Origin of the sequence: Streptomyces griseochromogenes (assembly GCF_001542625.1) — a bacterium.
GTDB lineage: Bacteria > Actinomycetota > Actinomycetes > Streptomycetales > Streptomycetaceae > Streptomyces > Streptomyces griseochromogenes.
In genome coordinates, this window is record NZ_CP016279.1 from 3537112 (window position 1) to 3652454 (window position 115343).

Below are 115343 nucleotides of genomic sequence, written 5' to 3' on the forward strand. Positions count from 1 at the left end.
CGCGCCTGATGGACGTCGTGGACCAGGCCGACTCCGCGGGACCGCAGCGGTGGGCAACCCTCCGCTGCGGCGTGGCGTCCCTGACTGCGACGGCCGACCGTGCACCGTTCAACCTGCACGCTCGGCACGTACGGAAGGACCGACGATGAGCGACGGCTCGCGCCCCGAGGGGGCGGACGCTGGCACCCCGCGACCTGCGGCCACGGCAGGCCGCAGCGCCGTCGTGGTCGGCGGCGGCCTCGCCGGGATCACCGCGGCGCTCGCGCTCGCCGACGCGGGCGTCCGTGTCACCCTGCTCGAAGGCAGGCCCAGGCTGGGCGGCCTCGCCTTCTCCTTCCAGCGCGGCGAGCTGACCGTCGACAACGGCCAGCATGTGTACCTGCGCTGCTGCACCGCCTACCGCTGGTTCCTCGACCGGATCCAGGGCGCGGCGCTGGCACCTCTGCAGGACCGCCTGGACGTGCCCGTCGTCGACGTCACCAAACCCGAAGGGCGGCGGCTCGGCAGACTGCGGCGCGACGCGCTGCCCGTCCCCCTCCACCTGGGGCGCAGCCTGGCCGCCTATCCGCATCTCTCGTTCGCCGAACGCGCCGCGGTCGGGCGGGCCGCGCTCGCGCTCAAGGGGCTCGACCTCTCCGATCCGGCCCTGGACACCCAGGACTTCGGCAGCTGGCTGGCCGCTCACGGCCAGTCGGCGCGTGCCGTCGAGGCCCTGTGGGACCTGGTCGGGGTCGCCACCCTCAACGCGGTCGCGGGCGACGCCTCGCTGGGGCTCGCCGCGATGGTGTTCAAGACCGGTCTGCTGTCCGACCCGGGAGCGGCCGACATCGGCTGGGCCCACGTCCCGCTGGGCGAACTGCACGACCGGCTGGCCCGCAAGGCGCTCGACTCCGCGGGCGTGCGTACCGAGGTCCGTACACGCGTCACCTCCGTCTCCACCAACGAAAACGGGACCTGGAGCGTTCAGGTTCCCGGCGAGACGCTCCAAGCCGACGCGGTCGTCCTCGCCGTACCCCAGCGCGAGACCCACGGCCTGCTGCCGCCCGGCGCCCTCGACGCCCCCGACGAGTTGCTGAGGATCGGCACCGCGCCCATCCTCAACGTGCATGTCGTCTACGACCGCAAGGTGCTCGCCAGGCCCTTCTTCACCGCCCTCGGCACCCCCGTGCAGTGGGTCTTCGACCGCACCGACGCCGCCGGGCTCGCCGAGGGGCAGTACCTCGCGCTCTCCCAGTCGGCCGCCCAGGACGAGATCGACGCGCCCGTCGCCGCGCTCCGCGAGCGCTACCTGCCCGAGCTGGAGCGTCTGATCCCGGGGACGCGCGGCGCGCTGGTGAAGGACTTCTTCGTGACCCGGGAGCGCACGGCCACGTTCGCCCCCACCCCCGGCGTCGGGCGGCTGCGGCCCGGCGCCCGCACCAAGGCACCCGGCCTGTACCTGGCCGGAGCGTGGACCGCCACCGGGTGGCCCGCGACCATGGAGAGTGCGGTCCGCAGTGGAGTGAGCGCGGCCGACGCCGCGCTGAGCGCCCTGGGCCGGCCCCGCCCCCGCCACCTCTTCGAGTTCGAGGAGGCGGCCTGATGCTCGATCAGCAGCCGGCGGCGAGCCCTCGCACCCCCGGTACCGCAAATAGAGGAGAGACTGTGCCCACTGTGCCCCCGGCCTCGACGCCCGCTCGGAGGACCGCGGTGGACGTGACCGCGCTGCTGGAGCGCGGCCGGACCCTGGCCACACCGGTGCTGCGGGCGGCCGTCGACCGCCTGGCGCCTCCCATGGACACCGTCGCCGCCTACCACTTCGGCTGGATCGACGCGGCCGGCAACCCGGCCGACGGCGACGGCGGCAAGGCCGTCCGCCCCGCCCTGGCCGTTCTCTCCGCCGAGGTCACCGGCGCCGCACCCGAGGTGGGCATCCCGGGTGCCGTCGCCGTCGAACTGGTCCACAACTTCTCGCTGCTGCACGACGACCTGATGGACGGCGACGAGCAGCGCCGCCACCGCGACACCGTCTGGAAGGTGCACGGCCCCGCCCAGGCCATCCTGGTCGGCGACGCCCTGTTCGCCCTCGCCAACGAGATCCTGCTGGAGCTCGGCACCGTCGAGGCCGGCCGCGCCACCCGTCGGCTGACCACCGCCTCCCGCGCCCTGATCGACGGTCAGGCGCAGGACATCTCCTACGAGCACCGCGACCGGGTCAGCGTCGAGGAGTGCCTGGAGATGGAGGGCAACAAGACCGGCGCCCTGCTCGCCGCGTCCAGCTCCATCGGTGCGGTGCTCGGCGGCGCCGACGACCGCACCGCCAACGCGCTGGAGAAGTACGGCTACCACCTGGGCCTCGCCTTCCAGGCCGTGGACGACCTCCTCGGCATCTGGGGCGACCCCGACGCCACCGGCAAGCAGACCTGGAGCGACCTGCGCCAGCGCAAGAAGTCCCTGCCGGTGGTGGCCGCGCTCGCCGCGGGCGGCTCCGCCTCCGAGCGGCTCGGCGAGATCCTCGCCGCCGACGCCAAGAGCAGCGACTTCGCGACCTTCTCCGAGGAGGAGTTCGCGGCTCGTGCGGCCCTCATCGAGGAGGCGGGCGGCCGCGAGTGGACGGCCGGGGAAGCGCGCCGTCAGCACATCATCGCCATCGAAGCCCTCGACGTCGTCGACATGCCGGAACGGGTACGGGCCGCCTTCACGGCGCTCGCCGACTTCGTCGTCGTACGAAAGAGATGATCACTATCGGTCGAATAGCCCTCGCGTAGTCGCCGGCCGGTGTCGCGGGAAGACGGACACCGGCCGACGGCGGACCCACAGCAGCACGACTCGCACGACTGCATGAAGGGGAAGCCATGACAGCGACGACCGACGGAAGCACCGGAGCGACCCTGCCGCCCCGCGCTGCCTCGGCCAGCGAAACCGACATCACCACCCCCGCGGCGGCCGGGGTACAAGAAGCCGCCGGACGCGCCGTTCGACGCGCCACCGACTTCCTGCTCGCGCGGCAGGACGCCCAGGGCTGGTGGAAGGGCGACCTCGAGACGAACGTCACCATGGACGCCGAGGACCTGCTGCTCCGTCAGTTTCTGGGGATCCGGGACGAGGCGACGACGCGGGCCGCCGCCCTGTTCATCCGCGGCGAGCAGCGCCCGGACGGCCCCTGGGCCACCTTCTACGGCGGGCCCGGCGAACTCTCCGCCACCATCGAGGCGTACGTAGCCCTCCGTCTCGCCGGCGACGCGCCCGACGCCCCGCACATGGCGAAGGCCTCCACCTGGATCCGCGAGCGCGGCGGCATCGCCGCCGCCCGGGTCTTCACCCGGATCTGGCTCGCCCTGTTCGGCTGGTGGAAGTGGGAGGACCTGCCCGAACTCCCGCCGGAGCTGATCTACTTCCCCAGCTGGATGCCGCTCAACATCTACGACTTCGGATGCTGGGCGAGGCAGACCATCGTGCCGCTGACCGTCGTGTCCGCCAAGCGCCCGGTGCGCCCCGCGCCCTTCCCGCTCGACGAGCTGCACACCGACCCGGCCGACCCCAACCCGGCCAGGCCGCTTGCCCCGGTGACCAGTTGGGACGGCGCCTTCCAGCGCCTGGACAAGGCACTCCACCAGCTACGCAAGGTCGCCCCGCGCAGACTGCGCAGAGCCGCGATGAACTCCGCGGCCCGCTGGATCGTCGAGCGGCAGGAGAACGACGGCTGCTGGGGTGGCATCCAGCCGCCCGCCGTGTACTCGGTCATCGCGCTGCACCTGCTCGGCTACGACCTGGAGCACCCGGTGATGCGCGAGGGCCTCGCGTCGCTGGACCGTTTCGCCGTATGGCGCGAGGACGGCGCCCGGATGATCGAGGCCTGCCAGTCCCCGGTGTGGGACACCTGCCTCGCCACCATCGCGCTCGTCGACGCCGGACTGCCCGCCGACCACCCGCAACTGGTCAAGGCCGCCGACTGGATGCTGGGCGAGGAGATCGTCCGGCCCGGCGACTGGGCCGTGAAGCGGCCCGGGCTGCCGCCCGGCGGCTGGGCGTTCGAGTTCCACAACGACAACTACCCCGACATCGACGACACCGCCGAGGTCGCCCTCGCGCTGCGCCGGGTCGGCCACCACGACCCCGAGCGGGTGGACCGGGCGATCGGCCGCGCGGTGCGCTGGAACCTCGGGATGCAGTCGAGGAACGGCGCATGGGGCGCCTTCGACGTCGACAACACCAGCCCGTTCCCCAACCGGCTGCCGTTCTGCGACTTCGGCGAGGTCATCGACCCGCCGTCCGCGGACGTCACCGCGCACGTCGTGGAGATGCTCGCCGCCGAGGGCCTCGCCCACGACCCGCGCACCCGGCGCGGCATCGAGTGGCTGCTGGCCGAACAGGAGCCGGACGGCTCGTGGTTCGGCCGCTGGGGCGTCAACTACGTCTACGGCACCGGCTCGGTGGTGCCCGCCCTCACCGCGGCCGGCCTGCCCGGCTCCCACCCGGCCGTCCGGCGCGCGGTGGCCTGGCTGGAGAGCGTCCAGAACGACGACGGCGGCTGGGGCGAGGACCTGCGCTCCTACAAGTACGTCAAGGAATGGAGCGGCCGCGGCGCCTCCACCGCCTCGCAGACCGCGTGGGCACTGATGGCGCTGCTCGCGGCGGGGGAGAAGGACTCCAAGGCCGTCGAGCGCGGCGTCCGGTGGCTGGCCGAGACCCAGTGCGAGGACGGCTCCTGGGACGAGCCGTACTTCACCGGCACCGGCTTCCCCTGGGACTTCTCCATCAACTACCACCTCTACCGGCAGGTCTTCCCGCTCACCGCGCTCGGCCGGTACCTGCACGGCGACCCCTTCGACCGGCTCCTCGCCGCAGGCGGGAGGCCGCTCTCCGAGGCCAAGGGGAGCTGAATGAGCGCCCAGTCCGCCGCGGCCCCGCTGCTGATCGCCTGCGCGCTCGGCATCGAGCATCTCGCCCTGCGCACCGGCGACCGGGGCGGGGCCGGCGGGCCGTTCACCGTCGTCCGTACGGGCATGGGCCCCAGGGCGGCGGAACGCTCCGTGGGCCGGCACCTGGCCGGGCCGGCCCTGGCCGACGCGGCCGTACTGGCCACCGGCTTCTGCGCCGGGCTCGCCCCCGGCATGCACCCCGGCGACCTGGTCGTCGCCGAGGAGACCCGGGACCCGCACGGGACCGTCCCGTGCGTGGGCACCGATCTGCTGGTCAAGGAACTCGCGCGCGTCCTGCCCGGGCGCACCGTCCACACCGGGCCGCTCATCGGCTCCGATCACGTCGTGCGGGGGCCGGAGCGGTCCGACCTGTTCGCGACCGGCGCGATCGCGGTCGACATGGAGTCGGCGGCCACACTCCTGAGCGCCGTCCGCGCGGGCGCACGCCCGGTTGCGGCCGTACGGGTGGTCGTGGACGCTCCAGAACATGAACTCGTCCGGATCGGCACGGTGCGCGGTGGAATATCAGCCTTCCGCGTTCTTCGTTCCGTCCTTCCCGCTTTCTTTGAATGGCACCGTTCTTTGTAGCTCCCCCGGAGGTGAGCCAGATGGCCATGCCGCTGCGTCAGTCCATCAAGGTCGCTACATACCTGGCGGAACAGAAGATCCGCAGGCGGGACAAGTTTCCGCTGATCGTGGAGCTGGAACCGCTCTTCGCCTGCAATCTCAAGTGCGAGGGCTGCGGCAAGATCCAGCACCCGGCCGGAGTGCTCAAGCAGCGGATGCCGGTGGCCCAGGCCGTGGGCGCCGTGCTGGAGTCCGGTGCGCCGATGGTGTCCATCGCCGGTGGAGAACCGTTGATGCACCCGCAGATCGACGAGATCGTGCGCCAGTTGGTGGCCAAGCGGAAATACGTCTTCCTGTGCACCAACGCCATGCTGCTGCGCAAGAAGATGGACCGGTTCACGCCCTCCCCGTACTTCGCGTTCGCCGTGCACATCGACGGACTGCGCGAGCGGCACGACGAATCCGTCGCGAAGGAGGGCGTGTTCGACGAGGCGGTGGAGGCGATCAAGGAAGCCAAGCGGCGTGGCTTCAGGGTCACCACCAACTCGACCTTCTTCAACACCGACACCCCGCAGACGGTCATCGAGGTGCTCAACTTCCTCAACGACGACCTGCACGTGGACGAGATGATGATCTCGCCCGCCTACGCCTACGAGAAGGCGCCCGACCAGGAGCACTTCCTCGGCGTGGCGCAGACCCGTGAACTGTTCAAGAAGGCCTTCGCGGGCGGCAACCGCCGGCGCTGGCGGCTCAACCACTCCCCGCTCTTCCTGGACTTCCTGGAGGGCAAGGTCGACTTCCCGTGCACCGCGTGGGCCATCCCGAACTACTCGCTCTTCGGCTGGCAGCGCCCCTGCTACCTGATGAGCGACGGGTACGTGCCGACGTACCGCGAACTCATCGAGGAGACCGACTGGGACAAGTACGGCCGCGGCAAGGACCCGCGCTGCGCCAACTGCATGGCGCACTGCGGCTACGAGCCCACCGCCGTCCTCGCCACCATGGGCTCCCTCAAGGAGTCGCTGCGGGCCATGCGCGAGACCGTCTCCGGAAACCGGGAGTGACACCATGACCGCCGTGCCCATGGGCGTTCCCGAGGTACCGGCCCGGCCTGTCGCTCCGCGGCGCATGTCGCGGCGGATCCACGTCGGGCCGGTGGCGGTCGGGGGCGGAGCCCCGGTGTCGGTGCAGTCGATGACGACGACCCGGACGTCGGACATCGGCGCCACCCTGCAGCAGATAGCCGAACTCACCGCGTCCGGCTGCCAGATCGTCCGCGTCGCCTGTCCCACGCAGGACGACGCGGACGCTCTCGCGACCATCGCCCGCAAGTCGCGGATCCCGGTGATCGCGGACATCCACTTCCAGCCCAAGTACGTGTTCGCGGCCATCGAGGCGGGCTGCGCGGCGGTCCGGGTGAACCCGGGCAACATCAAGAAGTTCGACGACCAGGTGAAGGAGATCGCGCGGGCCGCGAAGGACCACGGCACGCCGGTCCGGATCGGGGTCAACGCGGGCTCCCTGGACCGGCGGCTGCTGCGGAAACACGGCAAGGCCACCCCGGAGGCGCTCGTCGAGAGCGCGCTGTGGGAGGCGTCCCTCTTCGAGGAGCACGGCTTCCGGGACATCAAGATCTCCGTCAAGCACAACGACCCCGTCGTGATGATCGAGGCGTACCGGCAGCTCGCCGAGGCGTGCGACTACCCGCTGCACCTGGGCGTCACCGAGGCGGGTCCGGCGTTCCAGGGCACGATCAAGTCGGCCGTGGCGTTCGGGGCGCTGCTGTCGCGGGGCATCGGCGACACCGTCCGGGTCTCGCTGAGCGCTCCGCCCGCCGAGGAGGTCAAGGTCGGCATCCAGATCCTGGAGTCCCTGGGGCTTCGGCAGCGACGCCTGGAGATCGTCTCCTGCCCGTCCTGCGGGCGGGCCCAGGTCGACGTCTACAAGCTCGCCGAAGAGGTCACGGCAGGGCTGGACGGCATGGAAGTGCCGCTCAGGGTCGCGGTGATGGGCTGTGTCGTCAACGGTCCGGGTGAGGCCCGCGAGGCCGACCTCGGGGTTGCCTCGGGCAACGGCAAGGGGCAGATCTTCGTCAAGGGCGAGGTCGTCAAGACCGTACCCGAGTCGAAGATCGTGCAGACCCTGATCGAGGAGGCCAGGAAGCTGGCCGAGCAGACCAGGTGAAGTGAGGCAAGGCACGGCACGGACCGAGAGGGGGCCGAGCGTGACGATTCTGGAGAGCATCCGGGGACCACGCGACCTGAAGGCGCTGTCCGAGGCGGAACTCGGCGAACTGTCCGAAGAGATCCGTGAGTTCCTGGTGCACGCGGTGACGAGAACCGGCGGGCACCTCGGACCCAATCTGGGGGTGGTGGAGCTGTCCATCGCGCTCCACCGCGTCTTCGAGTCGCCGGTGGACCGCATCCTGTGGGACACCGGCCACCAGAGCTATGTCCACAAGCTGCTGACCGGGCGTCAGGACTTCTCCAAGCTGCGCGGCAAGGGAGGCCTGTCCGGCTACCCCTCGCGCGAGGAGTCCGAGCACGACGTCATCGAGAACAGCCACGCCTCCACGGCGCTCGGCTGGGCCGACGGCCTCGCCAAGGCCCGTCAGGTGCAGGGGGAGAGGGGCCATGTCGTCGCGGTCATCGGCGACGGCGCGCTGACCGGCGGCATGGCCTGGGAGGCGCTGAACAACATCGCGGCCGCCAAGGACCGCCCGCTGATCATCGTCGTCAACGACAACGAGAGGTCGTACGCGCCGACCATCGGGGGGCTCGCGAACCACCTGGCCACGCTGCGGACCACCGACGGTTACGAGAAGGTCCTGGCCTGGGGCAAGGACGTACTCCTGCGCACCCCTGTCGTCGGCAGCACCCTCTACGAGTCCCTGCACGGCGCGAAGAAGGGATTCAAGGACGCCTTCGCCCCACAGGGCATGTTCGAGGACCTGGGGCTGAAGTACGTCGGCCCGATCGACGGGCACGACATCAAGGCCGTCGAGTCGGCACTGCGCCGTGCGAAACGCTTCCACGGGCCGGTCCTGGTCCACTGCCTCACGGAGAAGGGCCGCGGCTACGAGCCCGCCCTCGCCCATGAGGAGGACCACTTCCACACCGTCGGCGTGATGGACCCGCTCACCTGCGCACCGCTCTCGCCCTCGGGCGGGCCGTCGTGGACCTCGGTGTTCGGCGACGAGATCGTCAGGATCGGCGAGGAGCGGGAGGACGTCGTGGCGATAACGGCGGCCATGCTGCACCCGGTGGGCCTCGGCACGTTCGCCGCGCGCTTCCCCGACCGGGTGTGGGACGTCGGCATCGCCGAGCAGCACGCGGCCGTCTCCGCGGCCGGTCTCGCCACCGGCGGCCTGCACCCGGTCGTCGCCGTCTACGCCACCTTCCTCAACCGCGCCTTCGACCAGTTGCTGATGGACGTGGCTCTGCACCGGTGCGGAGTGACCTTCGTGCTGGACCGGGCCGGAGTCACCGGCGTGGACGGGGCCTCCCACAACGGCATGTGGGACATGTCCGTGCTCCAGGTCGTGCCGGGTCTCAGGATCGCCGCCCCGCGCGACGCCGACCAGCTGCGCGCCCAGCTGCGCGAGGCCGTCGCCGTGGACGACGCGCCCACCCTGGTCCGCTTCCCGAAGGAGTCGGTGGGACCGGAGATCCCGGCGATCGGCCATGTGGGCGGCATGGACGTCCTGCATCGCGGCGAGCGCCCTAAGGTGCTGCTGGTGGCCGTCGGCGTGATGGCACCGGTGTGCCTGCAGACCGCGGAGCTGCTGGAGGCCCGGGGCATCACCTGCACGGTCGTGGACCCCCGCTGGGTCAAGCCCGTCGACCCGGCGCTGCCGGGCCTGGCCGCCGAACACCGCCTGGTGGCCGTCGTGGAGGACAACAGCCGGGCCGGCGGGGTCGGGTCCGCCGTGGCCCTCGCCCTCGGCGACGCGGACGTGGACGTGCCGGTTCGGCGGTTCGGCATTCCGGAGCAGTTCCTCGCGCATGCCAAACGCGGCGAGGTGCTGGCCGACATCGGCCTCACGCCCGTCGAGGTCGCCGGGCGGATCGGCGCGAGCCTGGCCGTCAGGGACGCCGCTCGCGCCGTCGAGGACGCGGGTCCCGCCGTCAAGGACACGGGGGGCACAGTCAAGGAGAAAGCTGAATGACCACGGAGTTCGACCTCGGCGCCCTCCTGGCCGAGCGCGGAGCCGAGCGCTACGAGCTGCACACGAAGTACCTCAACCCGCAGCTCCCGCGCATGCTGCACACCATCGGCTTCGACAAGGTCTACGAGCGCGCCGAGGGCGCCCACTTCTACGACGCGGACGGCAACGACTACCTGGACATGCTCGCCGGGTTCGGGGTGATGGGCCTCGGCCGCAACCACCCGGTCGTCCGCAAGGCGCTGCACGACGTCCTGGACCTGAACCTGGCCGACCTCACCCGCTTCGACTGCCAGCCGCTGCCCGGCCTGCTCGCGCAGCGGCTGCTCGCCCACAGCCCGCACCTGGACCGGGTGTTCTTCGGCAACAGTGGCACCGAGGCGGTCGAGACCGCCCTGAAGTTCGCCCGGTACGCCACCGGCAGGCCGCGCGTCCTCTACTGCGACCACGCCTTCCACGGCCTGACCACCGGCTCCCTGTCGGTCAACGGCGAGGACGGCTTCCGCGACGGCTTCGCCCCGCTGCTGCCCGACACCGCCGTACCGCTCGGCGATCTCGACGCGCTCGCGCGGGAGCTGAAGAAGGGCGACGTGGCCGCCCTGATCGTCGAGCCGATCCAGGGCAAGGGCGTGCACGAGGCCCCGCCCGGCTATCTGCGCGCCGCGCAGGAACTGCTGCACGGGCACAAGGCGCTGCTCATCGCGGACGAGGTGCAGACCGGCCTCGGCCGCACCGGTGACTTCTACGCCTACCAGCACGAGGACGGCGTCGAACCCGACCTGGTGTGCGTGGCCAAGGCGCTGTCCGGTGGTTACGTCCCCATCGGTGCCACCCTGGGCAAGGACTGGATCTTCAAGAAGGTCTACTCGTCCATGGACCGCGTCCTCGTCCACTCGGCGAGCTTCGGGTCCAACGCCCAGGCGATGGCCTGCGGCCTCGCCGTGCTGTCGGTCATGGAGGACGACCGGATCGTCGCCTCGGTGCGCACGACGGGCGAACTGCTGAAGTCCCGGCTCACCGCGCTGACCGACAAGTACGAGCTGCTCGCCGACGTCCGCGGCCGGGGCCTGATGATCGGCATCGAGTTCGGAAAGCCCGGCTCGCTGAAGCTGCGCAGCCGCTGGGCCATGCTCCAGGCCGCGCGCAAGGGCCTGTTCGCCCAGATGGTGGTCGTACCGCTGCTGCAGCGCCACCGGATCCTCACCCAGGTCTCCGGCGACCACCTGGAGGTGATCAAGCTCATCCCGCCGCTGGTCGTGGACGAGGCCGACGTGGACCGGTTCGTCGACGCCTTCACGGCCGTGATGGACGACGCGCACAGTGGCGGCGGTCTGATGTGGGACTTCGGCAAGACACTGATCAAGCAGGCGGTGGCCAACCGCTAGCGGGCTCGCCGGCCGGGGCCCCGCCGCGGGCCCCGGCCAGGAGACGTCCCGTTCGGATAATCGATTCGCCCGAAAGGATCACCCGGGGCACAATCGCCCGATGCCGACCACCGCGGAGCAGTTGCTGTCCGCCCTCGAACCGCTGCCCTTCCCGGCGCGCCTCGACCTCACCGCGAGGACCGCTCACCGGCTGGCCTGCGAGGGACGACTCGCTCCGCTCCTGACCGGCCTCGACGCGCGCGGGCCGTACGAGCGCAGGCTCGCGGCGCTGGCCGCCTTCGCCGGACGGGACGCCGGCTTCCTCGCCGCGCGGCTGGCCGACCCCGACGAGGTCGTCGCCGGATACGCCCTGCGCGCCGCCCGAGTCCTGCCCGTGCCGGACGAGGCGGTGGAAGCGGCGTACGACGACGCACCGGCCGTACGACGACAGCGGCTGGCACGCCTGCTCGCCTCCGGCGGCCGTACCACGCTCGCCGAACGGCTGGTGGCCCGTCTCGGCACGGAGTGGGGCGACGCCGAGGCCGCGCGGTTGCTGCCCGCCTGCTCGACCCCGTTCGTCGCACGGGAGCTGCCCCGGCTCGCGCACGCCGTGGACGGCTGGACGAAGCTCGCACGCCGCCATCCCGACCCGGTCCTGGACCACTGCGAAGCCGCCCTGGCCGACCGCGCCGGCGGACGGCAGCAGCAGGAGTGGTGGCGACTGAACGCCACGACGGTCGCGGCGCTCGCGCGGCGGCGCCCCGAACGGGTGCTGGCACTGCTGGAGCGGCACGGGCCCGAGAGTCTGCCGCCCGCGCTGTGCTGCGGACTCGGCCCCCTGGTCGACGCCGACGCCGAGCGCGTGGTCCGCTGGATCACCGACCCCGCCCGCCGGGAACAGCGCTTCGAACCGATACCGCCGACCGGTGTGCTGCGCAGGCTGGTGCAGGCCGCGCCCCCGTCGCTGCCGGAGCTGGGCCGCCACTGGCTGCGCCGCACCGGCCACTTCGCCGCGCTGCTGCGGGCCATGGCCCCCGGTCGCCGCCCGGCGTTCCTCGACACGGTCAGCGACGGTTCGACGCCCGGGGAGCCGGCCCTCGCGGTTCTCGACCTGCTGCCTCGTGAACGCCGCTGGGCCGAAGTACGGCGGGCGGCGGCCGAGTTCACCGGTGGGCCCGACTGGTGGGACGACCTGGACACGCTCGCCCACGGACCGTTCGGCGAGTCGCGCACCGAGTTGCTCGCCGCGGTCCGGCGGCCCGACGCCGACGACCGGGCCGCCGCCTGGCCGCTGCTGGTGGCATGCGCCGCCCGGGACGGCGGCCGCGAGGCCGTCGGCGAAGTGCTGGCCCTCGCCGAACGCCTGCGCAACGATCGGGACCCCGTCCGCACCGCCGCGCTCCACGCCCTCACCACGGTGCGTCCCCGGCTGTTCGCAGCCGACGACGCCGTGCCCCTCGACCGGATCGCCGCCGACGCCCTGGAGGCACGGGACTGTTCGGCCGCCGGTCTGACGGCGCTGCGCACCCTGGCCGAGCGCGTACTGGCCGAGCACGCCGGAGACGGCGAAACCGCCCTGCGGACCTGGGCTCTGCGCACCCTGGAGCGGATCGCCGGCCGGGTCGGCGTGCCGGACCTCGGGCCCCTGCACCGGGTTCTGCGGCGCGGCCAGGAGCACGAGGTGTTCGAGGCACTGCGGCCCTGGCTGGAAGCCGCGGCCGGCAGATCCGACTTCCGGCTGCTGCTCGCCCTGGCGGACGCCCTGGGTCCGCGCGCCCGGCGGATGCCCGATCTGCAGGACCTGCTGGCCCTGGCCCTGGAACGGGGCGACGACTCGGCCTTCGAGGCGGCCGCGGCACGGTGGCTGGCCGCACCGGCCACCCGTGGCGAACGGGTGGCCAGGATCATCGCGCTCGAACCGTCGGCGGTCGTCCTTCCCCCGGTGCGGCACGTGCTGGCCCGGTACCGCACGGATCTGCTGGACACACTGCTCGGCGAGGAACCGCCCTGCGGGCGCTTCCTGGTCCCCGGCGCCCGCCGTCCGCTGCCGGACCTCGCCGCCGTCGACCGCTGGCTGCCCCGGCAGCAGCGGGCCGCGGCACGGCTCGCCGGGCAGACGGCCGCGGACGGCTCTGTGCCCTCGGACGACCGGGCGGCCGCGATCCGGGCGGCCGCGCCGGTTCCGGAGCTCGGACACGCCCTGGCGATGCGGCACAAGGACGACGGCGACGTGGTGGTCGCGGAGGCGGCCCTCGCCGCGCTGGCCTGGGCCGACCGGCCCCAGGACGCCCTGCCGGCGCTCCTGGAGCAGGCCGGCGGTGACCGGGCCCGCGTCGCCGTGTACGCGGCGGGCCGCACCGCACGGTTCACCGCTCCGTCCGAACTCGCCCTGGCACTGGGCGCCTTGCTCACCGGGGAGCGGGCCGCGAAGGTCACCTCCCGCAAGGAGGCCGCACGGCTCTGCGCCCGCTTCCTGCCGCCGCAGCGGGCGGTCGCCCTGCTGGCCCACGCCTTCCGGGCTCCCGACAGCCACCCGGATGTGCGCACCGCCGTCCTGCGCGCACTGCCGCCGCTGCTGGACGTGCCGGAGGCCTGGCACCTTCTCGAGGAGGCCGTACACGACGACGCCCCGCCGGTGCTCCAGGCCGTCGCGGAGGTCAGCCCCTGGGAACTGGCCGCCGCGCACCGCGCCGGATACGCCGCCGTGGTCGACCGCTCGTACGACGCGTGCCTGGCGTCGTACGACGGCTATGCCTCCCACGGCGTGCTGCGGGCCGTGGCCGACTGGGCCCGCTACGCCCCCGGGCTGGCAGTCCGTCTCTCCCGTACGGTCTGCGATCTCGGCGGCCGCCGGCACTGGCAGCACGCGGCGTGGGTCCTGCGCGACCTGGCCGCCTCCGATCTGCCGCATCCCGTGGGCGGCGCGGCGCCCGGCAGCGCGCTCCACGGAGCCGTGAGCGAGCTGCTGGCCGCGATGCACACGTCCGAGGGAGGCAGAGACGCGCTGGCGGACCGGGATCTGCCGGCGCTGCAGCGGTTGCGCACCCTGGTGTCACCGGCCACCGACAGGCCCGAGCGGCCCGAGCTGCTGCGGGCGGTCGCCGGTCTGCTGGCGCGGGAACCGTTGCTGGTGTCCGAACACGCCGACCTGCTGCGCCGGCTGGTCGACCACGCCGTGGAGCCGGCCGCCGTCCTGGAACGTCTGCGGGAGCTGACGGAGGCCCTGGAGGGCGCCGGAGTGACGGTCACCGTGCAGACCGCGGGCAGGCTGCGGACCGACCGGATCCACGGTGCCCTGTCCCGGCGCGGCGGGGCCCTGCTGGCGGCCGCCGACCGGCTGGCCCGCGACGGCGGAACCGTCACCGGACTGCTGGCGGCGGGCCTGGTGACCGGAACGGGCTGCGCCCTCGGCTGGCCGGAGGAGTGGCGGTCCCTGCTGCGCCTGCTGCGCGGGCATCCGCACCCCGACGTACGGCACCAGGCCTACCAGAGGATGACGGCCAGGGAGTCTTGCCTCTGAGGCAAGAAATTTGTCGCACAGGCAAAGCTCCGGCTGAATGGAGACATGAACGCTCCCGAGCCGGGGCCCGGCGACGAGCTGTACGCCGTTGCCCCGCAGCTGCGCGGCCTGCGCCGACGCGCCGGCCTCACCCTGGAGGCGGCGGCCCGCTCCGCCGGGCTCTCACCGGCCCACCTCTCCCGGCTGGAGACCGGGCAGCGCCAGCCCTCGCTGCCGATGCTGCTCGCGCTCGCCCGTATCTACGGTACGACCGTTTCCGAGCTGCTGGGTGAGACGGTCGCCGACCGGGACGCGGTTGTCCGGGCCGCCGACATGGAGCCGACCCGTGCGGGCGGCTGGATGTACTTCCAGGCCGGAGCCCCCGGGCGGGGCATGCAGGCGCTGCGCGTCCGGGTGCCGTACGGCACCCAGGGCGACATCGTGCGCGTCCACCCCGGCGAGGAGTGGCTCTACGTCCTCAAGGGACGGCTCAGCCTGCGCCTCGGCGACACCGCGCACCTGCTCGCGCCCGGCGACAGCGCGCACTTCGACTCACTCACCCCGCACCGCCTCGCCGCCGAGGACCACGACGGCGTGGAGCTGCTGTTCGTCCACACCCTGCTGCAGAGCCCCACGGCCACACTGTGCCTGGGCCCACTGACTGGAGAGCTGCCATGAGAAACCTGGAGGAGAAGTTCCCCCGCTCCCTGTGGATCCGCCTCATCATCTACATCGCCCTCGGGCATGTGCTGGCCGCGTTCCTCTATCTGCTGTTCGCGGTCGGAGCCAAGGGATGAGATGAGCGCCGAGGGATGAGCGCCGTGCGCCGAGCCGCGTCAGTCGAGCAGGCGCGCCCGCAGCCGCTCCCGGGTCTCGGGAGCGAGCCCCAGGCCCTTCTCGAAGTAGGCGTCCGTGCCGCCCCAGGTCTCCTCGATGCTGTCGAACGCCGCCTGGAGGTACTCGGCGCGGGCGTCGAAGAGCGGGCTGAGCAGCTCCATCACCTCGGGCGTGTACGCGGTGTCCGGGCTGCCGTTGCGGCGGACCTTGTAGCGCCGGTGCTTGGCGTTGGACTCCAGGTAGTCCGTGACGATCGCCTCCCGCTCCACGCCCACGGCGAGGAGCGCGACGGCTATGGAGATGCCCGCGCGGTCCTTGCCCGCCGCGCAGTGCATCAGCGCGGGCACACTGTCCTCGGCGATCGCGTGCAGCACCCGGGAGTGCTCGGCCGTGCGCTCCTTGACGATCGTGCGGTACGAGGTGACCATCCGGCCCGCCGCCCGGCCGTCCGCGAGGATGCCGCGCAGCTGGTCGAGGTCGCCGTCGCGGACCATCTTCCAGAACTCGGCGCCGTCCGCCGGGTCGCTCAGCGGCAGATTCACATTGCGTACGCCGGGCAGTTCGACGTCCGGGCCCTCCAGCTTCTGGTCGGCCGCGTTGCGGAAGTCGAAGATCGTGTGCAGGCCCAGGGAGGCGAGGAAGGCCGCGTCCTCTTCGGTCGCGTGCGCGAGATGGCCGCTGCGGAACAGGACTCCGTGGCGCACTCGCCGTCCGTCCACGGCCGGCAGTCCGCCGACGTCACGGAAGTTGCGCACTCCGGCCAGTTCGGGCTCGGTCGACGGGACCTGCTGCGTCACGGGGGCTCCTCCCAGTCGGCCCCGTCGGCACGGTTCGTCGACGGGCGCTCAGTCGACGATACGACATCGATTTCCTCGGGCAATGAGTTGTCCACAGGCGTTGCCACCAGGGGCCACAGAGCCTGATGATGTTCGCACTTGAGCGGATCTGTTGGCACCTGTGAGGTCTCGATGGCGGACATCGCCGAAAACGGTCGCACGTGGCTCCTGTCGGGGCCCACCAGCAGTTATGCGCTGCATCTCACCGATGCGGACGAACTGCTGCACCTCCACTGGGGCCCACGGATCGCGCTCGCCGACGCCGAGGCCCTGGCCGTGAGCCCGCTGCCGGCCTACTGGCCCTTCGAGTCCCCGCTCGACGGCCGCGAGGAGTACCCCGTCGAGGGCGGCCCCCGCTTCGTCCGCCCCGCCCTGTCCGTGCGCACCGAGGAGCGGCGCGGCACCGAGTGGCGCTTCGTGTCGTACGACACCCGAGGCGGCGCGGGCGACGAGGAACTGAGGCTGCGTTTCGACGACGACGGGCTCGCCGTCACCCTGCACTACCGGATGCGCGGCGACGTCGTGGAGCGCTGGACGACCGTGGAGAACGGCGGGCACGCGCGCGTGGAGCTGCTGCGCGCCGACGCCGCCACCTGGACCCTGCCCGACCGCGAGGGCTGGCGGCTGTCCCAGCTGCACGGCCGCTGGGCCGCCGAGTCCCTGCTCACCACCGCACCGCTCACCTACGGCGAGAAGATCATCGGCAGCCGCCGGGGCCACACCGGCCACCAGCACCTGCCCTGGGTCGCGCTCGACACCGACGCCACCGAGGAGCGCGGCGAGGTCTACGGCTGCGCGCTCGGCTGGTCCGGCACCTGGCGGATCGCCGTCGCCCAGCTCCCGGACGCGCGCGTGCAGATCACCGGCGGCGCCGGCTACGACGACTCGGGCCTGCTGCTCCTCGAGCCGGGGGAGTCGTACACCACCCCCGTCTTCGCGGGCCTGTGGAGCGACGGCGGCTTCGGCGGGGCCAGCCGCACCTGGCACGCCTACCAGCGGACGCATGTCGTCCCGGACGCGGAGCGGGACCGGCCGGTGCTGTTCAACTCCTGGGAGGCGACCAATTTCGACATCTCCGAGGACCAGCAGACCGCCCTCGCCCGGCGGGCCGCGGCGATCGGCGTCGAGCTGTTCGTCGTGGACGACGGCTGGTTCGGCGCCCGCACCAGCGACCGGGCCGGACTGGGCGACTGGACACCCAACCCCGCCCGTTTCCCCAAGGGCCTGAAACCTCTCGCCGACTACGTGCACGCCCTGGACATGCGGTTCGGTATCTGGGTCGAACCCGAGATGGTCAACCCGGACAGCGACCTCTACCGCGCCCACCCCGACTGGGTCCAGTACCAACCGGGACGCAAGCGGACAGAACTGCGCAACCAGCTCGTCCTCAACCTCGCCCGGGAGGATGTCCAGGAGTACCTGTGGGAACAGTTGGACACCCTTCTGTCCGGCGCCCCGATCGACTATGTGAAGTGGGACTTCAACCGCTGCTTCACCGACGCCGGCTGGCCCGGTGAGCCGTACCCGCAACGTCTGTGGGTCGACCACGTCCGCGCTCTGTACGACCTGCTGGACCGGCTGCGCGCCGCCCACCCGCAGGTCGCCTTCGAGTCCTGCTCGGGCGGTGGCGGCCGGATCGACCTCGGTGTGCTCGGTCGCACCGACCAGGTGTGGACCTCCGACAACACCGATCCGCTCGACCGGCTCGCCATCCAGCACGGCTTCAGCCAGATCCACCCCGCGCGGGTCATGGCGGCCTGGGTCACCGACAGCCCGAACACCCAGTTGAACGGGCGGGTCAGCTCGCTGCGATTCCGGTTCGTCAGCTCGATGGCCGGGGTGCTCGGCGTCGGCGGCGACCTCACCGAGTGGAGCGACCGGGAGCTGGCCGAGGCCCGGGAGTGGGTGGCTCTCTACAAGGAGATCCGCCCGGTCGTCCAGCGCGGCGACCAGTACCGGCTGCGGCCCCCGGCGGGCGGCCTGAGCGTCGTCCAGTACGTCCTCGGGGACGAGGCCGTGGTCCTCGCCTGCCTCCAGGCGCAGCGCTACGGCGAAGCGGTGCCGTCGGTGCGACTGCGCGGACTCGACCCGACAGCGTCGTACGAATGCCGCGAAACGGGCGAAGTGCACCGTGGTGCCGTGCTGCTGCACCACGGGCTGAGCACCGGACTGAAGGGTGACCTGGATGCGACGGTTCTCCGACTACGCCGCATCTGAGCCTTATGTCTGAATTGGAGCCTTAATTCCAACTCGCTCTGGAATGAGGGGGCGTGGGAGTGTGGCGCGTGAGGAGCGTCATATTCGTGACCGTGTGTCGCACGTCATGTCCACGTAATTCACATATCGGCACAGGAATTTGAAGAAAAGGAGGATCCGGGAATTTACGGAGGGTGACCGTGAATTCCCGAATTCGATCAGCGGCAGCTGGGATGCCGGGAACCTGCGGCTTGTCCGCTGCGTCTTGCTCGCCTACGTTCGCCACCAATCCGGTCGGAACGCCGAATCCTGCCGCCGCCCGGAGTCCCCACACACTTCACCCGTGTTCGGCAGGAGCGGGGGACCCGCCAGGTACCACTGCCTGTCCCGGTCTCCGGGGCAGGCTCGGGGTGCAGCCGCGCACCGCGCGGCCGGGCAGCTCCAGCCCGAACCCGACAGCTCACCTCGCAGGCGCCGGAGAGGAATGCGCCATGCCCGCGAAGGGTAAGCACCGCCGCCCCAAGCCCCCGCGTTTCACCCGCTCGATCGCTGTCGCCGGCACCGGCGGTGCCGCGCTGGCCCTGCCGCTCCTCGGGGCCACCGGAGCGCACGCCACCACCACGCACTCCGTTTCCTCAAAGGCCGTGCAGTCCCTTCCCGCCGTGGAGAAGACGGCCGAGAAGAAGGTTCCCGCGCAGCGGAATTCCGGCGTGCGCACCTACACGGTGAAGTCCGGCGACTGGCTCGCGAAGATCGCCGACGAGCAGCAGGTGAGCGGCGGCTGGCGCCGGATCTACGACGACAACCGGCAGGCCGTCGGCGAGAATCCCTCGCTGATCCACCCGGGCCTGAAGCTGTCGCTGGGCGGGAAGTCCGCCCGTACGCGGACCGAGTCCCCCGCGCCCGCGCAGCCCTCGCGGCCGTCCGACTCCGGCGCGCAGACCTTCGCGCCCTCCGCCCCCTCCACCGGCTACACCCTCCCGGTCGACGGCGCCACCGTGGGCACCGGCTATCACGTGGCCGGCAGCATGTGGTCCAGCGGTTACCACACCGGCGTCGACTTCGTCGTCCCGACCGGCACCTCCGTCAAGGCGGTCGCCGCCGGCACCGTCGTCTCCGCCGGGTGGGGCGGCGCGTACGGCAACCAGGTCGTCATCAGGCTGAACGACGGCTACTACGCCCAATACGCCCATCTCTCCCAGCTTTCCGTCTCGGCCGGCCAGACCGTGACCGGGGGCCAGCAGATCGGTCTGTCCGGCGCGACCGGCAACGTGACCGGCCCGCACCTGCACTTCGAGATCCGCACCACCCCGGACTACGGCTCGGACGTGGACCCGGTCGGCTACCTCCGCTCGCACGGCGTCGCCGTCGGCTGAGGCGCCGCGCCCCTCTGGAGAGCACCTGCCTGACACGCGGCCGAAGGCCGGACCCGATCCCCGGGTCCGGCCTTCGGCGTTGCGCTCGTTCGCCGCGTCAACGCGTGTGGCCAGGGCCTTATTCCAGGTTCACCAACTATTCAAAGGTGTCTTATGTCACCGCTCGTCAACCCCTTATTACGGTCGCGTAAGTCACATCCGAAGGTGAATCATGGTCCGATGTGGCAGACGATTCGAAGAGTGACAACACATCAGTGATCGGGTCGTACGTGGCGGTGGGGGACAGCTTCACCGAGGGCGTCGGCGATCCCGGCCCCGACGGGGCGTTCGTGGGCTGGGCCGACCGGTTCGCGGTACTGCTCGCCGACCGGCGGCCCGAGGGCGACTTCGCGTACACGAACCTGGCCGTGCGCGGAAAGCTGCTCGACCAGATCATGGCCGACCAGCTTCCGCAGGCCGTCGAACTGGCCCCGGATCTGGTCTCCTTCTGTGCGGGCGGCAACGACATCATCCGGCCCGGCACCGACCCGGACGAGGTGGCCGAGCGCTTCGAGCGGGCCGTGGCCCAGCTCACCGAGGTCGCCGGCACCGTGCTGGTGACGACCGGCTTCGACACCCGTGGCGTCCCCTTGCTCAAGCACCTGCGCGGCAAGATCGCCACCTACAACGGGCATGTGCGTGCCGTCGCGGACCGGTACGGCTGTCCCGTGCTCGACCTGTGGTCCCTCAAGTCCGTCCAGGACCGAAGGGCCTGGGACGACGACCGGCTGCACCTCTCGCCCGAGGGACACACGCGCGTGGCGCTGCGCGCCGGCCAGGCCCTCGGCCTCGAGGTCCCGGCCGATCCGGAGCAGCCCTGGCCGGAACTGCCGCCCCGGGGCACCCTGGAGATCCGCCGGGACGACGTCCACTGGGCCCGCGAGTACCTCGTGCCGTGGATCGGACGCCGACTGCGCGGCGAGTCCTCCGGGGACCATGTGACGGCGAAGGGCGCCCTGTCGCCGGACGACATCAAGATGCGGATCGCATCGGTCGCCTGACGGCCCGCGCCCGTGCCCCGTACCGCAGGCTCAGCGGTGCGGGGCACACGTGTGCGCCCGCCCCGGCCCGCTCACCGCCCCGGCGCGGTCAACGCCTCCCGCTCCAGCCCGAGTTCCCGGGCCAGGGCGTCGTCCACCCATGCCTGGGCCCGCGCGCGCGGCACCGCGCCCGGATACGACGTCAGCTGCACGGCCAGCCCGTCCAGGAGCGCGGTCAGCCGAAGGGCCGCCCCCATCGGGTCGGCGCACACGAACTCGCCCGCCGCCACGCCCTCCGCGATGACCTCGGCGATCGCGGCCTTCCACTGCTTGTCGAGGTCCCGCGCGACCTCCCGGAGAGCGGGTTCGCGCAGCGCCACCGCCCAGCCCTCGATCCACAGCCGCCAGCCCTTGGCCTGGCCCGTGGGCGCGTACCAGCGCACCGCCGCCCGCAGCCGGCGCAGCGCGGTGGTCCGCCGGCCCAGCAGCCCCCGCAGATGCGCGAGGTCGTCCTCGGCCGCATAGGCGAAGGCGGCGGCGACCAGCTTCTCCTTCGTCGAGAAGTGATACAGCACCAGCGCGTTGCTCACGCCGAGCGACGAGGCCACATCGGCGATCCTGACCGCCGCCACGCCCCGCGCCTCGATCTGCCCGATGGCCGCCCGCAGCAGATCCTCCCGCCGCTTGGCCACACTCAACCGCACTCTCGCCACGCGGCCACCCTAGCCTGCCCGTTCGCTTCGGGTGAGCCGCGCCGGGTCCCACGGTGGCGCGACGGCGACGAGAGGAGTGTGCGCCTGGGCTCAGGCCTCGCCGCGCAGTACGGGACGCAGGGTGTCGAGGACGGTCGGGTCGTCGATGGTGGAGGGGAGTTCCGGATCCCCGCCGTCGGCGATCTCCCGCATGGTGCGCCGCAGGATCTTCCCCGACCGGGTCTTGGGCAGTGCGGCGACGATGTCCACGCGGCGCAGCGCTGCCACCGGGCCGATGGTCTCGCGGACCAAGGCCACGAGCTCGGCCACGACCTCCTCGGGGCTTCGTACGGTGCCGGCCTTGAGGACGACGAAGCCGCGCGGCACCTGGCCCTTGAGCGCGTCGGCGACGCCCACGACGGTGCATTCCGCGACGTCCGGGTGGCCGCTGAGGACTTCCTCCAGGGCGCCGGTGGACAGGCGGTGCCCCGCGACGTTGATCACGTCGTCGGTGCGGCCCATGATGAACACGTAGCCGTCCGCGTCCTTGTGTCCGCCGTCCCCCGACAGGTAGTAGCCCTCGTACGCGGAGAGGTAGGAGCGTACGTACCACTCGTCGTCGCCCCACAACGAGGTCAGCGTGCCCGGCGGGAGGGGGAGCCGGATCGCGACGGCCCCGTCCGTGCCCGCATCCACCTCGCGGCCCGCCGTGTCGAGCACCCGGACGTCGTAGCCGGGCATCGGCACGGCGGCGGAACCCGGCTTGACCGGCAGGGGATCCAGGCCCACGGGGTTGGCGACGATCGGCCAGCCCGTCTCCGTCTGCCACCAGTTGTCGATCACGGGGATGCCCAGCAGGCCGCCCGCCCAGTGCTGCGTTCCGGGGTCCAGACGCTCTCCGGCGAGGAAGAGATGACGCAGCGAGCTGGTGTCGTGCCCGCGCAGCAGGGTCCCCTCAGGGTCCTCCCGTTTGACGGCACGGATGGCCGTCGGCGCCGTGAACAGCGTGTTCACCCGGTGCTGGGCGACGACCCGCCACAGCGCGCCGGCGTCCGGAGTACCGACCGGCTTGCCCTCGTAGAGCACCGTGGTGCAGCCGGTCAGCAGCGGGGCGTAGACGATGTACGAGTGGCCGACCACCCAGCCGACGTCGGACGCCGCCCAGAACACGTCGCCGGGACCGGCGCCGAAGACGTTCTCCATCGACCAGCGCAGCGCGACGGCGTGGCCGCCGTTGTCCCGCACCACACCCTTGGGCCGGCCGGTGGTGCCGGAGGTGTAGAGCACGTAGAGCGGGTCGCGCGCGTCGACCGTGACGCAGTCCACGGGGGCGGCCTTGCTCATGGCCTCGTCCCAGTCGATGTCGCGTTCGGTCAGGTCGGCCGGGAGCTGGCGGCGCTGCCGGATGACGCAGTGGTCCGGCTGGTGGTGTGCGCGGGTGAGGGCGGCGTCGAGAAGGGGCTTGTAGGGGACCAGGCGGGACGGCTCGATGCCGCACGAGGCGGAGACGACCACCTTCGGGCGGGCGTCGTCGATGCGGGTCGCCAGCTCGTGCGCGGCGAATCCGCCGAAGACCACCGAGTGCACGGCCCCGATGCGGGCGCATGCCAGCATCGCGATGACGGCCTCCGGGATCATCGGGAGGTAGATCGCGACACGGTCGCCCTTGGTCACCCCGAGGTCGCTCAGCACACCGGCGAAGCGCGCGACCTCGTCCCGCAACTCGCGGTAGGTGTACGAGGCCACGGTGTCGGTGACGGGGCTGTCGTACACCAGCGCGACACGGTCGCCGTGGCCGCCCTCGACATGCCGGTCGAGGGCGTTGTGGCAGGTGTTCAGCCGTCCGTCGGGAAACCAGCCGTACAGCGGCGCGCGCGAGGAGTCCAGGGCTCGGCCGGGCGGGGTCGCCCAGTCGATGTCGCGGGCGGCATCGAGCCAGAAGCCCTCAGGATCCTCCAGGCTGCGCCGGTAGGCGGCGAAGTACTCGCCCTCGTCGAGGGTGCTTGGCATCGCGGTTTCCTCTCTTTTCTTCTCTTCGGTCATGCGCTTGTGCGGCGCCGCGTCCGGCGCCCCCGGACGGTTCCTCAACCCGGTTGCGGATCCCGGCCGGCGGGTCGTGCCGGCAGGTCGAGCAGCCATGCGGCGATGCGTTCGGCGCCTGCGTCCAGCATCGCCCGCCCCTTGCGTGCTGTCGCAGGACGAGCGTCCCCGGCGACGCCGGAGGCGGTGACCTCGTGGAAGGGCCGCGGGCGGTGGAAGGGCTGGTCCGCGGAGTACAGCTCGATCTCCGGGCCCGTCGCCTCGGCGATGCGGGAGCCGTCGACCAGCTCCGGGGCGAGCGCCATCATCATCGAGGTCTCGCCTTCGCAGGCGTGCATGAGGTGGTTCTGCTGCCGCATGATGCCGGCGAAACGGTCCTGCGCGGCCAGGAAGTAGCTGGTGACGGCGATGGGGGTGCCCAGTTCGCGCGAGATCTCGTTGGTGATGGCGTTGAGCGCCGTGACGTTCCCGCCGTGACCGTTCACGATCAGGATCGTACGGAAGCCGGACGCCAGGACGGAGGAGCACACGTCCCGCAACACCGCCTGATAGGTGGAGAGCGTCAGGCTGAAGGTGCCGCCGAACGCCATGTGATGGTCGGCCAGTCCGCACCACAGGGACGGGGCGACGACGACGGGCCGGTGCCGGGCGATCAGGATGGCGGCCACCCGTCGGCACACCTCGGTGCTGAGGAAGTCGTCGACGCCGGTGGGCAGATGCGGGCCGTGCTGCTCCGTGGAGCCGACCGGGAGCAGGACGGGTGCGTTCTGGCCGGCAAGCTCACGGAGCCTGCTTGCGGTCATGCGGTTCCACAGAAACTCCGTCACGTCAGGACCTCGCTTTCGTCGAGAGGTGTGCCGGATCGCTGGTTCCCCATATTTGGATTGGACAGTACAATCCAAATATGGAAGTGGCAAGAGACGTCGCGGCCCCGGACGACCGATCGTCCCTAGACTGGACCGTGCAATCCAAGGGAGGTTCCATGGCAGCCGAAGCCGCCGGCTCCGCATCCGCGGCCACATCCACCCGCCGTCCGCGAGCGCCCCGTCCTTCGGTCGGGAAGATCCTCGAGGCGTCGAAGGTCCTCTTCCTCGAGGACGGCTACGACGGAGTCAATCTGGACCGCGTCGCGACCCGCGCGGGCGTCGCGCGACAGACGGTGTACAACCAGTTCGGCAGCAAGGAAGCGCTCTTCCGGGCCACGATGCACCACCACTGGCAGGCCTTCGGACTCCAGGACACGGAGGAGCGCCTCGTCCCGGACCCGGCGCAGGCCGACCCGGCCGGCTTCCTGCGCCGATTCGCCGAGGGTCTCCTCGCCTTCATCGCCGACACCGACCAGGTTGCCTTCACCCGGCTCGTCGTCGCCGAGTCGCGCAAACTCCCTTGGATCGCCGAGGAGTTCTACCGCCTGGGCAAACAGCCCCTGGTCACCGCACTCACCGCCGCGCTGCTCAACATGGCCGATGCCGGGCGCATCGACTGCCCTCATCCGGAACTGGCGGCCCATCAGTTCCTCGGGCTCGTCCAGGAGTTCGTGATCTGGCCACAGGTCATGGCGATCGGCCCCGACGTGGTGAAGCTGCCTTCCGTCGATCTCGTCGTGGAGGAGGCCGTCGCCATGTTCCTCAGCCGTTACGCCAAGCCGGGCGCACACGGCGGCGAGCCCGCCTGAATCCCGGGTGCGGCCCCCGGCGCGCACGCACTGCCCTTCGGGGAAGTCTCCGACGGTTGCGGCACCTCGCCGCATCCGTGACGGGCCGGTGTCCGCGAGAAGGGCGGGCGCGGGCTCCGTCCGGTCGCGCAGTTCACCCAGGGCCGGTGCGCCCGCGGCACCGGGTGAGGCGGGACGATCCGGGCGGCACGGTCGACCGACCGGAACACGGCGGACACGGCACCGGGCGCCTTCCCGCCGGACGCGATCTCGCCGCGCAGCGAGTCGACGCGACCAGGTCGCCCGTCGCGACGCCCGGGGCGGGCTCGTCGCCTCCCTGTGTCAGCGGTACCACCCGAACCGCTCCGCGATCAACGGCAGCCGGTCCGTCACCAGCGCGTGGGCGGCGGTGCGCGGGGTCGTCCCGTCGGCCTCGGCGCGGGTGAGCGTCAGATCGATCAGCGCACGCATCGAGCGGCGGATGTGGGCGAACGCCTCGTCGGCGTCCGGGCCGATGTCGCCGAACAGGGTCCACCACCACCAGGCGTTCGTGGCGGAGTTGACCACCACGTCCGGCAGCACGGTCACCCCGCGCGCGGCGAGCAGCTCCTCCGCCTCGGGCCGGACGGGCATGTTGGCGGCCTCCACGATCCAGCGGGCGGTGATCCCGTCCTGGTTGGCGGTGTCGATCGCGTACGACACCGCCGCGGGCACGAGCACCTCCGCCTCGGCGGACAGCCAGGCGTCACCGGGCAGTTCACGGTCGCCGGGGCCGAGCACCGAGCGGTCGACGGTCCCGTACGCGTCCCGCGCGGCCAGCAGGGCCTCGACGTCGAGTCCGGCCGGGTCGGCGATGGTGCCCTTGACATCGGCGACGGCCACCACGGTCAGGCCCGCGCGAGCGAGGAAGCGTGCCGTGGCCCCGCCCATCGTGCCCAGACCCTGTACGGCGACCCGGGTGCCCCGGTACGGCACCGACGCCCGGTCCAGGGCGGCGAGCACCGCCTCGGCGACACCGCAGCCGCCTGCCAGCTCGTCCAGGCCGATGCCGTCCACCTCGACCGCGAAGGCGTCCGCGAGCCGCTCACGGGCCGCCGTCTCGTCGTCGAGCAGGGGATAGACGGCCTGGATCGAGGAGACCAGTCCCGCCTCGGCGACCGCCCGGTCCACCAGGTCCTGGGTGAGACCCAGGTCCTCCCCGGTGGTCCAGAAGCTCTCGATGTACGGCCGCATCGCACGCAGGTAGCGGACCAGCAGCCCGTACGCCTCCGGGGCGCGCGGGTCGCAGTCGATGCCGCCCTTGGCACCGCCGAGGGGGACGTAGCGGCCCTCCGGGGCGTAGTGCAGGGCCTCCTTCATCGTCATGCCGCGGGCCAGTCCTGCGACCTCCTGGAGGGTGCACCCGGCCCGCATCCGCAGTCCGCCGCTGGCCACACCCCGCACCAGCCGGTCCACGACCAGGAAGCCCTGCCGACCCGTGACATGGTCGGTCCAGACGAGCGACATCAGGGGGGCGGTCATGGGATCTCCCGGGTACTTGTTACTGAACTGCGGGTCAGTATTCGAAAGTGGTGCGCAACCTGTCAACGTGCTGAACGGTCGTTCAGTAGCGTGGGTCGGTCGCCCGCCTGTGACGCACGCGGCACCGGCATGTCGGAGGGGCCGACCATAATGGAGGGCCTCTGCGACTCCACCTTGGAGGTACCGTGACCGGTCTGCGTTCCCTGAGCTCCGGGCTCCGCGCACTTCAGCCCGAAGCCTTCGGCGCGGAACCGAGCGGTGAGCGCCTCGCGCGCATCCGCCGTTCCCCCCATTTCAAGGACGGCGTCTTCCAGAACCCCGGCGGCGTCGCCCGCACCCGGCCCTCCGGCTCCATGCTGGACTTCGCCAAGGTGTTCTTCGACAAGGAGACGCGGCCCCTGCGCGCTCCCCGCGGCACTGTTCCGGTGCACGCCACCACCCTCGCCGACCTGGCCAAACCGCCGGCCACCGGACTGCGGGTGACCTGGATGGGCCACTCCAGCGTGCTCGCGGAGATCGACGGGCACCGGGTCCTGTTCGACCCCGTCTGGGGCGAGCGCTGCTCCCCCTTCCCGTTCGCCGGGCCCAAGCGGCTGCACCCGGTGCCGCTCCCGCTGGCCGCGCTCGGACCGGTCGACGTGGTGGTCATCTCGCACGACCACTACGACCACCTGGACCTGCCCTCGATCAAGGCGCTGGCCGGGACCGACACGGTGTTCGCCGTGCCGCTCGGCGTCGGAGCCCACCTCGAACACTGGGGCGTGTCCCCGGACCGGTTGCGCGAGCTCGACTGGCACGAGTCCACCAAGATCGGCGGACTCACCCTCACCGCGACCCCGGCCCGCCACTTCTGCGGCCGCGGCCTGCGCAACGCCCAGAACACGCTCTGGGCGTCCTGGGCCGTCGCCGGCGAGGAACACCGCATCTACCACAGCGGGGACACGGGTTACTTCGACGGCTTCAAGGACATCGGCGCCGCCCACGGCCCGTTCGACGCCACGATGATCCAGATCGGCGCGTACAGCGACTTCTGGCCCGACATCCACATGACCCCCGAGGAGGGGCTGCGCGCCCACCTCGACCTGCAGGGCGGGGTGCCGCACGGCGTGCTGCTGCCGATCCACTGGGGCACCTTCAATCTCGCCCCGCACGCCTGGGCGGAGCCCGGCGAGTGGACCAAGGAGGCCGCCGAGGGAGCCGCCCAGGCGGTGGCGCTGCCCCGGCCCGGCGAGCCTTTCGAGCCCGCGGGCAAGCTCCCCGCGGAGCCGTGGTGGCGGGGTGTCTCCGAGGGCGTCCGCCCCGCCTGGCGCGCGGTCGGAGCCCTGGCCGCCGAACCCGGCGTACGCAAGGGCGGCCACCACAAGAACTGACACCGGGTCCGCCTGGTCGCCGAGCCCCGTCACGGGCCTCGGCGACCAGGCGTGCGAGATCCTCGGCGGGCCGGGCCTCGTCGCTTTCCGCCTGCCCGACCCCAGGCCAAGGTCAAGGCCATGGCTGATACTCTCCGTGACATTTTCCGGGTATGGGGACATGGCCGCCCGGTGGTTCCGGTGGGTGTGGCGGGTGTGTCCGGCTCGGAAGAACCGGACGGGTGGGGAGTGGGTGGGGGGTGTCGACCAGGGGATCGCCCCTCGTGCCCCTGACCACTTTTGAGCAGGTCTTATCGAACTCTTTCGGGTCGGCGTGTCGTCGGCGGCAGTGTTATCGGTCTGTCGTACGAAGCCTCATACCAGAGCGGGACGCTCTTCGGGGGACTTTGTCAACTGCCCACCGCACATGAGGCTCACGCGACTACTGTGAGTGTCCGGATGGCAGCCCGACGGACCAGTACGAGGACGCAGATGTCTCACCTCCGTGCACCGGCCGCCCACGCCGACCGCCGTGAGGGCGGCAGGCATGGGAGACCGGTCGCCCGACCCGCTCCCGCACTGCCCGATACGCACATACGGCCACAGCTCATGCGGCTCGCCGTGCTCCCGCCGGTCGCGGTCGCTCTCAGCGCCAGCGCGGCCGTCGTCTTCAGCATCCGCTCGACGGGGGCACGACCCGGTCCCACCCTGTGGGCCGTGCTCGCCGGGGCGGTCGCGGTGACCGTCGCGGGCATCCTGATCGCCGTCGTCGCCGCGGACCGCGCCGCCCGCTCGGTCAGCGACCGCGTCGACGCGCTGCGCCGCAGCACCACTCGTGGCGAGGGGGACCTGCGCGCCCTCGTCGAAGCCCTGCGCCGCGGGGAGACACCACCGCAGCGAGGGACGCGCCGCCGCCCGCCGGAGGACGCCGACGACTTCGAACTGCTCGCCGCGGACCTGGCCCGCTCGTACGACGGCGCCGTCACCGCCGTCGTGCAGGCCGCCCAGCTCTCCAGCCAGGCGGGCAGCGAGCAGAAGCTGGAGGTCTTCGTCAACCTCGCGCGGCGGCTGCAGTCCCTGGTCCACCGGGAGATCTCGATCCTCGACGAGCTGGAGAACGAGATCGAGGACCCGGACCTGCTCAAGGGCCTGTTCCACGTGGACCACCTCGCCACCCGCATCCGGCGGCACGCGGAGAACCTCGCCGTGCTCGGCGGTGCCGTCTCCCGCCGGCAGTGGAGCAACCCGGTGAGCATGACGGAGGTGCTGCGCTCCGCCATCGCCGAGGTCGAGCAGTACTCCCGGGTGAAACTGGTGCCGCCCATCGACGGGGAACTGCGCGGCCACGCCGTCGCCGACGTCATCCACCTGCTCGCCGAACTCGTGGAGAACGCCACGGTGTTCTCCGCCCCGCAGACCCAGGTGCTGCTCCGGGCCAACCTCGTCACCTCCGGGCTGGCCGTGGAGGTCGAGGACCGCGGGCTCGGCATGCCGGTCGGCGAACAGAGCAAGATGAACGCCCTGCTCGCCGACCCGGACCAGGTCAACGTGGCCAGCCTGCTGGCCGACGGCCGTATCGGCCTCTACGTCGTCTCCCAGCTCGCCCGCCGCCACGGCATCACGGTCCGCCTGCAGACCAATATCTACGGCGGTGTGCAGGCCGTACTCGTCGTCCCGCAGGCCTTGTTGGGCACGGCGCCGGGCGTACCCGGGGCGGTACCGCAGCCACAGGACCCGGCGGCGACCGGCCCGTTGCCGGTGCCGCAGCCCCGGGCTTCGCATGCCTCCGGGGGAACGCGGGCCTCGACCGGCGACGCCGGGACGGAAGGGCGGCACGGAGAGGCGGAGAGCCATCAGGGCCGTACCGCGACGGCATCCGGTGCGGGCATGACGTCCGGTGCGGGGACGGCGACCGGACAGCCGGGCGCGGCAGGGCACGGCGGGGCCGGACAAGCCGCGGGCACCGGCCGACGACGGCACGCGCAGGGCGGACCCGCTCTGGGCGGCGCCGCCCAGAGCGGGGGAGCGCAGAACGGGGGAGCGCAGAACGCGGGCGCGCCGGCCCCGCTCCCCGTGCGCGGCGCCCACGAGCAGCGGCCCAACCCCGCCGAGGCCGTGCCCGGCGTCCGCGCCGAGGACCGGGCGGCGGTCGAGGCGAACGCCGGCACCGTGCCCACCCCACGCGCGGGCACGGTGCGCGGCACCATGGGCAAGCCCCAGCTGCCCCGCCGCCGCGCCCAGGAGCACATCGTGCCCCAACTGCGCGGCGGTCCCGCCCCCCGTCAGGACGGCGACGTCGTCGCGAGCCACGACCCCGGCCTCATGGCGGCCTTCCAGCGCGGCATCGGCCTCGCCGAGGCACAACAGCACATGGAGTCCGCGCACATGGAGTCCGCGCACATGGACGCTGCGCATATTGAGTCCGCCCACAGGGATTCTGCCTACGGGGACTCTGCCTACGGGGACTCTGCCTACGGGGACTCCGCACACCTGGCCGCCCCACAGCCGGAAGCCGCCCACCGGGATTCGGCTCACATGGATTCGGCTCACATGGATTCGGCTCACATGGACGAGGCCCACATGCAGTCACTACCCAGGGAGTCGGCACGTACGGCTTCGGGGCACGTCGCCTCCGGACATTGGTCTCAGGACCATATGGCCCCCGCGCACAGGGACGCCGCCTCCCCGGACACCACCCGTATGGACGCACCGCTGGACGCACGGCCCAGGGAAGCGGCCCCCATACGCCAGGCGCACGCCCACGCGCCCGTGTCCGACGGCATCCACGGCACCGGCCGGACCGACGGGAGCGCACCGGCCCGATGACCACCCCTTCTTCCGAACGCTTCTCCACCCCCAGCGCTCCCGCAGACCTTCGTACCCCAAGGAGTCGATCCACCATGGCGAGCGATGCGCCGACGGCCCAGTCGTCCGACCTCGACTGGCTGCTGAGCGGCCTCGTGCAACGCGTACCGCACACCACCAGCGCGGTGCTCCTGTCCTGCGACGGACTGGTCAAGTCCGTGCACGGCCTCGATCCCGACAGCGCCGACCACATGGCGGCCCTCGCCTCCGGCCTGTACTCCCTCGGCCGCAGCGCGGGTATCCGGTTCGGCGACGGCGGGGACGTCCGCCAGGTCGTCGTCGAGCTCGACTCGACGCTGCTGTTCGTCACCACCGCGGGCTCCGGCACCTGCCTCGCGGTGCTCGCCGCCCGCGAGGCCGATGCCGCCGTGCTCGGCTACGAGATGGCGATGCTGGTCAAGAGCGTCCGCCCGTATCTGGTGACCGCACCCCGGCAGCACGCCGTCGAATCCACGGCGATGAGGCCTTGACCGTGACCGCAGCCGGCGACGGGCCTTGGCTGGATGATGCGGCCGGACGCCTGGTGCGCCCGTTCACGGTCAGCAACGGCCGCACCAAGCCCAGCATCGCCCTCGACCTGATGTCGCAGGTGATGGCCACCGGCGTCACCCCGCTCGGCTACCTCGGCCCCGAGCACGCCCAGGCACTCGACCTGTGCCGGGCGCCCGTCTCGGTCGCCGAGGTGGCCGCGCATCTGAAACTGCCCGCGGTGGTCACCAAGGTGCTGCTCTCGGACCTCGTCGACTGCGGGGCGCTGACCACCAAGCCCCCCGTGTTCCACCACAACCCCACTGACCGGTCTCTGCTGGAGGCAGTGCTCGATGGACTACGACGACAGCTCTGACCCGTTCCCGACCGCGCTGAAGACCCTGGTGGCGGGCGGGTTCGGGGTCGGCAAGACGACCTTTGTGGGAGCGGTCAGCGAGATCGCCCCGCTGAGCACCGAGGAGCTGCTCACCACGGTCAGCGTCGCCACGGACAACCTCGACGGCATCGAGAACAAGGTCGAGACGACGGTCGCCATGGACTTCGGCCGGATCACCCTCGATCCGGAGCACGTCCTGTACCTGTTCGGCACGCCCGGGCAGGAGCGGTTCTGGTTCATGTGGGACGAGCTGTCGGAAGGGGCGCTGGGCGCGGTGATCCTCGCCGACACCCGCCGCCTCGAGGAGTGCTTCGCGGCCGTGGACTTCTTCGAGGAACGCGGCCTCGCCTTCATCGTCGCCATCAACGAGTTCGACGGCGGCCACCGCTACGACGCGGAGGAGGTGCGCGCGGCCCTCGACCTCGACCCCGAGGTCCCGGTCGTCTGCTGCGACGCGCGCATCTCCAGCTCGGGCGTGCAGACCCTGCTCACCCTCGTACGCCATCTGATCGCCCACGCCCCGGCACCCGCGCCGAGCCACGGCGCCCACATGTGACCCAGCCAAATCGCCCATGGAGCCGCCATATGGAGTACGCCCACAGCGACGGAGCCCGGCCATGAGCTACGAGCCGCCCCGGCCGGTCCGTGGTCTGCTGCTCACCCCCGAGGACAGGGAGGCCCCCGCCCGCATCTCCCGGCTGCGCCGACTCGGCCTGGGGGAGCGGCCCGAACCCGCCCTCGACGCCTTCGCGGACCATCTCGCCCGGCTCACCGGAGCGCCGTACGCCATGGTCAACTTCATCGGCGAGGACCACCAGTTCTTCGCGGGCCTGCGCACCCCCGTGACCGCGCCGGTGGTCCGGGACGACGGCAGCAGGCCCGAGGTCGGCCGTGTGCTGCCCCGCGACCACGGCTTCTGCCCCCATGTGGTGGTGCGCCGCAAGGCCCTGGTCCTGGAGGACGTCCGCGACTACCCCCGCTTCGCCGGGAATCCGGTCGTGGACGAGTACGGCATTCGGTCGTATCTCGGCGCCCCGCTCATCGACAGTTCCGGCATGGTGCTCGGCACCATCAGCGCCTCCGACGTCGCACCCCGTGCCTGGGGGAGGTCAGGTCTGGACACCATCAAGGCGCTGGCCGCCGAACTCGCCCTGCACATCGAGCGATCCGCGGACGACGAACTGCCGCTCTGAACGACGGACGGACGGGGCTACGGCCGGTGAAAGCGACGGGTGCGCCGGGCGACGGCCAAGGGGTGTGAAGGAAAGCTGAGGCGGCGGTTAAGAAAAGCTCGATGGACCCCGGCCCGCGCATACGGCAGATTGCAGGGTGATTCCACCCCTCTGACCCGGTGCGGGCCCCTTCGGTGTACCCGCGGCCGGGACCTCACCCACAGGAGCCGTAGCGTTGAAGGCGCTGGTCAAGGAGAAGGCGGAGCCCGGCCTCTGGCTCACGGACGTCCCCGAGCCGACCATCGGTCCCGGTGACGTACTGATCAAGGTCCTGCGGACCGGTATCTGCGGCACCGATCTGCACATCCGGGCCTGGGACGGCTGGGCGCAGCAGACCATCCGCACTCCGCTCGTTCTCGGGCACGAGTTCGTGGGGCAGGTCGTCGAGACCGGCCGCGACGTCACCGACATCCAGGTCGGCGACCGGGTCAGCGGCGAGGGCCACCTGGTGTGCGGCAAGTGCCGCAACTGTCTGGCCGGCCGCCGCCATCTGTGCCGCGCCACCGTCGGCCTCGGCGTCGGCCGGGACGGCGCGTTCGCCGAGTACGTCGCGCTGCCCGCGTCCAACGTGTGGGTGCATCGTGTCCCCGTCGACCTCGACGTCGCCGCGATCTTCGATCCGTTCGGCAACGCCGTGCACACCGCGCTGTCCTTCCCGCTGGTCGGCGAGGACGTCCTGATCACCGGCGCCGGCCCGATCGGCCTGATGGCCGCGGCGGTGGCCCGGCACGCCGGCGCCCGCAACGTCGTCGTCACCGACGTCAGCCAGGAGCGCCTGGAGCTCGCCCGCAAGATAGGCGCCAGCCTCGCCCTGGACGTCTCCCGGTCCACGATCGCCGATGGACAGCGGGAGCTGGGGCTGCGCGAGGGCTTCGACATCGGCCTGGAGATGTCCGGCCGCCCCGAGGCCATGCGGGACATGATCGCCAACATGACGCACGGCGGCCGCATCGCCATGCTCGGCCTGCCCGCCGAGGAGTTCCCGGTCGACTGGTCCCGGATCGTCACGTCGATGATCACCATCAAGGGCATCTACGGCCGCGAGATGTTCGAGACCTGGTACGCGATGTCGGTGCTGCTGGAGGGCGGCCTGGACCTCGCCCCCGTGATCACCGGCCGGTACGGCTACCGCGACTTCGAGGCGGCCTTCGCCGACGCCGCCAGCGGCAAGGGCGGCAAGATCATCCTCGACTGGACTGCGTAACTCTCGTAGAGCCCTAGGAGCTTCCTCATGTTCGACTCCGTCCGTGACGACCTGCGCGCCACCCTGGACGAGATCCGCGCCGCCGGCCTGCACAAGCCCGAACGCGTCATCGGCACCCCGCAGTCCGCGACCGTCGAGGTCACCGCCGGCGGCCGCCCCGGCGAGGTCCTCAACTTCTGCGCCAACAACTACCTCGGCCTCGCCGACCACCCCGAGGTGATCGCCGCCGCCCACGACGCCCTGGACCGCTGGGGCTACGGCATGGCCTCCGTGCGCTTCATCTGCGGCACCCAGGAGGTGCACAAGGAGCTGGAGGCGCGGCTGTCCGCGTTCCTCGGCCAGGAGGACACGATCCTGTACTCCTCCTGCTTCGACGCCAACGGCGGTGTCTTCGAGACCCTGCTCGGCGAGGAGGACGCGGTCATCTCCGACGCCCTCAACCACGCCTCCATCATCGACGGCATCCGCCTGTCCAAGGCCCGCCGCTTCCGTTACGCCAACCGCGACCTCGCGGACCTGGAGACCAAGCTCAAGGAGGCGACGGAGGGCGGCGCGCGGCGCAAGCTGATCGTCACCGACGGCGTCTTCTCCATGGACGGCTATGTGGCCCCGCTCGGCGAGATCTGCGACCTCGCCGACCGCTACGACGCGATGGTCATGGTCGACGACTCGCACGCCGTCGGCTTCGTCGGCCCGAGCGGCCGCGGCACCCCCGAACTGCACGGCGTCATGGACCGCGTCGACATCATCACCGGCACTCTGGGCAAGGCTCTCGGCGGCGCCTCCGGCGGCTATGTCGCCGCCCGCGCCGAGATCGTCGCCCTGCTGCGCCAGCGCTCGCGCCCGTACCTGTTCTCCAACACGCTCGCCCCGGTGATCGCCGCCGCCTCCCTGAAGGTCCTCGACCTGTTGGAGGCCGCCGACGACCTGCGCGTCCGCCTCACCGAGAACACGGCCCTGTTCCGCCGCCGGATGACCGAGGAGGGCTTCGACGTGCTCCCCGGCGACCACGCCATCGCGCCCGTCATGATCGGCGACGCGGCCGAGGCGGCCCGCATGGCGGAGCTGCTGCTCGAGCGGGGTGTCTACGTGATCGGCTTCTCCTACCCGGTCGTCCCGCAGGGCCAGGCCCGCATCCGGGTTCAGCTGTCCGCCGCGCACTCCACCGACGACGTCAACCGCGCGGTCGACGCCTTCATCGCGGCGCGCGCGGTGCTGGCGGCATGACCAGTGCCGGCACCTTGGGATAATTGACGGCATGATCGAAGCACGGCGGCTCCACATCCTCCGTGCGGTGGCCGACCACCGCACGGTCACCGCGGCAGCCGCCGCGCTCTATCTCACCCCCTCCGCCGTCTCCCAGCAGCTCACAGCCCTGGAGCAGGAGACCGGACACCGCCTGGTCGAGCGCGGCGCCAAGGGTGTACGGCTCACCGCGGCGGGCGAGATCCTGCTGAGCCACACCAACGCGGTCCTCGCCCAGCTGGAGCGGGCCGAGGCGGAGCTGGCCGCCTACAGTTCGGGCGAGGCGGGCACGGTCACCGTGGCCGCCTTCGCGACCGGCATCGCCCAGGTGGTGGCGCCGGCCGTGGCCAGGCTCGCCGCCGCCGCGCCCGGCATCCGCATCCGCGTCCAGGACGCCGAGGGCGACGCCAGCCTGCCGATGGTCCTGGACCGGCAGGTGGACGTCGCGGTCGCCGTCGAGTACCGCGGCGCCCCGCCCGCCGACGACCCCCGGCTCACCTACGTGCCCCTGTACGCCGAGCCCTTCGACGCGGTCGTGCCGGTCGGCCACCGCCTCGCCGACGCGCCCGAGGTCCCCCTCGCAGAACTGGCCAAGGACCCGTGGATCGGCCCGTACCCCGGTAACCCCTGTCACGACGTGGTCGTCCTGGCCTGCGAGAGCGCCGGATTCCAGCTCCGCCTCGAACACTCCTCCGACGACTTCCGCGCCGTGGTCGCCCTGGCCTCGGCCGACGCGGGCGTGGCCCTCGTCCCGCGCTCGGCCCTGCGTGGCATGGACCTCACGGGCGTGGTCGTCCGGCCCGTCGACGGCGTGGCCCCGACCCGCCGGGTCTTCGCGGCCATACGTCGCGGAGCCGAGGAACACCCCCTGATCCGTCCGGTGCTCAAGGCACTGGGGGAGGCGGCGCAGGCGTGAGCCGCCCGTAATCTGCCCGTCTCATATCCGGGACAGCGTCCCGCATATGAGAATCCAGCCTTCCGATCCCGTCGACGTCCGGATCGGCGCACGGCTGGCCGAACTCCGCGCCCGGCACGGCTGGTCCCTCGGCGAGCCGGCCGAGCGCAACGGGGCCGGCCGGTCGACCCTGTCCCGGGCCGAGCGCGCCGAGATCAGCGCCACCGCCGCCCTCCTCAACCGTCTCCGCAACGTCTACGGACGCACCATGTCCCAGCTGCTCAGCGAGGTCGAGGCGGAGCCGGCCTTGGCGCCGACATCGCCTACGACCGCCCGCCCGTGCCAGGACTGGAACAGCACCCGTGGCCCCTCGACGGCACGCTGGAGGTGACCGCAGGCGACACGACACACGTCCTCGCGGCCGGCGACTGCCTGCGGATGCGCGTCTTCGGACCGACGAGGTTCCGTTGCCCCGGGCCCGGCGAGGCACGCCACGCGCTGGTGGTGGTGCGGCCATGAGGGTGCTGCGCCGGAACGACGCCCATGTGCGGGACGGCAGCGAGGACCTGGCCGAGCTGCCGGCCGACACCGTCGCCGCAGGTGCCCCGATCGGCTTCCTCGCGCCGCTCGGGCGGGCGGCGGCCGCCACCTGGTGGCGGGGGCGCGCCGACGCGGTGGCGACCGGCCGGCCGGCGGTGTGGGTGGCCCTGGACGACACGGACCGGGTGGCGGGCACGGTGAGCCTGGTCCTGCCCGACAACCTGATCTGCGCCCGACCAGCCTCTACTACCAGCGGCTGGGCCCTTCGGCCAGGTGACTGTCAGTGGCACGGGCTACCGTGCGTGGCATGCCGGATGCCGAAGACGTACGCCGTATCGCCCTGTCCCTGCCGGACACCACGGAGAAGATCGCCTGGAGCATGCCCACGTTCCGGGTGGCCGGGAAGATGTTCGCCACGCTCCCGGAGGACGAGACGTCCATCGCCGTGCGCTGCCCCAAGGAGGAGCGCGACGAACTGGTCATGGCCGAGCCGAGGAAATTCTGGATCGCCGATCACGAGGCCCAGTTCGCCTGGGTGAGAGCGAGACTCGCCGCCCTGGAGGACGAGGACGAGCTGCGGGACATCCTCGCCGACTCCTGGCGCCAGGCCGCCCCGCCCCGACTCCTGGACTCGCACCCGGAGTTGGGCCTGCCCGGCGGTCGCTGAAAAATCCCTCGGCGGGCGTCGGGGCGGCGTGGCATGATCCCGCGCGGCGGGGCCGCCCGAGTGCGGGAGCGGGGAGGGGAGCGCACGGCATGACCGGTACGGAGGCACGACGGGACGGCGTTGCCCGGGCCCGGCACCGGACCGGTGCCGACGCCCGGGTCCCGGCCCTCTGGTCGAGGGACTTCGCCCTGTTCTTCGTGGCCCGGGCCGTGGCCCGCCTCGGCGACACCATGCTGCCGGTGGCGCTGGCCGCCGGTCTGCTGCAGCACGGGTACGGAGCGGGCGCGGTCGGTCTCGCCATGGCTTCCACGGCCGCCGCCTTCGCGGGACTCGTCGTCTTCGGCGGGGTGATCGCGGACCGGTTCAGCACCCGCAAACTGATGGTCGGCGCCGACCTGGTCCGGCTCGTCACCCAGTCCCTCGCCGCCGCGCTGTTCTTCACCGGGCACGTCGTCCTGTGGCAGATCTGCGCCATCGGCTTCGTCAGCGGTGTGGCCGGAGCCGTCTTCCAGCCGGGCGTGGCCAGTACGGTGCCGCGGCTCGCCGGTGACGTCCAGGGCGCCAACGGAGCGATCCGTATCGCCGAGTCGTCGGCGCAACTGGCGGGCCCGGCCGTCGCCGGACTCCTGGTCGGCCTCGCCTCGCCCGGTGGGGTCTTCGCCGCGCACGCCGCCACCTACGCGATCAGCGCCCTGAGCCTGCTGCTGCTCCGGCTGCCCCCGCTCCCCGAGGGCGCCCGCATCAGCGGCCCCGGTCCGCGCGCCTTCCGGGCCGATCTGGTCGAGGGCTGGCGGGAGTTCCGGTCGCGGACGTGGCTGTGGGGCGTGATCGCCGTGTGGTGCGTCCACATGATCGCCGTATGGGGACCGACGGTCCCGCTGGTGGCCGCCGAAGTCGTCCGGCACCACGGCCCGCGCGCCTACGGCCTGGTCAACTCGGCCCTCGGAGCCGGCACCGTCGTCGGCGGTCTGCTCGCCCTCAGACTGCGGCCCCGCCACATGCTGCGGGCCGGCGCGCTCGCCCTGTTCGCCTTCTTCGGCTTCCCCGCGACCGTCGGCGCCGGCCTCGGCGTGCCGGCCATGGCGGCCGGGGCGGCGGTGGCCGGGGCCGGGATGTCGTTCTGGGGCGTGATGTGGGCGACCAGTGTGCAGACCCAGGTGCCGTCCGACGTCCTCAACCGCGTCCACGCCTACGACGTGGCCGGCTCCCTCTCGATGATGCCCGTGGGCCAAGCCCTGGCGGGTCCCGCGGCCGGGGCCCTGGGCGCCGGTCACGTCCTGCTGGCCGCCGCCGTGACGAGTCTGGTCGTGGCGGCGGCTCTGCTCTCGGTCCCCGCCATACGTGGGCTGGTGCGGGCAGACGGGCAGCCGCCCGCGCGCTGAACGGCAGTCCCGGCGCGCGCATGGCACTCCGGCCACGTATCGAGCCCGCTCCACGGTCAGGCCCGTACGGAGGCCCGCCCCGCCCCGACGAACCCGCCGATCCGTTCCCGCAGACTCCGCGCGTCGAGCCCGTGCGCGGCCACGTGCTCCTCGACCGTCCCGTACCGCCGCAGCTCACGGCGTCCGACGCCGAGCCCCAGTACCCGATGCGGCACCTCCGCCAGCGCCTCGCTCACGGCCGCCGTCGACGTCCCCGTGAGGTACGGCTCCACGAGCACGACGTCCGTGTCCGCGCCCTGAACGGCCCGGCGCAGCCCGGCCGTGTCGAAGGGCCGCACGGTCGTCGCGTACAGCACGGTCAAGTCCAGCCCCTCCGTGGCGGCGAGCACCGCGTCCAGCACGGGACCGACGGCGACGACCACACCGGAGCGCCCCTCGCGAACTGTCAGGAAGCGCTCCCCGTCGACCGCCCGCCCCTGCCGGTTGGCCTGCACGGAGAGCCGGACGTACACCTTGTCGTCCCCCGCGGCGACCGCTCGTCGCAGCAGCGTCTCGGCCTCGTCGGGATGCCCGGGCACGTGCACGGTCCAGCCGTCCAGGGTGTCGAGCAGCGCCACGTCGCCGGGCGCCATGTGCGTGTAGCCGCCGGCCGGCCAGTCGAAGGAGGCGGCCGCGCTCACCAGCACCGCTCCGGTGTTCTGGTGCCCGAAGTCCAGCTTGACCTGTTCGAAGGGCCGCTCCACCAGGAAGCTGGCGAAGGTGTGCACGATCGGCCTGAGCCCGGTGAGCGCGAGACCGGCTGCCGCCCCGACCAGAAGCTGCTCGCGGATGCCGACGTTGATCACCCGTTCCGGATGCCGGCGCATGGCCTCGGCGAAGCCGTCCTTGCCGATCTCGGCGAGGACCACCGCGACCCGCGGATCCTCGTCCAGCAGCCGGGAGACGACGGGGGCGAAACGGTCACGCATGGTGTCCACGGGATGGACCCTTTCCACTGAGGTGTCACGGGACGGACGGAGAGATCAGCCGTTCTTCGGCTCGACGCGGGCGATGACCACATGAGGGCGCCCCGGATGCGGAGCGGTGAACGCGGCGTACAGGGCCTCGTGGTCACGCCCGTCAACGGTCACCGCGGACCAGCCCGCGGCCTCGAACCTGGCTGCGATCCCGCCGGGCCGGGCGTGGCCGGCGGAAGAGTTGTCGATGACGACGGTGTGCAGTCGGTCGAGTCCGGCGGGTCCGGCGAAGGCGATCGCCTCGTGGTTGCTGCCCTCGTCCAGCTCGGCGTCCCCGATCAGCACCCAGACGCCCGGCTCGCGCAGTCCCTGCGCGCGCAGTCCGAGCGCGGTGCCCACGGCGATCGGCAGCCCGTGCCCGAGTGAGCCGCTGCCGATCTCGGCGCCCGGCACCAGTACCCGGTCGGGATGGTGCCCGAGCGGGGAGTCGTACGCCCCGAACCCCGGCAGCCACTCGACCGGCACGAAGCCCTTCGCGGCGAGCACCGCGTAGTACGCCATCGGCCCGTGCCCCTTGCTCAGCAGGAACCGGTCCCGGACGGGGTCCTGGCTCCGCTCCGGCGTGACCCGGAGCACCCGGTCGTACAGCACCCACAGGACGTCGAGCGTGGAGGTGGCCGCCGGCCCGTGCTTCTCGTCGCCCGTCATGAGGCCCATCAGCCGGGGCAGATCCTCGTATCCGAGGGTGCGGCTGTCGTCCCCGTGGATGCGGCTGTCGTCCGCTGCTGTCTTCATGCGGATGATCGTGCAACCTCAACCAAACTCGAGGTCAACCCCGAAATGGGTGCGCGACCACCGACCCGAGTGCGGTAGAGTTTCCCTGCGCGTTTCGGCCAGGGAAACCCCAGGTCAAACGGCATCGGGACGTGGCGCAGCTTGGTAGCGCACTTGACTGGGGGTCAAGGGGTCGCAGGTTCAAATCCTGTCGTCCCGACCAGCTTCTTGCAGGTCGGAGGTCGTCTTCTCAGTGATGAGGAGACGACCTTCGTCGTGTTCGCGGGGACGGGGCGACCCAGTCTGCCGACGGCTGTTGAGCTCGGGCCGGTCAAGGAGTCGCAGGGGCCGGCGGATCCCCCGTTCGCGGCCCCTCGATCCCTCCCTCCCCGTAGGCCTTCTTGCCGTCCCCGGAGACCGTCTCGCCCTCCTCATGGGCGAGCATCGGGTGATGGTCGCCGGTGGCGATCCTGGTCACCATCTCGGCGAGCTCCCCGCAGGCCTGCGCGATCTCCCGCTGGGTCTGGTTCCGCTCACCGATGACCGCCGCGAGCAGCAGCGCGGTCAGCGAGGCGGAGCCGTTGAACGCCTGCAGGGTGATCATGTTCGTGAGGAGGTCGTGACCGGAGAATGGGCCTGCTTTCTCGGCGGCGGCGATGATCGCAAAGGTCGACACGGCCAGTGCGCAGGGTGCGGCACCGGCCAGCTGGAAGCGGAAGGCCGCCCAGATGAGCAGCGGGAAGGAGAGGAACAGGAGCGGCGCGTGACTGGCCTCGACGAAACCGGTGGCGGCGGTCGCCGCCACCAGCAGCAGTGCCTCCATCCATCGTGACGGCGGCACTTTCCTCGGCAGCCTCGCCGAGCGGAGCACGAGCAGGACCGGTGTGACGACCAGTACGCCCATCGCGTCTCCGGTCCACCACACCGACCAGGTCGGCCAGAAGTCGCCGGTACTCAGTACGCCGGCGAGGACCAGGGTCCCGCTGCCCACCGTCGAGCTGACCAGCATCCCGGTGAACGCGCCGAGAAAGATGAGCGCGAGCGCGTCCCGCAAACGGTTCAGTTCGATACGGAACCCCGCGCCACGCAGCAGGAGGTAGGAGCAGACCGGCGCGAGGGTGTTTCCCGCCGCGATCGCGAGCACGGCCGGCAGCGACGGCCCCAGCGAGATGTTGACCAGGAACGCGCCGAGGGCGATCCCGGGCCAGATCCGCGGGCCGAGCAGCAGGAGGCTCGCCACCGCGATACCGCTCGGCGGCCACAGCGGGGTGACCTGGCCGCGCACCAGTTGCTGGAGCAGTCCCACCTTGGCCGCGCCCAGGTACAGCGCGGCGATGGCGCAGATCTCCAGGGCGACCAGGCCACCGCCCCGGAGCCGTTCACCCCACGCGACAGCCATCGGGCGACCTCCGTGTCGACATCGCCCCGAAGACCATCATCCACCAGACCCCGGGGGTCCTCCACGGCACCGTTGAGCTGTGCGGTGAACACCCCGCCGCGGGAGGCGCGCGGGTCAGGCGTGCGGGGTGCGCAGGGCGAGGATGGCCATGTCGTCGTGACCGTCGCTGGGGTGGTGATCGGCCAGCGCCTGAACGAGCTCCGGCAGCGGCAGGGCGGCATGTGCCGCGGCGAGTTCGGCGAGCTCCTTCAGACTGCCGTCGATGGCGTGGTCGGGATGTTCGATCAGTCCGTCGGTGAAGAAGACCACGGTGCTGGCCGGGGGCAGGAAGCGGGTGTGGTCGGGGCGCGGCTGCTCGGGGTCGACGCCGAGCGGTAGCCCGGGCTCGCCGATCAGGTATTCCACGTGGCGGTCACGGGTGATGAGCAGGGGCGGGACGTGGCCCGCGGTGCTCCAGCGGAGCCGCCAGCCCCGATCCTCCGGTTCGATGCGGGCCAGGGCGGTGGTCGTGACGGGATTGTTCGTGATGGCCTGCAGGGTCCGGTCGAGCTGGGTGAGCACCGCGCCGGGCGGGCCGCTCTGATCGAACAGCAGCGCGCGCAGCATGTTGCGGGTGGATGCCATGGCGGCCGCGGCCTGCAGATCGTGGCCGACCACGTCGCCGATGACGACCGCCACCGCATGGTCGGGCAGGAGGATGGCGTCGTACCAGTCCCCGCCGAGCTGGCTGGGCTGGGCGGCGGGCCGGTAGATGGCGGCGGCGGTGAAGGGCCGCAGATCGGGCAGCGTGGGCAGCAGAAGCCGCTGGAACTGTTCGGCGCCGACGCGAATCCGTTCGAACAGGCGGACCTTTTCGATCGCGATCGCGGCGGCGCTGGCCAGGGACACGACGACATTCTCGTCGTGCACGTCGAAGGGCTGCCCGTCACGCCGTTCGGAGAGGTAGAGGTCGCCGTAGATCTCGCCGCGCACGCTGATGGCGACGCCGAGCAGCGTGTGCATGTGCGGGTGGCCCGGCGGGAAGCCGGTCGAGGACGGATGGGACGCGATGTCGTCGACCCGCAGCGGTTCCGGGTAGCGGATCAAGTGGCCGAGGACGCCCAGACCGCGCGGCAGGCCGACCCGGGCCAGATCGTCGCGTTCCCGCTCGGACAGACCGGCCGAGATGAACTGCTCCAGGCCTTCACCGGACTGGTTCAGTACGCCCAGTGCCCCGTAGCGGGCGCCGACCAGGTCCATGGCGGTGGTCACGATGCGGTGCAGAACCGCCTGCAGTTCCACCTCCCGGCTGATGGCCACCACCGCGTCCAGCAGGCCCTGCAGCCGGTCCATGGAGGACAGCAGGGAGCGCAGCTGCTCGTCGATCCGGCCCAGCTCGGAGCGCAGGCGCACGTTCAGGTCGGGGAGTGTCGGCTGCCGCGGCTGCCTCCCTGCCTTGTCTCCCGCCATCAATCCGGCCTCCTGACGCGATTCCGATCAGTTCGAGACCACAGCGTGGCACGGTCAATCTGGGCAAAAGGCTATTACTTCACCAGCGGGTCGCCCCACCCGAACAGCCGGAGCGGCTGGTGGGTCGCGTGCTTTCCGTATGAGCACGCGGCCGTCAGACGCAGGTAGCAGTCCGCCGGACGGCCCTCGCCTCGGAGACGGTGCCGGTCCGGCCCACCGTGAAGAGGAACGCCGCGCGGCCGTTGCCCGGTTTCGCGCACGCCGTCGAGTATGGCTTCACGCGGTAGCAGGCGACGTGATGTACACGTCAAAGCGCGCACGCCCCCCGCATGCGGGCCTTACGCGGACGTACGGTCCGCGGTCGCTCGTGCTCGTCTGGCCGCCATCACCGCGTAGACGATGATGCCCACGAACAGGAACAGCACGCCCTGGTACACCGCCGCGTATCCGGCGCCCGCGACGAGCCAGACGGAGAAGGCGGTCGCCACCGCGGTGACCACGGCGTCCCGTGCGAGTCGTGCCCGGTCGACCGTCTCACCCTGGCCGGAGACGAGGTGGAAGACCTGCGCGGCGGTGGCCAGCAGGTACGGCACGGTCGCGGTGAACGTCGTGACGAGGACCAGGACGTCGAAGACCTTCGCGGAGCCCGACACATAGTTGTAGAGGGTGAGCAGCGAAGCCAGAACGACCGTGACGCCGACGCCGACGGTGGGTACGCCCCGTCGCCGGCGAGCGAAGGCCGCGGGGAACAGACCGTCCTGGGCCGCGGCGTAGGGCGTCTGGGCGCTCAGCAGCGTCCAGCCGTTGAGGCAGCCGGTCATCGACACGAGTGCGGCCAGTGCGACGGCCCAGCCGCCCCAGGTGCCGCCGAACATGGCGTTCACGGCGTCCGAGAAGGGCGCGGTGGAGGTCACCAGGCGGTCGTGCGGGACCGTACCGAAGACGGACAGCGTGCCCAGCAGATACACGAGCGCCGCGCCGGCGGTGCCGATGACGGTGGCGCGACCCACGTTGCGGCGGGCGTCGCGCACCTCGCCCGCGCTGACGGCGGCCGACTCCACGCCCAGGTAGGAGAAGAGCAGCAGGGCGGCGGAGGCGGACACCGCGCCGACCGCGCTGCCGCCGCCGGCGTTGAACGGCCCGAGCTTCGCCGGGTCGAAGAAGAACAGTCCGCCGACCGCGACGAGCAGCAGCGGGACGAACTTCAGCACCGTGGACACCAGCTGCACGGCGCCCACGTAACGGGTGCCCGCGAAGTTGGCGAGCGCGGGCAGCCACTGCAGCGTCAGGGCGGCCAGACAGGCGCTCCAGCGGTGGTCGCCCACCGGGATCAGCACGTCGAGGTAGCCGATGGCGGCGACGGCGAGGGCGGCGTTCGACACCCAGGTGGTGATCCAGTACGCCCAGGCGGCCAGGAAGCCGGCGAAGTCGCCGAAGGCCTCGCGGGCGTAGACATAGGGCCCGCCGGTGCGCGGATCCCGTTCGGCGAGCCGGCCGAAGACCAGGGCGAGGGCGATGGCGCCGACGGTCAGGACGCCGAAGGCGACCAGGCTGACCGTGCCGTAGGGGGCGACGGAGGCCGGGAGCAGGAAGATGCCGCCACCGATGATGTTGCCCATGACCAGGGCGGTGGCGACGGGCAGTCCGAAGCGGCGGGTGTGCCGACCGGTGCCGCCGTGAGGGTCCTCGGGGGAAACCGTGGGGGTTCCCGACGGGGCCGGAGCCGGTCGCGGGGCGGTCCCGGTGACGTGCATGGGGTGGTGCGCCTCTCATCAAGCCGATGTTCCCGGGATCACCGGGGCGAGGCCATGGTCGGGGACGCCCCGACCTGGCACCAAATCACCGTTTCTTGTTTCGTCGAGCCCGCCCGAGGGCGCAAAAACTGTTCCCGAGGGGGTGTTGCGCCGACGGATGTCCTACGCGGTCTCGGTGTCCCGTCGCGACACTCCCAGGTAGGCGACGAACCCCAGGATCGCCACCGTCCAGGACAGGGTGACCGGGCCGAGGCCCCAGTCCAGTCCGCCGCGAGCCGTCGGCAGGGCCATCCAGTCGGCGGTCGAGGCGCCGAGGGGGCGGGTGATGACGTACGCCGTCCAGAACGCGGCCACCGCGCCGAGGGTGCCGGCCCGGTGGGCGAGGGCGGGGACGCAGATCGCGACGGCGAACAGGACCACCGAGCCGAGGTAGCCGAGGCCGATGGTCGCCGTGAGGTCGCCCGCGGCGGTGCCGAGGGCGAAGGTGGCGAGGACGGCCGCCCAGTAGAACGCCTCGCGGCGGCGGGTGCGGATGCTGTGGATCGACAGGGTCCGCTCGCTCGCGTACCAGAGGGCGAAGACGGCGGCCAGAACGACCATGAACAGGGGTGTCGAGAGGGCGTAGGGGACGCCGAGGCCCACGTGCAGGACGTCGGCCGCCATCGTGCCGAACACGCTGACCATGACGATCGCCGTCCAGTAGACCCAGGCCACGTACCGGCGGACCGCGAACTGGAGCACGAGCGACGCCGCGAACGCGAGACCGCCGAGGCCGACCGCCGGTATGGGGCCGAGGAGGTGCGCCAGGAAGTCGGACGCGGTCTCGCCCATGCCGGTGGTGAGGACCTTGATGATCCAGAAGTAGACGGTGACCTCGGGCACCTTGTTCGCGCTCTCGCGGACGAGGGCGCGTGCGTCGGGCCGCTGGTCGAGGACGTGCTCTGTGCTCATGGCCCGCACCCTCGCATGACCAACTGTCTGTTCCCCAGCCCCCTTTGCCATTGTTTTGGGGCTTCTGGTGCAGGTGTTGCCACGGGCTCGGGCGAGCCTGACCACAACCTGAACGCATCCAGGAAGACGCTGGTCAGCGACCTGACTGGCCTGATAGACAGACCAGTCGACCGGGCATCGCCGTCAGTACCCGAGTCCCACGTGCGCGAGCGCCTGCTTCAGCAGCACCCCGTGTCCGCCCGGCATCTCGCTCTGCACGGCCTCCGAGGCGGCCTCCTGCGGGCTGAACCACACGAGGTCCAGCGCGTCCTGCCGGGGCCGGCAGTCGCCGGTGACCGGGACGACATAGGCGAGGGACACGGCGTGCTGGCGCGGGTCATGGTACGGCGTGATGCCGACCGTCGGGAAGTACTCCGCGACCGTGAAAGGCTGCAGGGAGGCCGGTACCCGGGGCAGCGCGACCGGGCCGAGGTCCTTCTCCAGATGGCGCAACAGCGCGTCACGGACCCGTTCGTGGTGCAGGACGCGGCCGGAGACCAGGGTCCGGCTGACCGTTCCGTCAGGGCCGATGCGCAGCAGCAGGCCGATGCTCGTGACTTCGCCGCTGTCGTCCACGCGCACGGGCACGGCCTCGACGTACAGGATCGGCATGTGGGCCCTGGCCATTTCCAGCTCGTCCGTGGTCAGCCAGCCGGGCGTGGTTTCGGTCATGTCAGACATTGCTTGATCATACTTTCCGGGCGGGGCGCGCGCTCAGTCGCGGGCCGGATCGTTTGTGGGCAGTCGGTACAGTCGGCGGGCGTTGTCACGGCCCGTCCAGGCCGCGATGCGCAGGGCGTCGGGCAGGCTCAACTCATCGGCGTCCACCCGGGCTTGCAGTGTTTCGGCCAGACCCCGCCGGAAGCACAGCGCACCCAGATGGTGGAACTCGGCCACACCATAGGCGTCGGAGCTGTACAGCAGTTTGCGGAACGGGGTGATCTCCAGCGCCTCCTCCAGCACCGCGCGGGAGCGGGCAGGGCCGGTGTAGTGCAGGGCCAGGCCGACATCCAGGTACACCTGTTCGAACACCCCTGCCAGGTAGGCCGCCTGACGGTGGTACGGCCAGCAGTGCAGCAGCAGGACCGGGATCGTCCCGGCGGTCAGACGCAGCCAGTCGGTGAGCAGGGCGGGATCGGCGCGGTGCAGCCGCAGGTCGGCGTCGCCGAACCCGGTGTGCAACTGCAGGGGCAGGCCCAGGCCGACGGCCGTCCACAGCAGATGCCGGACCAGGACCGGGTCGTCGAGGCGCCCGCCCCGCGCGAACCAGTGCCCGGCCGCCCGGGCCACCTCGGCGTCCGTGGGGCGCTCCGGGGCGAGGACGAAGCCGGTGCGGTAGGCGGCCACCGACTTCACCGCGACCACGCCCGGACGGCGTACGGCCTCCAGGGCGGCCGCCCGGAACGCGGTCGCGTAAGCGCCCGCCGGCCCGCCCCGTGCGGCCACCTCTTCGGCGATCCGCTCCAGCCGTACGACCTCGTGCGCGGCGCCGCCGGAGGCCTCGGCCAGCTCGGCCGGGGAGGTGACGGGGTGCGGGGCGTAGCCGGTGTCGACGCAGAAGACCTCGGCTCCCGCGGCGGTCAGGAAGCGCCGGTTGACCTCACGCCAGCCGAGGGCCGAGCGGCGGGCGAGGTAGTCGGCGGGAGCAGCGTGCCGGGGCAGGTCCAGCAGGGGTGCGCAGTGACGGCGTACGGCCACGCCGACCGGGCTGTCGAAGGGCGAGACACCCGGCCAGGCCTCGCCCTCGGTGATCAGCGACTCGAACTCCTCGGGTGCCAGGTCGGCCGTCACGGCGCCGTGGCAGTGGTGGTCGACCAGCGGCAGCGCGGCGAGGGCCTCGTGGACCGGGCCCGGGGCGGGCATCGTCAGTACTTCCAGCGGTAGGCGGCCGCCACCTGCGCGTCGTCCAGTCCGTCGACGGCCGCCGCCTCCCCGAGCCGTACGGCGGTCACCGCGTCCGCCAGGACCGGGCCGAGCGCGGCCCGCAGCACCGGGTCGGCCCGGAACTCCCGCACGCACCGCCTGGGGCAGCGACTGCGGAAGGCGCTGCACGCCGAGGGCGGCGGCCTCGTCCGGGGCGTAGCGGGCCGGGTCGCCGGTGATCTCCCTCGGCAGCGGCCGGGACGCCGTCATCCCGTCAAGACCCGCGGCGATCACGCAGCCGAGCGCGAGGTACGGGTTGGCGGCCAGATCGACCGGTTTGACCTCCAGATTCGCCTCCTGGTCCCGACGGCCGGCCGTGCCGGTGACGATCCGCAGCGCGGCCTCGCGGGTCTCCCGGCCCCAGGCGGTGAACACCCCCGCCCACTGCGAGGGCCTGAGCCGCAGATAGCTGGCCGGGCTCGGCGCGGTCACCGCCGTCAGCGCGGGCAGGCGGGCGAGCACCCCGGCCACGAACGACTCCGCCGCGGCCGTCATCCCGTACCGGCCCTCCCCGCCCGCGTGCAGGTTCACCCCGTCGCGCCAGCAGGACAGGTGCAGGTGGCCGCCGTTGCCGACACCCTCGGCCAGCACCGCGGGCGCGAACGACACCCTGAGGCCGTGCCGCTGGGCCACGGCCCGGATCGTCTGCCGCACCAGCACGCTCCGGTCGGCCGCCGCCACCGGGTCCAGCGCCCCCACCGAGACCTCGAACTGCCCGGCCGCGTACTCGGGATGGATCTGGTCCACGTCCACGCCCTGCGCAGCGAGCGCCGCCAGCAGATCGGCGGCGCAGTCGCTCAGCTCCACCTGCCGGACCGCGCCGTACGCCGGACCGGACACCGCCGGGACGAAGCCCTCGCCGGGCGCCGAGCCGAGCCCGAGGGCCCACTCGACCTCGACGGCCGCCTTGAAGGTGAGGCCGTGCCGTTCGGCGGCGTCCGCGACGATCCCGCGCAGAAAGGTTCTGGCACAGCCGGGGTGCCGCTCACCTTCCTGCGTGATGCGGTCCACCGGTGCCCACGCCCAGCCGGGCTGCCCGGCCAGCGGCACGAGCTGGTCGAGGTCGGGGTAGAGCCTGAGGTCGCCGTCGGGGGAACCGAGGACGTCGGTGGTGACGATCGAGTCGTCGGCCAGGAACGTGTCGAACACCGGCGACATGCCGACCCCCCAGGCAACGGCCGGCTCCAGCCGGGCGACGGGGATCGTCTTGACCCTGCAGATGCCCGCCGTGTCGACATACGCCAGGACGATGCCGTGCACACCCCGAGCGGCCAGGTCCGCGGTCAGCGCGGCGCCCCGCCTCAGATCGCCGGGGCGCCCGCCGGGCACGGGGTCGGCCAGAGTGGTCATACGTCCTCCTCGACGGGCTCGGCCCCGGCCGTCCGGAGTCGGGGTACGGGCTTGGCCTCGGTCGTCCGGGGGTGGGGGTACGGGCTCGGCCTCCGCGTGGTCGGGGTCGCAGGACAGGCTCGGCTCCGCGTGGTCGGGGTCAGGGTTTCACGGCCACCGCGCCGTACTGCGGTACCGCGGCCGCGTCGGCCTCGGCGCGCCACTGCGAGCACGGCACCAGACCCGGCTCGACCGGCTCCAGGCCGTCGAGGAACGCGGCGATCTCCGTGCGGCCGCGGGCCGTGATCGGCGGGGTGGCGTTGGCGTTCCAGAACTCCATCGCGGCGGCGTTGCCCTGGCCGCCCACCTCGGCGTCGAAGGTCGGGTGGGTGAGCGCCAGGGCGCTGCCGGAGGGCACCGCCGCCATGATCCGCCGCACGATGTCCCGGGCCTCCCCGCTGTCCAGGACGAAGTTGAGGATGCCCAGCATCATGACCGCGACCGGCCGGTCCAGGTCCAGGGTCTCGGCGGCACTCCGGACGATGGCGTCCGGGTCGCGCACGTCGGCGTCGACGTAGTCCGTGACGCCCTCCGGCGAGCTGGTGAGCAGCGAGCGGGCGTGCACGAGCACGATCGGGTCGTTGTCGACGTAGACGATCCGCGACTCGGGCGCGATCCGCTGCGCTATCTCGTGGGTGTTGTCCACCGTCGGCAGTCCGGTGCCGATGTCGAGGAACTGCCGTATCCCGCGCTCGGCGGCCAGGAAGCGCACGGCCCGGCCCAGGAAGTCCCGGTCCGCGCGGGCCACGGCCCGGATCACCGGGAACATCCCGGCGACGTGCTCGCCGACCCGCTGGTCCACCTCGTAGTTGTCCTTGCCGCCGATCCAGTAGTTCCAGACCCGCGCGTTGTGCGCCACGGAGGTGTTCAACCTCGTGGGCCCGGCCGTGGGGGATTGGCCCTCACTCACGTCGCCGCCCTTCTCCCGTGGGGGTGTCCGCAGGTCATTGTGCCGCCGCCTGATCGTGCTGTCCCGGAAAACGCGCGGCGTGAGGGCTCGGGCACCCTTCGAGGCACGGGGACGGTTGAGGAACACTGGACCCCCGGGGCCTCACTCACCCCCCTCCGCGATCCCGTTCCCGACCGGAAGAAGGACATGCCCGCCACGCCCGCGTCCCTCCTCGAAACCCCCGGCTCGCCCGCCGGCTCCGCCGACATCCGGCTCGTCGTCACCGACATGGACGGCACCCTGCTGGACGACGCCAAGCGGATACCCGACGGCCTGTGGCCGATGCTCGCCGAACTGCGCCGACGCGGAGTGCTGTTCAGCCCCGCCAGCGGCCGCCAGTACGCCACACTGGCCCGGCAGTTCGCGGAGGTCGCCGAGGGCATGGTGTTCATCGCGGAGAACGGCACCTACGTGGTCCGCGACGGCGTGGAGCTGAGCTCCGACCCGCTCGACCGGTCGGTCGCCGCGGATCTCGCCCGGACGGTACGGCGGCTGGTCGCGGACGGCGTCGATGTGGGCGCGGTCGTCTGCGGCAAGCGGTCGGCGTACGTCGAGCGGACCGACGAGGCGTTCCTGGCGGAGGTGCGCAAGTACTACGTCGAGCACCGGATCGTCGAGGACGTCACCGCCGTCGAGGACGAGGTGATCAAGGTGGCGCTGTTCGATTTCGGCTCCGCTGAGCACGCCACGGCCCCGGCCCTGCGGTCCTTCGCCGCCACCCACCAGGTGGTCGTCTCCGGCGAGCACTGGGTCGACGTCATGAACCGCGCCGCCAACAAGGGCGCGGCACTGCGCGGCCTCCAGCGCGAGCTGGGCATCACGCCGGCGCAGACCATGGTGTTCGGCGACTACCTCAACGACCTGGAGATGCTCGACGCCGCCGAGTGGTCCTTCGCCATGGCCAACGCCCACCCGGAGGTCGTCCGGCGCGCCCGCCACCTGGCCCCGTCCAACAACGACAACGGCGTACTGCGCACCGTCGCCGAGGTCGTCGGCATACCGCTGCCGCCGTCCTAGGGCTCCATCAGTCGACGTTCGCCCTCTTGGGCTCCAGACGCCCGAAGCATGCCCGCGGCGAAGACCGCCGCGATCACCTTCGGGCCGGCGCCGCTGCCGGCTCAGCAGCGGTGGACTCGTCGACGCGCTCGCGGCGTACGTCGACGCGCTCGGGAAGGAGTGACGGGAGCGCGAGGGGACCGGCGTCGGACTTGCGGCGGGGTCAGCTCGCGCGCTTGTGGCCCACCGCGCCGTACAGCGAGACCGGGGCGCCGGTGTCCGGGGCCCGGTCGGGGCGCCAGTCCGCCACGGAGACGATTCCGGGCGCCAGCAGGTCGAGCCCCTCGAAGAACACACCCACTTCGGCCTGCGAGCGGGCCACCAGCGTGACCCCGCCGGCGGCGTACGCGTCGATGCCCTTGCGGACGTTCTCCGGTTCGAAGTCGGCCGTCATCGTCGACAGGACCAGGCAACTGCCCGGGGCCAGCGCGTCGACCAGTGTGGCGACCAGGTCGCGGGCGCCGTCCTCGTCGGCGATGAAGTGCAGCAGGGCGATCAGGGACAGGGCGACCGGGCGGTCGAAGTCCAGGACCCGCGCCGCCTGTTCGAGGATGGTGTGTGGATCGCGAGCGTCGGCCTGCACATATTCGGTCACCCCCTCGGGGGTGCCCCGCAGCAGCGCGCCCGCGTGCGCCAGCACGATCGGGTCGTTGTCGACGTAGACGACTCGCGCGTCCGGTGCGACGGACTGGGCGATCTGGTGCAGGTTGGGCTCGGTCGGTATGCCGGTGCCGATGTCCAGGAACTGGCGGATGCCCGACTCCTCGGCCAGCGCCCGCGTGGCCCGGCGCATGAACGCGCGGTTGGCGCGCGCGGCGCGCGGGGCGCCCTGGTCGACGATCGCCGCGATCTGCCGGCCGAGTCGCTCGTCGACGGGGTAGTTGTCCTTGCCGCCGAGGAACCAGTCGTACACCCTGGCCGGATGCGGCCGGGTGGTGTCGATCTCGTGGGCGGCCGGCTCGGTCCCCGTCACGTGCAGCTCCTCCGCTCGATCGGCCCCGCGCGCGTGCGGGGACGTTGCGAGCAGTCTGACACGATCATGGGACACGGCGCAGGCAGTCTTCGGTCACCTGTTCGCTCCGGCTCGGCCGCGTCAACTCGGCCGCCGGTACGGCCGGTTCGCACAGGGGGAGGACGTGTCCGGATCAGCGGGCGAGCACCCCGTCGAGGAAGCGGATCACCTCAGCGAAGACGTCCGCCCTGTTCGTCTCGTGGAACACCTCGTGCCGTGCCCCGGCGTAGATCCGCTCGGCAGGGCGGCCACCGCTGAGCCGCTCCACACCGACCCTGCTTCCGGGCAGCGGAACCAGCCGGTCGTCGCCCCCGTGCAGCCACTGCAGCGGCAGCGGGCCGACGTCCCCGCCCTCGGCGACCGTCCCCAGCGTCCGTACGAACGCCCGCAGGGTCGGCCGCTTCATCGGGCCGTGCCAGACCAGCGGGTCGGCGGCGTACGCGGCGGCCACGGCGGGGTCGCGGGAGAGCGCGCCCGGGCTGATCGGGGTGTCCGGGATCTCGTCCAGGGCGAGCAGCCGTCCCGGCAGCTCCCAGACGCCGATCACCGGCCCGGACAGGATCAGCGCACTCAGCTCGTCGCCGTGGCGCTGTGCGTAGCGGGCCGCGATCAGTCCGCCCATGGAGTGGCCGACCATGACGAGCGGCAGGCCGGGGTGCGCGGCACGGGCGAGGTCCGCCACGGTGCGCACGTCGGTGACGACGTCCTCGAAGTCCTCGATCACCACCCGCTCACCGGCCGACTTCCCGTGCCCGACGTGATCGGGCCCGTACACGGCCGCTCCGTGCCCGGTGAGCACGTGCGCCAGTTCGTCGTAGCGGCCCGCGTGCTCGCCGTAGCCGTGCACCAGAAGGGCGAGATAGCGCGGCTTCGGGTGCGGCCACTCGCGCACGGCGATGCCGTCGAGGATGTGCTCGCGGACGTGAGGCATGTCTCCTCCGGTTGCTCGGTGAAGGTTCCGGGGGATCTTCCCAGGGGGTCGGTCGGAGGTCTATAGTCGAAAACTAGCAGTGCTAATTAAGAGTCTCTGTCGAACAAACGTATGTTCGTGCTGATCCACAGCGTCGTCGGTCAGGAGTCAAAGCCGTGCGTCCCGTCCACTTCGCGGCCGCCCGCCGCACCCCCATCGGCAAACTGCGCGGAGCCCTGTCCGGCGTACGGCCCGACGACCTCGCGGCGACCGTGATCCGCCACCTGGTGGCCGACGTGCCCGCCCTGGACCCGGCCCGCGTCGACGACGTCTACTGGGGCGCCGCCAACCAGGCCGGCGAGGACAACCGCAACGTCGCCCGCATGGCCGCGCTGCTGGCCGGCCTGCCCGAGTCCGTACCCGGCGCCACCGTCAACCGGCTGTGCGCCTCCGGCCTCGAAGCGGTCACCCTCGCCGCGCGCACCGTCGCCGCGGGCGAGGCCGACGTCGTGATCGCGGGCGGCTCCGAGTCGATGAGCCGTGCCCCCTTCGTCCTGCCCCGCCCCGACGAGGCCCTGCCGCACCGCATCGAGACCTACGACACCCGCCTCGGCTGGCGCCTGGTCAACCCGGCCATGAAGGACCTGCACGGCCTGCTGTCCATGGGCGAGACGGCCGAGGAGGTCGCCGAGCGGTACGGCATCTCCCGGGCCCGGCAGGACGAGTTCGCACTGCGCAGCCACCAACTGGCCGCCACCGCACGCAAGAACGGTCACTTCGACGACGAACTCCTGCCCGTGGAGGGCCCCGACGGCAGCCTGGTCGAGCGGGACGAGTGCGTCCGCGAGGACACCTCGCTGGAGAAGCTGTCCCGCCTCAAGCCGGTCTTCCGCGCGGGCGGCACGGTCACCGCGGGCAACGCCTCGCCGATGAACGACGGTGCGGCCGGACTCCTGCTGGTCAGCGAGGAGGCCCTGAACGAGCTGGGCCTGGAGTCCCTCGGCCGGTACGTCGCCGGTGCCTCGGCCGGTGTCCACCCCGACGTGATGGGCATCGGCCCGGTCCCCGCCACCCGCAAGGCGCTCGCCCGGGTCGGCTGGGACATCGGCGACATCCAGGAGGCCGAGTTCAACGAGGCGTTCGCCGCCCAGGCACTCGCCTGTGTCGACCAGCTCGGCATCGACCCCGACCAGGTGAACCCCACCGGCGGCGCGATCGCCCTCGGCCACCCCCTCGGCTGCTCCGGCGCCCGCATCCTCACCACCCTGCTGCACCGGATGCGCCGCACGGGAGCGGAACGAGGGCTGGCCACGATGTGCGTCGGGGTGGGACAGGGCAGCGCGGTGCTGGTCGAAAGGCACTGACCCCACGTCAACGGGGGCTCCCCGCAAGGGGATCCGGTACACGAGCCGCAGCAAGGAAACGGAGCCCAACTCCATGGCAACCCTGTCCGTCGCCGCCATCCTCGCCGAGAACGCCAGGCGCCGTCCCGACAAGACGGCCCTGGTCGAGGGCGAACTGCGCCTCACCTTCGCCGAGGTCTGGAGCCGGGCCAGGGCGCAGGCGGGCGCGCTCGCCGATCTCGGCGTACGGCCGGGAGACCGGGTCGCCCTGATGGCCCCCAACACCGCCGCGTTCCCGATCGCCTACTACGCGATCGCCGCGGCGGGCGGCGTCGTCGTCCCCGTACACCTGCTGCTCTCGGCTTCCGAGGTCGAGCACGTGCTCAGGGACAGTGACGCCACACTGCTGCTCGTGCACCCGGCGCAGGCCGAGACGGGACGAGCCGCCGCCGATGCCCTCGGCATCCAAGTGGTCACCCTGGGCGAGGAGTTCGAAAGGCTCGCGGCCGCCGCCGACCCGCTGCCCGCGTACGTCACCCGCGCCGCCGACGACCCGGCGGTGATCTTCTACACCAGCGGCACGACCGGCGTCCCCAAGGGCGCCGTGCTCAGCCACTTCAACCTGGTGATGAACGCGACCGTCAACGCCTTCGACGCCAACGACATCCGCGCCGACGACATCGCGCTCGGCGCGCTGCCGCTGTTCCACGCCTTCGGACAGACCGTCTCGCTCAACTCCACCTGGCGGGCGGGCGCCACGCTCGTCCTGCTGCCCCGCTTCGACGCGGCCCGCGCCATCGAGCTGATGGTCGAGGAGGGCGTGAACACCTTCCACGGAGTGCCGACCATGTTCGTGGCCCTCGCGGCGGCCGCCGCGGCCGCCGGCACACTGCCCGAGCTGCGCGTGTGCGTCTCCGGCGGTGCCTCGCTCCCGGTGGCCGTGCTGGAGCGGTTCGAGGCCGCGTTCGGCGCGCGGATCTACGAGGGGTACGGGCTGTCGGAGACGTCGCCGACCGCCACCGTCAACCAGCCCGTCTTCGGCACCCGGGCCGGCACCATCGGGCACCCGCTGTGGGGCATCGACGTGGAGATCGCCCGCGCCGAGGCGGAGGGCCGGATCGAGCTCCTGCCCCCCGGCGAGCTCGGCGAGGTCGTCATCCGCGGCCACAACGTCTTCTCCGGCTACCTCGGCCGCCCCGAAGCCACCGCCGAGTCCCTCGTCGACGGCTGGTTCCGCACCGGGGACCTGGGCACCAAGGACGACGAGGGCTTCCTCAGGATCGTCGACCGGAAGAAGGACGTCATCATCCGCGGCGGCTACAACGTGTACCCGCGGGAGGTCGAGGAGGTCCTGATGCGCCATCCGGGCATCGCCCAGGTCGCCGTCATCGGCCTGCCCGACGAACTGCACGGCGAGGAGGTGTGCGCCGTCGTCGTCCCCGCGCGGGGCACCGCCCCCGACGCCTTCGGGATCACCGAGTGGTCCAAGGAGTATCTGGGCCGGCACAAGTACCCGCGGCGGGTGGAGTTCGCGGACGCGCTGCCGCTCGGGCCGAGCATGAAGGTTCTCAAGAGGGAGCTGCGGGCGCGGTACAGCGGCCGTTGAGGCCGTCGCGCCGAAACCGATCGTGAGGACCGCCCCGCGAGACGGTCCTTACGCCGCCGGATGCATGCGCATAGCATCGGTCCCCGCATGAACACGATGACGCTCTGGCACATATCCGGCTGGGAGTTCGCCGCCCTGGCCTTCGCCGCCCTGCTCGTGGGCTTCTCCAAGACCGCCGTCAGCGGCGCCAACACGGTCAGCCTCGCGATCTTCGCGGCGGTCCTGCCCGCACGCGCCTCCACCGGGGTGCTGCTGCCGGTCCTGATCGCGGGCGACGTGCTCGCTGTCCTCACCTATCGGCGGCACGCCCACTGGCCCACGCTCTGGCGGCTGTTCCCGGCGGTGGCGGCCGGCGTGGTGGCCGGCACCCTGTTCCTGATATGGGCCGACGACGGGATCGTACGGACCTCGATCGGCGCGATCCTGCTGCTGATGGCCGGTGTCACGCTGTGGCGGCGGCGCCGGACCGAGTCCGGGGACGAGCCGGACGCGGTCACCACCCGGGCCGGCCGGATGAAGGCCCGTTCGTACGGTGTCCTCGGCGGGTTCACCACCATGGTCGCCAACGCGGGCGGCCCGGTGATGTCGATGTATCTCCTTTCGGCAGGCTTCCGGAAGCTCGGATTCCTCGGCACGTCGGCGTTCTTCTTCCTCATCGTCAACGTGTCCAAGGTGCCGTTCAGTGCCGGACTCGGCCTGATCGACGGCCACTCACTGCTGCTCGACGCGGCGCTCGCCGTGTTCGTCGTGCCCGGTGCGCTGTTCGGCCGATGGGCCGTGGACCGGATCAACCAGCGTCTGTTCGAACAGCTGGTGATCGCCGCGACGATCGTCGGCGGTGTACAACTCCTACTGCGCTAGCCCCAGCAGCCCGGGCAGACCGGCGAAGGAGTCCAGCACGTGGTCCGGGCTGCCGCCCGCCCGCTCCACGGCCTCCGGCAGGAACTTGCCGGTCCGCACCAGCACACCGGTGATACCGAGCCGCTGCGCCGCGAGCACATCCGACTCGATGTCGTCCCCGATCATCAGCGCCTCGCCCGGCCCGGCGCCCAGCCGCCCGAGCGCCGCCTCGAAGAAGGCCCGCGACGGCTTCCCCGTCACCTCCGCCGTCACACCGGCCGCCGCCTCCAGCCCGGCGACGAACGCCCCCGCGTCCAGCTGGAGCCCCTCATCGGTCCGCCAGTACAGGTTCCGGTGCATGGCGACCAGCCGCGCACCGCGTTGCAGATGCCCGAAGGCCCGGTTCAGCGCGGCGTAGGCGAACTCGGGCCCGGCGCCGCCGAGCAGCACGACGTCCGGTACGGCGGCACCGCCATCGTCACCCTCCGCGTCGACCAGCGTGAGGCCCTCCAGATCCTCCCGCACGTCCCCGCTGCTCAGCAGAGCGCAGCGGGCTCCTGCCAGATGGGCGGCGGTCGCCGCGGGCGCCGTCAGAATGTCCTGCGCGCTCACCGCGAAGCCCGCGTCCGCCAGCGTCCGGGCGACCGACGCCCGGGTCCGGGACGTCGTATTGGTCACCAGCGCGACCCCGAGTCCGGCCGCCCGGATCGCCCGCAGAGCCTCCACCGCACCCGGCAACGGCCGCCAGGACACGGTGAGCACCCCGTCGATGTCGATGAGCACGGCACGCACGGACGCCACGGAAGCCATGCCCGGACCCTAACGGCCAACAGCACCGCGCGGGGCCCGGCAGTCCGGGACATCCCCTACGCTCACCCCCATGTCCCCGCACGTCCTGATCCTCGGCGGCACCACCGAGGCCCGCCGTCTTGCCACCGACCTCGCCGCCCGCCCCGGCATCCGGGTCACCACCTCCCTGGCGGGCCGCGTGGCCCGGCCGGGCGCCCTGGACGGCGAGGTACGGATCGGCGGCTTCGGCGGCGCGGAGGGCCTCGCCGACTGGCTGCGTGCCCACCACGTCGACGCCCTCGTGGACGCCACACACCCTTTCGCCGAGACGATCACGGCCAACGCGGCCCGCGCGGCCGGCGCCACCGGCGTACCGGCGATCGTCCTGCGCCGCCCCGGCTGGCGCCCGGTCCCCGGCGACCGGTGGTACGACGCCGCGTCGCCGGCCGCTGCCGCCGAGGCACTGCCCCGCCTGGGCCGCAGGGTGTTGCTCACCACCGGCCGCCTGGGCCTCGCGGCCTTCGCCCACCTGAGGGACCTGCACTTCGTCGTACGGTCCGTGGAGCCGCCCGAGCCGCCCCTGCCCCCGGACACCGAGGTGCTCCTCGCACGCGGCCCGTTCGGCCTCGACGACGAGACGGAACTGCTGCGCGCCCACCGCATCGAGGTGCTGGTGACGAAGGACAGCGGCGGCGAGGCCACCTCCGCGAAGCTGACGGCCGCACGGGAACTCGGGCTGCCCGTGGTCGTCGTACGACGGCCCCCGCTCCCGGACGGAGTCACGGCCGTAGCCGACGTGGCGGACGTACTCGACCGGCTGGGCCTCAGCGGCCCCTAGGGGCACCGTCCTTGGGCACGCCGTCAAGGCTCGCCGCTCAGGCATCCCCGGGGTGCCGGCGCAGCAGATACGTGTCCATGATCCACCCCTTGCGCTCGCGCGCCTCGGCCCGCAGCCGCTCGATGCGCGGGCCGGCCTCACCGATCGGGCCGGACACGAGGATCTCGTCCGGAGTGCCTATGTACGCCCCCCAGTAGATGTCGATGTCCTCGTCGGCGTACTGCCGGAAGGCCTGGTGCGCGTCGAGCATCACGACCACGTCGTCCACCCCGTCCGGGAAGCCCTCGGCCAGCCGCCGTCCGGTGGTGATCTGCACCGGCCGGGCCACCCGGTTCAGCCCCGTGCGGTGCCGGGCGACCAGCGAGGAGACGCTGCTGATGCCGGGCACCACGTCGTACGCGAACTCCACCGCCCCCCGGGCCAGCACCTCCTCCAGGATCCCGAGCGTGCTGTCGTACAGCGACGGATCCCCCCACACCAGGAAGGCACCGGTGCCGTCCTCGCCCAGCTCCCCGGTGATCAGCCGCTCGTAGATCCCGGCGCGGGCGGTGCGCCAGTCCTCGACGGCCGGAGAGTACTCGGCCCCGCCCGCCCTTCGGTCCCGCTCCGGATCGCGGGCCTCGACCACCCGATACGACCCCTCGGGCAGATGTGCGTCCAGTATGTCCCGGCGCAGCTGGGTCAGATCGCTCTTCACCTCGCCCTTGTCGAGCAGGAAGAACACGTCCGTGCCGCGCATCGCCTTGACCGCCTGCAGAGTCAGCTGGTCGGGGTCGCCCGCGCCGATACCGATGACATGAATCTTTCGCACGCCCCGAGTCTGCCCCATGCCACTGACAGTGCGTCCACCGCCTCCGCACGGACCGCGACGGCCACGCTCACGGACCGAGCCGGGGCGCCTCGGCCGCCGCGTCGACGGACCCGGATCCCTCGTCCACCCGCTCGGCCAGCTCCCGCGCCCACCGCGCGATCCCGGCGAGATCCATCCCGTACGGCCGCTCCTCGCCCCGCTCCACGGCCCACTCCTCGACCGCGCCCGCGCCGCGCCGCAACAGCCGCGCCCCGCCGGTGCCGTTGCCGCGGGCCGCGTGTGTGAGCCCCACCGCCAGCTGGGCCAGCCCCCGCCACAGCGTCCGCTCGGACTCCGGCCCCGACTTCCAGGCGTCCTCGAACACCTCGTGCGCGTGGAAGGGTTTGCCCGAGTCGAGCAGCGCCTGCGCCTCGGCGACCGTCTCCCGCGGAGCCCGTACGACTCCCTCCGGCTGCCGGGCGACGCCCTCCGATCCGTACGGCAGGGGCCGCCCCAGCCCGTCCCGCGGCCGGGCGCTGCGCGCCCTGCCGTCCATGTCCCGGTCCCGGCCGCCCGCCGCCGCGCCTGTGCTTCCCATACGGCCGATTGTCCCCGCCCCGCGCCGGGGCCCTCTTCGGCGCACCCTCGCGGGTGGGGTAAAGTTCTGTTCGCGCGATCACGCGGGTCACCGCGAGTGAGCGCACCGGGACGTGGCGCAGCTTGGTAGCGCACTTGACTGGGGGTCAAGGGGTCGCAGGTTCAAATCCTGTCGTCCCGACTTGCGAAGCAGCAGGTCGGAGGCCGTATCGGAGTGTGCCGATACGGCCTTTTGAGTATTCCTGGGGACCGGCTGCGGGCAGGTGGCCAAGCCCCGTTCACTGTGGGTGGCGACGGACCACGCCCGTATGCCCCATGGTCGACGACGCCGGTGGCCCGGCCGGGTCTCGGGATTCCAGCAGGGCGGCGAGGGTCCGCGGCGTTCGGCGCTCGAAGACGTCGCGCAGTGAGAGAAGCAGACCCCGGCGGCGGGCGAGGTCGGCGAGCGCGGCCGCGGCGACACTGTTCCCACCGGACGCGAAGAAGTCGTCGTCGAGCGAGACGCCCGGCTTGCCGAGCAGCTTGCCGAAGATCGCGCGCAGGGTTTCCTCGCGGCCGCTCCCGGGCTCGTCCGGGACGACCGTCGTGTCGTCCGGGGGAGGGGGCAGTGCCCTTCGGTCCACCTTGCCGTTCGCGGTGAGCGGGAGGGCCGGCAGGCACATGTAGGCCGAGGGCCGCATGTAATCGGGAAGGAACCGGCAGGCATGGGAATGCAGGGCCTCCGGTGCGCAGGCCTCCCCATCCACGAGTACGTAGGCGACCAGCTGTTCGAGGCCGGGCTCGTCCTCGCGGACCACGACCACCGCCTGCGTGACGTCGGGGTGCCGGCCCAGGACGGCCTCGATCTCGCCGAGTTCGATGCGGTGTCCTCGCACCTTGACCTGGTCGTCGACGCGCCCCAGGAACTCCAGCTCGCCGTCCGGGCTCCAGCGTGCCAGGTCGCCGGTCCGGTACATCCGCGTTCCGGGAGGACCGAACGGATCGGCGACGAACCGCTCGGCGGTCAGGCCCGGGTTGGCGAGATAGCCCCGGGCGAGCTGGCCACCGGCGATGTAGAGCTCGCCCGTTCGGCCGTACGGCACGGGGGTGAGCCGGTCGTCGAGGACGTGGAGCCGGGTCTCCCACGTGGCCCTGCCGATCGGGACGTTGCCCGCTGGTACCGGGTCTTCCGGTTCCAGCCGGTACACGCAGCAGCCGACGGTCGCCTCGGTCGGGCCGTACTCGTTGATGACGGTGACGCCGGGACGGGCCTTGCGCCAGTGGTCCACCAGAGCGCCGGTCAGCTGCTCTCCGCCGACCACGAGCTGGTCGGTCGGGGCGTACGCGGCGGGCAGCCTGAGAAGGAGCGGAAGGTGCGAGGGGGTGGCCTTGAGGAAGGCGGGACGCTCGGCCGGCCGTGACGGATCGGGTGCCTGGCGAATCAGGTCCCGGACGCGCAGGAGACCGCCGGCGACCAGAGTTCCGAAGAGAGAGGTCACGGTGAGGTCGAAGGAAAGGGACGAGTGGAGAAAGGTGCCGTCCGAGACACCCGGGTACATGGTGCGGGCGTAGTCCAAGTACAGGCTCAGCGCCCGATGTTCGACGATCACCCCCTTGGGTCTGCCGGTCGAACCCGACGTGAAGATCACATAGGCGGCGTTCTCCGGCCGGATGCGATGCCGTGGATTCGTGTGCGGCTGTGCGGCGGCCGCCGATGTCAGCTCGGAGACGGTGCTGACGGGCACCGGATGATACGGCTCCGGAGGCCGTACGTCAGTCAGCACGAGGCTGGGCTCGGCCTCGGAGAGGAGGGCGGCGATGCGGGCCCGAGGGTGGTCGGCGTCGATCGGTATGTAGGCCGCCCCCGACTTGAGCACGCCCAGTAGCGCGACGACGAGCCGCGCGGACGGGACGACGGTGACAGCCACCAGGCTCTCCGGCCCGATACCCGCCCCGATCAGGTGATGCGCGAACCGGTTCGCCCGGTGGTTCAGGGCCGCGTAGCTGAGTTCGGACGTCGCATCCCGGACCGCCACCTGGTGCGGGGTGCGCTCGACCTGGTCCTCGAACAACGCAACCACGGACTTGCCAGACACCGCCCTCACTCCTTACGAGTCGGCTTCCAGAAGGTCGGTCATCATTCGGTCCGCCAGCTCACGGGGCGTCGCACAGTCGTAGATGATCGTGCTCGGGAGATCGAGACCCGTCCGCCGGTTCAGACGGTCGCGTAGCGCCACACCGGTGAGCGACTCGAATCCGATCTGCAGGAACTCCTGCTCGGGCTCGACCGGTTCGTCCGGACCGAAGCCGAGGACACTGCCGGCCTCGCGGCAGACCAGCTCCAGGATCCCCGCCTCCGAGCGATCGAAGTCCGCGTCGGGCTGCACGGGTTCATCGGCCGTGGCGACCGTGTCCCTGATCTCGGGCTTGTGGTGCAGCCAGTAGTGCTTGCGTTGGAAGGGGTAGGTGGGCAGGGGTGTGTGGGTGGGGGTGTGGAGGGTGTTCCAGGTGGTGGGGGTGCCGGTGGTCCAGAGGTGGGTGAGGGTGGTGAGGGTGGTGTGTGTTTCGTTGGGTTGGTGGGTGGTGGGGTGGATGTGGGGTGGGTTGGTGGTGGGGGGTGGGGTGGGTTGGTTGTGGTGGATGAGGGGGGTGAGGGTGGGGTGGGGGGTGATTTCGAGGTAGTGGGTGGGGTGGTGTTGGTGGGTGGTGGTGAGGGCGTCGGCGAAGCGGACGGTGTCGCGGGTGTGGCGGGTCCAGTGGTCGGGTGAGGTGATGTCGTTCCCGGCGGGTTGTCCGGTGAGTGTGGAGATGAGTGTGGTGTGGGGTGGTTGCAGGTGCAGGTCCTGGATGGTGCGGGTGAGGTCGGCCAGTATGGGTTCCATGAGGGGGGAGTGGAAGGCGTGGCTGACGCGTAGCCAGGTGGATTTGTGGCCATGGTGGTTCAGGGTCTCCACGGCGCGGGCCAGTGGGGCTCGAGGGCCGGAGAGGACGATCGAGGTGGGGGCGTTGACGGCGGCGAGTGATATCTGGTCGTCGATGGCGAGGTCGGTCAGGATGGCTTGCGCTTCGGCCTCGGTGGTGTGGGCGGCGGCCATGGCTCCGCCGGGTGGGAGGGTCTGCATGAGGTGGGCGCGTGCCGCGACGAGGGCGCAGGCGTCGTGGAGGTTCATCACGCCGGCGATGTGGGCGGCGGTGATCTCTCCGAGGGAGTGGCCCAGGACGAGGTCGGGGGTGATGCCCCAGGTGGCGAGGAGGTCGACGAGGGCGACTTGGAAGGCGAACAGGCCGGTCTGGGCGAAGAGTGTCTGGTCGATCAGGGTGGCGTGCGGGCCGTCGGGGTCGGCTCGCAGCAGCAGTTCGCCGACGGAGAGGCCCTGGGGTGTGTTCTTGTCCGCGAGTGCGTGGTCGATCAGGGTGCACACGTGGTGGTAGGTGGTGGCGAAGGCGGGGAAGCGGGCGGCCAGTTCGCGTCCCATGCCGATGTGTTGGGCGCCCTGGCCGGCGAAGACGAAGGCGATCTTGGTGGTGTCGTCGCGGACGGTGTGGGCCGGTAGCTGTCCGGACCGGACGGCTTCGAGTTGTGTGAGGGCCTGGTGGTGGTCGGTGGCGACGAAGGCGGTGCGGTGGGGCAGGGCGGTTCGGGACAGTGCCAGTGCGGAGCCGGTCTCGGTGAGGGGCACCTCGGGGTGCGCGGTCAGGAAGTCCCGTAGCCGCTCGGCCTGGGCGAGCAGGGCTGCCCGGTTGTGTCCTGACAGGATCCAGGGCACGCCGCCGGGGGGTGTCGGGGCGGGCTGGTCGGTTGGCTGGTGGGTGGGTTGGGGTGGGGCTTGTTCGAGGATGAGGTGGGCGTTGGTGCCGCTGATGCCGAAGGAGGAGACTGCGGCGCGTCGTGGCCGTCCGGTCTCGGGCCAGGGTGTCTGTTCGTGGAGTAGTTCCACGGTGCCGCTGGTCCAGTCGACGTGTGGTGTGGGTTCCTCGGCCCACAGGGTGCGTGGCAGTACGCCGTGTTGCATGGCCATCACCATTTTGATGACGCCGGCCATTCCGGCGGCTGCTTGGGTGTGGCCGATGTTGGATTTGATGGATCCCAGCCGTAGTGGTTCGGCGGTGCGGTTGGTTCCGTAGGTGGCGAGGAGGGCGTGGGCTTCGATGGGGTCGCCGAGGGTGGTGCCGGTGCCGTGGGCTTCGACGGTGTCGATGTCGTTGGGGGTGAGGTGGGCGTCGGTGAGGGCTTGGTGGATGACGCGTTGTTGGGAGGGTCCGTTGGGGGCGGTGAGGCCGTTGGAGGCGCCGTCTTGGTTGACGGCGGTGCCGCGGATGAGGGCGAGGATGGGGTGGTGGTGGTGTTGGGCGTCGGTGAGGCGTTCGAGGAGGAGGATGGCGGTGCCTTCGCTCCAGGCGGTGCCGTCGGCGGTGGCGGCGAAGGGTTTGCAGCGTCCGTTGGGGGCGAGGGCGCGTTGGCGGCTGAATTCGGTGAAGATGCCGGGGGTGGCCATGATGGTGGTGGCTCCGGCCAGGGCGAGGGTGCATTCGTGGTGGCGTAGGGAGCGGGTGGCGGTGTGGAGGGCGACCAGGGCGGAGGAGCAGGCGGTGTCCATGGTCAGGGCGGGGCCTTGGAAGCCGTAGGTGTAGGAGAGGCGGCCGGACAGGACGCTGGCGGAGTTTCCGGTGAGGGTGAAGCCTTCGACGGCTTGGGGGTTGTGCCAGGTGGTGATGTAGTTGGAGGTGGCGGCGCCGATGAAGACGCCGGTGTTGCTGCCGCGCAGGGTGGTGACGTCGATGCCGGCGTGTTCGAAGGCGTGCCAGGAGCATTCGAGCAGGAGTCGTTGTTGGGGGTCCATGGCCAGTGCTTCGCGGGGTGAGATGTTGAAGAAGGCGGGGTCGAACCAGCCGGCGTCGTGGACGAAGCCGCCTTCGCGTGTGTAGGAGTGGCCGGTGCGGTCGGGGTCGGGGTCGAACAGGCCATCGAGGTCCCAGCCGCGGTCCTGCGGGAACGCGCCGATCGCGTCCCGGCCCGAGGCCACCAGCTCCCACAACTCCTCCGGCGAACCCACCCCACCGGGAAACCGGCACGCCATCCCCACCACCGCCACCGGCTCATCCACCCCTACCGGCGATGTCAGCGTCGCGGCGCCGGGAGCGGCCGGTGCGGGGGTGAGGAGGGACAGCAGATGGTCCGTCAGCTCGGCCGGGCTGGGGTAGTCGAAGACGGTGGTGGTCGGCAGGCCCAGGCCGGTGGTCTTGTTCAGCCGGTTGCGCAGCTGTACCGCGGCCAGTGAGTCGAAGCCCATCTCCCGGAACGCCCGCCGGGGCGAGAGCGCCTCGCCTCCGGTATGGCCCAGGACCGCGGCGGCCTGCCCGCGTACCAGCTCCAGCACCAGCTCGTGCCGCTCGGCCGCGGACAGCCCCACCAACCGCTCACGCAACCCCGACCCGTCGTTCGCGTCGGATTCGGCCGTCAATGCTTGCCGTGCTTCCGGGATTTCCCTCAACAGTGGGCGTTCTCGTGCCGCGCTGTAGGCCGGTGCGAACACGTCCCAGTCGATGTCGGCCACCGTGACGACACCGCCTGCAAGGTTCTCCAGCACCTTCAAAGCCAGCCGCGAGTCCATTCCCCGCAGGCCGCCGCGGCGCAGACGCTCGCCGGCTTCGGAGTCCGCGTCCGCCATTCCCCCCTGGCTCCAGGCACCCCACGCCACCGACAAGCCGGGCAGGCCACGCGCACGCCGGAACTCGACCAGGGAATTCAAGAACTCATTCGCGGCCGCATAGGCCCCGTGCCCCCAGCTGCCCAGGACGGCGGAACTCGAAGAGAAGGTGATGAAGGCCTCGACGGGATGGTCGAGACTCAACTCGTGAAGGTGTACGGCGCCCAGCACCTTGCCGGCGAGAACGTGTTCGGCGTCGGCGAGTGACATGTCGTCGATCGCGGTCGACTGGGGAACTCCGGCTGTGTGGATGACGGCGGTCAACGGGAACTCGGCCGGCAACCCGTCAAGCACCGCCGCAAGCCCCTCACGATCAGCCACATCACACGCCACGACCGTCACCCGACACCCCTCCCCCTCCAACTCCGCCCGCAACGCCCCCGCACCCACCGCACCCTCCCCACCCCGGCTCACCAACACCACATGCCGAGCACCCCGCCCCACCACCCACCGCGCCACCAACGCACCCAACCCACCAGTCCCACCCGTCACCAACACCGACCCACCCAACCCACCACCAACACCAACACCCAACACCGACCCATCACCCACCACCGACCGATCACCCGCCACCGACCGGTCACGCAGCACCGACCGGTCACGCACCAACCGCCGCACAAACACCCCCCGCCCCCGCACCGCCACCTGATCCTCCCCACCCGCCAACACACCCGCCAACCACCCACCCACACGCCCCTCCACCACCCCCGGCACATCCACCACCCCACCCCAACCCCCCGACCACTCCAACCCCACCACCCGACCCAACCCCCACACCAACCCCTGCACCACACCACCCCAACCCAACCCCTCCACCCCATCCACCGACACCGCCCCCGACGTCACCCACCACAACCGACCCCCCACACCCACCTCAGCCACCACCCGCGCCACCACCAACGACGCCCCCACCCCCACCGGAACCCCACCCCACCAACCACCCACCAACCCCACAAACGACACCACCCCCACCACCCCCACACCCTCATCCCGCACCCCCACCAACCCCTCAACCAACCCCTCCCGCAACACCGACTCACCACCCACATCCACCTCCACCACCACCACCTCACCACCCACCCCCCGCAACCCCTCCACACAACCACCCACCACCCCACCCACCACCCCACCCCGCGGCACCACCACAACCCACCGACCCCCCACACCCACCCACTCACCCGGAACCGAACGCCACACCACCCGATACACCCACTCATCCACGGCTGAGCGATCTACAACGCGTCGGCGCCAGGACGACAACGCCGCCGCCAGCTTCGGCCACCCCGCTTCGTCGGTCACGTCGAGCAGACCCGCGAGTGCGTCCAGGTCACCCGTCTCCACGAGCCCCCAGAAACGCTCCTCCTCTTCCGAGAGGCCTCGGGCCGCGCCTACGACGCCGGTGCCGCCTGTGGTAGGCGCAGCGGCATCCAGCCAGTACCGCTCCCGCTGGAACGCATAGGCCGGCAACTCCACCCGCCGGGCGCAGGCCTCGGCGAACGTCGACGCCCAGTCGACCTCCGTGCCGGTTGCCCAGAGTTCGCCCGCCGAGCGGAGCAGGCTCTCGACGTCGGAGCGGTCCCGGTGCAGTGAGCCGAGGACGACAGCGCCGTCGCCCTCCACGTCGGCGGCCTCGGTGATGTCGAGGGTCAGTACGGGGTGGGGGCTCGCTTCGACGAAGGTGCGATAGCCGTTCCGGCACATCGCCCGGACCGCCTCATCCAGGCGTACCGTCTGCCGGAGATTTTGGTACCAGTACTGCCCGTCGAGTTCGTGTGCGTCGATCACAGCCCCGGTGACGGACGAGTAGAAGTCGACACTGGCCGGATGCGTCTCGATGTCCTTCAGTGAGACTTCCAGCTCCTCCCGGAGAGGCTCGACCTGGGCAGAATGGGACGCGTAACCAACGGGAAGCAACCGGCTGCTCACGCCCTCCTGCTCGCACTCGTCCGCCAGTTCCCGCAGGTGTGCCTGAGGTCCCGAAATCACCACGGAGCCAGGTCCGTTGACCGCGGCGACGGACAGGTCCGCGTGGTGTTCGACGAGTGCGTGAGCCCGCCCCGCCGAGACCTTCAGGGCGAGCATGCCGCCGCCCTTGCCGTCGAGTTTGCGCAGCGTCTTGCTCCGCAGGGCCACGATGCGGGCGGCATCGGGCAGCGACAGGATGCCCGCCACACAGGCTGCGGCGATTTCACCCTGCGAGTGGCCGACGACCCCGTCGGGCTCGACGCCGTAGGAGCGCCAGACCGAGGCCAGCGACACCATGATCGAGAACAATGCCGGCTGTACGACGTCCACCCGCTCCAGCATGACGGGGTCGGCCTCTTCGCCGAGCACGTCGAGCAGCGACCAGTCGACCCAGGGCTGGAGCGCCGCCGCACACTCCTCCAGCCGGTTCCTGAACACACGTGAGGATGCCGCCAACTCGCGGCCCATGCCGAGCCATTGCGAGCCCTGTCCGGAAAAGACGAAGGCGATGCGTCCGGTGTGCTGGGCCGCATGCTGGGCGGTCGCCGCGTCGGCGAGGATCGCGTCGAGCCCCTGAACGGCTTGGGCGTGGTCGGTGGCCAGGAGCACGGTTCGATGGTCCAGAGCCGCTCGTGACGTGGCCAGCGAGTAGCCGATGTCCGCCATCGGAACATCGGGGTGGTCGATCACATACCGACGCAGCCGTTCCACCTGACCACGCAGACCGGCCGCTCCGTGCCCTGATATCACCCAGGGCACCGCCGGGAGCGGCTTCGTACGATCGTCAGCGCGTTCGGCTTCGGTCGAGGGCGGAGCCTGCTCAAGGACGACGTGCGCGTTGGTGCCGCTCACCCCGAACGAGGACACCCCGGCCCGGCGTGGCCGGCCCGTCTCGGGCCATGCCGTCCCGTCCCTGAGGAGCCGGACGCCGCCGCTGGACCAGTCGATGTACGGGGAGGGCCGATCGATGCCGAGGGTGCGGGGAATATGGCCATGGCGCATGGCCATCACCATCTTGATCACACCGGCCACACCGGCGGCCGCCTGGGTGTGTCCGAAGTTCGACTTCACCGACCCCAGCCACAGCGGCTCGCCCTCCCGGTCGGCGCCGTAGGTCGCCAGCAGCGCCTGGGCCTCGATCGGGTCACCGAGGGTGGTGCCGGTGCCGTGCGCCTCCACCACGTCGAGGTCGTGCGTGGACAACTGGGCGTTCTCCAACGCCTGCCTGATCACGCGCTGCTGAGCCGATCCGTTCGGCGCCGTCAACCCGTTCGACGCGCCATCCTGATTCACCGCACTGCCCCGGATGGTGGCCAGTACGCGGTGGCCGTGGCGTTGGGCATCCGAGAGGCGTTCGACCAGCAGAATCCCGATGCCCTCGCTCCAGGCGGTGCCGTCGGCCGCGGCGGCGAAGGGTTTGCAGCGTCCGTCGGGGGCCAGCCCGCGCTGGCGGCTGAACTCGATGAAGACACCGGGCGTCGACATGACGGTGGCTCCGCCGACCAGGGCCAGGGAGCATTCGTTCTGGCGCAGGGACTGACACGCCAGATGCAACGCGACCAACGACGACGAACACGCCGTGTCCACCGTCACCGCAGGACCCTCGCAGCCAAAACTGTAGGAGATACGCCCGGAGGCGACGCTGCCCGCACTTCCGTTTCCCAGATAACCCTCCAGGTCCTCAGGGATTTCGGGCAGCCGGGACGCGTAGTCGTGGTAGATGAGGCCGGTGAAGACTCCGGTGGGGGTGCCGCGTAGGTGGGTGGGGTTGATTCCGGCGTGTTCGATGGCTTCCCAGGAGCATTCGAGCAGGAGTCGTTGTTGGGGGTCCATGGCGGTTGCTTCGCGGGGGGAGATGCCGAAGAAGTCGGCGTCGAACCAGTTGGCGTCGTGGAGGAAGCCGCCGTGGCGTACGTAGGTGGTGCCTTTGTGGTCGGGGTCGGGGTGGTGGAGCCGGTCGAGGTCCCAGCCGCGGTCCTGGGGTAAGCCGCTGATGGTGTCCTGGCCGTCGGTGACGACCTGCCAGAGGTCTTCGGGGGTGGTGATGCCGCCGGGGTATCGGCAGGCCATGCCGACGATGGCGATGGGTTCGCGGTTGCGTTCCTCGACCTCACGCAGACGCCGGCGGATCTCCTTCGAGTCGACGATCGCCCGCCTGAGATACTCCCGCAGTTGCTCCTCGTTGGACACGGAAGGCCCCTTCGTTGGTCGGCTGCTCAGTCGACGTCGAATCGCTTGTCGAAGATCTCGAAAAGCTCTTCATCGGTTGCCGAGGAGAGGTCGCTGTCTTCCTCGGGCTGAGACGAGGTGTCGGTGTTCTTCCATTTCGCGAGGAGTTCGGTCATTCGCGAGATCAACACCGGTCGGGAACCGTCGTCTGGAGTGAATTCCGAGAACAGCCGGTCCAGTTCGTCGAAGCTGGCCAGGGCCTCGTCCTTCAGTGTCTCCTTTGCGGTTTGTTGGAGTGTGTTGTTGAGGTGTTGGGCGAGGTGGGTGGGGGTGGGGTGGTCGAAGATGGTGGTGGGGGGGAGGTGGAGTCCGGTTGTTTTTTGGAGTTGGTTGCGGAGTTCGATGGTGGTGAGGGAGTCGAGTCCTTGTTGGTTGAAGGGTTGGTGGGGGTGGATGGTGGTGGGGTTGGGGTGGCCGAGGATGGTGGCGGTGTGGGTTTGGATGTGGGTGAGGAGGGTGTGGTGGCGTTGTTGGGGGGTTTGGTGGGTGAGTTGGGTGAGGAGGGGGGTTGGGTTGGTGGGTTGGGTGGTGTGTGGGTGTGGGTTGGTGGGGTGGTTGGTGGGTGGGGTGGTGGGGTGGGGGGTGATGGTGCGGTAGAGGGGTGGGGTGTGGGTGGGGTGGTTGGGGGGTGGGGTGAGGTTGATGGGGATGGTGTGGGGGGTGGGGTGTTGGTGGGTGGTGGTGTAGTGGGTGAGGGCTTGGGTGGGGGTGAGGGGGGTGTGGCCGTGGCGTTGCATGCGTTGTTTGTCGGTGGGGGTGAGGTGTTGGGTGATGGTGGTGGTGAGGTTCCAGAGGCCGTAGGCGAGGGTGGTGGTGTGGGGGTGGTGGTGGGGGAGGGTGTCGAGGTAGGCGTTGGCGGCGGCGTAGTTGGCTTGGCCGGGGGCGCCGAGGACGCCGGCGGCTGAGGAGTAGTGGGTGGTGTGGGCGAGGTCGAGGTGGTGGGTGTGGTGGTGGAGGTGGTGGGCGGTGGTGGCTTTGGTGGTGAGGGTGGTGTTGAGGTGGTGGGGGGTGAGGTGGGTGAGGGTGGTGTCGTGGGTGGTGGCGGCGGTGTGGATGATGGTGGTGAGGGGGTGGTTTGGGGGGATGTGGTTGAGGAGGGTGGGCCAGGTGTCGGGGTGGGAGGTGTCGGCGGTGATGAGGGTGGTGGTGGCGCCGAGGGCGGTGAGGGTGTCGTGGATGTGTTGGGCGTGGGGGTGGTTGGGGCCGGTGCGGGAGGCGAGGAGGAAGTGGCGGGCGTGGTGGTGGGTGGCGAGGTGGCGGGCGGTGTGGGTGGCGAGGGTGCCGGTGCCGCCGGTGATGAGGGTGGTGCCGTCGGGGTGGGGGGTGGTGGGGATGGTGAGGATGAGTTTGCCGGTGTGGCGGGCTGTTTGGAGGTGGCGGAGGGCGGTGGGGGCGTGGCGGAGGTCGTAGGGGGTGTGGGGGATGGGGGTGAGGGTGTTGTCGGTGAGGAGGGTGGTGAGGTGGGTGAGGGTGTTTTGGATGGTGTGGGGTGGGACGTCGGCGAGGTCGAAGGGCTGGTAGTGGATGGGGGGTTGGTGTGGGGGAGGGTGTGGGGGTCGCGGAGGTCGGTTTTGCCCATTTCGAGGAAGTGGCCGCCGGGGCGCAGGAGGGTGAGGGAGGTGTCGATGTAGGGGCCGGTGAGGGAGTTGAGGATGATGTCGAGGCCGTGGTCGGGGAGGGTGAGGTGGGAGGCGAAGTCGGGGTCGCGGGAGCTGGCGAGGTGGCCGGGTCGGTCGAGGCCGGCGTGGGTGAGGGCGGGCCATTTGCGGGGGGAGGCGGTGGCGTAGCAGGTGGCGCCGAGGTGGTGGGCGAGTTGGGTGGCGGCCATGCCGACGCCGCCGGCGGCGGCGTGGATGAGGATGTGCTGGCCGGGGGTGAGGTGGGCCAGGTGGGTGAGGGCGTAGTGGGCGGTCAGGAAGGCCATGGGGATGCCGGCGGCTTGTTCGAAGGTGAAGGCGGGGGGGATGGGGGTGAGGTAGGGGCGGCGGGTGACGGCGCTGGCGGCGAAGGCGCCGGGGATGAGTCCGAAGACGCGGTCGCCGGGGGCGAGGTCGTTCACGTCGGGGCCGGTCTCCAGGACGATGCCGGCGCCTTCGCTGCCCAGGACGTCGGGTTGCGGGCCGGGGTAGAGGTCCAGGACGTGGAGCAGGTCGCGGAAGTTGATCCCGGCGGCGCGCATGCCGACACGGACCTCGTCGCCCGTCAGTTCGGGAGCGGGGTGGCTGGTCAGGGCCAGACCGTCCAGGACACCGGGATCCGTCTGGGTCAGCTGCCAGCCCGTCCCCCCGCCGATCACTCCCGGACCACCCGGCAGGAACGGCGCCACACACCAGCCCAGCCCCGGCACGTCCGGATCCTCACCGGTATCGCTCTTGTCGGCGCTACCGGGGTTGGTGGTGGGGGGGTTGAGGTGGGTGGTGAGGTCGACGTGGTTGAGGCGGGGTGCGAGGAGGGTGGTTTCGCGCCAGGCGGTCTGGGGTTCGTCGAGGTCGTTGACGCGGCCGGTGAGGATCTGGGTGAGCAGGTGTGCGGGGGGTGTGGTGCGCCAGCGGGTCTCGCGGTGGGTGTCGATGAGGACGAACCGGTCGGGGTGTTCGGCCTGTGCGGAGCGGACCAGTCCCCAGATCGCGGCGTGTTCACCGTCCTCGGGTGCGTCTCCGGGGCCGGTGAACACCCCGCCCCTGGTCGCGATCACGAGCCGGGCCCCGGCCGGTCCTTCCTGCGCCCACCACTGCAGCCATTCAAGGACCTCACCCACCCGGGGGAACGTGCCGTCACCCGCTCCGGGAGCCGGCTGCACCACCACACCCGCCACCCCCGCCCCGGCCGTCCCGGCAGGTGTCCGGGCGAGTAGTTCCTCCGCTCCCGCCCGGTCGGCCACCACCACCGCCGCCCGGCCCAGCACCCCACCCCAGCCCAGCACATCCTCACCCACCAACACCCACACACCACCACCAGCATCCACGCCAGCAGAGCCATCGGCGCCGTCCGGGCCGTCCGCACCAACCGTGCCGTCGGAACTGTCGGGGCTGTCGGGGGTGTCGGGGTGTCGGGGGTGTCGGGGGTGTCGGGTTGGTTGTTGGTGGGGGTGAGGGGGATCCAGTCGAGCTGGAAGAGTGATTCCTCACCGGTTCCGGTGGGGGTGGTGTGGGGTGTGGTGTGGGGGGTGTTGGTGGGGGCGCGGAGGGTCAGGGAGGCGATGGAGGCGACGTGGCGGGCGTGTTCGTCGGCGAGGTCGATGGTGAGGGTGTCCTCGTCCAGCCATTGCAGACGTGCCCGTACCCGCTGCACACCGCTTTGGTGGATGCGTACCCGGTGCCAGGCGAACGGGAGCCGTGCCGGGCCCTGGGCGGTGGCGAAACAGGCGTGCAGGGCCGCGTCCAGCACGGCCGGATGCAGAGCGAACTCTCCTACCCCTGACCGCCATTCCTTGGGCAGGGCCACCTCCGCGAACACCGTCCCCTCCGCCCGCCACACCCCGCACAGTCCCCGAAACGCCCCCTGATACGCGAACCCGCCCCGGGCCACCTGCTCGTAAAACCCCTCCAGACCCACCTCCACCCCACCCACCGGCGGCCACACCCCCGCCCACTCCACCCACCCCGAACCAGACCCAGACCCGGTATCGGCGGCGGTGCTGGTATCGGCGGCGGTGTCGGGACGGGTCAGGAAACCACTGGCATACCGCACCCACCCCGCCGACACCCCACCACCCAGCTCCTGCTCCTGCTCCTGCTCGTGGGGCCTCCGCTCCTGAAGCTCCTGTTCCTGTTGCTGTTCCTGTTCCTGGGGTTGGTGGCGTGCCAGGACCACGTACTCGCGGCGTCCGGGTGTGTCGGCCTGTTCGGGCTCGATGTGGACCTGCACCTCGATTGCCGCACCCTGTTCCAGCACCAGCGCGGATTCCAGTACCAGTTCCCCGATCTCGCCGTACTCCACCAGGGCGCCCGCCCGGCCGGCCAGCTCCACGAACCCCGAACCGGGAAACAACACCGACCCCAGCACCACATGCCCCGCGAGCAACCCACCCCCCGTCAAACGCCCCCACACCACATGCGCACCCTCGCCCCCCACCTCCACCACACCGTCCACCCACCCATGCCCTGCACCCAGCCAGAACCACTCCCGCCGAAACCCATACACCGGCAACGAGACACTCCTCGCGTCCACCCCGGCAAACAACTCCCCCCACTCCACCTCGATACCCGACGCCCACAACTCACCCACCATCCCCAGCACACCCTCCACCTCACGCCCGTCCCGCACCCCCACAACCAGCGCGTCCTCCACCGAAGCCGGCTGGTTCAGACGCACCAACGGCGCCAGCACCGCATCCGGAGCGATCTCCACCCACCGCGACACCCCCACCCCCACAGCCGCCCCCACCGCGTCACCGAACCGCACACACTCCCGCACATGACGCACCCAATAACCGGCCTCCGCCACCTCCGCCCCCGCCACCTCACCGGACACACCCGAAATGAACGTCATCCGGGGAGGACGGAACCGCAACCCCGCCACCACCCCCTCGAACTCCTCCAGCATCGGCTCCATCAACACCGAATGAAACGCATGACTCACCCGCAACCACGAAGCCCTGCACCCCATACCCTCCAGAACATCCACCACCACAGCGACCCGCTCCGCAGGACCCGACAACACAACCGAAGCCGGAGCATTCACCGCCGCGACCGACACCACCCCCTCGACACCGAGCCCAGCCAACACCGCCCGCGCCCGCACCTCGTCCACCTGGACCGCCGCCATCACCCCACCCGACGGCAGACCCTGCATCAACCGGCCCCGCGCCGCCACCAACACACACGCATCCTCCAACGACATCACCCCCGCCACATAGGCCGCCGTGATCTCACCCAGCGAATGCCCCAACACCACATCAGGCCTCACACCCCACGACCCCAGCAACTCCACCAACGCCACCTCGAACGCGAACAAACCCGCCTGCGCCCAACCCGTCTGATCCACCACCCCCGCCGACAACCCACCCGGATCCAAACCCAACAACCCACACACCCGCTCAAACACCCCAGCAAAAACCGGAAACCGCCCCGCCAACTCCCGCCCCATCCCCACCCGCTGCCCACCCTGACCACCACACACAAACCCCACCCCACCCCCACCCGAACCCCCACCCACACCCGAACCCGCAGCCGCGCTCACACCCAGAAACGGCTCACCCAACAACGCCTCCAACTCACCCACCGCCTGCTCACGCCCCGAAACCACAAACGCCACACGATGATCCAAACCCGCCCGCGACACCGCCAACGCACACCCCACATCCACCACCGACACCCCAGGATCCGCCACCACAAAATCCCGCAACCGCTCCACCTGCCCCCGCAACCCCTCCCGACCACACCCCGACACCACCCACAACACACCACCACACAAAGCCGGCACACCCCGCCCGCCACCCCCCAAAACCACCCCCGACGGAGCCTGCTCAAGAATCACATGCGCATTCGTCCCACTCACACCGAACGACGACACCCCCACCCGCCGCGGCCGCCCCGTCTCCGGCCACACCACCTCCTCCCGCAACAACTCCACACCACCACCAGCCCACTCCACATGCCCAGACGGCTCATCCACCCACAACGTCCGCGGCAACACCCCACACCGCATCGCCATCACCATCTTGATCACACCAGCCACCCCCGCAGCCGCCTGCGCATGACCGATATTCGACTTCACCGACCCCAACCACAAAGGCCCACCCACCCGCCCCGCCCCATACACCGCCAACAACGCCTGCGCCTCGATCGGATCACCCAAAGCAGTCCCCGTCCCATGCCCCTCCACCACATCCACCTCACCCGCACCCACCCCCGCATCCACCAACGCCCGCCGAATCACCCGCTGCTGCGACGGCCCATTCGGCGCCGTCAACCCATTCGACGCACCATCCTGATTCACCGCACTCCCCCGCACCACCGCCAACACCCGATGCCCACACCGCACCGCATCCGACAAACGCTCCACCACCAACACCCCCACACCCTCACCCCACGCCGTCCCATCCGCCCCCGCACCAAACGCCTTGCACCGCCCATCCACCGCCAACCCCCGCTGCCGCGAAAACTCCACAAAAATCCCCGGCGTCGACATCACCGACACCCCACCAGCCAACGCCAGATCACACTCACCCGACCGCAAAGCCCGCACCGCCCAATGCAACGCCACCAACGACGACGAACACGCCGTATCCACCGTCACCGCAGGACCCTCAAAACCAAACCAATACGACACACGACCAGATGCGACGCTGCCGGCGGTGCCATTGCCGATATGGCCTTCGAACTCTTCGGGGACCGTCGGCAGGCGATATCCATAGTCGTGGTAGACGAGGCCGGTGAAGACTCCGGTGGGGGTGCCGCGTAGGTGGGTGGGGTTGATTCCGGCGTGTTCGATGGCTTCCCAGGAGCATTCGAGCAGGAGTCGTTGTTGGGGGTCCATGGCGGTTGCTTCGCGGGGGGAGATGCCGAAGAAGTCGGCGTCGAACCAGTTGGCGTCGTGGAGGAAGCCGCCGTGGCGTACGTAGGTGGTGCCTTTGTGGTCGGGGTCGGGGTGGTAGAGCCGGTCGAGGTCCCAGCCGCGGTCCTGGGGAAAGCCGCTGATGGTGTCCTGGCCGTTGGCGACGACCTGCCAGAGGTCTTCGGGGGTGGTGATGCCGCCGGGGTATCGGCAGGCCATGCCGACGATGGCGATGGGTTCGCGGTTGCGTTCCTCGACCTCACGCAGACGAGAACGGGAGTTGCGCAGTTCGGTGGTCACCCATTTGAGGTTCTCCAGGAGTTCCTTCTCGTTCGGCATTCGCCACTCCCACAGGTGATCGGTCGATCGGAAGGCAAAAGACTTGGAAAGCTGGGCACTTGATAAGCGGGGCGCCCAGCAAAGAGCCGCGGAATGGGATGTTAGGTTCCGGTCGAGGTCGGATGGGCTTCCGCGGCCGAAGACAGGGGCGTCTAGGGGGTGGGTCTGGGGTTCCCCCGATATGTCGGAGAAGATTTAGTCTGGCCATGACGGCAAGACCCGCCACCGAGTCGTTGTGGAGATGCATGGACGGGTGGAAAGTACTCTGTCAGGGAGCCACTGAAAAGGTTGTTCTCGCGATTGATTTCGGTGTGACCGGACGTCCCGAAGCGGGATTCGCCGATCTCGTGTCCCAACTGGACGGCGACTTCACGGTGTGGGAGAGTCGGCCGCCGCCCGGGGGCGGCGTCGAAGCGCTGAGTGGCGAGGACTACGTCGCGCACTGGCTGGCCGGAGTTCATCCTGCTGAAGAGTCCACTGTCGCGGTCTTCGGTTTCTGCGTCGGCGCGGTCTTTGCCGGTCGGCTGGCCGAGGCATTCGTGTCCGAGACCGGTCGACGGCCGGAGATCGTGCTGTTCGATCCGGAGACTCCGGATCCGAAGACGTTGTTCAGGGACTTCCGGGGTGCTGTGGACCGGCTCTCGGCGTTGCTTCCCGACGAGAAGCTGACCGCCGCTCAGGCCGAAGGGGAGGAGATCTACGGTCGGCTGCGGGACTATTCGCCGCTGTGCTTCGAACTCGCCGAGTTGTTCGGGCGGACCACGAAAATGGCTTTCGACCTCGCGGGTCTCGATCCCGAGATCGGTGCGGAGGTCGCCGGGACTTTCACGTCGTATGTCTCCTATCTCCGTGCCGCGAACGAGTTGGGTCGGCCCCGGTCCTGGTCGGACGCGATCGCGATGAGTTCGTTCCCGTTGGACGAGGGCAGTGGGATCGGGCGAAGAATGGAATTCGAAACCGACCACGGGGAGATCCTGCGGACCCACGCCGTGGCGCAGGCTGTCCGCCGGATCCTGACGTGATGAGCGGAAGAGCGATGTCCGATCGTCGTGCTGCCACACGCCGGGAGCAGGGGCTGTGGCTGCTGGAAGAGCTGACTCCGGCAACCGGCATAAACAATCTCTACTTCGCCGCCCGTGTCTCCGGCAGACTGGACGTCGGACAGGCCAGGGACGCGATGGCCGTGCTGGTCCGCCGGCACCGGAGTCTGAGGACCATGTTCCACGACGGCGGCGGGGAGGTCACGAAGTCCGTCTGCGCGGAAGACGAGTTCCCTTGCGCGTTCGAGACCGTCCACTGCGGCGACGACGAGGGCGCAGCCGAGAACAGGCTGGCCTCGGTCGTCTCGGATCCCTTCGTCCTGGACGGCAGGCCGATGTTCCGCGCGGGGCTGATCCATGGCCCGCGCGACGACGTGGTCTACCTCGTCGCCCATCACCTGATCTTCGACGCCATGTCCTCGATGCTCGCCCTCGAGGATTTCATCGCCCTGTACGACGCCGAGCGGCACCCTGAGGTGACCGGAGCTCCTCCCGCCATCGAGGACGAAGCCCCGAGCGCGGAGAGCGTCAGGTACTGGCGCCGAGAGCTCAAGGACTTCGAGCCCCTCGGCAAACGTCTGCCGTGCGCGCTGGCGGATCCGGCGGAACCCACTCTCGCGGGCGGAGACGTGACCCGGGTCTTCCAGGAGGACACCAGGGCCGCGATCCGCCGGCTGCAGCGTGAGCTGCGCGCCTCCGAGGCCGTCGTCCTGCTGGCGTCGTACTTCCTCCTGCTCGGCCACAGCGGTGCCGGCAGTGACCTGATCATCGGCTCCCCGGTCAACCGCCGTTCCCCCGAGACCGCGCGGGCCATCGGCTATCACGTGAGCGCGGTGCCGGTCCGGGCCTCGGTGGAGCCGTCGGACTGCTTCCGCCGGCTGGTCCTGCACACTCGGCAGGCCTTCCTCGAAGCGATAGCGCACGCGGACGCGTCCGTCGACGACCTGTACGCCGAACTTCCGCGCTACGGCGACTCCTGGCGGGACACCCTGTTCCGCTACATGTTCAACTACGTCCGCGTGCCGAGGACAGGGAAGTTCCGCATCGGTGGCCTGGACGCCGAATTGATCCAACTACCGACCCGGTACAGCAAGTTCGAGCTGGAGTTCCTGGTCGTCTCGGCGCCGGGCGAACTGTCCGTCCGGGCGATCTTCTCCAAGGACACCCTCGACGCGGCCGAGGTCGGGCGACTGCTCGATCTGTACGAGCAGGAGATCAGAACGCTGTCCGGCCATTTGGACGAGAGGTTCTCCGACCTCATCGACTGGCGGGACAGTGCGCTACGCGGACGTCAGGCACGGGCAACGGATACGGACCCTGCCGAAACGCCGATTCCCGACGCCACGCCCGACTCCGGAGAACTGGCCTACCGGCGGCGGCTGGTCGCGCGGTGGAACGAACTCCTCGGCCGGGAGGACCTGACCGGCGACTCCAACTTCTTCACGCACGGCGGCCATTCGCTGCTGGCGGCGAAGTTGGTACACCACATCAGGGTGGAGACCGGCTTGAAGATCCGGCTCGCCGATGTCTTCGAGCACCCGACGCCGGCCGCACTGGCCGCATTCGTATGGCGAGAAAGGGCTCAGGGATGACCAAGTCGATCGTGACCGAACCGAGCATCGAGAACACCGCACCGAGGGCGGAGAACACGGCACCGGGGACCGCCGACACGGCCGGTGCCGATGACTTCCCCCTCACCGGGCTGGACTCCCTCCATTTCGCGGTCGGGAACGCCACTCAGGCCGCCTTCTTCTATTCCGTCGGCCTCGGCATGCGCTGTGTGGCGTACACGGGCCCGGAGACGGGGCAGCGCGACTTCCGGTCGTACGTCCTGGAAAGCGGTGATGCCCGGTTCGTGATCAGCGCCGCGCTGAGGTCCGGCTCCGATCTGGCACGCCATGCGGAGGCGCACGGCGACGGGGTCACCGACATCGCCCTGGCGGTCTCGGACGTGGAGGCCGCGTTCGCCCATACGGTGGCGCGAGGCGCACAGCCGCTGGAGGAGCCGCACGAGGTCTCGGACGACGACGGGACGATCGTCCGGGCGGCGATCGCGACGTTCGGAGAGACCCGCCATTCGCTCATCGACCGTTCCCGCTACCACGGTGTCTACGCCCCTGGATACGTCCCGCGTGAACCGCTCGGCCGGCCCGAACCGGCAGGGGTCTTCCACGAGATCGACCATGTGGTGGGCAACGTCGCCTTGGGGAAGATGGACGAGTGGGTCGATTTCTATCACCGCGTCATGGGCTTCACCAATATGCAGGAGTTCATCGGTGAGGAGATCGCGACCAAGTACTCCTCGCTCATGAGCAAGGTGGTCGCCGACGGCAGCCGGAAGGTGAAGATTCCCCTCAACGAGCCGGCCCCCGGTTCCCGGCGCTCCCAGATCGACGAATACCTGGAGTTCTACGGAGGCCCGGGCGTCCAGCACATCGCGCTGGCCACCGATGACATCGTGTCGGCCGTCCGCCGGATGCGTGCCGTGGGGATCGAGTTCCTCACGACTCCCGACAGCTACTACGAGATGCTGCCCGGCTGGGTGGGGGAGACGCACGTCGCGGTCGAGGAGCTCCAGGAACTGGGGATCCTGGCGGACCGCGACGAAGACGGATACCTGCTGCAGATCTTCACCCAGCCCACCGGGGACCGGCCGACCGTCTTCTACGAGCTGATCGAGCGGCACGGCGCGCAGGGGTTCGGCAAGGGCAACTTCAAGGCGCTGTTCGAGGCCGTCGAACGCGAGCAGGCCAAGCGGGGCAATCTGTGACCAACCCTGGGGCGCCCCCGAGCGTTCCCACGACGGCCCGTCCCTGGCTGGCACTGGCGGGGCTGAGCCTGAGCATGCTGGTGCTCAACCTGAACGCCACCACCCTGAGCGTGGCCCTCACCGACATCGCGCGGGAATTGAAGGCCGACACCCAGGCGTTGCAGTGGATCTTCATCTCCTACAACCTCACGGCCGCCGCACTGCTCCTGGTCGCCGGGGCCATCGGCGACCGCTTCGGGCGCAAGAGGGTGCTTCTGCTGGGGCTGGCGATGTTCGGACTGGCCTCCCTGGCCGGCGCCTGGGCGCCGAACGCCGTGGCGCTGACAGGGGTGCGGGCGGTGATGGGGCTGGGAAGCGCGATCGTCACTCCGATGTCGCTGTCGATCATCCCCACCGTCTTTCCGGAGGAGCGCCGCGGCCGGGCCATCGGCATCTGGTCGGGGAGTGTCGCGGTCGGGATCCCGCTGGGCCCGATCATCGGCGGATACCTGCTCAGCGAGTTCTGGTGGGGCTCGATCTTCCTGCTCAACGTGGTCAGCGTGGTGATCACCCTGGCCGCCTGCGCGGTCCTCATCCCGGAATCGCGAGGGGAGCCGAGCCGCATGGACCTGCCGGGACTGGTGCTGTCCACGACCGGGACGGCGGCGCTCGTCTACGGGCTCATCAACGCCGAGCACGGCTGGGGGAGTGCCCGGACCCTCGGCTGGATCTGCGGCGGACTGATCCTGCTGGCCTTCTTCGCCGGGTACGAACTGCGCACGCCGCGCCCGCTGGTGCAGCTCGGCTGGTTCCGCTCCGCCGCGCTGCGCGGCGCGCTGGTGGCGCTGGTCTTCCTCTTCTTCGCCATGGCGGGCATGTCGTTCGTCGTCCCGCTCTATCTGGAGGGCGTCCTCGGCTACGGGCCCATGGCCACGGGGGTCCTGCTCACACCACTGGCGATCACGCTTGTCGCGGCCTCCTTCCTGTCCAGCTCCGTGGTGGCGAGCGTGGGCGGCCGGAACACCGTCGTCACCGGACTGGTGACGATGGGGGCCGGCTTCGCGGTGGCGGCCCTGGTGACTCCCCACAGCGGCCCCTCGCCGGTCGTCGTGGCGGAGTTGCTGATCGGTTTCGGGGTGGGACTGGCCAGCCCGCCGTCGATGAACATCGCCGTCGGCTCGCTCCCGAGCGGCAAGGTCGGCAGCGGCTCGGGCCTGTTCAACGCGTTCCGGCAACTGGGCGGGGTCTTCGGGGTGGCGGTCGTCGGAGCCGTGGTCAGCGCCGGATACGCGCACCGCACAGCAGCCGCGTCCGCCGGCCTCCCGGCGTCGTCCGCCGAGTCGGTCCGGGCCTCGGTGGCGAATGTCCGGCCCGTGGCCTCGGCACTCGGTGGCGAGAGCGGGCGGCGGATGCGCGAGGAGGCGTTCCAGGCGTTCGCCACCAGTATGAGCCTCGGCCTGCTGATCTCCGCGGGGATCGCGCTGGCCGCGGCGGTCCTTGCCGTGACGTGGATCCCGGGCCGGTCCACGGGGCCGGACATGTGACGAGGGAGTCGACTTGCTTGCTTCGAGCCGCTGGATCCAGCCCTTCTCCTGCGGGGAGCCTTCCGGGAGCGCATGGGGGAAGCAGCCCGCGGCGCAGGTGCTGTGTTTCCCGCACGCGGGCGGTTCCGCGGCCTTCTTCCGGCCGTTCAAGGATCATCTGCCGCGTGGTTACGGTGTTGCGGGGGTGCAGTATCCGGGGCGTCAGGACCGCTTGCGGGAGCCGTTCGTCACCACGGTCGAGGAGCTCGCGGACCAGATCGCCCTTCAGCTGCGCCCGCCGGCCGACGTTCCGCTCGTTCTCTTCGGGCACAGTATGGGCGCCGTCGTCGCGTTCGAGGTCGCCCGGCGTCTCGAGGCCGGCCGGCCGACCGGGCTGCTCGGGCTGGTGGTCTCGGGGCGACGGGCACCGTCCACGGTCAGACACGAGGCGGTGCACCGTGCCGGGGATCGGGCCCTGATCGCCGAGGTGACGGGCCTGGGCGGCACGGAGGAACGGCTCTTCGAGGACGAGGAGCTGATGCGGCTCGTCGTCCCGGTCCTGCGCAACGACTACCGGGCGATCGAGACCTACCGCGCCAACCAGGACCTCCTGGCCCGCACCCCGGTCCTGTGCCTGAGGGGGGACAGGGACCCGAAGGTGGACGCGGACGAGGCGGCGGCCTGGGCGCGGCACACCGCGGCCGGGTGCGCCGTGGAGGAATTCCCGGGGGGACATTTCTTCCTCAACGAGCGCCGGCCGGAGGTCGGGCGGTCGATCGAACGCTTCACACGGCCGCTGACACGGTGAGGACGGACCTCCCGGGCGGGTTCAGTCCTCCAGCCAGCCGTGCTCGTGCGCGGACTTGACCAGGCAGTCGCGCACCGCGGCGATCTGGGCGCCGGTCAGCGTCGGGACGTTCGCGAGAAGCGACTCCGTGATCTCGTGCAGGAGTTCGTCCCGGGACAGGACGTCACACAGGGTGTCGTCGGCCGGGCCGGACGCCCTGACCTTGGCGTACGGCTGCTCGGACGGCCGCTCGGACCGCTGCTCGACGACCCGCACGGAGAAGGCCTTCAGCCCTCTTTCGCCCTCGGTGACCTCGAACTCGACCGGGGTGCCGGGGGAGTGGGACGCCCTTCCCTCGACGAAGTCGTTCAGGTGGACGAAGACGTCCTCGCCGCTGTTGTCCTGTGCAATGAATCCGTAGCCACGAATTTCGTCGAACTTGAGAATTCGCCCTGAACGCACCCGTCCACCTCCACCAACTTCACCAACAACACCGTCAATCATGAGCGATGGAATCGTAGCGCATCGCGATCATCTCTTGATCTCGGAGAGGGATCTAGGGGCCGGTAGGGGTTGAGTAGGGGTGCCGGTGAAATGCTTGAATATCGCGGGACAGCCTTGAAATCCTATACCAAATAGGAGCATTGATGGCGAGCCGGTGGAGTCTTTCGCTGATCGCGGTGGGCTGTGTGGGCGCACTGGGTCTCGGAATGTCCCCGGCGGCCGCGCCGGTCGGCCGGAACACGGGTGCGGAGTTCCTGGTTCTCTACCGGCAGGGCGTACCGGACGATGCCGCCCACCGGGCGATCGGCGCCGCCCACGGCGTGATGGTTCACGAGAACCGTGCGATCGGCCTGGCCACGGTGAGGTCGGACCCGGGCTTCCCCGGACGAGCGAGACAACAGCCGCTCCTGCGGGAGGTGGCCTGGAACCGCACGGTCGGCACCGCTCCGGATACCGGCACGAGCCGTACGGCCGTGAATCGTACGACGACGGGTCGTACGGCCGAGGCGCGTGAGGCGCCCGGCGGTACCGGGCTCCCCGCGAGGACCGCGCCTCTGGCGAAGTATCAGTGGGACATGCGGCAGATCCACGCGACCGGCGACGGCTCCCAGGCGATCGAGCGGGGCCGGCCCTCGGTCCGCGTCGGTGTCATCAGCACCGGGATCGACGCGTCGCACCCCGACATCGCCAAGAACTTCGACCGAGCCGACAGCCGCGACTTCGCCGTGGACATCCCCGAGGACGCCAACGGCAAGACGGTCGACGGGCCGTGCCGGTACGAAGGGTGCCGGGCGCCGAGCGATGTCGACCCCGACGGCCACGGAACCGCGCTCGCGTCCCTGATCGCCGGTGCCGGCACCGGGATGGCGGGTGTGGCGCCGGACGTCCGTCTGGTGAACCTGCGCGCCGGGACCAAGAGCGGCCTGTTCCTGCTGGGCCCCACCGTCGACGCGCTGACGTACGCGGCGGACCGCAGGCTCGACATCGTCGACCTGAACTATGTCGACCCGTGGCTGTTCAATTGCGCGGACAATCCCGCCGACTCGCCCGAGGAACAGGCCCAGCAGCGGCTCGACATCGAGGCGATGCGCCGGGCCCTGGACTATGCGCACCACCGCGACGTCACGATGATCGCCACGGCCGGCAGCCAGTACGCCGACTACACCAAACCGTACGTCGACCGGATAAGCCCCTACTTCGCGGCATTCAAAGGGCAGAACCCGCACACCAGAAACATCCCCGCGATCTGCCAGTCGCTTCCCGCGGAGGGTGACCATGTGATGGCCGTCGGCGCCACGGGAATCAGCACCAGGAAAGCGGTGTACTCGAGCTTCGGGAACGGCTATATCACCGTCACGGCGCCCGGCGGCGACGCCTACGACACCGCCGACCACAAGCAGGATGTGACCCGCTCGGTGCTCACGGCCTACCCGGAGGCCGTGGCGCGGGAGCACGGCGACCTCAACCCCGACGGAACGCCCCGGAACCCGGCCGTCATCCGGCACTGCGCGCACGGCACATGCGGCTACTACATCTTCCAGGAGGGGACTTCGATGGCGGCGCCGCACGTGGTGGGCGTGGCCGCTCTCATCGTCAGCCGGCTCAAGCAGCAGCAGGCAAGCGCGGGAGGCGTCTCTCCGGAGCTCGTCGAGCGCCTGTTGCGCCGCACCGCCGATGCGCACGCGTGCCCGCTGCCCGCCACCGTCGTCTACGTCAGCCAGGTCAAGCAGCCCGACGGCTCGTACCGCCGGGTCGAGTCCCGTCAGACCTGCGAGGGGCGGGCGGACGGCAACGGCTTCTACGGGGCGGGCATCGTGGATGCGCTCAAGGCCGTCAAGGCCGTCGGCTAGTGGGACGGTTCGCTAGATGGACAACGGGATGTCCACGCGGCTCTTGATGTTGAGCTTCCGGTAGGAGTTGGTGAGGTGCTGTTCCACGGTGCTGATCGTGACGAAGAGACGCTTGGCGATCTCCCGGTTGCTGTGGCCTCGGGCCGCGAGGGTCAGCACACGGCGTTCCTGCTCGGTCAGGCGGTCGATGCTGTGGTCGGCCACAGGCTCCGCGGGCGGTTCGGCCGGCTGGATGCCGTCGCTCTCCTCGGGGAGGAAGGACAGGAACTGCCCGCGGGCCGCGATCTGGCGCGCGGTGCTGCTCGCACGCCTGGCGCGCCTCGCGTCGCCCGCCGCCCGGTAGGCCTGCGCGAGTTCCGCGATCGCGCGGGCGTATTCGAACTGGTCGCCGGACCTGCGGAGCATGTCGACGGCCTGTTCCGAGCGTGCGACCCGCTCCCTCGGCTCGCCGGACGCGGCCAGGACGCGCAGCGCGACGCCGCTGGTGCGAGGCGAGCCGCCCCGGTCGCACTCCAGCTGCGCGTCGGCCAGCCGCGCTGCCGTGGAGCGGTTGCCCATGAGCAGATGGGCCTCGGCGAGGTCGGTCCTCCAGGGAACCAGCGAGGGCCGGTCCATTCCCCAGCCGCGTATCAGGTCACCGCAGGTCTCGAAGTCGGCCAGCGCGGCCTGGGGCTGGGACATGCCGAGGAAGTAGTGGCCACGCGCATGCAGGTAGTGCAGGCCGGACCGGCAGTGGAACGCGTCCTCCGGGACCGACCGCTGTACGATCCGCTCCGCCTCCGCGCGATGGCCGAGCCTGACGGCCGCCAGAAGCAGGCTGCTGCGCGGATGGGCCACCGCACCGCCCCAGGACTTCTCCGAGATCTCCTCCAGCGCGGACCTCGCCGCGTGCATCGCGGTGGTGAGGTCCCCCCGTCGTACGGCCGCCGTCGCCCGGATGCTGGACAGCATCGCGCGCCAGGTCCTGGCCTCAAGATCGGTGTGCTTGTGCAACAGAAGCTCACACCAGTGCTCGACCCGCTCGTTCTTCTCCATGTAGAGCAAGCAGCACAGGGCCTGCATCGTCGCCAGGTCCACCTGGGTGGTACGAAGCAACTGCTCGGGCTCGGTGCAGGTGCCGTCGAGCGGGATTCCACGCAGGATCCTCGCCAGGGCCTGGGCGGCCTGCGCCTGCCAGGGCTCGGTCACCGACGAGACCCCCTGCTCGGCGAGGGACGCGGCGCACGAGGGCTCGATGATGCCGGGCCAGAAGGACGAGAGCCTTGTCTTGCAGAGCCGGAAGGTGGCCTGTTCCCGGGCCGAGAACGACTGCGACCGTTGGTCGAGGTGCCTGATGATCTCTTCCGCGAGGGAGTGCTTTCCGTCCCAGAGCAGGTAGCCGACCAGCTCCGAGGCATGGCCGACGGTGAGGTCCCCACGCCAGAAGGCCTCGATCAGGTCGGGGACGTGCGCGCACCCGAGGATCGGGTCGATCTGCCAGGTGACCCGGGTCAGTTCGGCAGTGGTGTGACCGCTTTCCCCGGACCCGGAGCTGATCTCACCGGCAGCCTCCAGGAGTTGGGCCGCCCGGCGGTACTTGGCCTCGTTGAGTGCGTCCTGGGCCGACTTGTGCAGGGCCTGCAACTCCCACTGCGCCTCGGGGACGTTGCCGGAACGGATCAGATGGTCGGCGGCACGGCCGGCGTCGCCGGTGTCGCGCCACAGCAGCAGCGCGGCATCGCGGTGCATCTTCGCCCGCTGCCTGTGGGGGAGGGTCTGCAGGACCGCGGCGGTGATCCCGGGGCTGCGGAAGGTGCCTTGCCACAGAAGGCCGGAGATCGTCAACTCCCTGACGAGGACCGACACTTCCTCGACCTCCAGGCCGAGTATCGAGCTGATGAGATTCAGCGCCGAATACTTGCCCAGGATGGCGATGGCACTCGCCACGGAAAGGTAGGCGGGTCCACAGCGTCGCAGGCAGGACAGGGCCGCGTTGACGAAGGAGCTGCCGCTCATGTGCTGCGCCGGATCGTTGTCGATCCCCACCTTCGAGGAGATCCGGTAATCGTCGATCAGGGCCTTGACCAGAAGGGGGCTTCCCCCGCTGGCGTCGTAGAACCGGGAGACGAGCTCCGGTCGTTCGACGGAACCGCCCAGCTCGGTCGCGACCATCTGCCCCACTCCCGCCTCCGACAACGGGGCCAGGGCAATACGCGTGGCCCTCGCCCGGAAGGAGAGCTTGTCGAGGGTTTCCGCCTGAGGGCTGGGTGTCAGGCCCTGGTCCACGAGCACCAGCATCAGCGGCCGGCCGCTCATGCGGCGGAGCAGATGAGGAATCGAGTGGAGCGACGGCGAATCGGCGAACTGGAGATCATCGATGATCAGCACCAAGGGCCGTTCGGCGCTGATGGTGACGAGCTTCTCCGAGATCGCGCGCAGGGCGGGGCTCAGCTCGGACGGCGAGGGCACGGGCGCCTGAGTGAACGAGTCGGCCAGCTTGCACAGCAGGCAGTCGAAGGCGTCCTGAGTCGCTGTGTCGGTGGCGGCGCAGTCGAGCAACTGCTGCAGTACACCGCAGGTCATGGCCTCGTCGCCGCGGCTTTGGCCCGCGGTCAGCAGGAGTGCCCCCTTCTCGCGCGCCTCGTCCACGAACTCGTGGAGCAGCGCTGTCTTCCCGGACCCCACCGGGCCGCTGATGATCGCGATCTGATCGAGATCGGCGCTCGCCCGGAAGAGCCGCCTGAGAACCGAGAGCTCGTGGTCTCGCTCGGCTAATAACATCTGTACGAAGTTCCTTCAGGTGGGGGACTGAAAGAGTCACGTGTCACATGAAGTGAAGTTTCGATGCCGGCTGACTACCAGCGCGTCTGCGCCCGTAGTTCTCGTTTGAGGATCTTGCCGATCGGGTTCCGGGGCAGGTCGGCCTCGGAGATCGTCTTGATGCGCTTGGGGATCTTGTACCCGGCGAGGTGGCCGCGGAGAAAGGCGACCACCTGGTCATGATCGACCCGCTGCCCGGACCTTGGCACGATGACCGCACGAACCTCCTCGTCCCACGCCTCGCTCGGAACCCCGAAGACGGCGGCCTCCCGTATCGCGGGGTGAGTGAGCAGGAGCTCTTCGACCTCCGCTGAATAGACGTTCTCACCACCGGACTTGATCATATCCTTGGACCGGTCACGGAAGTAGATGTAACCGTAATTGTCTCGTTCACCGAGATCCCCGGTGTGCAACCAGCCACCCCGCAGAGCCTGGGCCGTTTCGGCGGGACGCCGGTAGTAACCGGTCATCAGCGCGGGCCCGCGGACACAGATCTCGCCGATCCGGTGAGGCGGGAGCTCGACGCCGGCTTCGTCCTGGATCTGGACTTCGGTGAACAGGTACTCCTGCCCGATCGACCCGTCGAGCTCGGGACGCAGGAAGTCGTCCGGTTTCAGCCGGGTCACCATCGGCCCCGCCTCGGTCAGCCCGTACCGAACGTACACATCGGCCCGGGGGAGTGCCTCACTGACGGCCACCTTGTCGGGCAGGCGCATGACGCCGGCGCCGGTGCACACCGCCCGCAGGTTCCGCCGGAGACCGGGCTCTTCGAGGAGCCCGTCCGCCAGCAGCGTCCGGAGCATGCTCGGCACCATGAAGAAGTCGGTGAAGCCCCCGTGCCGGGCGACATGGCGGATCTTGTCGAGGTCGAACTTCCGCAGCATCACACTGGCCGAGCCCGTGACGTAGTGCGTCAGAAACCAGCAGATCAGGGCGGCCGAGTGGAACATCGGGGTGACGATCAGCCCGCGGCCGCACCCGGCCGCGCCGATGCCGCAGTCGATGGTCTCGTTGACCGCGTTGGCCATGGCCGCGCCGTGGGAGAGGACCACCCCCTTGGACGTACCGGTCGTACCTCCGGTGAAGAGGATGCACAAAGGATCCTGCGGGTCGACCGGCACGTGCGGGGGGCCGTTGTCGGAGGTGGCGTCACCGCGGTCGAAGGCGCGGGAGATCATGTCCTCCGTGATGATCCGGACACCGGGCCGGGCCGACAGCACGGGGCCCAGCGCGGAGACCTCGTCCTTCGCCCCGTCCTCGAAGAAGACGATGTCCGGGCCGGTCTCGTCGATCGCCGCACTGAACTCGGCAGCGGACCAACGCCAGTTGTACGGGGTGAACACGCCCCCCGCCGCAGCGGTCCCCAGGAACGCCGCGGCGGTGAAGAGGCTGTTGCCACCGAGGTGGCCGACCACGGTGCCGCGCTCGACACCGAGGCCGACCAGCAGCCGGGCGATCGCCCAGGCCCGCTCGGACAGTTCACCGTGGGTGATGGTGCGCTCGATGGTGACCAGAGCATCGGCGCCGGGCCGGCGCCGATGGTTGGCGCGTATGAGATCAACGACTGTTCGCATGACTCCCGGTCAGCTCTAGAGGGCAGATCAGACTGTCAGTCCCGAACCCCGCGGGCTCGTTCGTGGCGCCTGTGGCGTATGCGGTCCGCGCAGGGCCTCACGGCAGGCGGCGATGATCGCTTCGGCCTTCTCCGGCTCGCTCCAGGGCACGTCGATCGACACCTCGTCGTAGCCCACCCGCGCAAGATCCGCCACGATCTCCGGCAGCCGGGAGGACTCGGCCTCACCGCAGATCACGCGCATCACGGTATGGAAGCCGGACGACGGACGGTGCGAACGAAGCCGCTCCAGTTCGGGTTCGTGGAGATCGACCGGGGCTCCGGGCCCGACGATGGTGAGGGCGATCCAGCCGTCTCCGAACCGGGCGGCCCTGCGCAGGGCCGCGGGCGTCATTCCTCCGACGAGGACCGGGATGCCCGAGGGCCGTTCGGGAAGCGGACGGCAGTAGGTGCCGGCCGGAACGTCGTAGAACTCGCCGTGGAACGCGCCGGTGTCGCCGCTCCACGCGTGCCGCATGACCTCGACACCCTCACGCATCCTCGGTATCCGCGTCGCGAAATCCTGGCCGAGGGCGTCGAATTCCTCGGCGAGCCAGCCGGCGCCCACGCCCAGGAACAGCCGTTCACCCGAGATCCGGTCGATAGACGCGGCCGCCTTCGCGACTTCGAGCGGATGTCTCTGCGGCAGGACCAGGACGGACGGGCCCACCGACACGCGCGTCGTCACGGCCGCGATCGTCGCGCAGCAGACGAGGGCGTCCAGGACATCTGTGTCGACGGCCCACGGAAAGGAGCCGTCCGGGGTGAAGGGATACCGCGACCTCTTCGGTTCGCGGAGCACCACATGGTCGGACACATGAAGGGCGTCCGCACCCGCGTCCTCGGCGATCCGTGCCATGGTGACGACACCCGGATGCGTCGATGGACCGCCGTGGTTCGGGATCTTGACTCCTAACCGCGGCAACTCCCCCGTGCTCTCTTTCACGTCCTCACTCCGCCCGTTTGGTCCCCATCGCGATGCCGTGCGGCGTCCAGGCGCGGCACGGAATGAGCTCGGTCTCGGTGAATCCGGCCTCCGCCAGCCACGAGACGTAGGACTTCCAGGGGTAGATCATTCCGCCCTGCGCGGGGAGCGAGGTGAAATAGACGCTGTCGAGCGCGGCCATCAACGGGCCGTCACCGGAATCGTCGGAGATGGAGTTGAAGACCACGACCCTGCCGCCCGGCTTCAGAGCGGCGTGGGCGTTCTTGAGCAGCTGTATGTTCTCCTGGTCGGTCCAGATGACGAATTGATGGGAGAACAGGACGCAGTCGTAGCCGGACGGATAGGGCTCGAAGATGTCTCCGGGCCGTACGTCGATCCGGTCCTCGAGGCCGTTGTCTGCGACGCGCTTGCGGGCGATCGGCACGGTGTCCTCGATCTCGAGCACTGTGATCTTGAGATGCGGGTAGGCGCGCGCCAGATCGATCGCGTTGACGCCGTCCCCGCCGCCCGCGTCCAGCACGGTGGTGACCGAATTGAAGTCGACCTTCTCGATCAGCAGGGGATTGGCCAGCTCCGACCACGACCGCATGTACGTGTAGAAGACGCGCTGGAGGAACGGGTTGTCGTTCAGCCTGCGGTAGAGGTCTCCGGCGGTGCCGGGAATGCGGCGCAGTCCCACGTTGGTGTCGGTGCGCAGCGATTCCACGAAGTCCGCTTGGCCCTCGTACACGATGTGGGCCTCGAAGCCGATGACGGCCTGGATGATGTCCCACTTGCCGTCCGTGAACAGCTGCTCGACGGCGCCGGCGTTCCGGTAGCGCCCCTCGTCGTCCCGCAGCGTGAGCTTGAGGGACGTGGTGCCGAGGAGCAGGGTGTCGATCGCGCGGTCTTCCAGGTCCAGCTTCTTCCCGAGTTCGTCGGAGGTGAGATGCGGTGTCTTGTTGAGGAGGTCGAACAGCCCGAGTTCCGAGCCGGCATTGAGATACTGGAAGGCTGCGTGACCGAAGACAATTTTGGTCAGTTCTTCCATGTCGAGGACGTCTGCGCTCATCACCTGCTCCGTTTTCGTGCGGTTGCTCTACCGTCAACTGATGCGGGTGGATAAATCGATGAGGTGTTGGCGAACTCTTGACTGATGTATCTCGCTCCTGTATTTGTCGACGGGGTCGACAGCGAGGACGATAAGCGAGATCGATTTTCAAATACCTTCCTTGGCGAGGTCGGGAGTTGTCAAGGAGAAAGGTCATGTGTTCTGGATCACATGACTTTGTGGTCATTTTATGAATATTTCTAGGGGTGCTTAGGGGTGGTCGCTGGGGTTGCCATCGGAGCTGGTCACCGGCATATGCTTCGGCTGGTATTCAGTGTCGCACCGGCCTTTGTCACAGAGCATTTCGGTCAGGCTTTGTGGCCTGTTTGTTGGCAGAGGGTGAAAACTGGCGTGACTGCGGGCAACGGCGGGAAGATATCCGAACTGCGAAATCGACTCGAACCACTGTCGGTCGCCGAGCAGACGGAATTCATACTCGACGTCGTTCGTGCTGCGATTTCCGAAGCAACCGGCGAGCGGCCGTTCGGCGACGACGCATCACGTCGTCCGTTCCGCGCGCTCGGCATCTACCGCGGGCGAGCCGAGGATCTGCGCACGCGACTGTCGCAGCGCACCGGCGTACGGCTGGCACCGACCGTGCTCTTCGACCATCCGACGCCGGCCGCGCTCGCCTCCTTCCTCCGGTCCGAGCTGATGGGCACCGGCACCGAACTCACCCCCGGCCCCGACGCCGTCGGATCCGACGAACCGATCGCCGTGGTGGGGATGGCCTGCCGTTTCCCCGGAGGGATCACCGGCCCCGACAGCCTGTGGAACCTGGCCGGCGCCGGTGGCGACGCGATCTCGGACTTCCCCCGCAACCGGGGCTGGGACATCGACGCCGTCTTCGATCCCGACCCCGACCACCCGGGTACGTCCTACGTCCGCAAGGGCGGCTTCCTGCACGACGCGGGCTGGTTCGACGCGGACTTCTTCGGCCTCTCCCCCCGGGAGGCGCTGGCCACCCACCCCCAGCAACGACTGCTGCTGGAATGCGCGTGGGAGTCGTTCGAGGACGCCGGCATCGTCCCCGACCGCCTCCGCGGCAGCGACACCGGCGTGTTCGTCGGCGTCGTGCACGAGGAATACGGGCCCCACTGGCACCTGGCGCCCGAGGGCATCGAGGGATATCTCCTCATGGGAACCATGTCGAGTTCCACCGCGGGCCGGCTGTCCTACCACTTCGGATTCGAGGGCCCCGCGATCTCGCTGGACACGGCCTGCTCGTCGTCCCTGGTGGCTCTGCACCTGGCGTGCCAGTCGCTGCGGCAGGGTGAATGCTCGCTCGCGCTGGCCGCCGGAACAACGGTCAATCCGCTGCCCGGCCACTTCGTCGCGTTCAGCCGCCAGCGCGGTCTGTCCCCCGACGGTCACTGCAAGGCGTTCGGTGCCGGAGCCGATGGAACGGCCTGGGGCGAGGGCGTCGGCGTAGTCCTCGTCGAGCGCCTCCGCGACGCCGAACGCCTCGGGCATCGTGTGCTGGCGGTGGTGCGAGGCAGCGCCGTCAACCAGGACGGCGCGTCCAATGGACTGACGGCACCGAACGGGCCGGCGCAGCAGCGAGTCATCCGGCAGGCCCTGGCCAACGCGCGCCTGTCACCCGACGACATCGACGCGGTCGAGGCCCATGGCACGGGGACGGCGCTGGGCGACCCGATCGAGGCCCAGGCACTCCTCGCCACCTACGGCGCGGGCCGGACCGGCGCCCCTCTGCTGTTGGGCTCGCTCAAATCGAACATCGGCCACACCCAGGCCGCCGCCGGGGTCGCCGGCGTCATGAAGATGGTGCTGGCCCTGCAGCACGGTCGTCTGCCCCGCACCCTCTTCGCCGAACAACCCTCGCCGCACGTCGACTGGTCCACTGGCGGCATCCGGCTGCTGCAGGACCAGACGCCCTGGCCCGACACGGGTCGTCCCCGCCGCGCCGCGGTCTCCGCATTCGGCGTCAGCGGCACCAACGCCCACCTCATCCTCGAACAGGCACCTTCCCGGCCGTCCTCGGCGTCGACCGCGTCTCCCGGGTCGGCGGAGTTCGGGCTGTCCGGTACGGCGACGGGTGCGGGGGAGGGGACCGTCCGGGGCGACGTCCTTCCCAGCCCTGGTGTCGTGCCCTGGGTCGTGTCCGGGCGGGACCCGGCGGGACTGTCGGCTCAGGTGGAGCGGCTACGGGAGTTTGTGGCCGATCACCCGGAACTGCCGGTGGCGGACATCGGTTTCTCCCTGGCGACATCTCGGTCGGCCCTGGACCACCGTGCGGTGATCCTGGCCGCCGACCACGAGACGGCGATGCGGGAGCTCGACGCGCTCTCGGCACGGCAGGCCCTCGCCGAATGGGAGGGACCGGGCAGCGGCAGAGTCGCCTTCGCCTTCTCCGGCCAGGGAGCCCAGTGGATGGGGATGGGACGCGAACTGGCGGGCCGGTTCCCCGTCTTCGTCCAGGCACTGGAGGAGGTCTGCACGCTGCTGACCGACAACCTGCGAAGCGGCGGAGCCGAGCCCGAGAGCTCGGTGAGCGACCTGCTGCTGCGCGCCGGCTCCGATGCGGATGCCGGCTCCAGGTTGATCGACGAAACGATGTTCGCGCAGGCGGGTCTGTTCGCGTTCGAGGTGGCGTTGGTGGAGTTGCTGGCGTCGTGGGGTGTGAGGCCCGATGTGGTGTTGGGGCATTCGCTCGGTGAGATCACCGCCGCCTATGTGGCGGGGGTGATGTCGCTGGAGGACGCGTGTGTCTTGGTGGCGGCACGGGGCCGGCTGATGCAGGCGCTGCCGTCGGGCGGGGCGATGGCGGCGGTCCAGGTGGACGAGACGGGAGCGCGTGCGGCCCTGGCCGAACTCGGCGTCGACTCGGTGGTGTCGGTCGCGGCCGTCAACGGTCCGGCTTCTGTCGTGCTCTCCGGTCCTTCCGAACTGGTCACCGCGGTGGTGGACGTGCTGGAAGGCAGGGGTGGGCGAGCGCGGTGGCTGCGGGTGAGTCATGCGTTTCATTCGCTGCTGATGGAGCCGATGCTGGAGGAGTTCGGGCGGGTCGTGGCGGGTCTGCGGTTTCACTCTCCCCGGACGACTTTGGTCTCGGGTGTGTCCGGTGAAGTCGCCGGGGCGGAGATGGCGGAGGCCGGCTATTGGGTGCGTCACGCGCGGGAGTGTGTGAGGTTCGGTGATGCGGTGGCGGCGGCCGCGGACGTCGGGGTGTCGCGGTGGGTGGAGGTCGGACCGGACTCCGTGTTGACACCCTTGGTGCATCTCAACCTGCCGGACACGGCCGACGGTCGAACGGTCGTCGGTACGGTGCGCCGCGGCCGTCCTGTGGTCGGTCAACTCCTCGACGCCTTGGGTGACTTGTGGATCGCGGGAGTCGGCGTCGACTGGGAGCGAGCCTTCGCCGGGATGGCCTGCCGGCAGATCACGCTGCCGACTTACGCGTTTCAGCGGAAATGGTTCTGGCTGGGGGTGGACGGGGCCCCGATCGAGGTCGAGGACGAATCCGTCGCGGTTCCGGGGGTGGATGAGTGGGTGTATCGGGTGGTGTGGCGTTCGGTTCCGGGTGAGTGGGTGGGTGTGGGGGGTCGGTGGGTTGTGGTGGTGCCGCGGGGTGGGGTGGTGGGTGGGGTGGTGGGTGGTTGTGTGGAGGGGTTGCGGGGGGTGGGTGGTGAGGTGGTGGTGGTGGAGGTGGATGTGGGTGGTGAGTCGGTGTTGCGGGAGGGGTTGGTTGAGGGGTTGGTGGGGGTGCGGGATGAGGGTGTGGGGGTGGTGGGGGTGGTGTCGTTTGTGGGGTTGGTGGGTGGTTGGTGGGGTGGGGTTCCGGTGGGGGTGGGGGCGTCGTTGGTGGTGGCGCGGGTGGTGGCTGAGGTGGGTGTGGGGGGTCGGTTGTGGTGGGTGACGTCGGGGGCGGTGTCGGTGGATGGGGTGGAGGGGTTGGGTTGGGGTGGTGTGGTGCAGGGGTTGGTGTGGGGGTTGGGTCGGGTGGTGGGGTTGGAGTGGTCGGGGGGTTGGGGTGGTGTGGTGGATGTGCCGGGGGTGGTGGAGGGGCGTGTGGGTGGGTGGTTGGCGGGTGTGTTGGCGGGTGGGGAGGATCAGGTGGCGGTGCGGGGGCGGGGGGTGTTTGTGCGGCGGTTGGTGCGTGACCGGTCGGTGCTGCGTGGCCGGTCGGTGGTGGGTGATCGGTCGGTGGTGGGTGATGGGTCGGTGTTGGGTGTTGGTGTTGGTGGTGGGTTGGGTGGGTCGGTGTTGGTGACGGGTGGGACTGGTGGGTTGGGTGCGTTGGTGGCGCGGTGGGTGGTGGGGCGGGGTGCTCGGCATGTGGTGTTGGTGAGCCGGGGTGGGGAGGGTGCGGTGGGTGCGGGGGCGTTGCGGGCGGAGTTGGAGGGGGAGGGGTGTCGGGTGACGGTCGTGGCGTGTGATGTGGCTGATCGTGAGGGGCTTGCGGCGGTGCTCGACGGGTTGCCGGCCGAGTTTCCGTTGACCGCCGTCATCCACACAGCCGGAGTCCTGCGTGACGGGACGTTGGAATCGTTGGCGCTGGAGGACTTCGAGGAGGTCATGGCCGCGAAGGTGCGCGGCGCGATCAACCTTCATGAGCTGACGCAGGACCTTCAGCACCTCGAAGCCTTCATTGTCTTCTCTTCTCTTGCGGGCACCATCGGTTCTGCGGGTCAGGCAAACTACTCGGCCGCGAATGAGTTCTTGAATTCCCTGGTCGAGTTCCGGCGTGCGCGTGGCCTGCCCGGCTTGTCGGTGGCGTGGGGTGCCTGGAGCCAAGGGGGAATGGCGGACGCGGACTCCGAGGTCGGCGAGCGTCTGCGCCGGGGCGGAGTGCGGGGGATGGACTCTCGGCTGGCTTTGAAGGTGCTGGAGAACCTTGCAGGCGGTGTCGTCACGGTGGCCGACATCGACTGGGACGTGTTCGCACCCGCGTTCTACGCGGCCGGGGAGCGGCCGTTGCTGACGGAGATCCCCGAAGCGCGGCGGGCGTTGGCCGGGAACGGCTCGGATGACGGGTCGGGGTTGCGTGAGCGGTTGGTGGGGCTGTCCGCGGCCGAGCGGCACGAGCTGGTGCTGGAGCTGGTACGCGGGCAGGCCGCCGCGGTCCTGGGCCATACCGGAGGGGAGGTGCTCTCGCCCCGGCGGGCGTTCCGGGAGATGGGCTTCGACTCACTGGCCGCGGTACAGCTGCGCAACCGGCTGAACAAGACCACCGGCCTGGGCCTGCCGACCACCACCGTCTTCGACTACCCCAGCCCGGCCGAGCTGACGGACCATCTGCTGTCCCTCCTCGCCCCCGCACCGGCCGCTCCCGGCGCCGCGACGCTGACATCGCCGGTAGGGGTGGATGAGCCGGTGGCGGTGGTGGGGATGGCGTGCCGGTTTCCCGGTGGGGTGGGTTCGCCGGAGGAGTTGTGGGAGCTGGTGGCCTCGGGCCGGGACGCGATCGGCGCGTTCCCGCAGGACCGCGGCTGGGACCTCGAGGGCCTGTTCGACCCCGACCCCGACCGCACCGGCCACTCCTACACACGCGAAGGCGGCTTCGTCCACGACGCCGGCTGGTTCGACGCGGAGTTCTTCGGGATTTCGCCGCGTGAGGCGTTGGCGACGGACCCTCAGCAGCGGCTGCTGCTGGAGTCTTCGTGGGAGGTGTTTGAGCGGGCCGGTATCGATGCGAGTGCGTTGCGGGGTGCATCGGTCGGTGCTTTCGTCGGTACGAATGGCCAGGACTATGGATCGAGGGTTTCCGGCGCTGCCGACGGTCTTGAGGGGCATGTGGGGATCGGCAGCTCCGCGAGTGTGATGTCGGGTCGCCTCTCCTATTGGTTTGGCTTTGAGGGTCCTGCCGTGACGGTGGATACGGCGTGTTCGTCGTCACTGGTCGCGTTGCATCTGGCGTGTCAGTCCCTGCGCCAGAACGAGTGCTCACTGGCCCTGGTCGGCGGAGCCACCGTCATGTCGACGCCGCGAGTGTTCATCGAGTTCAGCCGCCAGCGCGGGCTGGCCCCTGACGGACGCTGCAAACCCTTCGCCGCCACCGCCGACGGCACCGCCTGGAGCGAAGGCGTCGGCATGCTGCTGGTCGAACGCCTCTCGGATGCCCAACGCCACGGCCACCGCGTACTGGCGGTGGTGCGGGGGAGTGCGGTGAATCAGGACGGTGCGTCGAACGGGTTGACGGCGCCGAACGGGCCGTCGCAGCAGCGGGTGATCAGGCAGGCGCTGGCGAACGCCCGCCTGGCCCCGGGCGAAGTCGACGCGGTCGAAGCCCACGGCACCGGCACCGCCCTCGGCGACCCCATCGAAGCCCACGCCCTCCTCGCCACCTACGGAACCAACCGCACCGGCGAACCACTGCGGCTGGGATCCATCAAATCCAACATCGGCCACACCCAAGCAGCCGCCGGAATGGCCGGCGTCATCAAAATGGTGATGGCCATGCAACACGGCGTACTGCCACGCACCCTGTGGGCCGAGGAACCCACACCACTCGTCGACTGGACCAGCGGCACCGTGGAACTACTCCACGAACAGACACCCTGGCCCGAGACCGGACGGCCACGACGCGCCGCAGTCTCCTCCTTCGGCATCAGCGGCACCAACGCCCACCTCATCCTCGAACAAGCCCCACCCCAACCCACCCACCAACCCACCCACCAGCCAACCGACCAGCCCGCCCCGACACCCCCCGGCGGCGTGCCCTGGATCCTGTCAGGACACAACCGGGCAGCCCTGCTCGCCCAGGCCGAGCGGCTACGGGACTTCCTGACCGCGCACCCCGAAGTGCCCCTCACCGAGACCGGCTCCGCACTGGCACTGTCCCGAACCGCCCTGCCCCACCGCACCGCCTTCGTCGCCACCGACCACCACCAGGCCCTCACACAACTCGAAGCCGTCCGGTCCGGACAGCTACCGGCCCACACCGTCCGCGACGACACCACCAAGATCGCCTTCGTCTTCGCCGGCCAGGGCGCCCAACACATCGGCATGGGACGCGAACTGGCCGCCCGCTTCCCCGCCTTCGCCACCACCTACCACCACGTGTGCACCCTGATCGACCACGCACTCGCGGACAAGAACACACCCCAGGGCCTCTCCGTCGGCGAACTGCTGCTGCGAGCCGACCCCGACGGCCCGCACGCCACCCTGATCGACCAGACACTCTTCGCCCAGACCGGCCTGTTCGCCTTCCAAGTCGCCCTCGTCGACCTCCTCGCCACCTGGGGCATCACCCCCGACCTCGTCCTGGGCCACTCCCTCGGAGAGATCACCGCCGCCCACATCGCGGGCGTGATGAACCTCCACGACGCCTGCGCCCTCGTCGCGGCACGCGCCCACCTCATGCAGACCCTCCCACCCGGCGGAGCCATGGCCGCCGTCCAGACCACGGAGGCCGAGGCCCGTCGGCTCATCACCGGCACAAGCGTGTCCATCGCCGCCGTCAACGGTCCCGCCTCCCTCGTCCTGTCCGGCCCCGAGGACGCCCTCACCACGATCATCGACGGCCTTGAACAACACGGTGAGCGCGTACAACGGCTACGCGTCAGCCACGCCTTCCACTCCAGCCTCATGACGCCGATGCTGAGCGACTTCGAAGAAGCCCTCGCTGGCCTGCACCTGAACCCACCCCGCGTCGAACTGGTCTCCGCACTCACCGGACAACCGGCCGGGGACGACGTCACCTCACCCGACTACTGGGTCCGCCACGTCCGTGAGACCGTCCGCTTCGCCGACGCCCTCACCACCACCCACCAACACCACCCCACCCACTACCTCGAAATCACCCCCCACCCCACCCTCACCCCCCTCATCCACCACAACCAACCCACCCCACCCCCCACCACCAACCCACCCCACATCCACCCCACCACCCACCAACCCAACGAAACACACACCACCCTCACCACCCTCACCCACCTCTGGACCACCGGCACCCCCACCACCTGGAACACCCTCCACACCCCCACCCACACACCCCTGCCCACCTACCCCTTCCAACGCAAGCACTACTGGGCTGAAGTGGCGGCTGCGCAACGTGCCGCTCACCAGGGCCCGGCGGAGAGTCGCTTCTGGGATGCGGTCGAGCAGCAGGACACGGCCGCCTTTGCCAAGGCACTGAGGATCGACGGCTTTGACCGGCAGCCCTCGCTCGACGTCGTTCTTCCCGCGCTTGCGCAACTGCGTCAGCATGACCGCGATCAGGCCGAATTGGCCGATTGGCGCTATCGGACCGAGTGGCGTCCCGTCACGGAGGGCGCCAGGAGCCCTGTGTCCGGAACCTGGCTGGTCGTGGTTCCGTCAGCCGACGGCATCGGAGGCACGGCACGATTGCTGATCTCGTCGATGACGCTGCACGGAGGCGAAGTACACACGGTCGAGTTGGCGCGAGACGAGCTCGAACGTGACACGGTGTGCGCACGTCTGCGTGAGGTCGCCCAGGTCGGGAACGGTGATCTTGCGGGGGTCGTGGGCGTAGTGTCCTTGCTGGCCCTGGACGAGCGCCCAGATCCGCAGTACGCGGCCGTTCCCTGCGGATTCTCGGGAACCGTGGCGCTGATCCAGGCGCTGGGCGAAGTCGGCTTCGTGGGGCGGACCTGGTGCGTGACACGAGGAGCGGTCTCGGTGGGTGCCGGGGAGCCGCTGCCGCACCCGTTGCAGGGCCTCGTCTGGGGACTCGGACGGGTGCTGGGCCTTGAGGTGCCTGAGCGCTGGGGCGGTTTGATCGATCTGCCCGAGGAGCTGGACGACGGGGTGTGGGATCGGCTCGGAGGAGTCCTGGCGGGTGACGGGGGAGAGGACCAGCTGGCGATCCGTGGTCCGGGGCTCATGGCACGGCGGCTGGTCCGGGCTCCCCTGGGCGGCCGGGCCCCGGAGCGAGCCTGGACACCTGGCGGAACGGTGCTCGTGACCGGGGGTACAGGAGGTGTGGGCCGTGCGGTCGTCAGGTGGCTGGCCCGGTCCGGTGCGGAGCACCTGCTGCTGGTGAGCCGTAGCGGCAGCGCGGCCGAGGGCGCGTCGGAGCTCAGCGCCGAACTGGCGGGCCTGGGCGTCGGGGTCACGATCACCGCGTGCGATGTGGCAGACCGGGACGCACTGGGGGACCTCCTGGCGAGGATCCCGTCGGGGCTTCCGCTGACGGCCGTATTCCACGCTTCTGCCGAACTCGCGGACGGAGCGGTTGACACCCTCACTCCCGAGCAGATCGATCGTGCTCTACGGGCCAAGGTGCGCGGAGCTCTGCTCCTCCATGAACTGACCAGGCATCTGGAGCTGTCGGCCTTCGTGTTGTTCTCGTCGACCGCCGCTGTCCTGGCCGCTCCCGGACAGGGGAACTACGCGCCGGGCAACGCGATGCTGGACGCATTGGCGCAGCACCGGCGCGCGAGGGGGCTCCCGGCGACTTCGATCGCCTGGGGCGCGTGGGCCGGAGAAGGGATGTCGGCGAGAGGGAGTGTCGCGAGGACGCAGTCGCGGCACGGTGTGCCGCTGATGCGGCACGACCTGGCATTGAAGGCGCTCCAGGAGGTCCTGGACCACGACGAGGCGAACGTGGTCATCGCGAACATCGACTGGCGACGTCTGGCCGCCGGTCTTCCGGGTACCCGTCCCAGCCCTCTGATCGGGGAAATTCCGGAAGCGAACATGCCGGAGGGCGGCGCGACTTCCGGGAACGCCGCACCACAGAGCTTCACGCGGCGCCTGGCCGAGATCCCCGACCCCGAGCGGGGTGAGTTCATCCGGAACCTGGTGCGCGCCCAAGTGGCGTCGGTGCTCGGTCATGACTCGCCGGCGGTCCTGCCCGACGGCCGGGCCTTCAGAGAGATCGGATTCGACTCGGTCACGGGCCTGGAGCTGCGCAACCGTTTGAATGCTGTCACCGGCGGACTGCTTCCGGCCTCGCTGGTCTTCGACTATCCCAACATTTCCGCGCTCGCCGCATATCTCCACCGGGAGTTCGCTCCCGGTACGGCAGCGGATACCGCGCCGACGGAGGTGCTCCAGGCCCTCGAACGGCTTGAGTCGGCACTGGCGAGCACTCCGGAGAGCGACGTCGAGATCAGGGATGTGGAAAGCCGTCTTCGCTCGTTGCTACGGCGGTACGGCAATCGACAGTCGCCGGAATCCGGAGCGGAGAAGTCGCTGGATCTCGAAGGTGCCTCACAGGATGAGGTCTTCGCCCTGCTCGACAGAGAGCTTGGCGAGTCCGGCCGGCGTTGAATCCAATCCGACCCTCGCGAGAGAAAGGGAAGGCCGCTGTGGACAACGAAGAGAAGCTGTTCTCCTACCTGAAGCGGACGACCGCAGAACTTCAGGACGTACGAGGCCGGTTGGAAGAACTCGAGCATGCTTCCCACGAGCCCGTGGCGGTGGTGGGGATGGCGTGCAGGTTCCCCGGGGGTGTGCGTTCTCCGGAGGACCTGTGGGATCTGGTGGCCTCGGGTGGGGACGCGATCGGCGGATTCCCGTCGGACCGGGGCTGGAATGTGGAGGAACTGTTCGATCCGGATCCGGCTCGCGTGGGGCACTCGTATGTGCGTGAGGGCGGGTTCGTCGAGGATGCGGGCTGGTTCGACGCCGGGTTCTTCGGGATCTCGCCGCGTGAGGCGCTGGCGATGGATCCGCAGCAGCGGTTGCTGATGGAGTGCTCCTGGGAGGTGTTTGAGCGGGCGGGCATCGATGTGAGTGATTTGCGGGGTAAGCCGGTTGGTGTTTTCGTCGGAACGAATGGTCAGGATTACGGGTCTCGGGTTTCTGGCGCGGACGCCGGTGTCGAAGGCCATTTGGGGATCGGTAACTCGGCAAGTGTGATGTCTGGTCGTGTGTCGTATTGGTTTGGTTTTGAGGGTCCTGCGGTGACGGTGGATACGGCGTGTTCGTCGTCGTTGGTGGCGTTGCATTGGGCGGTGCGGGCTTTGCGGTCGGGTGAGTGTGATCTGGCGTTGGCTGGTGGGGTGTCGGTGATGTCGACGCCGGGGATTTTTGTGGAGTTTTCGCGGCAGCGGGGGTTGGCGGTGGATGGGCGGTGCAAGGCGTTTGGTGCGGGGGCGGATGGGACGGCGTGGGGTGAGGGTGTGGGGGTGTTGGTGGTGGAGCGTTTGTCGGATGCGGTGCGGTGTGGGCATCGGGTGTTGGCGGTGGTGCGGGGGAGTGCGGTGAATCAGGATGGTGCGTCGAATGGGTTGACGGCGCCGAATGGGCCGTCGCAGCAGCGGGTGATTCGGCGGGCGTTGGTGGATGCGGGGGTGGGTGCGGGTGAGGTGGATGTGGTGGAGGGGCATGGGACGGGGACTGCTTTGGGTGATCCGATCGAGGCGCAGGCGTTGTTGGCGGTGTATGGGGCGGGGCGGGTGGGTGGGCCTTTGTGGTTGGGGTCGGTGAAGTCGAATATCGGTCATGCGCAGGCGGCTGCGGGGGTGGCTGGTGTGATCAAGATGGTGATGGCGATGCGGTGTGGGGTGTTGCCGCGGACGTTGTGGGTGGATGAGCCGTCTGGGCATGTGGAGTGGGCTGGTGGTGGTGTGGAGTTGTTGCGGGAGGAGGTGGTGTGGCCGGAGACGGGGCGGCCGCGGCGGGTGGGGGTGTCGTCGTTCGGTGTGAGTGGGACGAATGCGCATGTGATTCTTGAGCAGGCTCCGTCGGGGGTGGTTTTGGGGGGTGGCGGGCGGGGTGTGCCGGCTTTGTGTGGTGGTGTGTTGTGGGTGGTGTCGGGGTGTGGTCGGGAGGGGTTGCGGGGGCAGGTGGAGCGGTTGCGGGATTTTGTGGTGGCGGATCCTGGGGTGTCGGTGGTGGATGTGGGGTGTGCGTTGGCGGTGTCGCGGGCGGGTTTGGATCATCGTGTGGCGTTTGTGGTTTCGGGGCGTGAGCAGGCGGTGGGTGAGTTGGAGGCGTTGTTGGGTGAGCCGCTTCTGGGTGTGAGCGCGGGAGCGGGAGCGGGTGTGAGCGCGGCTACGGGTTCGGGTTCGGGTGTGGGTGGGGGTTCGGGTGGGGGTGGGGTGGGGTTTGTGTGTGGTGGTCAGGGTGGGCAGCGGGTGGGGATGGGGCGGGAGTTGGCGGGGCGGTTTCCGGTTTTTGCTGGGGTGTTTGAGCGGGTGTGTGGGTTGTTGGGTTTGGATCCGGGTGGGTTGTCGGCGGGGGTGGTGGATCAGACGGGTTGGGCGCAGGCGGGTTTGTTCGCGTTCGAGGTGGCGTTGGTGGAGTTGCTGGGGTCGTGGGGTGTGAGGCCTGATGTGGTGTTGGGGCATTCGCTGGGTGAGATCACCGCTGCCTATGTGGCGGGGGTGATGTCGTTGGAGGATGCGTGTGTGTTGGTGGCGGCGCGGGGCCGGTTGATGCAGGGTCTGCCGTCGGGTGGGGTGATGGCGGCGGTCCAGGTGGACGAGGTGCGGGCGCGGGCGGTGTTGGCCGGGCTCGGTGTCGAGGGGGTGGTGTCGGTCGCGGCGGTGAATGCTCCGGCTTCGGTTGTGTTGTCGGGTCCTGCGGAGCGGGTCGCTGTGGTGGTGGATGTTCTGGAGGGTATGGGGTGCAGGGCTTCGTGGTTGCGGGTGAGTCATGCGTTTCATTCGGTGTTGATGGAGCCGATGCTGGAGGAGTTCGAGGGGGTGGTGGCGGGGTTGCGGTTCCGTCCTCCCCGGATGACGTTCATTTCGGGTGTGTCCGGTGAGGTGGCGGGGGCGGAGGTGGCGGAGGCCGGTTATTGGGTGCGTCATGTGCGGGAGTGTGTGCGGTTCGGTGACGCGGTGGGGGCGGCTGTGGGGGTGGGGGTGTCGCGGTGGGTGGAGATCGCTCCGGATGCGGTGCTGGCGCCGTTGGTGCGTCTGAACCAGCCGGCTTCGGTGGAGGACGCGCTGGTTGTGGGGGTGCGGGACGGGCGTGAGGTGGAGGGTGTGCTGGGGATGGTGGGTGAGTTGTGGGCGTCGGGTATCGAGGTGGAGTGGGGGGAGTTGTTTGCCGGGGTGGACGCGAGGAGTGTCTCGTTGCCGGTGTATGGGTTTCGGCGGGAGTGGTTCTGGCTGGGTGCAGGGCATGGGTGGGTGGACGGTGTGGTGGAGGTGGGGGGCGAGGGTGCGCATGTGGTGTGGGGGCGTTTGACGGGGGGTGGGTTGCTCGCGGGGCATGTGGTGCTGGGGTCGGTGTTGTTTCCCGGTTCGGGGTTCGTGGAGCTGGCCGGCCGGGCGGGCGCCCTGGTGGAGTACGGCGAGATCGGGGAACTGGTACTGGAATCCGCGCTGGTGCTGGAACAGGGTGCGGCAATCGAGGTGCAGGTCCACATCGAGCCCGAACAGGCCGACACACCCGGACGCCGCGAGTACGTGGTCCTGGCACGCCACCAACCCCAGGAACAGGAACAGCAACAGGAGCTGGAGCTGGAGCTTCAGGAGGGTGGTGGGGTGTCGGCGGGGTGGGTGCGGTATGCCAGTGGTTTCCTGACCCGACCCGACACTGCTACTGACACCGCCGCCGACACCGGTACCGGCATCGACTCCGGGTCTGGGTCTGGGTCTGGGTCTGGGTCTGGGTCTGGTTCGGGGTGGGTGGAGTGGGCGGGGGTGTGGCCGCCGGTGGGTGGGGTGGAGGTGGGTCTGGAGGGGTTTTACGAGCAGGTGGCCCGGGGCGGGTTCGCGTATCAGGGGGCGTTTCGGGGACTGTGCGGGGTGTGGCGGGCGGAGGGGACGGTGTTCGCGGAGGTGGCCCTGCCCAAGGAATGGCGGTCAGGGGTAGGAGAGTTCGCTCTGCATCCGGCCGTGCTGGACGCGGCCCTGCACGCCTGTTTCGCCACCGCCCAGGGCCCGGCACGGCTCCCGTTCGCCTGGCACCGGGTACGCATCCACCAAAGCGGTGTGCAGCGGGTACGGGCACGTCTGCAATGGCTGGACGAGGACACCCTCACCATCGACCTCGCCGACGAACACGCCCGCCACGTCGCCTCCATCGCCTCCCTGACCCTCCGCGCCCCCACCAACACCCCCCACACCACACCCCACACCACCCCCACCGGAACCGGTGAGGAATCACTCTTCCAGCTCGACTGGATCCCCCTCACCCCCACCAACAACCAACCCGACACCCCCGACACCCCCGACACCCCCGACACCCCCGACAGCCCCGACAGTTCCGACGGCACGGTTGGTGCGGACGGCCCGGACGGCGCCGATGGCTCTGCTGGCGTGGATGCTGGTGGTGGTGTGTGGGTGTTGGTGGGTGAGGATGTGCTGGGCTGGGGTGGGGTGCTGGGCCGGGCGGCGGTGGTGGTGGCCGACCGGGCGGGAGCGGAGGAACTACTCGCCCGGACACCTGCCGGGACGGCCGGGGCGGGGGTGGCGGGTGTGGTGGTGCAGCCGGCTCCCGGAGCGGGTGACGGCACGTTCCCCCGGGTGGGTGAGGTCCTTGAATGGCTGCAGTGGTGGGCGCAGGAAGGACCGGCCGGGGCCCGGCTCGTGATCGCGACCAGGGGCGGGGTGTTCACCGGCCCCGGAGACGCACCCGAGGACGGTGAACACGCCGCGATCTGGGGACTGGTCCGCTCCGCACAGGCCGAACACCCCGACCGGTTCGTCCTCATCGACACCCACCGCGAGACCCGCTGGCGCACCACACCCCCCGCACACCTGCTCACCCAGATCCTCACCGGCCGCGTCAACGACCTCGACGAACCCCAGACCGCCTGGCGCGAAACCACCCTCCTCGCACCCCGCCTCAACCACGTCGACCTCACCACCCACCTCAACCCCCCCACCACCAACCCCGGTAGCGCCGACAAGAGCGATACCGGTGAGGATCCGGACGTGCCGGGGCTGGGCTGGTGTGTGGCGCCGTTCCTGCCGGGTGGTCCGGGAGTGATCGGCGGGGGGACGGGCTGGCAGCTGACCCAGACGGATCCCGGTGTCCTGGACGGTCTGGCCCTGACCAGCCACCCCGCTCCCGAACTGACGGGCGACGAGGTCCGTGTCGGCATGCGCGCCGCCGGGATCAACTTCCGCGACCTGCTCCACGTCCTGGACCTCTACCCCGGCCCGCAACCCGACGTCCTGGGCAGCGAAGGCGCCGGCATCGTCCTGGAGACCGGCCCCGACGTGAACGACCTCGCCCCCGGCGACCGCGTCTTCGGACTCATCCCCGGCGCCTTCGCCGCCAGCGCCGTCACCCGCCGCCCCTACCTCACCCCCATCCCCCCCGCCTTCACCTTCGAACAAGCCGCCGGCATCCCCATGGCCTTCCTGACCGCCCACTACGCCCTCACCCACCTGGCCCACCTCACCCCCGGCCAGCACATCCTCATCCACGCCGCCGCCGGCGGCGTCGGCATGGCCGCCACCCAACTCGCCCACCACCTCGGCGCCACCTGCTACGCCACCGCCTCCCCCCGCAAATGGCCCGCCCTCACCCACGCCGGCCTCGACCGACCCGGCCACCTCGCCAGCTCCCGCGACCCCGACTTCGCCTCCCACCTCACCCTCCCCGACCACGGCCTCGACATCATCCTCAACTCCCTCACCGGCCCCTACATCGACACCTCCCTCACCCTCCTGCGCCCCGGCGGCCACTTCCTCGAAATGGGCAAAACCGACCTCCGCGACCCCCACACCCTCCCCCACACCAACCCCCCCATCCACTACCAGCCCTTCGACCTCGCCGACGTCCCACCCCACACCATCCAAAACACCCTCACCCACCTCACCACCCTCCTCACCGACAACACCCTCACCCCCATCCCCCACACCCCCTACGACCTCCGCCACGCCCCCACCGCCCTCCGCCACCTCCAAACAGCCCGCCACACCGGCAAACTCATCCTCACCATCCCCACCACCCCCCACCCCGACGGCACCACCCTCATCACCGGCGGCACCGGCACCCTCGCCACCCACACCGCCCGCCACCTCGCCACCCACCACCACGCCCGCCACTTCCTCCTCGCCTCCCGCACCGGCCCCAACCACCCCCACGCCCAACACATCCACGACACCCTCACCGCCCTCGGCGCCACCACCACCCTCATCACCGCCGACACCTCCCACCCCGACACCTGGCCCACCCTCCTCAACCACATCCCCCCAAACCACCCCCTCACCACCATCATCCACACCGCCGCCACCACCCACGACACCACCCTCACCCACCTCACCCCCCACCACCTCAACACCACCCTCACCACCAAAGCCACCACCGCCCACCACCTCCACCACCACACCCACCACCTCGACCTCGCCCACACCACCCACTACTCCTCAGCCGCCGGCGTCCTCGGCGCCCCCGGCCAAGCCAACTACGCCGCCGCCAACGCCTACCTCGACACCCTCCCCCACCACCACCCCCACACCACCACCCTCGCCTACGGCCTCTGGAACCTCACCACCACCATCACCCAACACCTCACCCCCACCGACAAACAACGCATGCAACGCCACGGCCACACCCCCCTCACCCCCACCCAAGCCCTCACCCACTACACCACCACCCACCAACACCCCACCCCCCACACCATCCCCATCAACCTCACCCCACCCCCCAACCACCCCACCCACACCCCACCCCTCTACCGCACCATCACCCCCCACCCCACCACCCCACCCACCAACCACCCCACCAACCCACACCCACACACCAGCCAACCCACCAACCCAACCCCCCTCCTCACCCAACTCACCCACCAAACCCCCCAACAACGCCACCACACCCTCCTCACCCACATCCAAACCCACACCGCCACCATCCTCGGCCACCCCAACCCCACCACCATCCACCCCCACCAACCCTTCAACCAACAAGGACTCGACTCCCTCACCACCATCGAACTCCGCAACCAACTCCAAAAAACAACCGGACTCCACCTCCCCCCCACCACCATCTTCGACCACCCCACCCCCACCCACCTCGCCCAACACCTCAACAACACACTCCAACAAACCACGGCAGAACAAGGGGAGTTGCCGTCGCGGTCTGCGTCTCAACAGGCAAGGGTTGTGTCCGACCACATGTCGTCGGTGGATGAGCCGGTGGCGGTGGTGGGGATGGCGTGCCGGTTTCCCGGTGGGGTGGGTTCGCCGGAGGAGTTGTGGGAGCTGGTGGCCTCGGGCCGGGACGCGATCGGCGCGTTCCCGCAGGACCGCGGCTGGGACCTCGATGGCCTGTTCGACCCCGACCCCGACCGCACCGGCCACTCCTACACACGCGAAGGCGGCTTCGTCCACGACGCCGGCTGGTTCGACCCCGCCTTCTTCAACATCTCACCCCGCGAAGCACTGGCCATGGACCCCCAACAACGACTCCTGCTCGAATGCTCCTGGCACGCCTTCGAACACGCCGGCATCGACGTCACCACCCTGCGCGGCAGCAACACCGGCGTCTTCATCGGCGCCGCCACCTCCAACTACATCACCACCTGGCACAACCCCCAAGCCGTCGAAGGCTTCACCCTCACCGGAAACTCCGCCAGCGTCCTGTCCGGCCGCCTCTCCTACACCTACGGCTTCCAAGGCCCCGCCCTGACCATGGACACCGCCTGCTCCTCCGCCCTGGTCGCCCTCCACACCGCCACCCGCTCCCTACGCCACCACGAATGCACCCTCGCCCTGGCCGGAGCCACCACCATCATGGCCACCCCCGGCATCTTCACCGAATTCAGCCGCCAACGCGCCCTCGCCCCCAACGGACGCTGCAAACCCTTCGCCGCCACCGCCGACGGCACCGCCTGGAGCGAAGGCACCGCCATCCTCCTCCTCGAACGCCTCACCGACGCCCAACACCACCACCACCCCATCCTCGCCCTCATCCGCGGCACCGCCGTCAACCAAGACGGCGCCTCCAACGGCCTCACCGCCCCCAACGGACCCTCCCAACAACGCGTCATCCACCAAGCCCTCACCGACGCCCACCTCACCCCCAACGACATCGACACCGTCGAAGCCCACGGCACCGGCACCACCCTCGGCGACCCCATCGAAGCCCACGCCCTCCTCGCCACCTACGGAACCAACCGCACCGCCGAACCACTACGGCTGGGATCCATCAAATCCAACATCGGCCACACCCAAGCAGCCGCCGGAATGGCCGGCGTCATCAAAATGGTGATGGCCATGCAACACGGCGTACTGCCACGCACCCTGTGGGCCGAGGAACCCACACCACACGTCGACTGGACCAGCGGCACCGTGGAACTACTCCACGAACAGACACCCTGGCCCGAGACCGGACGGCCACGACGCGCCGCAGTCTCCTCCTTCGGCATCAGCGGCACCAACGCCCACCTCATCCTCGAACAAGCCCCACCCCAACCCACCCACCAACCCACCCACCAGCCAACCGACCAGCCCGCACCGACACCCCCCGGCGGCGTGCCCTGGATCCTGTCAGGACACAACCCCCAAGCACTCCACGGCCAGATCGCACGTCTGCGCCAGTTCGTGGTCACCCACCCCGACACGCCCGTCACCGACATCGGTTACTCCCTGGCCGTGTCCCGTGCACCTCTGGACCACCGCGCCGTGATCCTCGCCACCGATCGCCAACAGGCCCTCGGCGAGCTGGAAGCACTTCTGAGCGAGCGCCTCCAGACCCGCACCTACGATGGCAAGCTCGCCTTCGTCTTCTCCGGTCAGGGCGCCCAACACGCCGGCATGGGACGCGAACTGGCCGCCCGCTTCCCCGTCTTCGCCGACACTTTCCAGCAGGTCCGCACGCTGCTGCACCTCGACCCCGACGGCCCGCCCCCCGAACTGATCGACCAGACCGTGCACGCCCAGACCGGCCTGTTCGCCTTCGAAGTCGCCCTCGTCGACCTCCTCGCCACCTGGGGCATCACCCCCGACCTCGTCCTGGGCCACTCCCTCGGAGAGATCACCGCCGCCCACATCGCCGGCGTGATGAACCTCCACGACGCCTGCGCCCTCGTCGCGGCACGCGCCCACCTCATGCAGACCCTCCCACCCGGCGGAGCCATGGCCGCCGTCCAGACCACGGAGGCCGAGGCCCGTCGGCTCATCACCGGCACAAGCGTGTCCATCGCCGCCGTCAACGGTCCCGCCTCCCTCGTCCTGTCCGGCCCCGAGGACGCCCTCACCACGATCATCGACGGCCTTGAACAACACGGTGAGCGCGTACAACGGCTACGCGTCAGCCACGCCTTCCACTCCAGCCTCATGACGCCGATGCTGAGCGACTTCGAAGAAGCCCTCGCCGGCCTGCACCTGAACCCACCCCGCATCGAACTGATCTCCGCACTCACCGGACAACCGGCCGGGGACGACGTCACCTCACCCGACTACTGGGTCCGCCACGTCCGTGAGACCGTCCGCTTCGCCGACGCGGTGGATGCCGCTGCCGGTTCAGGCGTGTCGCGGTGGGTGGAGATCGGCCCGGACGCCGTGCTGACTCCTCTGATCCACCTCAGCCGGCCGGAGTCCGCCGAGGACCAGGCGGTGGTCGTGGGCGCCGTGCGTCGTGAGCGGTCCGAGGTGGAGAGTCTGCTGGACGCGGTGGGAGAGCTCTGGAAGACGGGCGCGGACGTCGACTGGGAGGGGCTGTTCGCCGGGTCGGGAGGGAAGAAGGTCCCGTTGCCGGCCTATGCCTTCCAGCGAGAGCTCTACTGGATGGACCAGAGTTCTCAAGCACAGGGTGATGCCGCCGGCGTCGGCCGGATCGAGAACCGCTTCTGGGAGGCCGTCGAACGGGGGGACGTCCCCCTCGTCGCCGAGACGCTGCGCATCCAGGACCGCGAACGGGAATCCGCGCTGAGCGGATTGCTGTCCTCGCTGTCGCGGTGGCGGCGCAACACCCTGGACCAGGAGAAGCTCTCGGACTGGCTGTATCGCGTGGTGTGGCGTCCGGTTCCGGACGAGTCGGCGGGCGTGCGGGGCCGGTGGGTCGCGGTGGTTCCGCGTGATCGTGGCTCGGACACGGTGGTCACCGGCTGTGTGCGGGAACTGCGGAGCGCCGGTGGCGAGACGGTGGTCGTCGAAGTGGATACGGACAGTGAAACGGGACTGCGCGAGGGACTGGTCGCCGCCCTGCGAGGTGTGCGGGACGAGGGCGTGGTGCCGGTGGGCGTGGTGTCCTTCCTGGGGCTCGCCCGCGGCTGGTGGGGCGGCGTGCCCGTCGGCGTGGGCGCCTCGCTGGTGTTGGCGCAGACGCTGGGCGAGGTCGGATGTGACGGGCGCCTGTGGCTGGTGACCTCGGGCGCGGTGTCGGTGGACGGCAGGGAGGTCGGTGCCTGGGACGGTGTCGTGCAGGGCGCGGTGTGGGGTCTGGGCCGGGTGGTGGGGCTGGAACGGCCGGACGGATGGGGCGGGTTGGTCGATGTCCCGGCCGTGGTGGACCGACGCACCGGTGGGATGTTCGCGAGCGCGCTGGGCGGCATGCGGGACGAGGACCAGATCGCGATCCGTCCGCAGGGGATGTTCGTCCGCCGCCTGGTACGAGACCGCTCTGCCGTGACACATGCCGGCCCCTCCGGTGTGCTCCACGCCGGTCCTTCCGGCGATTGGTGGAAGCAGGGGTCGGTGGTCGTCACCGAGGGAACGGGCGCCATGGGTGCCGAGGCCGCGCGGTGGCTGGCCGCGCGTGGGGCCTCGCATGTGGTGTTGGTCAGCCGGACCGGAGCCCGCGCACCCGGAGCGGAGGAACTGCGAGCCGAACTGGAGGAGTCGGGCTGTCGGGTCACGATCGCCGCGTGCGACGTGGCCGACCGTGACCACCTTGCCGCGGTCCTGGACGGACTGCCGGCCGACGCGCCGCTGACGGGAATCGTCCACGCCGCCGACGTATTGCGCGGTGGGCCCCTGGAGTCGCTGGCGCTGGAGGACGACTTCGAGGACGTCATGCGGTCGAAGCTGCGGGGTGCGATCAACCTGCACGAGCTGACCCGGGGACTGCCCGACCTCAGGGCCTTCGTCCTCTTCTCGTCGGCGACGGGGGTGTGGGGCGCCGCGTCCCAGGGACCGCGTGCCGCGGCGAACGAGTTCCTCAACGCCCTGGCCGGGTTCCGACGCGGGAACGGCCTGCCCGCTCTGTCGGTCGCGTGGGGCGCCTGGGAGGGCGAGGGCCCGGAAACGGACGAACGCCTGCGGCGCAGCGGCGTACGGGGCATGAGCCCGTCGTCGGCCCTGCTCGTGCTCGACAGCCTGACGAACGACGTCGTGACCGTGGCCGACATCGAATGGGAGACCTTCGCGCCGGCGTTCTCCGCGGCCCGAGAACGTCCGCTCCTGGCGGAGATACCGGAAGCACGGCAAGCGCTCATCGCGGCGGCGGACGGCGGTGAAGGCGACGGCGAGGCCTGGCGGAGCAGGCTGGCGGAGCTGGACGAGGCAGGACGGCTCGAAGTGACGCTGGAGCTGGTGCGCAGGCAGGCCGCGGCGGTCCTGGGGCATGCCGACGGTGACCCGGTCTCGGCCAGGCAGGCGTTCCGGGAGATGGGGTTCGATTCCCTGGCGGCCGTACAGTTGCGGAACCGGCTCAACAAGGCGACCGGGATCCGGCTTTCGGCGACCACCGTCTTCGACTACCCGACGCCCGCCGACCTGACCCGCCGTCTGCTCTCCCTGCTCGACGGAGACGATCCCGGCGACGGGAACTCCGTGCTGGACGACGTGGCGCGGCTGGAGTCGAAAATGCTCGGCAGTTCCTTCGACAGGGCGCTGCTGGACGCTCTGCGTGATCGCCTGGAGCGGATCGTCCGGGGGATGGATCCCGGAAGGTCCGGCGATGAGGGCGACGGGGGAGACGGGGGTGACAAGCGCGAGATCGCCGACGCGACGGCGGAGGAGATGCTCGATCTGATTCGCGATGAATTCGGCAAGCAGTGACCGCTCACGAAAGCCCGGGTTCCGATGGAAATCTCACCGAGTCACATTCCCAGTCTCAGCTGGGTGTCCAAGTCGCTGTCCGTCGCGGCGCGCCTCGGTGTCGCCGACGCACTCGGCGACGCCCCGGTTCCGATCGGCGAGCTCGCCGACCGGATCGGGGCACATCCGGCTGCTCTCGACAGTCTGGTGCGCGTCCTCTCCTCGTTCGGTATCTTCGCCGTCGACGATCAGGGCGCCGTGTCCCATTCCGCGCTGTCCGATCCGCTGCGCAGCGATCACCCGCAGTCCATGCGCAACTTCTGCATTCTGTCGGGCGAGATGTACTACGAGGCGTGGAACGGCCTTCTCCACACCGTGCGGACCGGCGAGTCGGGATCTCGGCATGTCTTCGGACGGTCGGTCTACGACCACATGGACGAGAATCCGGAAACGGCCGAGGTGTACGACCGGGCCATGCAGGAACTGGCCCGTCCCGTCGCCGGTGAACTCGCCCGGCACTACGACTTCTCCGGTCGCACCCAGGTGGTCGATGTCGGGGGAGGCATCGGTGAACTGCTGAAGGGGCTGCTGTCCGCTCATCCGCATCTGCGGGGGCTGTGCGCCGACCGGGACGACGTCTGCGCCCGCGGAGCGGCCGACCTGCGGGCGTCCGGGAACGCCGGCCTGGCCGGCAGACTCCGCTTCCAGGCGGCGGACTTCCTGCGGGAGGTTCCCTCCGGCGGCGACGTCTATCTGCTCAAGAACGTCCTGCACAATTGGAATCGCGACAACAGCGTGCGCATCCTGGCGAACGTCAGACGGGCACTCGAAGCCACGGAGCGCTCCGGAACGCACGGCTCGCGACGGCCTGTTCTCCTCATCATCGAGCCCTTGGCCGAGGACGATCCGCACTCCTCCATCCGCTCCCTCTTCCAGATGGTCATCTGTGAGGAAGGCACCCGGGAGCGGACCCGCGAGGAGATGACCTCGCAGGTCCTCGACGCGGGCCTGGCGGCCGGGCTGATCACGTCCTTGTCGAGCGGGCACAGCGTCGTCGAATGCACCGCGAAATGAAGCCGGATGTCGTCGAGAACGTGACCGGCGCGGTGGCGCGCGCCGACCGATGGGACCGGTTCCTCGGCACCTTCCTCCAGCGCTGCCCGGACGAAGCACTCGCCGCCGCCGAGCGCCTCGTCCGCCGCGGTGACAACGGCCGTGTGCCGCTGTTCGGAGTCCTCATCGCCGTCAAGGACGTCATCGCGATCAGAGAAGGGCCGACGACCGCGCAGAGCCGGGTCTTCGATCCGGCCTGGTGGCGGGGCAGGGACGCCGGCGCGGTGTCCCGTCTGCGCTCGGCGGGCGCGATCGTGCTGGGCAAGACGTCCATGGCCGAGCACGCCATCGGGCGGCCGGACCCGACCGCGCCGCCGCCCGTCCCCCGCAACCCGTGGGACCTGGAGCGGTGGACCGGGGGATCGAGCTGCGGCAGCGCCAACGGCATCGGGCACGGGCTGTTCACCATCGGCATCGGAACCGACAGCAACGGCAGCCTGCGCGTCCCCGCGGCCTTCTGCGGAGTCACCGGTTTCAAACCCACTGCGGGCGCCACTCCCCAGGACGGCTGTCTGGCCCTCTGTCCGTCGCTCGACACCGTGGGCCCGACGGCGCGCACCGTGCGGGACTGCGAGCGTG

At 70.4% G+C, this 115343-nt stretch carries 71 protein-coding genes, 2 tRNA genes, 3 pseudogenes and 1 riboswitch (2 of these 77 only partly in view); of the genes and pseudogenes, 46 read left to right on the forward strand and 30 right to left on the reverse strand.

Annotated elements, in window-relative coordinates; all coding sequences use genetic code 11:
- The 13 genes from hpnD to AVL59_RS15190 form a co-directional block, all read left to right on the forward strand.
- Positions 1 to 9 carry the end of a presqualene diphosphate synthase HpnD gene (gene hpnD, locus AVL59_RS15135; RefSeq protein WP_067304081.1) on the forward strand. It extends 942 nt beyond the left edge of the window, so 9 of the gene's 951 nt are visible here — the last part of the coding sequence; the start codon falls outside the window, past its left edge; it ends in the stop codon at positions 7 to 9.
- The gene (locus AVL59_RS56375; protein ID WP_372450381.1) at positions 9 to 149 is read left to right on the forward strand and encodes a DUF6380 family protein; all 141 of its coding nucleotides are present in this window, start codon (positions 9 to 11) and stop codon (positions 147 to 149) included. The genes hpnD and AVL59_RS56375 overlap by 1 nt, the downstream gene beginning before the upstream one ends.
- Positions 146 to 1582 carry a hydroxysqualene dehydroxylase HpnE gene (hpnE, locus tag AVL59_RS15140; protein ID WP_067304083.1) on the forward strand — a complete coding sequence of 479 codons (1437 nt, stop codon included), beginning with the start codon at positions 146 to 148 and terminating at the stop codon, positions 1580 to 1582. The genes AVL59_RS56375 and hpnE overlap by 4 nt, the downstream gene beginning before the upstream one ends.
- Before the next feature lie 71 nt (positions 1583 to 1653).
- On the forward strand, positions 1654 to 2718 hold the full coding sequence (locus AVL59_RS15145; protein WP_067304085.1) for a polyprenyl synthetase family protein: 1065 nt from the start codon (positions 1654 to 1656) through the stop codon (positions 2716 to 2718).
- A 116-nt stretch (positions 2719 to 2834) separates the two neighbouring features.
- The gene (shc, locus tag AVL59_RS15150; RefSeq protein ID WP_067304087.1) at positions 2835 to 4862 is read left to right on the forward strand and encodes a squalene--hopene cyclase; all 2028 of its coding nucleotides are present in this window, start codon (positions 2835 to 2837) and stop codon (positions 4860 to 4862) included.
- Complete coding sequence (locus AVL59_RS15155) at positions 4863 to 5489, forward strand: phosphorylase family protein (RefSeq protein ID WP_067304090.1); 627 nt, start codon at positions 4863 to 4865, stop codon at positions 5487 to 5489.
- A 20-nt stretch (positions 5490 to 5509) separates the two neighbouring features.
- Entirely contained in the window at positions 5510 to 6532 is a 1023-nt protein-coding gene (gene hpnH, locus AVL59_RS15160) for an adenosyl-hopene transferase HpnH (protein WP_067304092.1), read from the forward strand.
- A 4-nt stretch (positions 6533 to 6536) separates the two neighbouring features.
- Positions 6537 to 7652, forward strand: coding sequence for a flavodoxin-dependent (E)-4-hydroxy-3-methylbut-2-enyl-diphosphate synthase (gene ispG, locus AVL59_RS15165; protein WP_067304095.1), 1116 nt, complete (start codon positions 6537 to 6539; stop codon positions 7650 to 7652).
- 40 nt (positions 7653 to 7692) lie between these two features.
- Positions 7693 to 9636 (forward strand): 1-deoxy-D-xylulose-5-phosphate synthase, encoded by a 1944-nt coding sequence (dxs, locus tag AVL59_RS15170; RefSeq protein ID WP_067304097.1) that lies wholly within the window; start codon positions 7693 to 7695, stop codon positions 9634 to 9636.
- A complete protein-coding gene (locus AVL59_RS15175) occupies positions 9633 to 11018 on the forward strand; it encodes an aspartate aminotransferase family protein (RefSeq protein ID WP_067304101.1) in 1386 nt (461 codons plus the stop codon). Before dxs ends, AVL59_RS15175 begins: the two co-directional genes overlap by 4 nt.
- Before the next feature lie 100 nt (positions 11019 to 11118).
- Positions 11119 to 14517, forward strand: coding sequence for a hypothetical protein (locus tag AVL59_RS15180; RefSeq protein ID WP_067304102.1), 3399 nt, complete (start codon positions 11119 to 11121; stop codon positions 14515 to 14517).
- Positions 14518 to 14562: 45 nt separating this feature from the next.
- A complete protein-coding gene (locus AVL59_RS15185; RefSeq protein ID WP_067304106.1) occupies positions 14563 to 15174 on the forward strand; it encodes a helix-turn-helix domain-containing protein in 612 nt (203 codons plus the stop codon).
- A complete protein-coding gene (locus AVL59_RS15190) occupies positions 15171 to 15293 on the forward strand; it encodes a DUF6126 family protein (RefSeq protein WP_067304109.1) in 123 nt (40 codons plus the stop codon). The genes AVL59_RS15185 and AVL59_RS15190 overlap by 4 nt, the downstream gene beginning before the upstream one ends.
- Before the next feature lie 39 nt (positions 15294 to 15332).
- On the opposite strand, the gene AVL59_RS15195 is transcribed toward AVL59_RS15190, so the two are convergent.
- Positions 15333 to 16130, reverse strand: coding sequence for a tyrosine-protein phosphatase (locus tag AVL59_RS15195; protein WP_067304112.1), 798 nt, complete (start codon positions 16128 to 16130; stop codon positions 15333 to 15335).
- A 171-nt stretch (positions 16131 to 16301) separates the two neighbouring features.
- Here AVL59_RS15195 and AVL59_RS15200 point away from each other — a divergent pair, with 171 nt between their 5' ends.
- From AVL59_RS15200 to AVL59_RS15210, 3 genes are all read left to right on the forward strand, one after another.
- Positions 16302 to 18386, forward strand: a complete 2085-nt coding sequence (locus AVL59_RS15200; RefSeq protein ID WP_067304114.1) for an alpha-galactosidase — start codon at positions 16302 to 16304, stop codon at positions 18384 to 18386.
- Positions 18387 to 18688: 302 nt separating this feature from the next.
- Positions 18689 to 18852, forward strand: a riboswitch (cyclic di-AMP (ydaO/yuaA leader).
- Between the two features lie 4 nt (positions 18853 to 18856).
- A complete protein-coding gene (locus tag AVL59_RS15205) occupies positions 18857 to 19741 on the forward strand; it encodes a M23 family metallopeptidase (protein ID WP_067304116.1) in 885 nt (294 codons plus the stop codon).
- Positions 19742 to 19995: 254 nt separating this feature from the next.
- Positions 19996 to 20781, forward strand: coding sequence for an SGNH/GDSL hydrolase family protein (locus tag AVL59_RS15210; protein WP_067304119.1), 786 nt, complete (start codon positions 19996 to 19998; stop codon positions 20779 to 20781).
- 71 nt (positions 20782 to 20852) lie between these two features.
- Here the strand turns inward: AVL59_RS15210 and AVL59_RS15215 are convergent, their stop codons facing one another.
- From AVL59_RS15215 to AVL59_RS15225, 3 genes are all read right to left on the reverse strand, one after another.
- Complete coding sequence (locus AVL59_RS15215) at positions 20853 to 21473, reverse strand: TetR/AcrR family transcriptional regulator (RefSeq protein WP_099053066.1); 621 nt, start codon at positions 21471 to 21473, stop codon at positions 20853 to 20855.
- A 90-nt stretch (positions 21474 to 21563) separates the two neighbouring features.
- Positions 21564 to 23495 (reverse strand): propionyl-CoA synthetase, encoded by a 1932-nt coding sequence (locus tag AVL59_RS15220; RefSeq protein ID WP_079146701.1) that lies wholly within the window; start codon positions 23493 to 23495, stop codon positions 21564 to 21566.
- A gap of 41 nt (positions 23496 to 23536) precedes the next feature.
- A complete protein-coding gene (locus tag AVL59_RS15225; RefSeq protein ID WP_067304127.1) occupies positions 23537 to 24319 on the reverse strand; it encodes a creatininase family protein in 783 nt (260 codons plus the stop codon).
- A 155-nt stretch (positions 24320 to 24474) separates the two neighbouring features.
- On the opposite strand from AVL59_RS15225, the gene AVL59_RS15230 reads away from it, so the two are divergent.
- Positions 24475 to 25167, forward strand: coding sequence for a TetR/AcrR family transcriptional regulator (locus AVL59_RS15230; protein ID WP_067304130.1), 693 nt, complete (start codon positions 24475 to 24477; stop codon positions 25165 to 25167).
- A 321-nt stretch (positions 25168 to 25488) separates the two neighbouring features.
- Here the strand turns inward: AVL59_RS15230 and AVL59_RS15235 are convergent, their stop codons facing one another.
- Positions 25489 to 26667 carry a glutamate dehydrogenase gene (locus AVL59_RS15235; RefSeq protein ID WP_067304133.1) on the reverse strand — a complete coding sequence of 393 codons (1179 nt, stop codon included), beginning with the start codon at positions 26665 to 26667 and terminating at the stop codon, positions 25489 to 25491.
- A gap of 185 nt (positions 26668 to 26852) precedes the next feature.
- Here AVL59_RS15235 and AVL59_RS15240 point away from each other — a divergent pair, with 185 nt between their 5' ends.
- From AVL59_RS15240 to AVL59_RS15295, 12 genes and pseudogenes are all read left to right on the forward strand, one after another.
- Complete coding sequence (locus AVL59_RS15240) at positions 26853 to 28037, forward strand: MBL fold metallo-hydrolase (protein WP_067304136.1); 1185 nt, start codon at positions 26853 to 26855, stop codon at positions 28035 to 28037.
- 471 nt (positions 28038 to 28508) lie between these two features.
- Positions 28509 to 30842, forward strand: coding sequence for an ATP-binding protein (locus AVL59_RS15245; protein WP_208870381.1), 2334 nt, complete (start codon positions 28509 to 28511; stop codon positions 30840 to 30842).
- A gap of 74 nt (positions 30843 to 30916) precedes the next feature.
- The gene (locus AVL59_RS15250; protein ID WP_067304142.1) at positions 30917 to 31351 is read left to right on the forward strand and encodes a roadblock/LC7 domain-containing protein; all 435 of its coding nucleotides are present in this window, start codon (positions 30917 to 30919) and stop codon (positions 31349 to 31351) included.
- A 2-nt stretch (positions 31352 to 31353) separates the two neighbouring features.
- A complete protein-coding gene (locus tag AVL59_RS15255) occupies positions 31354 to 31725 on the forward strand; it encodes a DUF742 domain-containing protein (RefSeq protein WP_067304145.1) in 372 nt (123 codons plus the stop codon).
- Positions 31703 to 32302: a GTP-binding protein gene (locus AVL59_RS15260; RefSeq protein ID WP_067304147.1), complete on the forward strand. Its 600-nt coding sequence runs from the start codon at positions 31703 to 31705 to the stop codon at positions 32300 to 32302. The genes AVL59_RS15255 and AVL59_RS15260 overlap by 23 nt, the downstream gene beginning before the upstream one ends.
- A 61-nt stretch (positions 32303 to 32363) precedes the next feature.
- Positions 32364 to 32939: a GAF domain-containing protein gene (locus tag AVL59_RS15265; protein WP_067304149.1), complete on the forward strand. Its 576-nt coding sequence runs from the start codon at positions 32364 to 32366 to the stop codon at positions 32937 to 32939.
- A 214-nt stretch (positions 32940 to 33153) separates the two neighbouring features.
- Positions 33154 to 34182, forward strand: coding sequence for an L-threonine 3-dehydrogenase (gene tdh / locus AVL59_RS15270; protein WP_067304152.1), 1029 nt, complete (start codon positions 33154 to 33156; stop codon positions 34180 to 34182).
- A 27-nt stretch (positions 34183 to 34209) separates the two neighbouring features.
- Positions 34210 to 35409, forward strand: a complete 1200-nt coding sequence (locus AVL59_RS15275; protein ID WP_067304155.1) for a glycine C-acetyltransferase — start codon at positions 34210 to 34212, stop codon at positions 35407 to 35409.
- A gap of 31 nt (positions 35410 to 35440) precedes the next feature.
- Positions 35441 to 36343: a LysR family transcriptional regulator gene (locus tag AVL59_RS15280; protein ID WP_067304158.1), complete on the forward strand. Its 903-nt coding sequence runs from the start codon at positions 35441 to 35443 to the stop codon at positions 36341 to 36343.
- Between the two features lie 46 nt (positions 36344 to 36389).
- Positions 36390 to 36841, forward strand: a pseudogene (locus AVL59_RS15285) (helix-turn-helix domain-containing protein).
- 328 nt (positions 36842 to 37169) lie between these two features.
- Positions 37170 to 37529: an MmcQ/YjbR family DNA-binding protein gene (locus tag AVL59_RS15290; protein WP_067304161.1), complete on the forward strand. Its 360-nt coding sequence runs from the start codon at positions 37170 to 37172 to the stop codon at positions 37527 to 37529.
- A gap of 89 nt (positions 37530 to 37618) precedes the next feature.
- Positions 37619 to 38911 (forward strand): MFS transporter, encoded by a 1293-nt coding sequence (locus tag AVL59_RS15295; RefSeq protein ID WP_067304164.1) that lies wholly within the window; start codon positions 37619 to 37621, stop codon positions 38909 to 38911.
- A gap of 56 nt (positions 38912 to 38967) precedes the next feature.
- Here the strand turns inward: AVL59_RS15295 and AVL59_RS15300 are convergent, their stop codons facing one another.
- Entirely contained in the window at positions 38968 to 39888 is a 921-nt protein-coding gene (locus tag AVL59_RS15300; RefSeq protein WP_067304167.1) for a transketolase family protein, read from the reverse strand.
- Between the two features lie 45 nt (positions 39889 to 39933).
- Positions 39934 to 40662, reverse strand: coding sequence for a thiamine pyrophosphate-dependent enzyme (locus AVL59_RS15305; RefSeq protein WP_067304169.1), 729 nt, complete (start codon positions 40660 to 40662; stop codon positions 39934 to 39936).
- Positions 40663 to 40787: 125 nt separating this feature from the next.
- Between AVL59_RS15305 and AVL59_RS15310 the strand changes: the two genes are divergently transcribed.
- Positions 40788 to 40864: transfer RNA gene (locus tag AVL59_RS15310), tRNA-Pro, on the forward strand.
- Between the two features lie 108 nt (positions 40865 to 40972).
- On the opposite strand, the gene AVL59_RS15315 is transcribed toward AVL59_RS15310, so the two are convergent.
- From AVL59_RS15315 to AVL59_RS15350, 8 genes and pseudogenes are all read right to left on the reverse strand, one after another.
- Positions 40973 to 42040 (reverse strand): MASE1 domain-containing protein, encoded by a 1068-nt coding sequence (locus AVL59_RS15315; protein ID WP_079146703.1) that lies wholly within the window; start codon positions 42038 to 42040, stop codon positions 40973 to 40975.
- Positions 42041 to 42154: 114 nt separating this feature from the next.
- Positions 42155 to 43489: a PP2C family protein-serine/threonine phosphatase gene (locus AVL59_RS15320; RefSeq protein WP_079146704.1), complete on the reverse strand. Its 1335-nt coding sequence runs from the start codon at positions 43487 to 43489 to the stop codon at positions 42155 to 42157.
- 338 nt (positions 43490 to 43827) lie between these two features.
- Positions 43828 to 45243, reverse strand: a complete 1416-nt coding sequence (locus AVL59_RS15325) for an amino acid permease (protein ID WP_067304172.1) — start codon at positions 45241 to 45243, stop codon at positions 43828 to 43830.
- Positions 45244 to 45405: 162 nt separating this feature from the next.
- Positions 45406 to 46194: a COG4705 family protein gene (locus tag AVL59_RS15330; RefSeq protein ID WP_067304175.1), complete on the reverse strand. Its 789-nt coding sequence runs from the start codon at positions 46192 to 46194 to the stop codon at positions 45406 to 45408.
- A 183-nt stretch (positions 46195 to 46377) separates the two neighbouring features.
- Positions 46378 to 46905 carry an NUDIX hydrolase family protein gene (locus tag AVL59_RS15335; protein WP_067304178.1) on the reverse strand — a complete coding sequence of 176 codons (528 nt, stop codon included), beginning with the start codon at positions 46903 to 46905 and terminating at the stop codon, positions 46378 to 46380.
- 42 nt (positions 46906 to 46947) lie between these two features.
- Positions 46948 to 48024, reverse strand: coding sequence for an amidohydrolase family protein (locus AVL59_RS15340; protein ID WP_372450384.1), 1077 nt, complete (start codon positions 48022 to 48024; stop codon positions 46948 to 46950).
- Positions 48025 to 48098: 74 nt separating this feature from the next.
- Positions 48099 to 49506, reverse strand: a pseudogene (locus tag AVL59_RS15345) (type I glutamate--ammonia ligase).
- Positions 49507 to 49645: 139 nt separating this feature from the next.
- Positions 49646 to 50455: an SAM-dependent methyltransferase gene (locus AVL59_RS15350; RefSeq protein WP_067317305.1), complete on the reverse strand. Its 810-nt coding sequence runs from the start codon at positions 50453 to 50455 to the stop codon at positions 49646 to 49648.
- A gap of 186 nt (positions 50456 to 50641) precedes the next feature.
- Here AVL59_RS15350 and AVL59_RS15355 point away from each other — a divergent pair, with 186 nt between their 5' ends.
- Entirely contained in the window at positions 50642 to 51511 is an 870-nt protein-coding gene (locus tag AVL59_RS15355; protein ID WP_067304183.1) for a Cof-type HAD-IIB family hydrolase, read from the forward strand.
- Positions 51512 to 51713: 202 nt separating this feature from the next.
- On the opposite strand, the gene AVL59_RS15360 is transcribed toward AVL59_RS15355, so the two are convergent.
- Entirely contained in the window at positions 51714 to 52523 is an 810-nt protein-coding gene (locus AVL59_RS15360) for an SAM-dependent methyltransferase (RefSeq protein WP_067304186.1), read from the reverse strand.
- 172 nt (positions 52524 to 52695) lie between these two features.
- The gene (locus AVL59_RS15365; protein WP_067304187.1) at positions 52696 to 53493 is read right to left on the reverse strand and encodes an alpha/beta hydrolase; all 798 of its coding nucleotides are present in this window, start codon (positions 53491 to 53493) and stop codon (positions 52696 to 52698) included.
- Between the two features lie 155 nt (positions 53494 to 53648).
- Between AVL59_RS15365 and AVL59_RS15370 the strand changes: the two genes are divergently transcribed.
- From AVL59_RS15370 to AVL59_RS15380, 3 genes are all read left to right on the forward strand, one after another.
- On the forward strand, positions 53649 to 54836 hold the full coding sequence (locus tag AVL59_RS15370; protein WP_067304190.1) for a thiolase family protein: 1188 nt from the start codon (positions 53649 to 53651) through the stop codon (positions 54834 to 54836).
- Positions 54837 to 54909: 73 nt separating this feature from the next.
- Positions 54910 to 56421 carry a long-chain-fatty-acid--CoA ligase gene (locus tag AVL59_RS15375; protein WP_067304192.1) on the forward strand — a complete coding sequence of 504 codons (1512 nt, stop codon included), beginning with the start codon at positions 54910 to 54912 and terminating at the stop codon, positions 56419 to 56421.
- Positions 56422 to 56508: 87 nt separating this feature from the next.
- Positions 56509 to 57282 (forward strand): sulfite exporter TauE/SafE family protein, encoded by a 774-nt coding sequence (locus AVL59_RS15380; RefSeq protein WP_067304195.1) that lies wholly within the window; start codon positions 56509 to 56511, stop codon positions 57280 to 57282.
- On the opposite strand, the gene AVL59_RS15385 is transcribed toward AVL59_RS15380, so the two are convergent.
- Positions 57271 to 58062 (reverse strand): HAD-IIA family hydrolase, encoded by a 792-nt coding sequence (locus AVL59_RS15385; RefSeq protein WP_208870596.1) that lies wholly within the window; start codon positions 58060 to 58062, stop codon positions 57271 to 57273. The genes AVL59_RS15380 and AVL59_RS15385 overlap by 12 nt on opposite strands.
- Before the next feature lie 79 nt (positions 58063 to 58141).
- Here AVL59_RS15385 and AVL59_RS15390 point away from each other — a divergent pair, with 79 nt between their 5' ends.
- On the forward strand, positions 58142 to 58888 hold the full coding sequence (locus AVL59_RS15390; RefSeq protein WP_067304198.1) for a cobalt-precorrin-6A reductase: 747 nt from the start codon (positions 58142 to 58144) through the stop codon (positions 58886 to 58888).
- 37 nt (positions 58889 to 58925) lie between these two features.
- On the opposite strand, the gene cobF is transcribed toward AVL59_RS15390, so the two are convergent.
- Positions 58926 to 59699, reverse strand: coding sequence for a precorrin-6A synthase (deacetylating) (gene cobF / locus AVL59_RS15395; protein ID WP_208870382.1), 774 nt, complete (start codon positions 59697 to 59699; stop codon positions 58926 to 58928).
- 67 nt (positions 59700 to 59766) lie between these two features.
- Entirely contained in the window at positions 59767 to 60276 is a 510-nt protein-coding gene (locus AVL59_RS15400) for a DUF309 domain-containing protein (RefSeq protein ID WP_067304203.1), read from the reverse strand.
- Between the two features lie 106 nt (positions 60277 to 60382).
- Here AVL59_RS15400 and AVL59_RS15405 point away from each other — a divergent pair.
- A tRNA-Pro gene (locus AVL59_RS15405) sits at positions 60383 to 60456 on the forward strand.
- Positions 60457 to 60553: 97 nt separating this feature from the next.
- On the opposite strand, the gene AVL59_RS15410 is transcribed toward AVL59_RS15405, so the two are convergent.
- The 5 genes and pseudogenes from AVL59_RS15410 to AVL59_RS15435 form a co-directional block, all read right to left on the reverse strand.
- Complete coding sequence (locus AVL59_RS15410; RefSeq protein ID WP_159399917.1) at positions 60554 to 62350, reverse strand: non-ribosomal peptide synthetase; 1797 nt, start codon at positions 62348 to 62350, stop codon at positions 60554 to 60556.
- Positions 62351 to 62362: 12 nt separating this feature from the next.
- Complete coding sequence (locus tag AVL59_RS55545; protein WP_067304208.1) at positions 62363 to 70117, reverse strand: type I polyketide synthase; 7755 nt, start codon at positions 70115 to 70117, stop codon at positions 62363 to 62365.
- Positions 70118 to 70143: 26 nt separating this feature from the next.
- Positions 70144 to 71919 (reverse strand): KR domain-containing protein, encoded by a 1776-nt coding sequence (locus AVL59_RS55835; RefSeq protein WP_079146706.1) that lies wholly within the window; start codon positions 71917 to 71919, stop codon positions 70144 to 70146.
- 275 nt (positions 71920 to 72194) lie between these two features.
- A pseudogene (locus tag AVL59_RS56380) lies at positions 72195 to 72962 on the reverse strand (SpnB-like Rossmann fold domain-containing protein); the annotation flags it as partial.
- Positions 72848 to 76993, reverse strand: a complete 4146-nt coding sequence (locus tag AVL59_RS15435) for a type I polyketide synthase (protein ID WP_067304218.1) — start codon at positions 76991 to 76993, stop codon at positions 72848 to 72850. The gene AVL59_RS15435 and the pseudogene AVL59_RS56380, both read right to left, overlap by 115 nt.
- Positions 76994 to 77238: 245 nt before the next feature.
- On the opposite strand from AVL59_RS15435, the gene AVL59_RS15440 reads away from it, so the two are divergent.
- From AVL59_RS15440 to AVL59_RS15460, 5 genes are read left to right on the forward strand one after another with little or no spacing between them, the layout of a single operon-like run.
- Positions 77239 to 78015, forward strand: a complete 777-nt coding sequence (locus AVL59_RS15440) for a hypothetical protein (protein WP_159399918.1) — start codon at positions 77239 to 77241, stop codon at positions 78013 to 78015.
- Positions 78016 to 78029: 14 nt separating this feature from the next.
- Positions 78030 to 79625: a condensation domain-containing protein gene (locus tag AVL59_RS15445; RefSeq protein ID WP_067304224.1), complete on the forward strand. Its 1596-nt coding sequence runs from the start codon at positions 78030 to 78032 to the stop codon at positions 79623 to 79625.
- Positions 79622 to 80803: a 4-hydroxyphenylpyruvate dioxygenase gene (hppD, locus tag AVL59_RS15450; RefSeq protein WP_079146708.1), complete on the forward strand. Its 1182-nt coding sequence runs from the start codon at positions 79622 to 79624 to the stop codon at positions 80801 to 80803. The genes AVL59_RS15445 and hppD overlap by 4 nt, the downstream gene beginning before the upstream one ends.
- Positions 80800 to 82326, forward strand: a complete 1527-nt coding sequence (locus AVL59_RS15455; protein WP_159399919.1) for an MFS transporter — start codon at positions 80800 to 80802, stop codon at positions 82324 to 82326. Before hppD ends, AVL59_RS15455 begins: the two co-directional genes overlap by 4 nt.
- Before the next feature lie 13 nt (positions 82327 to 82339).
- A complete protein-coding gene (locus AVL59_RS15460; RefSeq protein WP_079146709.1) occupies positions 82340 to 83113 on the forward strand; it encodes a thioesterase II family protein in 774 nt (257 codons plus the stop codon).
- Between the two features lie 21 nt (positions 83114 to 83134).
- On the opposite strand, the gene AVL59_RS15465 is transcribed toward AVL59_RS15460, so the two are convergent.
- Positions 83135 to 83554 (reverse strand): cold-shock protein, encoded by a 420-nt coding sequence (locus tag AVL59_RS15465; RefSeq protein ID WP_067304230.1) that lies wholly within the window; start codon positions 83552 to 83554, stop codon positions 83135 to 83137.
- A 185-nt stretch (positions 83555 to 83739) separates the two neighbouring features.
- Here AVL59_RS15465 and AVL59_RS15470 point away from each other — a divergent pair, with 185 nt between their 5' ends.
- Positions 83740 to 85446 (forward strand): S8 family serine peptidase, encoded by a 1707-nt coding sequence (locus tag AVL59_RS15470; protein WP_079146710.1) that lies wholly within the window; start codon positions 83740 to 83742, stop codon positions 85444 to 85446.
- 12 nt (positions 85447 to 85458) lie between these two features.
- Here the strand turns inward: AVL59_RS15470 and AVL59_RS15475 are convergent, their stop codons facing one another.
- From AVL59_RS15475 to AVL59_RS15490, 4 genes are all read right to left on the reverse strand, one after another.
- A complete protein-coding gene (locus AVL59_RS15475) occupies positions 85459 to 88206 on the reverse strand; it encodes a helix-turn-helix transcriptional regulator (protein WP_067304233.1) in 2748 nt (915 codons plus the stop codon).
- Positions 88207 to 88280: 74 nt separating this feature from the next.
- Entirely contained in the window at positions 88281 to 89819 is a 1539-nt protein-coding gene (locus AVL59_RS15480) for an AMP-binding protein (protein WP_067304236.1), read from the reverse strand.
- A 27-nt stretch (positions 89820 to 89846) separates the two neighbouring features.
- A complete protein-coding gene (locus AVL59_RS15485; RefSeq protein WP_079146711.1) occupies positions 89847 to 90803 on the reverse strand; it encodes a TIGR03619 family F420-dependent LLM class oxidoreductase in 957 nt (318 codons plus the stop codon).
- A 4-nt stretch (positions 90804 to 90807) separates the two neighbouring features.
- The gene (locus AVL59_RS15490) at positions 90808 to 91854 is read right to left on the reverse strand and encodes a methyltransferase (protein ID WP_067304242.1); all 1047 of its coding nucleotides are present in this window, start codon (positions 91852 to 91854) and stop codon (positions 90808 to 90810) included.
- A 390-nt stretch (positions 91855 to 92244) separates the two neighbouring features.
- On the opposite strand from AVL59_RS15490, the gene AVL59_RS55840 reads away from it, so the two are divergent.
- The 4 genes from AVL59_RS55840 to AVL59_RS15510 form a co-directional block, all read left to right on the forward strand.
- On the forward strand, positions 92245 to 102090 hold the full coding sequence (locus AVL59_RS55840; RefSeq protein ID WP_269466065.1) for a type I polyketide synthase: 9846 nt from the start codon (positions 92245 to 92247) through the stop codon (positions 102088 to 102090).
- Between the two features lie 38 nt (positions 102091 to 102128).
- A complete protein-coding gene (locus tag AVL59_RS55555; protein ID WP_159399921.1) occupies positions 102129 to 113672 on the forward strand; it encodes a type I polyketide synthase in 11544 nt (3847 codons plus the stop codon).
- A 63-nt stretch (positions 113673 to 113735) separates the two neighbouring features.
- The gene (locus tag AVL59_RS15505; RefSeq protein WP_067304248.1) at positions 113736 to 114725 is read left to right on the forward strand and encodes a methyltransferase; all 990 of its coding nucleotides are present in this window, start codon (positions 113736 to 113738) and stop codon (positions 114723 to 114725) included.
- A protein-coding gene (locus AVL59_RS15510) for an amidase (protein WP_079146713.1) crosses the window boundary here: on the forward strand, positions 114710 to 115343 show its 5' portion. Its footprint extends 914 nt past the window's final position; only the first 634 of its 1548 coding nucleotides appear in the window; it begins with the start codon at positions 114710 to 114712; its stop codon lies beyond the right edge, outside the window. The genes AVL59_RS15505 and AVL59_RS15510 overlap by 16 nt, the downstream gene beginning before the upstream one ends.

What these genes read in the sequence shown, in the direction of transcription:
- AVL59_RS15445 (WP_067304224.1), top strand. Translation starts at nt 78,030, where the DNA reads ATGTCCGATCGTCGTGCTGCCACACGCCGGGAGCAGGGGCTGTGGCTG.
- AVL59_RS15355 (WP_067304183.1), top strand. Translation starts at nt 50,642, where the DNA reads ATGCCCGCCACGCCCGCGTCCCTCCTCGAAACCCCCGGCTCGCCCGCC.
- AVL59_RS15330 (WP_067304175.1), bottom strand. Translation starts at nt 46,194, where the DNA reads ATGAGCACAGAGCACGTCCTCGACCAGCGGCCCGACGCACGCGCCCTC.
- AVL59_RS15180 (WP_067304102.1), top strand. Translation starts at nt 11,119, where the DNA reads ATGCCGACCACCGCGGAGCAGTTGCTGTCCGCCCTCGAACCGCTGCCC.
- AVL59_RS15295 (WP_067304164.1), top strand. Translation starts at nt 37,619, where the DNA reads ATGACCGGTACGGAGGCACGACGGGACGGCGTTGCCCGGGCCCGGCAC.
- shc (WP_067304087.1), top strand. Translation starts at nt 2,835, where the DNA reads ATGACAGCGACGACCGACGGAAGCACCGGAGCGACCCTGCCGCCCCGC.
- AVL59_RS15400 (WP_067304203.1), bottom strand. Translation starts at nt 60,276, where the DNA reads ATGGGAAGCACAGGCGCGGCGGCGGGCGGCCGGGACCGGGACATGGAC.
- AVL59_RS15365 (WP_067304187.1), bottom strand. Translation starts at nt 53,493, where the DNA reads ATGCCTCACGTCCGCGAGCACATCCTCGACGGCATCGCCGTGCGCGAG.
- AVL59_RS15470 (WP_079146710.1), top strand. Translation starts at nt 83,740, where the DNA reads ATGGCGAGCCGGTGGAGTCTTTCGCTGATCGCGGTGGGCTGTGTGGGC.
- AVL59_RS15275 (WP_067304155.1), top strand. Translation starts at nt 34,210, where the DNA reads ATGTTCGACTCCGTCCGTGACGACCTGCGCGCCACCCTGGACGAGATC.
- AVL59_RS15475 (WP_067304233.1), bottom strand. Translation starts at nt 88,206, where the DNA reads ATGTTATTAGCCGAGCGAGACCACGAGCTCTCGGTTCTCAGGCGGCTC.
- hpnH (WP_067304092.1), top strand. Translation starts at nt 5,510, where the DNA reads ATGGCCATGCCGCTGCGTCAGTCCATCAAGGTCGCTACATACCTGGCG.
- hppD (WP_079146708.1), top strand. Translation starts at nt 79,622, where the DNA reads ATGACCAAGTCGATCGTGACCGAACCGAGCATCGAGAACACCGCACCG.
- AVL59_RS15200 (WP_067304114.1), top strand. Translation starts at nt 16,302, where the DNA reads ATGGCGGACATCGCCGAAAACGGTCGCACGTGGCTCCTGTCGGGGCCC.
- AVL59_RS15375 (WP_067304192.1), top strand. Translation starts at nt 54,910, where the DNA reads ATGGCAACCCTGTCCGTCGCCGCCATCCTCGCCGAGAACGCCAGGCGC.
- AVL59_RS15435 (WP_067304218.1), bottom strand. Translation starts at nt 76,993, where the DNA reads ATGCCGAACGAGAAGGAACTCCTGGAGAACCTCAAATGGGTGACCACC.
- AVL59_RS15190 (WP_067304109.1), top strand. Translation starts at nt 15,171, where the DNA reads ATGAGAAACCTGGAGGAGAAGTTCCCCCGCTCCCTGTGGATCCGCCTC.
- AVL59_RS15490 (WP_067304242.1), bottom strand. Translation starts at nt 91,854, where the DNA reads ATGAGCGCAGACGTCCTCGACATGGAAGAACTGACCAAAATTGTCTTC.
- AVL59_RS15380 (WP_067304195.1), top strand. Translation starts at nt 56,509, where the DNA reads ATGAACACGATGACGCTCTGGCACATATCCGGCTGGGAGTTCGCCGCC.
- AVL59_RS15315 (WP_079146703.1), bottom strand. Translation starts at nt 42,040, where the DNA reads ATGGCTGTCGCGTGGGGTGAACGGCTCCGGGGCGGTGGCCTGGTCGCC.
- AVL59_RS15230 (WP_067304130.1), top strand. Translation starts at nt 24,475, where the DNA reads ATGGCAGCCGAAGCCGCCGGCTCCGCATCCGCGGCCACATCCACCCGC.
- AVL59_RS56375 (WP_372450381.1), top strand. Translation starts at nt 9, where the DNA reads ATGGACGTCGTGGACCAGGCCGACTCCGCGGGACCGCAGCGGTGGGCA.
- hpnE (WP_067304083.1), top strand. Translation starts at nt 146, where the DNA reads ATGAGCGACGGCTCGCGCCCCGAGGGGGCGGACGCTGGCACCCCGCGA.
- AVL59_RS15480 (WP_067304236.1), bottom strand. Translation starts at nt 89,819, where the DNA reads ATGCGAACAGTCGTTGATCTCATACGCGCCAACCATCGGCGCCGGCCC.
- AVL59_RS15325 (WP_067304172.1), bottom strand. Translation starts at nt 45,243, where the DNA reads ATGCACGTCACCGGGACCGCCCCGCGACCGGCTCCGGCCCCGTCGGGA.
- AVL59_RS15250 (WP_067304142.1), top strand. Translation starts at nt 30,917, where the DNA reads ATGGCGAGCGATGCGCCGACGGCCCAGTCGTCCGACCTCGACTGGCTG.
- AVL59_RS15175 (WP_067304101.1), top strand. Translation starts at nt 9,633, where the DNA reads ATGACCACGGAGTTCGACCTCGGCGCCCTCCTGGCCGAGCGCGGAGCC.
- AVL59_RS15155 (WP_067304090.1), top strand. Translation starts at nt 4,863, where the DNA reads ATGAGCGCCCAGTCCGCCGCGGCCCCGCTGCTGATCGCCTGCGCGCTC.
- AVL59_RS15260 (WP_067304147.1), top strand. Translation starts at nt 31,703, where the DNA reads ATGGACTACGACGACAGCTCTGACCCGTTCCCGACCGCGCTGAAGACC.
- AVL59_RS15265 (WP_067304149.1), top strand. Translation starts at nt 32,364, where the DNA reads ATGAGCTACGAGCCGCCCCGGCCGGTCCGTGGTCTGCTGCTCACCCCC.
- AVL59_RS15335 (WP_067304178.1), bottom strand. Translation starts at nt 46,905, where the DNA reads ATGACCGAAACCACGCCCGGCTGGCTGACCACGGACGAGCTGGAAATG.
- ispG (WP_067304095.1), top strand. Translation starts at nt 6,537, where the DNA reads ATGACCGCCGTGCCCATGGGCGTTCCCGAGGTACCGGCCCGGCCTGTC.
- AVL59_RS55835 (WP_079146706.1), bottom strand. Translation starts at nt 71,919, where the DNA reads ATGGCCCGCCCTCACCCACGCCGGCCTCGACCGACCCGGCCACCTCGC.
- AVL59_RS15320 (WP_079146704.1), bottom strand. Translation starts at nt 43,489, where the DNA reads ATGGCGGGAGACAAGGCAGGGAGGCAGCCGCGGCAGCCGACACTCCCC.
- AVL59_RS15290 (WP_067304161.1), top strand. Translation starts at nt 37,170, where the DNA reads ATGCCGGATGCCGAAGACGTACGCCGTATCGCCCTGTCCCTGCCGGAC.
- AVL59_RS15280 (WP_067304158.1), top strand. Translation starts at nt 35,441, where the DNA reads ATGATCGAAGCACGGCGGCTCCACATCCTCCGTGCGGTGGCCGACCAC.
- AVL59_RS15390 (WP_067304198.1), top strand. Translation starts at nt 58,142, where the DNA reads ATGTCCCCGCACGTCCTGATCCTCGGCGGCACCACCGAGGCCCGCCGT.
- AVL59_RS15245 (WP_208870381.1), top strand. Translation starts at nt 28,509, where the DNA reads ATGTCTCACCTCCGTGCACCGGCCGCCCACGCCGACCGCCGTGAGGGC.
- AVL59_RS15185 (WP_067304106.1), top strand. Translation starts at nt 14,563, where the DNA reads ATGAACGCTCCCGAGCCGGGGCCCGGCGACGAGCTGTACGCCGTTGCC.
- AVL59_RS15220 (WP_079146701.1), bottom strand. Translation starts at nt 23,495, where the DNA reads ATGACCGAAGAGAAGAAAAGAGAGGAAACCGCGATGCCAAGCACCCTC.
- AVL59_RS15305 (WP_067304169.1), bottom strand. Translation starts at nt 40,662, where the DNA reads ATGAAGACAGCAGCGGACGACAGCCGCATCCACGGGGACGACAGCCGC.
- AVL59_RS15205 (WP_067304116.1), top strand. Translation starts at nt 18,857, where the DNA reads ATGCCCGCGAAGGGTAAGCACCGCCGCCCCAAGCCCCCGCGTTTCACC.
- AVL59_RS15440 (WP_159399918.1), top strand. Translation starts at nt 77,239, where the DNA reads ATGGACGGGTGGAAAGTACTCTGTCAGGGAGCCACTGAAAAGGTTGTT.
- AVL59_RS15235 (WP_067304133.1), bottom strand. Translation starts at nt 26,667, where the DNA reads ATGACCGCCCCCCTGATGTCGCTCGTCTGGACCGACCATGTCACGGGT.